This is a genomic window from Arthrobacter sp. Leaf337, from assembly GCF_001423745.1.
In the GTDB taxonomy this organism is placed as follows: domain Bacteria; phylum Actinomycetota; class Actinomycetes; order Actinomycetales; family Micrococcaceae; genus Arthrobacter.
Map to the genome: position 1 here is coordinate 170,141 of NZ_LMPC01000029.1, position 112,958 is coordinate 283,098.

Annotated in this window: 104 protein-coding genes and 3 pseudogenes (1 of these 107 cut by a window edge); 46 read left to right on the forward strand and 61 right to left on the reverse strand. The window is 66.4% G+C overall.

Translation table 11 applies throughout. From position 1 onward, the window contains the following. Nucleotides 1-36 precede the first annotated feature (36 nt). A complete protein-coding gene (locus tag ASF98_RS20470) occupies nucleotides 37-684 on the forward strand; it encodes a hypothetical protein (protein ID WP_055806000.1) in 648 nt (215 codons plus the stop codon). A 211-nt stretch (nucleotides 685-895) separates the two neighbouring features. Then, complete coding sequence (locus ASF98_RS20475) at nucleotides 896-1,255, forward strand: hypothetical protein (RefSeq protein WP_055806004.1); 360 nt, start codon at nucleotides 896-898, stop codon at nucleotides 1,253-1,255. 100 nt (nucleotides 1,256-1,355) lie between these two features. On the opposite strand, the gene ASF98_RS20480 is transcribed toward ASF98_RS20475, so the two are convergent. Further along, nucleotides 1,356-2,687 (reverse strand): erythromycin esterase family protein, encoded by a 1,332-nt coding sequence (locus ASF98_RS20480; protein WP_082506976.1) that lies wholly within the window; start codon nucleotides 2,685-2,687, stop codon nucleotides 1,356-1,358. Beyond that, nucleotides 2,684-4,066 (reverse strand): MBL fold metallo-hydrolase RNA specificity domain-containing protein, encoded by a 1,383-nt coding sequence (locus tag ASF98_RS20485; protein ID WP_055806006.1) that lies wholly within the window; start codon nucleotides 4,064-4,066, stop codon nucleotides 2,684-2,686. Before ASF98_RS20485 ends, ASF98_RS20480 begins: the two co-directional genes overlap by 4 nt. 173 nt (nucleotides 4,067-4,239) lie before the next feature. On the opposite strand from ASF98_RS20485, the gene ASF98_RS20490 reads away from it, so the two are divergent. Together ASF98_RS20490 and ASF98_RS20495 are read left to right on the forward strand one after the other, a co-directional pair. Further along, on the forward strand, nucleotides 4,240-5,865 hold the full coding sequence (locus ASF98_RS20490; RefSeq protein ID WP_055806008.1) for a LuxR family transcriptional regulator: 1,626 nt from the start codon (nucleotides 4,240-4,242) through the stop codon (nucleotides 5,863-5,865). A 221-nt stretch (nucleotides 5,866-6,086) separates the two neighbouring features. Further along, a complete protein-coding gene (locus ASF98_RS20495) occupies nucleotides 6,087-7,229 on the forward strand; it encodes a class I SAM-dependent methyltransferase (RefSeq protein WP_055806010.1) in 1,143 nt (380 codons plus the stop codon). Nucleotides 7,230-7,292: 63 nt separating this feature from the next. Here ASF98_RS20495 and ASF98_RS20500 read toward each other — a convergent pair whose 3' ends face one another. Both ASF98_RS20500 and ASF98_RS20505 read right to left on the reverse strand, forming a co-directional pair. Continuing rightward, nucleotides 7,293-7,709 carry a VOC family protein gene (locus tag ASF98_RS20500; protein ID WP_055806015.1) on the reverse strand — a complete coding sequence of 139 codons (417 nt, stop codon included), beginning with the start codon at nucleotides 7,707-7,709 and terminating at the stop codon, nucleotides 7,293-7,295. A 129-nt stretch (nucleotides 7,710-7,838) separates the two neighbouring features. Beyond that, nucleotides 7,839-8,816 (reverse strand): LysR family transcriptional regulator, encoded by a 978-nt coding sequence (locus ASF98_RS20505; protein ID WP_055806017.1) that lies wholly within the window; start codon nucleotides 8,814-8,816, stop codon nucleotides 7,839-7,841. 119 nt (nucleotides 8,817-8,935) lie between these two features. Between ASF98_RS20505 and ASF98_RS20510 the strand changes: the two genes are divergently transcribed. The 10 genes from ASF98_RS20510 (at nucleotide 8,936) to ASF98_RS20555 (ending at nucleotide 19,060) form a co-directional block, all read left to right on the forward strand. Further along, nucleotides 8,936-9,814, forward strand: coding sequence for an FAD binding domain-containing protein (locus tag ASF98_RS20510; protein WP_055806020.1), 879 nt, complete (start codon nucleotides 8,936-8,938; stop codon nucleotides 9,812-9,814). A gap of 5 nt (nucleotides 9,815-9,819) precedes the next feature. Continuing rightward, entirely contained in the window at nucleotides 9,820-10,386 is a 567-nt protein-coding gene (locus ASF98_RS20515) for a (2Fe-2S)-binding protein (protein ID WP_055806023.1), read from the forward strand. After that, nucleotides 10,383-12,776, forward strand: coding sequence for an aerobic carbon-monoxide dehydrogenase large subunit (locus ASF98_RS20520; RefSeq protein ID WP_055806027.1), 2,394 nt, complete (start codon nucleotides 10,383-10,385; stop codon nucleotides 12,774-12,776). The genes ASF98_RS20515 and ASF98_RS20520 overlap by 4 nt, the downstream gene beginning before the upstream one ends. A 10-nt stretch (nucleotides 12,777-12,786) precedes the next feature. After that, complete coding sequence (locus ASF98_RS20525) at nucleotides 12,787-13,683, forward strand: XdhC family protein (protein ID WP_235506098.1); 897 nt, start codon at nucleotides 12,787-12,789, stop codon at nucleotides 13,681-13,683. Further along, nucleotides 13,667-14,281 (forward strand): nucleotidyltransferase family protein, encoded by a 615-nt coding sequence (locus ASF98_RS20530; protein ID WP_055806033.1) that lies wholly within the window; start codon nucleotides 13,667-13,669, stop codon nucleotides 14,279-14,281. The genes ASF98_RS20525 and ASF98_RS20530 overlap by 17 nt, the downstream gene beginning before the upstream one ends. Continuing rightward, the gene (locus ASF98_RS20535; protein ID WP_055806036.1) at nucleotides 14,278-15,201 is read left to right on the forward strand and encodes an AAA family ATPase; all 924 of its coding nucleotides are present in this window, start codon (nucleotides 14,278-14,280) and stop codon (nucleotides 15,199-15,201) included. Before ASF98_RS20530 ends, ASF98_RS20535 begins: the two co-directional genes overlap by 4 nt. After that, a complete protein-coding gene (locus tag ASF98_RS20540) occupies nucleotides 15,194-16,441 on the forward strand; it encodes a vWA domain-containing protein (RefSeq protein WP_055806659.1) in 1,248 nt (415 codons plus the stop codon). Before ASF98_RS20535 ends, ASF98_RS20540 begins: the two co-directional genes overlap by 8 nt. Next, on the forward strand, nucleotides 16,441-17,190 hold the full coding sequence (locus ASF98_RS20545; RefSeq protein ID WP_055806039.1) for an SRPBCC family protein: 750 nt from the start codon (nucleotides 16,441-16,443) through the stop codon (nucleotides 17,188-17,190). The genes ASF98_RS20540 and ASF98_RS20545 overlap by 1 nt, the downstream gene beginning before the upstream one ends. A gap of 24 nt (nucleotides 17,191-17,214) precedes the next feature. Continuing rightward, nucleotides 17,215-18,348 carry an XdhC family protein gene (locus ASF98_RS20550; protein WP_055806043.1) on the forward strand — a complete coding sequence of 378 codons (1,134 nt, stop codon included), beginning with the start codon at nucleotides 17,215-17,217 and terminating at the stop codon, nucleotides 18,346-18,348. A 91-nt stretch (nucleotides 18,349-18,439) separates the two neighbouring features. Further along, the gene (locus ASF98_RS20555) at nucleotides 18,440-19,060 is read left to right on the forward strand and encodes an L-threonylcarbamoyladenylate synthase (RefSeq protein ID WP_055806046.1); all 621 of its coding nucleotides are present in this window, start codon (nucleotides 18,440-18,442) and stop codon (nucleotides 19,058-19,060) included. A gap of 39 nt (nucleotides 19,061-19,099) precedes the next feature. On the opposite strand, the gene ligD is transcribed toward ASF98_RS20555, so the two are convergent. After that, the gene (gene ligD / locus ASF98_RS20560; RefSeq protein ID WP_055806049.1) at nucleotides 19,100-20,122 is read right to left on the reverse strand and encodes a non-homologous end-joining DNA ligase; all 1,023 of its coding nucleotides are present in this window, start codon (nucleotides 20,120-20,122) and stop codon (nucleotides 19,100-19,102) included. A 162-nt stretch (nucleotides 20,123-20,284) separates the two neighbouring features. Here ligD and ASF98_RS20565 point away from each other — a divergent pair, with 162 nt between their 5' ends. Both ASF98_RS20565 and ASF98_RS20570 read left to right on the forward strand, forming a co-directional pair. Then, entirely contained in the window at nucleotides 20,285-22,201 is a 1,917-nt protein-coding gene (locus ASF98_RS20565; RefSeq protein ID WP_055806052.1) for an amylosucrase, read from the forward strand. A gap of 94 nt (nucleotides 22,202-22,295) precedes the next feature. Then, nucleotides 22,296-22,976 (forward strand): alpha/beta hydrolase family protein, encoded by a 681-nt coding sequence (locus ASF98_RS20570; RefSeq protein WP_055806054.1) that lies wholly within the window; start codon nucleotides 22,296-22,298, stop codon nucleotides 22,974-22,976. 10 nt (nucleotides 22,977-22,986) lie between these two features. On the opposite strand, the gene ASF98_RS20575 is transcribed toward ASF98_RS20570, so the two are convergent. Continuing rightward, nucleotides 22,987-25,167, reverse strand: a complete 2,181-nt coding sequence (locus tag ASF98_RS20575; RefSeq protein ID WP_055806058.1) for an elongation factor G-like protein EF-G2 — start codon at nucleotides 25,165-25,167, stop codon at nucleotides 22,987-22,989. Nucleotides 25,168-25,570: 403 nt separating this feature from the next. After that, nucleotides 25,571-26,182 (reverse strand): PadR family transcriptional regulator, encoded by a 612-nt coding sequence (locus ASF98_RS20580; RefSeq protein WP_055806061.1) that lies wholly within the window; start codon nucleotides 26,180-26,182, stop codon nucleotides 25,571-25,573. Nucleotides 26,183-26,377: 195 nt separating this feature from the next. Between ASF98_RS20580 and ASF98_RS20585 the strand changes: the two genes are divergently transcribed. Further along, nucleotides 26,378-26,704, forward strand: a complete 327-nt coding sequence (locus tag ASF98_RS20585; RefSeq protein WP_156372490.1) for a hypothetical protein — start codon at nucleotides 26,378-26,380, stop codon at nucleotides 26,702-26,704. A gap of 22 nt (nucleotides 26,705-26,726) precedes the next feature. Here ASF98_RS20585 and hrpB read toward each other — a convergent pair whose 3' ends face one another. Both hrpB and ASF98_RS24940 read right to left on the reverse strand, forming a co-directional pair. Further along, nucleotides 26,727-29,405: an ATP-dependent helicase HrpB gene (gene hrpB, locus ASF98_RS20590; RefSeq protein WP_055806066.1), complete on the reverse strand. Its 2,679-nt coding sequence runs from the start codon at nucleotides 29,403-29,405 to the stop codon at nucleotides 26,727-26,729. Between the two features lie 57 nt (nucleotides 29,406-29,462). Continuing rightward, nucleotides 29,463-29,930, reverse strand: coding sequence for a VOC family protein (locus tag ASF98_RS24940; RefSeq protein WP_235506099.1), 468 nt, complete (start codon nucleotides 29,928-29,930; stop codon nucleotides 29,463-29,465). 950 nt (nucleotides 29,931-30,880) lie between these two features. Here ASF98_RS24940 and ASF98_RS20600 point away from each other — a divergent pair. After that, nucleotides 30,881-32,041 carry a DUF6226 family protein gene (locus ASF98_RS20600; RefSeq protein WP_055806069.1) on the forward strand — a complete coding sequence of 387 codons (1,161 nt, stop codon included), beginning with the start codon at nucleotides 30,881-30,883 and terminating at the stop codon, nucleotides 32,039-32,041. Nucleotides 32,042-32,163: 122 nt separating this feature from the next. Here ASF98_RS20600 and ASF98_RS20605 read toward each other — a convergent pair whose 3' ends face one another. Further along, nucleotides 32,164-33,132: a CU044_5270 family protein gene (locus ASF98_RS20605; RefSeq protein WP_055806072.1), complete on the reverse strand. Its 969-nt coding sequence runs from the start codon at nucleotides 33,130-33,132 to the stop codon at nucleotides 32,164-32,166. Then, nucleotides 33,129-33,740, reverse strand: coding sequence for an RNA polymerase sigma factor (locus tag ASF98_RS20610; protein ID WP_055806081.1), 612 nt, complete (start codon nucleotides 33,738-33,740; stop codon nucleotides 33,129-33,131). The genes ASF98_RS20605 and ASF98_RS20610 overlap by 4 nt, the downstream gene beginning before the upstream one ends. 75 nt (nucleotides 33,741-33,815) lie before the next feature. On the opposite strand from ASF98_RS20610, the gene ASF98_RS24325 reads away from it, so the two are divergent. From ASF98_RS24325 to ASF98_RS20620, 3 genes are all read left to right on the forward strand, one after another. Beyond that, nucleotides 33,816-34,277 (forward strand): DUF6278 family protein, encoded by a 462-nt coding sequence (locus tag ASF98_RS24325; RefSeq protein WP_156372491.1) that lies wholly within the window; start codon nucleotides 33,816-33,818, stop codon nucleotides 34,275-34,277. A gap of 239 nt (nucleotides 34,278-34,516) precedes the next feature. Continuing rightward, nucleotides 34,517-35,374 (forward strand): SDR family oxidoreductase, encoded by an 858-nt coding sequence (locus tag ASF98_RS20615; RefSeq protein ID WP_055806085.1) that lies wholly within the window; start codon nucleotides 34,517-34,519, stop codon nucleotides 35,372-35,374. A gap of 72 nt (nucleotides 35,375-35,446) precedes the next feature. Continuing rightward, nucleotides 35,447-36,031, forward strand: a complete 585-nt coding sequence (locus ASF98_RS20620; RefSeq protein WP_055806088.1) for a hypothetical protein — start codon at nucleotides 35,447-35,449, stop codon at nucleotides 36,029-36,031. 18 nt (nucleotides 36,032-36,049) lie between these two features. Here the strand turns inward: ASF98_RS20620 and ribA are convergent, their stop codons facing one another. Both ribA and ASF98_RS20630 read right to left on the reverse strand, forming a co-directional pair. Further along, the gene (gene ribA, locus ASF98_RS25095; protein ID WP_326950863.1) at nucleotides 36,050-37,918 is read right to left on the reverse strand and encodes a GTP cyclohydrolase II RibA; all 1,869 of its coding nucleotides are present in this window, start codon (nucleotides 37,916-37,918) and stop codon (nucleotides 36,050-36,052) included. A 116-nt stretch (nucleotides 37,919-38,034) separates the two neighbouring features. After that, nucleotides 38,035-38,742: a FadR/GntR family transcriptional regulator gene (locus ASF98_RS20630; protein WP_055806093.1), complete on the reverse strand. Its 708-nt coding sequence runs from the start codon at nucleotides 38,740-38,742 to the stop codon at nucleotides 38,035-38,037. A 127-nt stretch (nucleotides 38,743-38,869) separates the two neighbouring features. On the opposite strand from ASF98_RS20630, the gene ASF98_RS20635 reads away from it, so the two are divergent. The 3 genes from ASF98_RS20635 to ASF98_RS20645 are packed head-to-tail and all read left to right on the forward strand — an operon-like array spanning nucleotide 38,870 to nucleotide 43,099. Then, the gene (locus ASF98_RS20635) at nucleotides 38,870-40,282 is read left to right on the forward strand and encodes an SLC13 family permease (RefSeq protein WP_055806096.1); all 1,413 of its coding nucleotides are present in this window, start codon (nucleotides 38,870-38,872) and stop codon (nucleotides 40,280-40,282) included. Between the two features lie 58 nt (nucleotides 40,283-40,340). Then, nucleotides 40,341-41,564, forward strand: a complete 1,224-nt coding sequence (locus ASF98_RS20640; protein WP_055806098.1) for a CaiB/BaiF CoA transferase family protein — start codon at nucleotides 40,341-40,343, stop codon at nucleotides 41,562-41,564. A gap of 2 nt (nucleotides 41,565-41,566) precedes the next feature. Beyond that, nucleotides 41,567-43,099: a carboxyl transferase domain-containing protein gene (locus ASF98_RS20645; RefSeq protein ID WP_055806661.1), complete on the forward strand. Its 1,533-nt coding sequence runs from the start codon at nucleotides 41,567-41,569 to the stop codon at nucleotides 43,097-43,099. On the opposite strand, the gene ASF98_RS20650 is transcribed toward ASF98_RS20645, so the two are convergent. After that, nucleotides 43,086-44,222 carry an alanine racemase gene (locus ASF98_RS20650; RefSeq protein WP_055806100.1) on the reverse strand — a complete coding sequence of 379 codons (1,137 nt, stop codon included), beginning with the start codon at nucleotides 44,220-44,222 and terminating at the stop codon, nucleotides 43,086-43,088. The two genes, ASF98_RS20645 and ASF98_RS20650, sit on opposite strands and share 14 nt — an antisense overlap. A gap of 53 nt (nucleotides 44,223-44,275) precedes the next feature. Between ASF98_RS20650 and ASF98_RS20655 the strand changes: the two genes are divergently transcribed. From ASF98_RS20655 to ASF98_RS20670, 4 genes are all read left to right on the forward strand, one after another. After that, nucleotides 44,276-45,163, forward strand: a complete 888-nt coding sequence (locus ASF98_RS20655) for a LysR family transcriptional regulator (RefSeq protein WP_055806103.1) — start codon at nucleotides 44,276-44,278, stop codon at nucleotides 45,161-45,163. A gap of 116 nt (nucleotides 45,164-45,279) precedes the next feature. Further along, nucleotides 45,280-46,377 (forward strand): tartrate dehydrogenase, encoded by a 1,098-nt coding sequence (locus ASF98_RS20660; RefSeq protein WP_055806106.1) that lies wholly within the window; start codon nucleotides 45,280-45,282, stop codon nucleotides 46,375-46,377. 144 nt (nucleotides 46,378-46,521) lie between these two features. Beyond that, nucleotides 46,522-48,009, forward strand: a complete 1,488-nt coding sequence (dctA, locus tag ASF98_RS20665) for a C4-dicarboxylate transporter DctA (RefSeq protein ID WP_055806109.1) — start codon at nucleotides 46,522-46,524, stop codon at nucleotides 48,007-48,009. A 1-nt stretch (nucleotide 48,010) separates the two neighbouring features. Next, nucleotides 48,011-49,165, forward strand: coding sequence for a glycerate kinase (locus ASF98_RS20670; RefSeq protein ID WP_082506979.1), 1,155 nt, complete (start codon nucleotides 48,011-48,013; stop codon nucleotides 49,163-49,165). 24 nt (nucleotides 49,166-49,189) lie between these two features. On the opposite strand, the gene ASF98_RS20675 is transcribed toward ASF98_RS20670, so the two are convergent. From ASF98_RS20675 to ASF98_RS20685, 3 genes are read right to left on the reverse strand one after another with little or no spacing between them, the layout of a single operon-like run. Further along, nucleotides 49,190-50,779: an SLC13 family permease gene (locus ASF98_RS20675; RefSeq protein ID WP_055806110.1), complete on the reverse strand. Its 1,590-nt coding sequence runs from the start codon at nucleotides 50,777-50,779 to the stop codon at nucleotides 49,190-49,192. Continuing rightward, nucleotides 50,779-51,741: a D-2-hydroxyacid dehydrogenase family protein gene (locus tag ASF98_RS20680; protein ID WP_055806113.1), complete on the reverse strand. Its 963-nt coding sequence runs from the start codon at nucleotides 51,739-51,741 to the stop codon at nucleotides 50,779-50,781. The genes ASF98_RS20675 and ASF98_RS20680 overlap by 1 nt, the downstream gene beginning before the upstream one ends. A 58-nt stretch (nucleotides 51,742-51,799) precedes the next feature. After that, nucleotides 51,800-52,684, reverse strand: a complete 885-nt coding sequence (locus ASF98_RS20685; protein ID WP_055806116.1) for a helix-turn-helix transcriptional regulator — start codon at nucleotides 52,682-52,684, stop codon at nucleotides 51,800-51,802. A gap of 131 nt (nucleotides 52,685-52,815) precedes the next feature. On the opposite strand from ASF98_RS20685, the gene ASF98_RS20690 reads away from it, so the two are divergent. From ASF98_RS20690 to ASF98_RS20700, 3 genes are read left to right on the forward strand one after another with little or no spacing between them, the layout of a single operon-like run. Further along, entirely contained in the window at nucleotides 52,816-53,259 is a 444-nt protein-coding gene (locus ASF98_RS20690) for a (R)-mandelonitrile lyase (protein ID WP_055806120.1), read from the forward strand. Next, complete coding sequence (locus ASF98_RS20695) at nucleotides 53,256-54,113, forward strand: aldo/keto reductase (RefSeq protein WP_055806123.1); 858 nt, start codon at nucleotides 53,256-53,258, stop codon at nucleotides 54,111-54,113. The genes ASF98_RS20690 and ASF98_RS20695 overlap by 4 nt, the downstream gene beginning before the upstream one ends. 12 nt (nucleotides 54,114-54,125) lie before the next feature. Next, nucleotides 54,126-54,842, forward strand: a complete 717-nt coding sequence (locus ASF98_RS20700) for a flavodoxin (RefSeq protein WP_082506980.1) — start codon at nucleotides 54,126-54,128, stop codon at nucleotides 54,840-54,842. Nucleotides 54,843-55,103: 261 nt separating this feature from the next. Here ASF98_RS20700 and ASF98_RS20705 read toward each other — a convergent pair whose 3' ends face one another. The 6 genes from ASF98_RS20705 to ASF98_RS20730 all read right to left on the reverse strand — a co-directional run bounded on the left by ASF98_RS20705 (nucleotide 55,104) and on the right by ASF98_RS20730 (nucleotide 62,136). Then, nucleotides 55,104-55,484 (reverse strand): VOC family protein, encoded by a 381-nt coding sequence (locus ASF98_RS20705; protein WP_028269375.1) that lies wholly within the window; start codon nucleotides 55,482-55,484, stop codon nucleotides 55,104-55,106. Between the two features lie 273 nt (nucleotides 55,485-55,757). Continuing rightward, nucleotides 55,758-57,599: a gamma-glutamyltransferase gene (gene ggt / locus ASF98_RS20710; RefSeq protein WP_055806131.1), complete on the reverse strand. Its 1,842-nt coding sequence runs from the start codon at nucleotides 57,597-57,599 to the stop codon at nucleotides 55,758-55,760. A gap of 93 nt (nucleotides 57,600-57,692) precedes the next feature. Further along, complete coding sequence (locus tag ASF98_RS20715; RefSeq protein ID WP_055806134.1) at nucleotides 57,693-58,391, reverse strand: VOC family protein; 699 nt, start codon at nucleotides 58,389-58,391, stop codon at nucleotides 57,693-57,695. Beyond that, nucleotides 58,388-59,647 carry an MFS transporter gene (locus tag ASF98_RS20720; RefSeq protein WP_156372504.1) on the reverse strand — a complete coding sequence of 420 codons (1,260 nt, stop codon included), beginning with the start codon at nucleotides 59,645-59,647 and terminating at the stop codon, nucleotides 58,388-58,390. The genes ASF98_RS20715 and ASF98_RS20720 overlap by 4 nt, the downstream gene beginning before the upstream one ends. A gap of 112 nt (nucleotides 59,648-59,759) precedes the next feature. Beyond that, nucleotides 59,760-60,224, reverse strand: coding sequence for a GatB/YqeY domain-containing protein (locus ASF98_RS20725; RefSeq protein WP_055806140.1), 465 nt, complete (start codon nucleotides 60,222-60,224; stop codon nucleotides 59,760-59,762). Between the two features lie 160 nt (nucleotides 60,225-60,384). Beyond that, entirely contained in the window at nucleotides 60,385-62,136 is a 1,752-nt protein-coding gene (locus ASF98_RS20730; RefSeq protein ID WP_156372492.1) for a CHAT domain-containing tetratricopeptide repeat protein, read from the reverse strand. Nucleotides 62,137-62,404: 268 nt separating this feature from the next. On the opposite strand from ASF98_RS20730, the gene ASF98_RS20735 reads away from it, so the two are divergent. Together ASF98_RS20735 and ASF98_RS20740 are read left to right on the forward strand one after the other, a co-directional pair. Then, on the forward strand, nucleotides 62,405-63,865 hold the full coding sequence (locus ASF98_RS20735) for a sugar porter family MFS transporter (protein ID WP_055806147.1): 1,461 nt from the start codon (nucleotides 62,405-62,407) through the stop codon (nucleotides 63,863-63,865). Nucleotides 63,866-63,979: 114 nt separating this feature from the next. After that, on the forward strand, nucleotides 63,980-65,002 hold the full coding sequence (locus tag ASF98_RS20740; protein ID WP_200939417.1) for a LacI family DNA-binding transcriptional regulator: 1,023 nt from the start codon (nucleotides 63,980-63,982) through the stop codon (nucleotides 65,000-65,002). 103 nt (nucleotides 65,003-65,105) lie between these two features. Here the strand turns inward: ASF98_RS20740 and ASF98_RS20745 are convergent, their stop codons facing one another. The 16 genes from ASF98_RS20745 to ASF98_RS20815 all read right to left on the reverse strand — a co-directional run bounded on the left by ASF98_RS20745 (nucleotide 65,106) and on the right by ASF98_RS20815 (nucleotide 81,225). Further along, nucleotides 65,106-65,324, reverse strand: a complete 219-nt coding sequence (locus tag ASF98_RS20745) for a RidA family protein (protein WP_235506100.1) — start codon at nucleotides 65,322-65,324, stop codon at nucleotides 65,106-65,108. Between the two features lie 15 nt (nucleotides 65,325-65,339). After that, complete coding sequence (locus tag ASF98_RS20750) at nucleotides 65,340-66,278, reverse strand: 5'-3' exonuclease (RefSeq protein ID WP_055806151.1); 939 nt, start codon at nucleotides 66,276-66,278, stop codon at nucleotides 65,340-65,342. A 58-nt stretch (nucleotides 66,279-66,336) separates the two neighbouring features. After that, nucleotides 66,337-66,741 (reverse strand): GNAT family N-acetyltransferase, encoded by a 405-nt coding sequence (locus ASF98_RS20755; RefSeq protein ID WP_442854054.1) that lies wholly within the window; start codon nucleotides 66,739-66,741, stop codon nucleotides 66,337-66,339. Between the two features lie 154 nt (nucleotides 66,742-66,895). Then, nucleotides 66,896-67,099, reverse strand: coding sequence for a hypothetical protein (locus ASF98_RS20760; RefSeq protein ID WP_055806157.1), 204 nt, complete (start codon nucleotides 67,097-67,099; stop codon nucleotides 66,896-66,898). Nucleotides 67,100-67,163: 64 nt separating this feature from the next. Further along, complete coding sequence (locus ASF98_RS20765; RefSeq protein WP_235506102.1) at nucleotides 67,164-69,218, reverse strand: bifunctional polysaccharide deacetylase/glycosyltransferase family 2 protein; 2,055 nt, start codon at nucleotides 69,216-69,218, stop codon at nucleotides 67,164-67,166. Between the two features lie 110 nt (nucleotides 69,219-69,328). Continuing rightward, nucleotides 69,329-69,853: a hypothetical protein gene (locus ASF98_RS24330; protein ID WP_156372494.1), complete on the reverse strand. Its 525-nt coding sequence runs from the start codon at nucleotides 69,851-69,853 to the stop codon at nucleotides 69,329-69,331. Nucleotides 69,854-69,912: 59 nt separating this feature from the next. After that, the gene (locus ASF98_RS20770; RefSeq protein ID WP_235506103.1) at nucleotides 69,913-71,088 is read right to left on the reverse strand and encodes an acyltransferase family protein; all 1,176 of its coding nucleotides are present in this window, start codon (nucleotides 71,086-71,088) and stop codon (nucleotides 69,913-69,915) included. A 157-nt stretch (nucleotides 71,089-71,245) separates the two neighbouring features. Beyond that, on the reverse strand, nucleotides 71,246-72,772 hold the full coding sequence (locus tag ASF98_RS20775; RefSeq protein ID WP_055806159.1) for an aldehyde dehydrogenase family protein: 1,527 nt from the start codon (nucleotides 72,770-72,772) through the stop codon (nucleotides 71,246-71,248). Continuing rightward, on the reverse strand, nucleotides 72,769-73,506 hold the full coding sequence (locus ASF98_RS20780; RefSeq protein WP_055806163.1) for an HD domain-containing protein: 738 nt from the start codon (nucleotides 73,504-73,506) through the stop codon (nucleotides 72,769-72,771). The genes ASF98_RS20775 and ASF98_RS20780 overlap by 4 nt, the downstream gene beginning before the upstream one ends. Before the next feature lie 28 nt (nucleotides 73,507-73,534). Further along, nucleotides 73,535-74,842 carry an NAD(P)/FAD-dependent oxidoreductase gene (locus tag ASF98_RS20785; protein ID WP_055806166.1) on the reverse strand — a complete coding sequence of 436 codons (1,308 nt, stop codon included), beginning with the start codon at nucleotides 74,840-74,842 and terminating at the stop codon, nucleotides 73,535-73,537. A 2-nt stretch (nucleotides 74,843-74,844) separates the two neighbouring features. Next, nucleotides 74,845-75,165: a 2Fe-2S iron-sulfur cluster-binding protein gene (locus ASF98_RS20790; protein ID WP_028269398.1), complete on the reverse strand. Its 321-nt coding sequence runs from the start codon at nucleotides 75,163-75,165 to the stop codon at nucleotides 74,845-74,847. A gap of 46 nt (nucleotides 75,166-75,211) precedes the next feature. Beyond that, nucleotides 75,212-75,976, reverse strand: coding sequence for an SDR family NAD(P)-dependent oxidoreductase (locus ASF98_RS20795; protein ID WP_055806169.1), 765 nt, complete (start codon nucleotides 75,974-75,976; stop codon nucleotides 75,212-75,214). Further along, nucleotides 75,969-77,840, reverse strand: a complete 1,872-nt coding sequence (locus ASF98_RS20800) for a PEP-utilizing enzyme (RefSeq protein WP_055806173.1) — start codon at nucleotides 77,838-77,840, stop codon at nucleotides 75,969-75,971. Before ASF98_RS20800 ends, ASF98_RS20795 begins: the two co-directional genes overlap by 8 nt. 77 nt (nucleotides 77,841-77,917) lie before the next feature. Continuing rightward, complete coding sequence (locus ASF98_RS20805) at nucleotides 77,918-78,994, reverse strand: PEP/pyruvate-binding domain-containing protein (RefSeq protein ID WP_055806176.1); 1,077 nt, start codon at nucleotides 78,992-78,994, stop codon at nucleotides 77,918-77,920. A gap of 5 nt (nucleotides 78,995-78,999) precedes the next feature. Continuing rightward, nucleotides 79,000-80,277 carry a cytochrome P450 gene (locus ASF98_RS20810; RefSeq protein ID WP_055806675.1) on the reverse strand — a complete coding sequence of 426 codons (1,278 nt, stop codon included), beginning with the start codon at nucleotides 80,275-80,277 and terminating at the stop codon, nucleotides 79,000-79,002. Nucleotides 80,278-80,430: 153 nt separating this feature from the next. After that, nucleotides 80,431-81,225: an IclR family transcriptional regulator gene (locus tag ASF98_RS20815; protein WP_055806178.1), complete on the reverse strand. Its 795-nt coding sequence runs from the start codon at nucleotides 81,223-81,225 to the stop codon at nucleotides 80,431-80,433. Between the two features lie 181 nt (nucleotides 81,226-81,406). Here ASF98_RS20815 and ASF98_RS20820 point away from each other — a divergent pair, with 181 nt between their 5' ends. Beyond that, nucleotides 81,407-82,318, forward strand: a complete 912-nt coding sequence (locus ASF98_RS20820) for an SDR family oxidoreductase (protein WP_055806181.1) — start codon at nucleotides 81,407-81,409, stop codon at nucleotides 82,316-82,318. A gap of 93 nt (nucleotides 82,319-82,411) precedes the next feature. Here the strand turns inward: ASF98_RS20820 and ASF98_RS20825 are convergent, their stop codons facing one another. The 7 genes and pseudogenes from ASF98_RS20825 to ASF98_RS24340 all read right to left on the reverse strand — a co-directional run. Next, nucleotides 82,412-82,996 (reverse strand): adenylate kinase, encoded by a 585-nt coding sequence (locus ASF98_RS20825; RefSeq protein WP_200939428.1) that lies wholly within the window; start codon nucleotides 82,994-82,996, stop codon nucleotides 82,412-82,414. A gap of 225 nt (nucleotides 82,997-83,221) precedes the next feature. Beyond that, entirely contained in the window at nucleotides 83,222-83,458 is a 237-nt protein-coding gene (locus ASF98_RS20830; protein ID WP_055806189.1) for a hypothetical protein, read from the reverse strand. A gap of 59 nt (nucleotides 83,459-83,517) precedes the next feature. Further along, on the reverse strand, nucleotides 83,518-84,993 hold the full coding sequence (gene pntB / locus ASF98_RS20835; protein ID WP_235506104.1) for a Re/Si-specific NAD(P)(+) transhydrogenase subunit beta: 1,476 nt from the start codon (nucleotides 84,991-84,993) through the stop codon (nucleotides 83,518-83,520). Further along, nucleotides 84,990-86,546 (reverse strand): Re/Si-specific NAD(P)(+) transhydrogenase subunit alpha, encoded by a 1,557-nt coding sequence (locus ASF98_RS20840; protein WP_055806678.1) that lies wholly within the window; start codon nucleotides 86,544-86,546, stop codon nucleotides 84,990-84,992. The genes pntB and ASF98_RS20840 overlap by 4 nt, the downstream gene beginning before the upstream one ends. Nucleotides 86,547-86,731: 185 nt before the next feature. After that, complete coding sequence (locus tag ASF98_RS25220) at nucleotides 86,732-86,854, reverse strand: hypothetical protein (protein ID WP_442854055.1); 123 nt, start codon at nucleotides 86,852-86,854, stop codon at nucleotides 86,732-86,734. A 4-nt stretch (nucleotides 86,855-86,858) separates the two neighbouring features. Next, a pseudogene (locus ASF98_RS24335) lies at nucleotides 86,859-87,070 on the reverse strand (3-oxoadipyl-CoA thiolase); the annotation flags it as partial. A gap of 1 nt (nucleotide 87,071) precedes the next feature. Next, nucleotides 87,072-87,227: pseudogene (locus ASF98_RS24340) on the reverse strand (3-oxoadipyl-CoA thiolase); the annotation flags it as partial. 3 nt (nucleotides 87,228-87,230) lie between these two features. On the opposite strand from ASF98_RS24340, the gene ASF98_RS20850 reads away from it, so the two are divergent. Further along, a complete protein-coding gene (locus ASF98_RS20850; RefSeq protein WP_055806198.1) occupies nucleotides 87,231-87,449 on the forward strand; it encodes a hypothetical protein in 219 nt (72 codons plus the stop codon). A gap of 41 nt (nucleotides 87,450-87,490) precedes the next feature. After that, nucleotides 87,491-87,769 (forward strand): YciI family protein, encoded by a 279-nt coding sequence (locus ASF98_RS20855; protein ID WP_055806201.1) that lies wholly within the window; start codon nucleotides 87,491-87,493, stop codon nucleotides 87,767-87,769. Between the two features lie 25 nt (nucleotides 87,770-87,794). Here the strand turns inward: ASF98_RS20855 and eda are convergent, their stop codons facing one another. The 6 genes from eda to ASF98_RS20885 form a co-directional block, all read right to left on the reverse strand. Next, entirely contained in the window at nucleotides 87,795-88,430 is a 636-nt protein-coding gene (eda, locus tag ASF98_RS20860; protein ID WP_055806203.1) for a bifunctional 4-hydroxy-2-oxoglutarate aldolase/2-dehydro-3-deoxy-phosphogluconate aldolase, read from the reverse strand. Continuing rightward, nucleotides 88,423-89,808 carry a mannitol dehydrogenase family protein gene (locus ASF98_RS20865; protein WP_200939418.1) on the reverse strand — a complete coding sequence of 462 codons (1,386 nt, stop codon included), beginning with the start codon at nucleotides 89,806-89,808 and terminating at the stop codon, nucleotides 88,423-88,425. Before ASF98_RS20865 ends, eda begins: the two co-directional genes overlap by 8 nt. Nucleotides 89,809-89,879: 71 nt before the next feature. Then, nucleotides 89,880-90,809: a PfkB family carbohydrate kinase gene (locus tag ASF98_RS20870; RefSeq protein WP_200939429.1), complete on the reverse strand. Its 930-nt coding sequence runs from the start codon at nucleotides 90,807-90,809 to the stop codon at nucleotides 89,880-89,882. A gap of 47 nt (nucleotides 90,810-90,856) precedes the next feature. Further along, the gene (gene manD, locus ASF98_RS20875) at nucleotides 90,857-92,068 is read right to left on the reverse strand and encodes a D-mannonate dehydratase ManD (protein WP_055806210.1); all 1,212 of its coding nucleotides are present in this window, start codon (nucleotides 92,066-92,068) and stop codon (nucleotides 90,857-90,859) included. An 82-nt stretch (nucleotides 92,069-92,150) separates the two neighbouring features. Then, nucleotides 92,151-93,185, reverse strand: a complete 1,035-nt coding sequence (locus ASF98_RS20880; protein ID WP_055806213.1) for an L-idonate 5-dehydrogenase — start codon at nucleotides 93,183-93,185, stop codon at nucleotides 92,151-92,153. Then, on the reverse strand, nucleotides 93,182-94,564 hold the full coding sequence (locus tag ASF98_RS20885; protein ID WP_055806216.1) for an MFS transporter: 1,383 nt from the start codon (nucleotides 94,562-94,564) through the stop codon (nucleotides 93,182-93,184). The genes ASF98_RS20880 and ASF98_RS20885 overlap by 4 nt, the downstream gene beginning before the upstream one ends. Before the next feature lie 147 nt (nucleotides 94,565-94,711). Here ASF98_RS20885 and ASF98_RS20890 point away from each other — a divergent pair, with 147 nt between their 5' ends. Next, nucleotides 94,712-95,443 (forward strand): GntR family transcriptional regulator, encoded by a 732-nt coding sequence (locus tag ASF98_RS20890; RefSeq protein WP_055806219.1) that lies wholly within the window; start codon nucleotides 94,712-94,714, stop codon nucleotides 95,441-95,443. 28 nt (nucleotides 95,444-95,471) lie between these two features. On the opposite strand, the gene ASF98_RS20895 is transcribed toward ASF98_RS20890, so the two are convergent. The 4 genes and pseudogenes from ASF98_RS20895 to ASF98_RS20910 form a co-directional block, all read right to left on the reverse strand. Further along, entirely contained in the window at nucleotides 95,472-96,650 is a 1,179-nt protein-coding gene (locus tag ASF98_RS20895; RefSeq protein ID WP_055806221.1) for an MFS transporter, read from the reverse strand. Then, nucleotides 96,647-97,313 (reverse strand): annotated as a pseudogene (locus tag ASF98_RS20900) (GntR family transcriptional regulator). Before ASF98_RS20900 ends, ASF98_RS20895 begins: the two are co-directional and overlap by 4 nt. Nucleotides 97,314-97,393: 80 nt before the next feature. Then, nucleotides 97,394-99,397 (reverse strand): vWA domain-containing protein, encoded by a 2,004-nt coding sequence (locus ASF98_RS20905; protein WP_055806226.1) that lies wholly within the window; start codon nucleotides 99,395-99,397, stop codon nucleotides 97,394-97,396. A 46-nt stretch (nucleotides 99,398-99,443) separates the two neighbouring features. After that, nucleotides 99,444-100,832, reverse strand: a complete 1,389-nt coding sequence (locus ASF98_RS20910) for a sigma 54-interacting transcriptional regulator (protein ID WP_055806229.1) — start codon at nucleotides 100,830-100,832, stop codon at nucleotides 99,444-99,446. A gap of 93 nt (nucleotides 100,833-100,925) precedes the next feature. On the opposite strand from ASF98_RS20910, the gene ASF98_RS20915 reads away from it, so the two are divergent. Beyond that, nucleotides 100,926-101,597 (forward strand): MSMEG_4193 family putative phosphomutase, encoded by a 672-nt coding sequence (locus ASF98_RS20915; protein ID WP_055806232.1) that lies wholly within the window; start codon nucleotides 100,926-100,928, stop codon nucleotides 101,595-101,597. Nucleotides 101,598-101,818: 221 nt separating this feature from the next. Here the strand turns inward: ASF98_RS20915 and ASF98_RS20920 are convergent, their stop codons facing one another. Then, complete coding sequence (locus ASF98_RS20920) at nucleotides 101,819-102,460, reverse strand: class I SAM-dependent methyltransferase (RefSeq protein ID WP_055806235.1); 642 nt, start codon at nucleotides 102,458-102,460, stop codon at nucleotides 101,819-101,821. 97 nt (nucleotides 102,461-102,557) lie between these two features. Between ASF98_RS20920 and ASF98_RS20925 the strand changes: the two genes are divergently transcribed. From ASF98_RS20925 to ASF98_RS20950, 5 genes are all read left to right on the forward strand, one after another. Beyond that, nucleotides 102,558-103,148, forward strand: a complete 591-nt coding sequence (locus ASF98_RS20925; RefSeq protein ID WP_055806238.1) for a helix-turn-helix domain-containing protein — start codon at nucleotides 102,558-102,560, stop codon at nucleotides 103,146-103,148. Nucleotides 103,149-103,422: 274 nt separating this feature from the next. After that, nucleotides 103,423-105,402: an APC family permease gene (locus ASF98_RS20930; RefSeq protein ID WP_055806241.1), complete on the forward strand. Its 1,980-nt coding sequence runs from the start codon at nucleotides 103,423-103,425 to the stop codon at nucleotides 105,400-105,402. A 390-nt stretch (nucleotides 105,403-105,792) separates the two neighbouring features. Then, nucleotides 105,793-106,215 (forward strand): alternative ribosome rescue aminoacyl-tRNA hydrolase ArfB, encoded by a 423-nt coding sequence (gene arfB, locus ASF98_RS20940; protein ID WP_055806248.1) that lies wholly within the window; start codon nucleotides 105,793-105,795, stop codon nucleotides 106,213-106,215. A 133-nt stretch (nucleotides 106,216-106,348) separates the two neighbouring features. Further along, a complete protein-coding gene (locus ASF98_RS20945; protein ID WP_235506105.1) occupies nucleotides 106,349-106,690 on the forward strand; it encodes a histone-like nucleoid-structuring protein Lsr2 in 342 nt (113 codons plus the stop codon). A gap of 377 nt (nucleotides 106,691-107,067) precedes the next feature. Next, nucleotides 107,068-107,298, forward strand: a complete 231-nt coding sequence (locus ASF98_RS20950) for a three-helix bundle dimerization domain-containing protein (RefSeq protein WP_055806253.1) — start codon at nucleotides 107,068-107,070, stop codon at nucleotides 107,296-107,298. On the opposite strand, the gene ASF98_RS20955 is transcribed toward ASF98_RS20950, so the two are convergent. The 3 genes from ASF98_RS20955 to ASF98_RS20965 form a co-directional block, all read right to left on the reverse strand. Further along, nucleotides 107,292-108,785: a CYTH and CHAD domain-containing protein gene (locus ASF98_RS20955; RefSeq protein WP_162242346.1), complete on the reverse strand. Its 1,494-nt coding sequence runs from the start codon at nucleotides 108,783-108,785 to the stop codon at nucleotides 107,292-107,294. The two genes, ASF98_RS20950 and ASF98_RS20955, sit on opposite strands and share 7 nt — an antisense overlap. Before the next feature lie 126 nt (nucleotides 108,786-108,911). Then, the gene (locus ASF98_RS20960; protein WP_055806260.1) at nucleotides 108,912-109,325 is read right to left on the reverse strand and encodes an arsenate reductase ArsC; all 414 of its coding nucleotides are present in this window, start codon (nucleotides 109,323-109,325) and stop codon (nucleotides 108,912-108,914) included. Nucleotides 109,326-109,378: 53 nt separating this feature from the next. Then, nucleotides 109,379-110,053 (reverse strand): arsenate reductase/protein-tyrosine-phosphatase family protein, encoded by a 675-nt coding sequence (locus ASF98_RS20965; RefSeq protein WP_055806264.1) that lies wholly within the window; start codon nucleotides 110,051-110,053, stop codon nucleotides 109,379-109,381. A gap of 52 nt (nucleotides 110,054-110,105) precedes the next feature. Between ASF98_RS20965 and ASF98_RS20970 the strand changes: the two genes are divergently transcribed. From ASF98_RS20970 to ASF98_RS20980, 3 genes are all read left to right on the forward strand, one after another. Further along, a complete protein-coding gene (locus ASF98_RS20970) occupies nucleotides 110,106-110,846 on the forward strand; it encodes an aquaporin (RefSeq protein WP_055806687.1) in 741 nt (246 codons plus the stop codon). A 50-nt stretch (nucleotides 110,847-110,896) separates the two neighbouring features. Then, nucleotides 110,897-111,589 (forward strand): DUF998 domain-containing protein, encoded by a 693-nt coding sequence (locus tag ASF98_RS20975; RefSeq protein WP_055806267.1) that lies wholly within the window; start codon nucleotides 110,897-110,899, stop codon nucleotides 111,587-111,589. Nucleotides 111,590-111,726: 137 nt separating this feature from the next. Further along, on the forward strand, nucleotides 111,727-112,371 hold the full coding sequence (locus tag ASF98_RS20980) for a DNA alkylation repair protein (RefSeq protein ID WP_055806690.1): 645 nt from the start codon (nucleotides 111,727-111,729) through the stop codon (nucleotides 112,369-112,371). 28 nt (nucleotides 112,372-112,399) lie between these two features. Here the strand turns inward: ASF98_RS20980 and ASF98_RS20985 are convergent, their stop codons facing one another. Next, nucleotides 112,400-112,958, reverse strand: the 3' portion of a protein-coding gene (locus tag ASF98_RS20985) for a MerR family transcriptional regulator (protein ID WP_055806271.1). The gene runs 200 nt beyond the window's last position; only the last 559 of its 759 coding nucleotides appear in the window; its start codon lies off the right edge, out of view; the stop codon is at nucleotides 112,400-112,402.

Sequence of the window (112,958 nt, forward strand, 5' to 3'; positions counted from 1 at the left end):
CACCGGCTGCTGCGCCCCGCGCGTAGCGTCAGCCCCATGGAGGACACCCGGGCGGACCCCGCCGCCCCCGCACGGCCAAAGCCGTTCCTTCGCCGCTGGTTCCTGTGGGTCACACTCGGTGAGAGTGTGGGCTTCGTGGCTCCCGCCGTCGTCGCGGTCTTCGTGATAATTCCGGATACGGCCGGCGCCTTGGCGTGGCTGGCCGTGGCAGGTGTCGCGGAAGGCACAGTCCTGGGACTCGCCCAGGCACACGTGCTGAAGCGGCAGCTGCCCGGGCTCCGTGTGCGCTCGTGGACCGTCCGCACCGCCACCGGTGCGGCGCTGGCTTGGATCATCGGGCTTGCGCCCAGCACTTTCGCAGAACAATGGCAGGCCTGGCCGCCGGTCCTGCAACTCGCCGTCGCAGTGCCCGGAGCCTTGCTGCTGCTCTGTTCGATCGGCCTGGCGCAGTGGCCTGAACTGCGCCGCCACCTCGCCCACAGCGGACGGTGGGTGGGCGGGAATGCACTGGCATGGTGCGTCGGGCTGGGACTGTTCTTCGCCGTCGCACCTCCGCTGTGGCAGCCGGGACAGCATCCGACGACGGTAATCGCCATTGGTGTCGCGGCCGCCATCCTGATGGCGGCCGGCATGGCGCTGGTGACCGGCCTGGTGATGGACCGGCTGCTGGCGGCCAGGGGATGACCCGCGTGCGGCGGGATCCGGCAGCTGCTGCTACCGACGGCGAGCGCTTGCGGTTGTCGGGCGGCCTGGCCGGATTGGTGTCGGCAGCGCTCGGCATTGCGGGCGGATCCATGGAAGTACTCCTCCCCGGACCGTGGCCAACTGCCTCCGATGCCGGCTACGCGGGACGCTGGCAGGGATCGCGTGCACGGCAGGGGTGCTGGGGGCTGGGTTGAACATCCTGGGCCAGGCTGCCCAGATCACGCTGACCCTACCGTCGCAGGCCGCGGTGGCACCGGGGGTGGCCGCCGCCGTCGCGGATCTGTGCCTCGTAACGCTTGCCCTGGCGAACCTGCCCGCCGGAGTGATGTTCACCGCCATTGCTGTGTTGTCGCTGCGGATGAAGGCATCTCCCGCGGCCTTGGGCTGGATCGCCGCCTTTGCGGCGGCTGCCTCGTTCCTGTCCGCGCTGTCTGTGATACCGGAGAGCGGGCCGCTGTCCCCCATGGGCTGGCTGACCACCCTGCTCCGGCTGGTGCCGCTGCTCTGGTACGTTCCGGCGGCCGTCCTGATGATGCGGCGCCCCTCCTGACGCGGCGCCCTTCCTGACGCGGGCCCTTCCTGACGTAGCGCTCAGCCCGACGGGGGCCGCCGGAAACACCGGGCACGCCGGCGACAACAACGGCGGAATTTCAGAAGCCGGTGGGTTCCGTTTCGAACTCCGGCTCGCTTGGCGCAGCTTCGTGATGGAGCGGACGAAGTGCCGAGGTCCGCTCCAGCCAGATCAGCGCGTCGTAGCGACCTCCCATCCGGGTGGGGACGTAATTCCCGTGTTCACTGGCCGGCCGGTAGACAACCCCGATGGCCCGGTGTCCCAGCCAGGCCGACAGCCACGGCCCGGACCTGTCCCTGCCGAATTCCAGCAAAGCCGGTGCGCCCAGCGCCTTATGCAGCAGGTCCTCATGGCTGCCGGTCCGCGCCTCCGGTACCTTGAGCACCCGTTCCGGGGAACCCCACGCGTCGGCAGCCATCACCGTTCCCGCGTAGGACGCCAGCCCCACCAGGGTCACGCCCTCGGTGCCGTGGCGCTCGCGGAGCAGCTGGCCCACGTTCACCAGCCCGTCCCGGGCCATGTCCGTGGCCCGTGCATCCCCCACATGCGTGTTGTGCTCCCAGATGATGCCCTTGGACGCCGGGCCCAGATGCGCGCTGAGCCGGTCCACCGTGTCCGCCATGTGATGGTCCCGGACATTCCAGGACTCGCGGTTCCCCCGCACCATGATGCGGTAGTAGTGTTCGGCGTTGGCGGCGACCATGGCGTTCTGCACGGCGTCGAAGGCTTCGTCACTTTCGACGCGTGGTTCATGGTCCCGTAGTGACAGTGCCCGGTTGCGCACCTCGCTGAGCAGCGCAACGACGTCAGCCTCGCAGGACTCCGGAACCAGCCGGGTGCGCCATGCGTACTGGTGCGGGTCCTCGTGATGCGGAAGGAAGCACTGCCATGCGCGCATGGCCGCAGGAACGGCGTCGGGCTCATTTTCCTGGAGCCAGCCGATGATTTCCCGCAGTGAATCCCACAGCGAGTAGACGTCCAGGCCGTAAAAGCCAACGCGTTCCGCCAGGGGGCGCTCCAGGTTCCAGCCGCGCAGCCAGTCCAGGAATCCCGCCACTTCTTCGTTGGCCCACATCCACGTGGGCCAGCGCTCGAACCCGGCGAGCATCGCGTGGACTCCGGCGTCCAGCCCGCTTTGTCCCCGAACCCAGCGGTTGATCCGCCAGCAGTCCGGCCAGTCACCCTCGACTCCGATCCAGCTGTACCCCTGCTCCTCGATCAGCCGCATGGTCAGGCGGGCCCGGACGGTGTAGTACTCATGGGTGCCATGGGATGCTTCGCCGATCGCCACAAACCGGCCGGAGCCGGCTTTGTGGACCAGCCCGTCAAGGTCCCTGAGCCCGCTCAGCGGCCGGGCCAGGGAACGGATCTCGTCCAGCATGCTCAGGCCGGCACGGTTTTCGGTGGTCACGTCGGGTCCTCGAGGGAGATGCCTTCGAGGTACTCCGGGACGCGCACCCGCCAGCCGAGTTCCCGCTTGATCCGGACCCGGAGGGCATCGGACGCTTCCGGCTCGCCGTGGGTGATGTATGTCATCCGCGGTTCCCGCTCGGCGGCCTTCATCCACTCGATCAGCCCGTCGGCATCCGCATGCGCTGACAGGCTCTCCATCTGGATCACTTCGGCCCGGATGCGGATGTCCTCCCCATAGATCCGGAGCTGCCGTTCGCCGGCGGCGAGCGCGGCGCCGCGGGTTCCGCCCGCCTGGTACCCGCTGAGGATGATGGCGTTCTTCGGATCTGATCCGTATTCGGCGATGTGGTGCAGGATCCTGCCACCGGTGAGCATGCCGCTGGCGGAGATGATCACCATGGGGCCGCCGCGGAGGTTGAGCAGCTTCGAATCGTCCACGGTGCGGGTCATCTTGGCCACTTTGTACATATCCTCGTATTCCCGCTGCTTGAGCCGGTGTTCATCGGGGTGGCGCTGGTACATCCCGGAAGCGTCGATGGCCATGGGACTGTTGAGGTACACGGGGATGTCCGGAATCGCGTTCTTGCTGCGGAGCCGGGCCAGGTGCAGCATCAGTGTCTCCGCCCGTCCCACGGCGAAGGCGGCAATCATGATGACGCCGTTTTTCTTCGCCACGCGGGTGATGATCTCTCCCAGCTGCAGTTCCGGATCCAGGCTGGAGTGCTTGCGGTTTCCGTAGGTGGACTCCGTCACCAGAATGTCAGCGGCACCCAGTCCGCGGGGAGGAAACATCAGGGGGTCGTCGGTGCGGCCGAGGTCTCCGGTGAAGTGAACGGAGTGCTGGCCGACGTCGAGCCGGATCTGGGCAGCCCCCAGAATATGGCCGGCCGGCAGGAACGTCGCCGAGATTCCCCCTCCCAGTTCCAGCGGGGCATCGAATCCCTGTTCCCGGAAACTGTCGAGTGACTTGACCGCGTCCGCGGCCGTATAGAGCGGTACCGGCGGGCTGTGCCTGGACGATCCCCGCTGGTAGGCGTATTTGGCTTCCTCTTCCTGCAGGTACCCGCTGTCGGGCAGGAGAAGGGTGCACAGTTCCGTGGTGCCCTCGGTGGCATACACCGGCCCGGCGAAGCCGTCCCGGACCAGGGCGGGGACATAGCCGGTGTGGTCAAGGTGCGCATGGGTCAGCAGCACGGCATCAATGGAGCGCGGCTGGACAGGGAACGGAACCCGGTTCCGGTCCCGGAGCAACTTGTAGCCTTGGAAGAGCCCGCAGTCCACGAGGATGCGTCTCCCGCCTGCTTCCACCAGGTATCTTGAACCGGTCACGCTGTCCGTGGCTCCGAGGAACCGGAGTTGCGGGTGTCGGTCTCTCATGGTGCTCCCTGTTCCCGTCGGGCAGCGTTCCCGTAGCCGGGATGTATCTCCTAGCTTCCGCTTCTTCCCGGTGGCCACGTAGGGCCGAAAGTCATGGCTGCGTCGGTGGTCCCCGAGCCTTTCCGGGAGTCCGGGCACGGCAGTACGCTGGAACCACCCTTTGGAGACGTCGGATGGCTGAACCGGATTTGATCACCAGCGCCCGCGCGGCGTACGCCCGCAGGGACTGGCCCGCGGCACGGAACGGGCTGCTCGCCGCCAGAACCACCACCGGCTTGGCGCTACCGGACCTCGAAGCCCTGGCCGACGCGATGTGGTGGCTGGGCCGCGTTCCCGAATCGCTGTCCGTGGCCGAGGAGTTGTACCGGGGCCTCGCCGGTGCCGGAGACCGGCCGGCCGCGGCAATGAAGGCGATCATCCTGTCACTGCAGTGGGGCACCCGCGGGGACCTGATGGTTGCCTCAGGCTGGCTTAACCGGGCGCGGCGCCTGCTCCAGGGCCTGCCCGAAGGCCCCGAGCAGGGCTACCTGCTCTATCTTCAAAGCGTCATGTCACTGGACCTGGAGGAAGACCCCGGTCCGGTCCGGGCGGCTGCAGCGGAACTCGAGGCCGTGGCCGGCCGCCAGTCCGATCCCACCCTGGGATGCTTAGCCCGCGTGCTGGCAGGCCTTGCCGGCGTCCGTGCCGGCCGGACTGAGGAAGGTTTCAGCGAACTGGACGAGGCCATGTTGCCGGTCCTTGCCGGCGATGTTGCCCCCGTGTGGGCCGGGGACATCTATTGCACCGTCATCTACCTGTGCCACCAGCTCGGGGACCTGGCCAGGATGCGGGCCTGGACCGGTGCACTGGAGCATTGGACCGCGGGCCAGTCAGCCACTTTTGTGTACACCGGCGTGACGCGCATCCACGAGCTGCAGCTGGTCAGTGCCGAAGGCGGCTGGGATGCGGTGGAACGCGAAATAGGCGCTTCGAGCGACAACCTGGTGAATGCGCATGGCTGGATGGCCGGCGCCGGCTACTACGAGCTGGGCGAGGTGCGCCGCCTTCGCGGCAACGCTGCCGGGGCGATGGCCGCTTACCGGCGGGCACGCGACGTCGGAGTCGACCCCCAGCCGGGAGAGGCGCTGCTCCACTATGCTGCCGGTGACAGCGCCCTGGCGCTCAACCAGTTGCGCGCCGCCCTGGGCGAGAGCCGGCTGCTGGACCGGGCCCGGCTGCTGCTGCCCGCCACCGAGCTGGCAGTGGACCAGCGTGAAGCGGCGCTCGCTGACGCGCTGGCGTCGGAACTGGAACGGACGGCCGCCCGGTTCGCCTCTGCAGGCCTCCAGGCGTGGGCATGCCAGGCCCGCGGCACCGTTCTGCTGGCTGCCGGCCGGGGCGACGAGGCACTGCCCCTGCTGGAAGCGGCAGCCCGGACGTACCGGGCGCAGCGGGCGCGCTACCGCACGGCCCGGATCCATGAGCTGCTCGCCAGCTCCCGCCGCAGCCTCGGACAGGCCGGTGCTGCCGATGCCGACGTCGCCACCGCACTCGCCATCTACCGACAGCTCGGCGCTGTCCCCGACGTCGAACGGCTGGAGCGCGGCGCGGCACCCGGCGCCGGCCGGAGCGGGCTGACCGCCCGCGAATGCGAGGTCCTGGCCCTCATCACCACGGGTGCCAGCAACCGTCAGGTGGCGGAGGCCCTGGTCATCAGCGAAAAGACGGTGGGGCGGCACCTGGCGAACATCTTCGGCAAGATCGGGCTATCCACCCGGACCGCCGCGGCGGGCTGGGCCAGGGAACACGGGATTACCTGACGGACGGGCGCAACAACTGGACAGAGCACGACGGCGGCGGCGGCGCGCCGTCGTCGTCCTGCGTTGGTTGCGGTTCCTGTTCCCCGCGCCGGGATCAACTGCATCATCCGCCCCACGCCCCCGGCGAAAGATGCATCATCCGCCCGACGCGGGGAGGACCGCCGCGAAAGTACTTTCGAAGTAGCCGGACAGGGACGTCCGCCGAACGAAAGGAAAGAACCATGACCACCACCGATACCGACCTCCACGCAGGCGCCGCGGAGACCACGCACGACGACGGGTTACCGACGGACGATGCTGTTGAGGCGGGCGCAGCCCGGTTGCTCGGCATCCTCAACGACAGCTCCGCAGCGGTCCTGGCCAGCGTCGGTCACCAGACCGGACTGTTCGATGTGATGGCCGGACTGCCCGCGGCCACGAGCGAGCAGATTGCGGATGCGGCGGGCCTCAACGAACGCTACGTCCGGGAATGGCTCGGCGGCATGGTGACGGCCCGCTTCGTTCACTACCGGCCACCCCAGAACCAGCCAACCCAGTACCAGCACGCCGCCGGCACCTACCGGTTGGACCCTGCACTGGCCCCGTCCGTCTCCGGGCCTGGAATCGACAACCTGGCCCGCATGCTGCAGTACGTCACGCTGATGGGTGAGGTGGCCGGCAGGATAGCGCAGAAGTTCCGCACGGGCGGCGGCCTGGGCTACGAGGACTATCCGGATTTCATGGACATCCAAGCCGGTGACAGCGGCTCGGTCCACGACGCCTCCCTGGTGTCCGCCATCCTCCCGCTGGCGGGCTGCGTGGACAGGCTGCGGGCGGGCATCGACGTGGCCGATATCGGCTGCGGAGCAGGCCACGCCGTGAACCTCATGGCCGGGGCCTTCCCCGCGAGCCGGTTCACCGGTTACGACTTCTCGGAGGATGCCGTGCTGGCGGGACGTGCGGAAGCCCGACGGCTGGGACTGGGAAATGCCCGGTTCGAGATCCTGGACGCGGCCGCCCTAGACGTCGTGGAAGGCTTCGACCTCATCACCGTCTTCGATGCCATCCACGACCAGGCCCGGCCGGCGAAGGTGCTTCAAAACATCCACGAGGCGCTGCGCCCGGACGGCACGTTCCTCATGGTGGACGTCAAGGCCTCCAGCAACCTGGCCGACAATGTTGAGCTCCCGTGGGGAACGTTCCTCTACGCGATCTCCACGTTCCACTGCATGTCCGTCTCCCTGGCGCAGGACGGGGAGGGACTCGGAACGGTGTGGGGCGTGCAGCTGGCGGAGTCCATGGTGCGGGCTGCGGGCTTCGGCACCGTTGAGGTGAAGGAACTCGGGGAGGATCCGTTCAACGCCTACTTCGTCGCCAGGAAGTAGGCGCCGAACGCCTCCCGCAGCCAGGGTCTCCCTACTGTTGGGTCCCCATACTGCTTGGGTCCGTTACTCCTTGGGTCCTGCGATATTCACGAGCCAGGCGACGCCGAACTTGTCCGTGCACATGCCGAAGGTATCGCCCCAAGGCGCTTGTTCGAGGGGCACCGTCACGGTTCCGCCGTCGGACAACTTCTCCCAGTACCCGCGCAGTTCGGCGTCGTCCTCGCCGCTGAGGGAAACGGAGAAGTTGTCGCCGGGGTTGTAGCTCATGCCGTTGGGCGTATCGGCGCCCATGAGCACCAGGCCGGATTCGGTGGTCAGCATGCCGTGCATGATCTTTTCCTGCTCGGACGCATCCTCACTGGCATGGAACTCGCCAAACGTGCTCAGCGCCAGTTCGCCTCCGAATACGGACTGGTAGAAGTTCATGGCGTCCCGTGCGTTGTCCCGGAAGCCCAGGTAGGGATTAAGTGTCGTGGTCATGTTCAGGTGTCCTCTCGTGCCGGTCGATACCCGGACCAACCGTGGATCCGGTGGCCGCCCGGGCTTGGAACACTTCATATGTTGCCGGAGTCCTGCGTGACTGCATAGGGGCGGCGATGGCCTTCGGCCTCAGCTCCAGAGCGCAACGTGGACTTTGGATCCCCGTCGTTCAAGCCCCCGCGAGCCGCCCGGCGCAACCATAGCGGCTGTGGCATCCGATGAGGTGACGAAGCGCTGCAGTGCCTTTGCCTTAGACGTTGTCCGGCCGTGGTCCAGCGTGCTTGCCCACCACAGCCCGGACACCGGAGTTCCGACCACGGGCACGCGCACGAGGACTCCGGTCTGGAGTTCCGCCCGCACGATATGCCCCACGGCGAGTGTCAGGCCTTCCCCCGCCCGGGCGGCGGCGAGCGCGTCGGTTTCGCTGCTTAGCCGGATCACGTCCGGCGCTACGCCCATCGAGGCCAGCCACCGCCCCTCATCCGTCTCCGCCTGAATGCCGGAGGGGCCGGCAAACCACGGGCGGTCCAGCAGCCGTGCCAGTGGTACCGGACCATGCAGCGCAGCGAGGGGATGCTTCGCCGCCACCACAAAGACGCGCTGGTACCGCAGGAAGGGGACCATTTCCAGTCCGACGTCGGCACCTGCGAGTACCGGCTGCGCAGGCCTGGCGCCGAGGGCTATGTCGTACGCGCGGTCAAGGAGCAGCGACGCTATGTCGGCTGCGGATTCAACCACGACATCGACGGAGGCGCCCGGGACGCGTTTCGTGAAGAGGTCAAGCAGCCGTCCGGCTGCATGTTCGGCAAACGGAGCTGTCGCGACGATTCTCAGCAACCCCGCGTCCGTGGTTGCATGGGAGACTTCCCACCGGGCCTGGTCCGCCAGGCCCACGATTTCCTGGGCGTAGTCCGCCAATGCCCGGCCGCCCGGCGTCAGGGCAATGCCTCCGGAAGCCCGGACGAAGAGGGGGTCGCCGAGGTCCTTCCGGAGCGCAGCCAGTGCCGAGGAGACCGCCGGCTCGCTGACGGCCAGAGCCGCCGCGGCAGCGTGAAGCGACCCCAGTCTGGCCACGAGCGCGAAGGCCCGCAGCTGGCTCAAAGTCATCGACACCGCTTCATAACCCTTCGCTTATGACGATATTGACACTCCACTCAGGCCGGGGCAAGACTGACCTCAAATCGGCGTCCGTGAGTTTTCCGGCGCCATGGAGTGAGGTAGGGACAATGCAGATTCCGGCTTCTTTTGACTATGTGCGGGCCAGCACCGTGGACGATGCCCTTGAACTCCTTGCACGTCACGGCCCCGAGTCCCGGGTGATCGCCGGCGGGCACAGCCTGCTGCCCATGATGAAACTCCGCCTGGCCCGGCCCGAATGGCTGATTGACATCAACGACCTCTTTGAACTCGACTTCATCCTTCTCGACGGGGATCGCCTGCGGGTGGGCGCGCTGACGCGCCATACTGCCCTGCTGGAATCAACCGAAGTGGCCCGGCTCTTCTCGATCATTTCGGACGCCGAAGCAGTCATCGCGGACCCTGTGGTGCGCAACCGCGGCACCATTGGCGGTTCCCTGTGCCAGGCGGACCCGGCTGAAGACCTGTCCACGGTCTGCGACGTCCTGCGTGCCGTGGCGGTTGTCCGCGGACCCGGCGGCGAGCGCCTCGTCGACATGAACGATTTCCACCGCGGCCCCTATGAAACGGCGGTGGCCCCTGACGAGCTGCTGTGCGAAGTCCGGTTCCCCGTTCGTCCGAGATCGGGAAGTGCCTACGAAAAGGTGGAACGCAGGGTTGGCGACTGGGCAGTCGCCGCAGCCGGGGCGGCCATCTCGCTGGCGGAGGATGGCAGCGTCGAAGCCGCCGCCATCGGTCTCACGGCCCTGGGCCTCGACGGAACCGTCGCGGAAGCCGAGGCTGTGCTCCTTGGCCGGCAACCCAGCGAGGAGCTGTTCGTCGAGGCCGGCCGGCTGGCAGCCATTGCGTGTGATCCCGTCGCGGACCAGCGCGGACAGATCGACTACAAGCGGCATCTGGCCGACGAGCTCACCCGGCGGGTATTGCGACAGGCCTGCGCCCGCGCCGCCCAGACACAGGAAGGCTGAAGCGCATGCAGATCAGCATGACCGTGAACGGCAACGAAGTAACGTCCGAGATCGAACCGCGCGTGCTGCTGGTTCATTACATCCGCGAAGTCCTGGGCCTCACGGGCACGCACTGGGGCTGCGACACCACCAACTGCGGGACCTGCGTGGTCCTGATGGACGGCCAACCGGTGAAGTCCTGCACCGTCCTTGCGGCCATGGCCGCCGGGCACGACATCCGCACCGTCGAGGGGCTCGCCGCCGGGGCCACGCTGGACCCGATCCAGCAGGGCTTTATGGAGGAGCACGGGCTGCAGTGCGGCTTCTGCACCCCGGGCATGATGCTCACGGCCCGCGCCTTGCTGGATAAGAACCCGCATCCTGACGACATCGAGATCCGGAAGGCCATTTCCGGGCAGATCTGCCGCTGCACCGGTTATGCCACCATCGTCCGCTCGGTGCAGTGGGCTGCCGCCCACCCGGCCGCCGCTGCCGGCGCCGCCGGCGAAGGAGCCGACGAGGTCCTCGACGGCACCGACACCGTGGTGGAGGACGTCGCCACGGAAACCCAAGACGCAGAGGTGAAGGCATGACTGTCATCCACGAGCGGGACAGCAACCCCGCAGCCGGCGACGCGGACCGCCCGGTCGGCTACGGCCGCATCCAGCGCAAGGAAGACCCCCGCTTCGTCCGCGGCAAGGGCCACTACATCGACGACCTTGTGCTGCCCGGCATGCTGCACGGCGCGATCCTGCGAGCCCCGGTGGCGCACGCCCGGCTCGTGTCCATCGACACCACTAACGCCCTGGCGCACCCCAAGGTGCTCGCCGTCATCACCGGCAAGGACCTGGAGGGCCTCAAGCTCGCCTGGGCGCCGACCCTCTCCGCCGACGTGCAGGCGGTGCTGGTCACGGACAAGGTCCGGTTCCAGGGCCAGGAGGTCGCGTTCGTTGTGGCCGAGGACCGGTACGCCGCCCGCGACGCGCTGGAACTGATCGACGTCGAATACGACGTGCTGCCGCCGCTGGTCGACGCGCGCAAGGCCCTCGACGCCGACGCCCCCGTCATCCGGGACGAAATCCCGGGCCGGACGGACAACAAGATCTTCGACTGGGAAATCGGCAACGCGGCGGAGACCGAGGCCCTGTTCGCGAGCGCCGACGTCGTCGTCCGCCAGGAGATGGTCTACCCGCGGGTGCACCCGGCGCCGATGGAGACCTGCGGCGCCGTCGCCGACTTTGATGCCGTCAACGGCAAGCTGACCCTCTACGAGACGACGCAGGCCCCGCACGCCCACCGCACGCTGTTCGCGATCGTCGCCGGCATCCCCGAGCACAAGATCCGGATCGTGTCCCCGGACATCGGCGGCGGCTTCGGCAACAAGGTGGGCATCTACCCCGGCTACATCCTCGCCGTCGTCGGCTCCATCGTCACGGGCCGCCCGGTGAAGTGGGTGGAGGACCGCTCCGAGAACCTGATGTCCACCTCCTTCGCCCGCGACTACATCATGGAGGGCGAGATCGCCGCGACCAAGGACGGGAAGATCCTGGCCCTGCGCACCAACGTGCTGGCCGACCACGGCGCCTTCAACGCCACCGCCCAGCCCACCAAGACCCCTGCAGGCTTCTTCTCCATCTTCACCGGCAGCTACGACCTGCAGGCCGCCTACTGCAAGGTGACCGGCGTGTACACCAACAAGGCACCCGGGGGCGTGGCCTACGCCTGCTCCTTCCGCGTCACCGAGGCCGTGTACCTGGTGGAGCGGATGGTGGACATCCTTGCCCGGAAGCTGGACATGGACCCCGCGGAACTGCGGCTGAAGAACTTCATCAAGCCGGAGCAGTTCCCCTACGCCAACAAGACCGGCTGGGTCTACGACTCGGGCAACTACGAGGCGGCCATGCGGAAGTCCATGGAGCTGGCCGGCTACGAGGACCTGCGGCGCGAACAGGTGGAGAAACGGGCCAAGGGCGAGCTGATGGGCATCGGCATCTCCTTCTTCACCGAGGTCGTCGGCGCCGGGCCGCGCAAGCACTTCGACATAGTCGGCCTCGGCATGGCCGACGGCGCCGAGCTGCGGGTGCACCCCACCGGCAAGGCCGTGGTCCGAATCTCCGTGCAAAGCCAGGGCCAGGGCCACGAAACCACGTTCGCCCAGATCGTCGCGGAGGAACTTGGCATCCCGCCGGAGAACATCGACGTCGTCCACGGCGACACGGACCAGACGCCCTTTGGCCTGGGCACCTACGGCAGCCGCTCGACGCCGGTCAGCGGCGGCGCCGTCGCGCTGGTGGCGCGCAAGGTGCGGGAAAAGGCGAAGCTGATCGCCGCAGCGATGCTCGAGACCCGTCCGGAGGACCTGGAATGGGAAAAGGGCCGCTGGTTCGTGAAAGGCGACCCCACCGCGGGGAAGACCATCGAGGACATCGCGATGGCCGCCCACGGCACCATGACACTGCCCGAAGGAATCGACGGCAACCTCGACGCCGAGGTGACCTACGACCCGCCCAACCTGACGTTCCCCTTCGGTGCCTACATCTGCGTGGTGGACATCGATCCGGGAACCGGGCACGTCAAGGTACGGCGCTTCATCGCGGTGGATGACTGCGGGACCCGGATCAACCCGATGATCATCGAGGGCCAGGTCCACGGCGGCCTGACCGACGGGGTCGGGATGGCCCTGATGGAGATCATTGAGTTCGACGCCGACGGCAACAACCTCGGCGGCTCCTTCATGGACTACCTGATCCCCACGGCCATGGAGGTGCCGGACTGGGAGACGGGCTTTACGGTGACGCCGTCGCCGCACCACCCCATCGGCGCCAAAGGCATCGGTGAGTCCGCCACGGTCGGCTCGCCCCCTGCCATTGTGAATGCGGTCGTCGACGCCCTGGCACCATACGGCGTGGTTCACATGGACATGCCGTGCACCCCGGCCCGGGTCTGGGAGGCCATGCAGGGCCGGCCAAGGCCACCGATCTGACATGCAGGCCATGGCGGAAACCCTAGCGGCAAGGGCAACGGAACTCGTCAGCCGCCGGGAGCCGTTCGTCCGAGCCACGGTGGTGCGGGCGCAGCGGCCCACGAGTGCGCACGCCGGAGACACGGCCCTGATCCTGTCCAATGGTGAAATGGATGGCTTCGTGGGCGGAAACTGCGTCGAGGCCTCGGTGCGGGAATACAGCCTGAAGGCCATCTCGGCCCAAGAGCCGCTGTTGCTGCGTGTTGTGCCAGGCGAGCCTTCGCACCGGAGCGAGGAAGGCGCCGTCGAGGTTTCCAACCCCTGCCTCAGCGGAGGTGCGATCGAGATCTTCCTGGAACCGCACATCCCGGCGCCGCGGGTCCTGGTGGTCGGCACCACGCCGGTGGCCCAGGCCCTGGCGTCCCTCGGTGCCGGAATCGGCCTGCAGATGGAACTGACCGACGGGCAGGCGGCGGACCCACGGGCCGACGACGCCGCCCTGATCGTCGCCTCCCACGGCAGGGAGGAAGAAGGGGCCCTCGAACGCGCATTGCGTGCCGGGGTGCCCTATGTTGCGCTGGTTGCCAGCGAAATGCGCGGCGCCGCCGTCCTGGCATCGCTGGATGTGGATGAATCCCAGCGCTCCCGCGTGTACAGCCCGGCAGGGCTAAACCTTGGAGCCCGCACGCCTGGTGAGATCGCCGTGTCCATCCTCGCGCAGCTCATTGCCGAACGCGCCAAAGGGCGGCGCCCGGTGCCTGTCCGAAGCGCAGCGGAGACAGCTATTGACCCTGTGTGCGGCATGACGGTGGCCGCTGTCGAGTCCACGCTCCACCTCGAGCACGGCGGCGCCACAATCTACTTCTGTTCCCGGGGATGCTACGAAGCATTCCGCAAGGATCCGGAACGCTATGACGCCTCCCGCTGACGCCCGGCCCCGTGTTGCCGGGCTGGTCCTGGCCGCGGGCGGGTCCCGCCGCATGGGGCGCCCCAAGCAGCTCCTTCCCTACGGTGACGGGGTGCTGCTCGACGCCGTGCTGGCCACCGCACGGGCCTGCGGCTTCGCCCAACTGGTGCTGGCGGTGGGCGGCTCGAGCGCCGAGGTGCTGAAAGGGGTGAACACCGCTGGCTGCGATGTCGCCGTCAACCCGGACTTCGGCACCGGTTGTGGATCGTCGATAGCCGCCGCCCTGCAGTGGCTTCATCCCGACACGGATGTGGTGGTTTTGTTGCTCGGGGACCAGCCGGGGGTCATGGCCCGGAACGTGGACCGGCTGCTGGCGGGACGCGGGCAGGCCGACATCGCGGTCTGCCGGTACGACGACGGAATCGGCCATCCCTTTGCCTTCGCACGGTCCGTGCTGCCTGCGCTCGCCGGCCTGCACGGCGACAAGGCGGTGTGGAAGCTCCTCGAGGAGCGCGCGTCGGAGGTCACCGAGGTGGCTGTGCCCGGAACCATTCCCCTGGACATCAACACCGATGACGATTACGAACGCGTGCTCGACACGCTTCGGGGGGCACCATGAGCAACGCAGCGCGCAGCGGTGCGGAGAGGGACGTGCAGCAGCTGGTTCCGGACGTTCCCTCGCTGATTGCTGCGCTCGACGACGGCGACTACCTCGCCGACGTCGGACTGGCCACGGCACTGTTCCTGGCTGTGCGCCTGCCGCAGCCGATCCTGCTGGAAGGCGAGGCGGGGGTGGGCAAGACGGAGGCTGCGAAGGCACTGGCCCGCGTGCTCGACACTCCCCTGTTCCGGCTGCAGTGCTACGAGGGGATCGATGCCGGGGAAGCGCTCTATGAATGGAACCACCAGCGCCAGCTGCTGGGCATCCGGTTGGCTGAGGTCCGCGATGCAGCCCTGAACGAATCGGACCTTTTCGGGCCGCAGTACCTGCTGCGCCGGCCCCTGCTCCAGGCGATCGAGCATCCCGGACCGCGCCCGGCCGTGCTGCTGCTGGACGAGATCGACAGGGCTGACGCCGAATTCGAGGCGTTCACGTTCGAATTGCTGGCAGAGGCCGCGGTGACCATCCCGGAGCTGGGCACCATTCGGGCCACGCATCCGCCCGTTGTGGTCCTGACGTCCAACCGGACGAGGGACCTGCACGACGCACTCACGCGCCGCTGCCTGTACCACTGGATCGACTATCCCGCACCCGCACGGATTGCCGAGATCGTGCGGCGCCGGGTCCCCGGAAGCGCCGGTCCCCTGGCGCAGGAGGCAGCGTCGGCCATCACGAAGATGCGGTCACTGGACATGGCCAAGCCGCCCGGGATCGCTGAAGCCATCGACTGGGTCTCCGCTTTGTCCGTGCTCGGCATCACGCACCTCGATGCGCCCACCGTGGAGAAGACCTGGGGCTCGATTGTCAAGAACCGGGACGACCTGGAGCTCGTGGGAGCCCGTGGCGCGGCCTGGCTGGTCGGGGACGGCCATGGCTGATTTCAGCGCCGCCATCATCCCGCCTGGAGTGGAGGCCGCTTCCTTGGCCGCCGGGCTTGTCACGGCGCTGCGCCGTGCCGGCCTGTCGGCTTCCCCGGACCGCGCCGTTCGGCTGGCCGAAGCACTCCGCCTGATCCCGCCCTTTGCCCGCGAACCGCTTTACTGGACGTGCCGCGTGGTCCTGGTGTCCTCCCGGGAGCAGATATCCGTTTTCGACGCCGTCTTTGCCGCTGTGTTTGACGCCCTGATTGACCCGGCGGACAGCAGGGGCCCCGCCAAAGCACCGCCGGCCATCGGCTCCGGGGCCCGCCTCCGGCCGTCCCCGCCGTCAGGGCTGACGAATGCTCCGAATTCTCTCCCCAAAGCTTCGCCGCCCGCGCTGTTTCCCGGCAGGGAACGCCCCGAGGAGGAAGCCGGTGCTGAGCGCGCCGCCATCCTGGCCATGGCATCGACGGAGGAAAGGCTGCACGAAACGTCCTTTGCCGAGCTCTCCGCCGAGGAAGTGGCCCGGGTACGCCAGCTCGTCCGCGAGATTGCCTTCTCCACGCCGGTGCGCCTGAGCCGCCGGACCCGCAAGTCGTCGCACAGCTCTGCACGCCTGGACATCCGGGGCACCGTCCGTGCCGCCCGGCGCGCGGGAACCGATGCCACAAGGCTCTTCTACGCCCACCGCAGTCCCCGTCAGCGGCAGCTGGTCCTGCTGTGCGATGTTTCGGCGTCCATGGAGCCCTACACGAGGGTTTTCCTGTCATTACTGCAGGGGGCGGTGACAGGCGCCCGGGCGGAGGCGTTCGTGTTCTCGACGCGCCTGACCCGGCTGACGCGGCAGCTGGCAGTCCGGAACCCTGACCAGGCACTGGCCCGGGCCGCAGCGAGCGCGCCGGATTGGGCGGGAGGGACACAGATCGCGGAGAGCCTGCGCAGGTTCATCGATGCGCACGGCCGCCGCGGCCTGGCCAGGGGTGCGGTGGTGGTTGTGCTCTCCGATGGCTGGGCCCAGGATGATCCGGAGCTCGTGGCCGCGCAAATGGAACGCCTGAAGCGGCTCGCCTACCGGATTGTCTGGGTCAACCCGCGGAAGGCGGACGCGAACTACCAGCCGCTGGTGGGCGGGATGGCAGCGGCGCTCCCCTACTGCGACGCCTTTGTCAGCGGGCACAGCTATGCGGCCCTCGCGGAAGTGGCAACCGCGGTCCGGGACGGACGCAGGACAACACAAGAGAGGCAGGGCACCAGCTAATGCAAATAGATAGCGCATTCTCCGTAGTCGCTCCCATCAACGACGTCTGGGACACTCTCATGGACTTTGAGCGCGTGGCCGGATGCGTTCCGGGGGCCCAGATCCTGAACAAGCTGTCCGACGACGCCTACCAGATCGGGATGAAGGTGAAACTCGGACCGGTTTCGATGCAGTACAAGGGCCAGATGTCCGTCCTCGAACGGAACGCTGACGAACACCGCGCTGTCTTCCAGGGCCGGGCGCAGGAAACCCGCGGCCAAGGTACCGCCGAAGCCACCGTCACCCTGCATCTGGCCGAGGCGCAAGGTTCTACCCGGGGTACGGTCAGCGCCGACCTGGCCCTGTCCGGAAAGGCCGCCGCCATGGGGAAGAGCGTCATCGGCGGCGTCACCGAGCAGATGATGGCGCTGTTCGCCGCCAACCTGCAGGCACTGCTCGCGGAGCATTCCAGCGAACCACCGCGCGGTGCCGGGCAGGAGGCGCCGGCGCCTCTTCCCGTGTCACCTGTCCCCGCGGCATCCGCACCATTGCCGCCGTCTGCACCGCCGTCTGCACCGGCGTCTCCACCTCCGCCCGCGCCGGTGCCAGCTTCGTTAACAGACAACAGCCTGGACGCCCTTTCGCTGGCCAAGGGAATGCTCACCGATCAGCTCAGCAACCCCGGCAAGCTCGTAGGGCTGTTGGCCGCCGTCGCGTTTTGTGCCTATCGCCTGGGCCGCCGTGCCGGGCTGCGCTCGGGCCGGCCCTGAGCCGGCATTGGAGGTCAGGGAAAGATGCGTGACGTACTCGCCGCCATGATGCCGGGCTGGCAGCAGGGTGGCACCGCAGGGTTGGCCACCGTGGTGCGGACCTTCCGTTCAGCACCCAGGCCCCCTGGGGCTTCCATGCTGGTCACGGCCGCCGGCGAAGTCTTCGGCTCGGTCTCGGGCGGCTGTGTTGAGGGTGCCGTTTATGAGCTCGCCACACAGGTACAGGCAGACCACCGCCCGGTGCTGGTGAGCTACGGCGTCAGCGACGACGACGCCTTCGCCGTCGGACTGACCTGTGGCGGCACGATTGAGGTGTTTGTCGAGCCAATTTCGCAGGAGTCGTTCGCGGGGCTGGGCCGGGTCCGTGAGGACATCGAGGCATCCCGCCCGGTGGGAGTTGCCACCGTGATAGAGCACCCGGATCCCGGCTGGCTGGGTCGCCACCTCGTGGTCCGGCCGGACGGGTTCGAAGGCGGGCTCGGCTCGGAGCGGGCCGATCAGGCCGTCGGCGACGACACCCAGGGCCTGCTGGCGGCCGGCCGTAATTCGGTGCTGACGTACGGTCCTGACGGCGAGCGCCTCGATAGCGGCATGTCCGTGTTCTTCGCCAGCTACGCGCCGCGGCCGCGGATGCTCGTCTTCGGGGCCATCGACTTCGCCGCGGCCCTGGCACGGCTGGGCACCTTCCTGGGCTATCAGGTCACCGTTTGTGACGCCCGCGCCGTCTTTGCCACCCAGGCGAGATTTCCCGACGCCGCGGAGGTGGTCCGTGCGTGGCCGCACCATTATCTCTCCGAGCAGCTCGCCCGGGGGCTCCTCGACGAGCGGACCGTGATTTGTGTCCTGACCCACGACCCCAAGTTCGATGTCCCGGTCCTTGAAGCGGCCCTTCGCGGTCCTCCGGTCGCTTATATCGGGGCGATGGGCTCACGGCGCACCCACAACGATCGGATGGAGAGGCTTCGCGCTGCGGGATTGAGCAACGAGCAACTATTGAAACTGCACAGCCCCGTCGGCCTGGACCTGGGGGCACGCACTCCCGAAGAAACTGCGGTATCGATCGGGGCCGAGATCATCGCCCTGCAATGGGGCGGCAGCGGCGAGCCGTTGGGCTCCCGTGCGGAACGGATCCATCATGACGAGGCGGCGGGCGGTTGATCGACGACGAAGCCGTATGCCCCACGCCCGCTGACCATGCAGCGGCGCGGCCCTCCGTGCAGAAATCAACGCCGGGCCATAAGCTCAGGGCATGGCCAGATACTTTGACGTGCACCCCGACGATCCCCAGCCCCGCGCGATCGGACAAATAGTGGAGCTGGTGAGGAACGGCGGACTGATCGCCTACCCCACCGACTCCTGTTACGCCCTTGGTGCACAGCTGGGAAACCGCGACGCCCTGGACCGGATCCGTTCCATCCGGCAGCTCGACAGCAAGCACCACTTCACCCTGGTCTGCAAGGATTTTGCCCAGCTGGGCCAGTTTGTCCAGATCGATAACGATGTGTTCCGCAGCATCAAGGCAGTCACGCCGGGCAGCTACACGTTCATCCTTCCCGCCACGAAGGAAGTGCCCAAGCGCCTGCTGCACCCGAAGAAGAAGACCGTGGGCGTCCGCATCCCGGACAACGCTGTGGTCCAGGCGCTGCTGGCCGAGCTGGGCGAGCCGCTGCTCTCCAGCACGCTGCTGCTGCCCGACGAGGAGGAACCGCTCACCCAGGGTTGGGAGATCAAGGAGCGGCTGGATCACGTGGTGGACGCGGTGGTTGATTCCGGCGACTGCGGTGCGGAGCCGACGACCGTCATCGACTTCTCCGGCGGATCGGCGGAAGTGGTGCGGCGGGGCATGGGTGACCCGTCCCGGTTCGAATAGCCGCCTTGCCGCCCGACAGGCGCCGCGGCCCGGCTGGGTTTAGTCCTTCTTGCGAGCCCTGCTGGGCTGGACCCGCGGAGGTTCGCCGGGCATCTTGGGATAGTCCGGAGGGAACGGAAGCTCCCCCAGCCCGGCGCCGACGTCGCGTTCCCACCACTCGAGCAGCACGTCGATCTTCCCGGGTTTATCCTTCATGTCCGCCCATGGGTCTCCGACGGTCTTTAGCCGGTCCGGGACGGTGAGGATGGTGAAGTTCTTGGGGTCGGCGCCGCCCAGTTCGTCCCAGCTGATCGGGCACGACACGGGGGCGTGGCCCAGCGCACGGGGACTGTAGGCGCCGGCGATGGTGCGGTCGCGGTTCGCCTGGTTGAAGTCCACGAACACGCGGTTGCCGCGTTCTTCCTTCCACCACGCCGTGGTGACCTTGTCCGGCATCCGCCGCTCCAGTTCACGGGCGGCAGCGATGACGGCGTGGCGGACGTCCAGGAACTCACGTGTCGGCTCCACCGGGGCGTAGACGTGCAGTCCGCGGTTCCCCGAGGTTTTGATGAACGTGATGAGTCCGGCTTCTGCGAGCACGTCCTTCAGCTCCAGGGCTGCGGGGATGGCGTCGTCGAAGTCGGTGCCCGGCTGGGGGTCCAGGTCGATCCGCAACTGGTCGGGGTTGTCAGTGTTGTCGGCACGCGACGGCCAGGGGTGGAACACCACGGTGTTCATCTGGGCGGCCCAGACGGCGGCGGCCGGTTCGTCCAGGACCAGCATGGGATGCGAGCGCGCACTCGGGAAGACCACCTTCACCGACCGGATGAAGTCCGGTGTGCCCTTCGGCGGGTTCTTGGAGAAGAACTGCTCGCCGTCCACATTGTCCGAAAACCGCTGCAGCGCCACGGGCCGGCCGCCGTTCGCCGCGATGAAGGCGTCTCCCACGTCCGCCAGGTAGCGTGCAAGGTCCAGCTTGGTCAGGCCCAGGTCGGGCCAAAGGACACGGCCGGGACTCGAGATCCGCATGTCGCGGGGACCGTTCGGCCCGTCAACGGTGAGGGTGGTGGATTCGCTCGCCATGGTGACAACCTACCCCGCCCGCTCCACTCCGTCAGTAGCTGGGGTCCGAATCGAAGAAACTTGGGCCCGTTCACTGGGCACGCGCCTGCGGGTCTGTCAGGATGTGAACTGGCCGGTTGCCCCCGCGGGTGCCCGCGAAAATCGTCGAAGGAGACCCGTTCCATGGTTGAAGCCGCTGGTGTGGACCAGGCATTGTGGCAGCACGCACTGAGCGCCCTGGGCGCACAGGCGGACCTCATGCCGGAAGGTCAGGACAGCTCCGACGTCCGCCACCGTTTCGACCGGCATTTCCCGGACCTGTACCGGCTCTTCCATGCCCTGTACGGCAGCAGACCGGACTTCCAGGAGCAGCTGACGGCACTCGTGCTTCAGACGGCCCGTTCCTGGAACGACCGCCCGGCTGAGCTCAAGGCACTGGACGCCGAACGGGAGCGCAACAGTGGATGGTTCCTGTCGAACAACATGCTCGGCGGGGTCTGCTACGTTGACCGCTATGCCGAGGACCTCGACGGAGTCCGTGCCCGGATCCCCTACTTCAAGGAGCTCGGCCTCACCTACCTGCACCTGATGCCCCTGTTCCTGGCGCCGGAACCGCATTCCGACGGCGGTTATGCCGTCTCCAGTTACCGTGACGTCAACCCGAAGCTCGGGACCATGGAACAGCTGCGGGACCTCGCCGCCGAGCTGCGGGCCAACGGCATCAGCTTGGTGGTTGACTTCATTTTCAACCACACCTCTGATGAACACGAGTGGGCCCGGCGCGCGGCCGCGGGTGACCCGGAGTTCAGCGACTATTACTGGATCTACCCGGACCGCACCATGCCGGACGCCTTCGAACAGAACGTGCGCGAGATCTTCCCGGATGACCACCCCGGCTCCTTCATCGAAATGCCGGACGGCCGTTGGGTGTGGGCCACGTTCCACACGTTCCAGTGGGACCTGAACTACTCCAACCCGGATGTCTTCCGGGCCATGGCCGGCGAGATGCTCTTCCTCGCCAACCAGGGGGTGGACATCCTGCGGATGGACGCTGTGGCCTTCATCTGGAAGCGGCTCGGCACCCCGTGCGAAAACCTGCCGGAGGCCCACACCCTGCTGCAGGCCTTCAACGCCGTCTGCCGTCTCGCCGCGCCATCGCTGCTGTTCAAATCCGAGGCGATCGTCCACCCCGACGAAGTGGCGCTGTACATCGACCCCGCCGAGTGCCAGCTTTCCTACAACCCCCTGCAGATGGCCCTGATCTGGGAGGCGATGGCCACCCGCGACGTGTCGCTGCTGGCGCAGGCGCTGGAGCGCCGGCACAACATCCCGGCCGGGACGTCCTGGGTCAACTACGTCCGGAGCCACGACGACATCGGCTGGACGTTCGCGGACGAGGACGCCGCGGAGCTGGGCATCAACGGCTTCGACCACCGCCGCTTCCTGAATTCCTTCTACGTGAACCGCTTCCCGGGCAGCTTCGCCCGCGGCGTTCCCTTCCAGGACAACCCTCGGACCGGTGACTGCCGCATCTCCGGCACGACGGCGTCGCTCTGCGGGCTGGAGGACGGCACCGGCCAGGCGGTTGACCGGATCCTGCTCGCCCACTCGGTGGCCTTCAGCACCGGCGGGATCCCCCTGCTGTACCTTGGCGATGAAGTGGGGCAGCTCAATGACTACGGCTACGCCCTCGAAGAGGGCCACGGCACGGACAGCAGGTGGGTGCACCGTCCCCACTACCCTGGCGAGAGGTACGCGAAGCGCCACGACCGGACGACGCCCGAGGGCGCAGTGTTCGAAGGGCTCCGCACCCTGCTCTCCGTGCGGGCCGCTACTCCCGAATTTGCCGGAACGCGGCTGGTTCCTTTCACTACCAACAACCGGGGTGTCCTGGGCTACCAGAGGCCAGGCGAAGGATCCCTCGTCCTGGCACTCGCCAACTTCAGCGACTCACACCAGAGCATCACGGCGCAGACACTCTCCGGGTTCGCGGCCGGGGCAGTGGACATCGTCACGGGCAGCCCGGTCGCCTTAAGCGACGGAATCACTCTCCGGCCGCAGGAGTTCATCTGGCTGCGGGTCACCCCGGCCCTGGGCTGAGCCCGTTCATTGGACCACGCTCCGGGCACGGGTTAGCGGGTACCTTCGCGATTCCGTGTGCCGGCTGCGCAGGTAATTCCGGCATCATGGACTCATGCCCGTATCCGAGTCCCCCTTAACCATCAGCGTCGGCGATCTCCAGGTCTCCGGGCTCTACGCCCGGCCGGACAACCCGTTCGCCACGCTTGTCCTCGCGCACGGGGCCGGCGCCGGGATGGAGCACCCCTTCATGGCCGGGTTTACCAATGCGTTGAACGACGACGGCGTGGCCACCTTGCGCTTCAACTTCCCCTACCGCGAAGCCGGGCGGAAGTTCCCGGACCGGCCGCCCCTCGCAATCGCCACCTGGCGGGCCGCCATGGAAGAGGCCGGCGCGAGGGCCGCTGCACACTCCGACGCCGGTCCGGTGTGGGCGGCCGGCAAATCGTTCGGCGGACGGATGGCGTCCATGGCTGTCGCCGAGGGAATGCCGGCAGCCGGGCTGGTCTACCTCGGCTATCCGCTGCATCCTCCGGGGAAGCCGGAGAAACTGCGCGATGAGCACCTCTACGGCCTCACCCTTCCGATGCTGTTCATGCAGGGAACGCGTGACACGTTTGCCACTCCGGAACTCCTGGAAGGTGTAGTTGCCCGGATCGGACCCACGGCCACCCTCAAGTGGTACGACGGCGGCGACCACTCCTTTGCGGTTGCGGGCAAGAAGCGCGATGCCGGGGAGATCGGCGCCTCCGTGGCAGCCCCGGTGGCGGCCTACCTGAGATCACACAGCTCCTAAAGCTGGAAACTCACTGCCTCGGTGCTGTGTGGGCCATGTTCGGGGGTACGGGCTCGTGGCGAAGGTACGTGCGCCGGAAACGGCCGGTGCCGGCAGTTAGTGCCCGCAGTTCCACCGCGTAGCGCAGCAGTTCCTGCTCCGGTATCTCAGCGCTGATCTCGGTACCGCTGCCGTCGGCCGAGACGGTTCCGGTCAGCCGGCCGCGGCGGGACGAGAGGTCGCTCATGACCGCCCCCACGTAGTCGTCAGCGACACTGATGGTCACGGCCAGGACGGGTTCGAGGAGTTGGATCCGCCCCGCAGCCGCTGCCTCCCGCAACGCCAGCGCCCCCGCTGCCTGGAACGCCGCGTCCGAGGAGTCGACGCTGTGTGCCTTGCCGCCGGTCAGCGTCACCCGGATGTCCACCACCGGGAATCCTGCTGACACGCCTTTCTGCATCTGGGCCCGGACGCCCTTCTCCACGGAACCTATGTATTGCCCCGGAATGACCCCGCCTACGGTCTTGTCGACGAACTCGAAGCCCGCGCCCCGGTCGAGGGGCTCCACATCGATGTCGCAGATGGCGTACTGGCCGTGGCCGCCGGACTGTTTGACGTGGCGTCCATGGCCCGAGGCCGGCGCCGCGAACGTTTCCCGCAACGGCGTAATCACGTCGACGGTCTGCAGCTTGACCCCTTGCTCGCGCAGTCTGTCCAGCACCACTTCGCCGTGGGCTTCACCCATGCACCAGAGGATCAGCTGATGGGTTTCGGGGTTCCGTTCCACCCGCAGCGTGGGGTCTCCGGCGGCCACCTTTCCCAGGCTCTTGGCGAGGGCGTCCTCGTCGCTGCGGGTTGCTGCTTCCACCGCCACGGGCATCAGCGGCTCCGGCATGTCCCACGAAACAACGAGAAGCGGCGCCTCCTTGGCGGATACGGTGTCGCCGGTCTCGGCATTCGCCAGCTTGGCGATCGCGCAGATATCCCCCGCCACGCAATATGGCACCGGCCGGAGGCTGGACCCCACCGGGGAGTAGAGGTGGGTGAGGCGCTCGTCGCTGTCATGGTCCTCGTGGCCCCGCTCGGCCAGCCCCCGGCCACTGACGTGTACCGCGGAATCCTCCCGCAGCGTGCCGGAGAAGACCCGCACCAGGCAGACGCGGCCCAGGAACGGATCCATGGTGGTCCGCACCACCTCGCCTGCCAGGGGTCCTGCGGGATCGCACTCCAGTGGTGCAGCCGGTTCGCCGGCAAGGCCGGTTACCTGCGGCAGGCTGCGTTCCAGCGGGGAAGGGAACGCCCGGGTCAGCATTTCCAGCAGTTCCGCCAGGCCCAGGCCAGTTTCGGCGGACGTTGCCAGCACCGGAAAGAATGTTCCCCCGGCGACGGCGGTCTCCAGGTCGCTGACGAGCGAGCCGACGTCGATCTCCTCACCGCCGAGGTAGCGGTCCATGAGGGTCTCATCCTCGCTCTCCGAGATGATTCCCTCGATGAGGGTGCCGCGGGCGCCTTCGGCCGCAGTGAGCTCTTCCGTGCCGGCTTGACGGACCTGCGGAGTCGGGGAGCCGGCGGAATAGTCCGACACTGTCTGCGAGAGGAGTGCCAGGAGCCCGGTGGTTGCCTCACCGGTACGCACAGGGAGGTAGGCCGGCACCACGGAGTCGCCGAACGAGCGCTGGCATGCGGCAACCGTGGCCTCGAAGTTCGCGCGGGGATGATCCAGCCGGCTGATCACAACTGCCCGCGGCATCCCGACCTGGTCGCACTCGGCCCAGAGTGCCGTGGTGGCAGCGTCGATGCCGTCGATGGCCGAGACCACGAACAAAGCCGCGTCCGCTCCCCGAAGTCCTGCGCGGAGTTCGCCGGTGAAATCACCGTAGCCCGGCGTGTCGAGGAGGTTGACCTTGACGCCGTCCACCACCAGCGGGGCAACGGAAAGCACCACGGACCGCTGTTGGTGCACCTCGGAGGGCTCGGCGTCGCTGACGGTGTTCCCGTCCGTGATCGATCCCATCCGTGAGATGACGCCGGTCGCTGCCAGCAGCGCTTCCACCAGCATCGTCTTGCCCGCACCGGAGTGGCCCACGAGGACGACGTTGCGGACTCTCTCCGGCGAATCGGCGGGAGCCCCGGCGGAGGCGTCCGCCCGCCGGGAATCAGAGGTGCCGCGGGCCGGGCTCTTGGCCCGGCCATTTGAGCCTTTTACCGACATGAGCAACTCCAGGCGTCTTAGTCGTGAGCCGCCATGCGGCCTCTGTAAGACGATTCGACACCCTGAAGCGGCTGAACTTCAAGAGGGAGATGCTGGCCCTGGCCTGCAGGGGCTACGGTTCGTCGTGCCACCACCCTTCCCAGGGGGTGGATGAAAGCTGTCCGCTCGGGAAAGCGCCCATGGAACCTGCCCCGCCGGCATGCGGATCTTTATCCTTCCAGCCGGAATGAAGGGAGAGTGTCAAAGTGCTCAAAAGAGTCATCATGGTGTGTCCTTCCGTTCGCTGCGTGGACCGCTGTGTCCAGGTAGGACTGAGCCTAACCGTGCAATGTTTCGCCGCAACGACGCAAGGTTTCCGGTGTGTATCAGTTACCTCACATGGCCCCTCATGTCCTGGACGGGTTCACTCCGCAAGGATCAGGTACAGCGCCCGGCGGGCTTCATCAATCTTTTCGACGGCGGCCAGACGCTGTTCGTCGGTGGCCGCGACCCGGAACTGGTGGATGACGCCCATGAGTTTGCCGACGCTCTGATGAAAGGCGGGCCCGGTTCCCTCGGGATCGGTGTTCCACGCGTTCCCCAGCTCCTCGGCATGCTCGGCTACATATGCGGTGCCGGCATCGGTGAGTGTGAATTCGGTGCGCCGGCCCTCACCGACAGGCGTGATGAGCTCTTCGTCGACGAGCTGCTGCAGCGTCGGGTACACGGAACCCGGACTCGGACGCCAGGCGCCGGACGTCTTCTCCGCGATCGTCTTGATCAGGCCGTACCCGTTGGACGGTGCTTCGGCCAAGAGCGAAAGTATGGCGGCGCGGACATCGCCCCTGTTCGCTCGGCGCGGGCCGCCCGGTCCAAAACCGGGCCCGAAGCCCGGCCCAAAGCCAGCGCCGAAACCCGCGCCGAAGCCCTTCCCGAAACCGCCGCCGTGCCCGTGGGGTCCCCGGCGGCTGCGGCCGCGCTCGAAACGTCCACGTTCCGGGCCGTTGTCTGAAAATTTGTCGTGAATGCCTCTCATGAGGGCATCCTCCTTACGCCATTTGCTGTCGCCGACCATCGGCGATACTTAACGATATATCGGTAAGTATCGCCGGTCAAGGTTTTTGACATACCGCTCGGGACGGCGTCTTGGCCCTTTTGTCGCGGCGCAGGAAATTGCGCAACCAGGGCAGGTCTGACTTGCCATTGAGCGAACGGACCGTAGACTCGGCCCATGTCACGTCGTGGGGGAACGGGGCCGTGCCGCAGTACTGCAGTGCGGGCTGTGCTCACCGTGTCGTTGGCCGGGTGTGCCTACGAGGACGCCGCCGGTACGCACACGGTCGCGGCGGCTTGCGTGGGCATCGACGAGGTCCAGATTTCACTTTCCCAGGATCCCCTGACGGGGACGGGTCTGCCGGCGCTCGTTCTGGACTGCTCAGGCGTGGTGTCACAGGTCGTGGAACTGCAGCCCGGATACGTCGGAGTCCATCTGACGCGTCAGGACCCCGGCGGCCCCTGGACCGGGGCTGTGGCCGGGATACGCATCACCGGCGAATGAGCCCGCACTGCCGGCGGCAGCGCTACATCCTGCTCTTGGTCCGGGCGGTGGCCGGCGCCGTCCACGGATCCTCCGGCCACGGATGCTTGGGGTAGCGGCCGCGCATCTCGGCCCGCACCTGCGCGTACGGCCCGGACCAGAACGACGCGAGGTCATCCGTTACCGCGAGCGGCCGCCGCGCCGGTGACAGTAGGTGGAACAGCACCGGGACCCGTCCGCCAGCCAGCCGCGGTGTTTCCGCCCAGCCGAAGCATTCCTGGAGCTTGACCGCCACCACCGGCCTGCCGTCGTCGTGCTCGGCGTCCGGATAATCGATCCTGACGCGCGAGCCGCTCGGCACCTCCAGCGTCTCCGGCGCCAGTTCTCCCAGCCGGGCGGCATCGGGCCAAGGCAGGAGCCGCCGCAGTGGATCGGTGAGGTCGATGCCGGCCGTGGCCTTCCCGCCGGCAAGCGCCTCAAGTTCGGGCGCCAGCCAGTCGTCAAGGCGGGCCAACAGCGCTTCCTCGGAAACGTCCGGCCAGGGTCCGCCCAGTTCCCGGTGCAGCAGCGCGAGACGGCGGCGCAAGGTGTCCGCCGCCGTCGACCATCCGATGGTTCCCAGCCCTTCCTTCGCCAGCGCCCGGGCCACTGCTGCGCGTCCTTCTGCGGCTGACGGCCGCACCGGCGTCGAGGAAAGCAGGATTGCACCCAACCGGCGTTCGCGCCGGGCCTTGATCCGCCCCTGGTCGAATCCAGCTTCCACGGTTTCACTCATCAGGTGCCGGGCCGCGGCCTCCGCCGTGTCAGCCGACAGCGGCGCGGCAGAACGGATGACGGCGCCGGTACCCGCGGCATCGCGGCCTTCCGCACGTGAAACCTCAGCGACCGCCAGCCATTCATGGCCTGACAGCGGGCTGCCTGCCGGAAGGCCGGCCCGGGTGCCGGACGAGAGCAGGTACCGTTCCCCCGCACCCGGGACGCGGTGCGCCACGCGGTCCGGGAAAGCGAGGCCGACGACGAACCCGACGGCCTCCTCGGCGGGCACCGGAGGAATGGCTTGGGATTTGCCGACGGCGGCACGTTCGTTGCGGACGATCGTTTCCATCCGCCGGACGTCCTCCTTCCAGCGCCGGGCCGCCGGATCGTTGCCCGAACGCAGCATGGCCAGCAGCCGGGTCAGGTCAGCGCCCGGGGCACGCTGGTCACCGGCCACGACGGCGACGGTCTCCGCCGCGGCGCGGTGGCCGACGGTTGCGGCGCCGTCGAGCAGGGCGCGGGCCAGGCGCGGGTCGGCGGGAACCCGTGCCAGGGTCTTGCCCAGCTCGGTGGCGAGGCCGTCCGGACCCACGGCACCCAGCTCGCGGAGGACCTCAACCGCCTCCGCCATTGCCGCCGCAGGCGGGGCGTCAGGCAGGGCCAGGCCCCGTCCGCCGGGTGATCCCCAGCAGGCCAGGACCAGAGCCGCTCCGGTCAGGTCAGCCACCGCGATTTCCGGGATCTGGTGGGCCGGGGCTGCCCCGAAGGTCTTCTCGTCATAGCACCGGACCACCCGGCCGGGGCCCTGGCGTGCCGCGCGTCCGGCGCGCTGCACGGCGGAGGCGCGGGAGCAGGACACAGTCACCAGGCCGGACATGCCGCGGTTCGTGTCGCGCCGAGACTCGCGGGACAGGCCGGAGTCAACGACGAGCCGGACTCCCGGGACGGTCAGGGAGGATTCGGCCAGTGCGGTGGAGACGATGATCCTTGCACGGCCGCCGGGTTCCCGCCCCGACACTGCACGGTCCTGTTCCGCCGGGCTTGCCTGGCCGTGCAGTTCCAGCACCTCTGCATCCGCCCGGCTGCGGAGGCGGGCCGCGACGTGCGACACTTCCCACGCGCCGGGCACAAAAACCAGGGCGTCCACGTCCGCGTCCTCCGCGAGGGCTTCGGCATGTGCTGCCGCAGCGGTGTCCGCCACATGGTCCAGGAACGCGCGGGTCACGCCTCGGGTGTCCAGCCGCGCGACGCCGGCCGGTGCCCACCGGGTTTCCAGGGGGAACAGCGCGGAAGGACAGTCGACGACGCGCGCCGGGCCGCCGCCGTCGTCGTTCCCCCCGTTGCCCGCCCCGAGAAGGGCGGCGAAGCGCGGTGCATCCAGTGTGGCGGACATGGCCACCAGCATGAGGTCGCCGCGCAGCTCGCGGACCTCGGCGAGCATGCCGAGGAGCAGGTCGGTCTCCAGACCGCGCTCGTGCACTTCGTCAAGGATCACGGCCTCCACAGTCTCCAGTCCCGGGTCTGAGAGCAGCCGCTGCAGCAGGATGCCGGGCGTGACGAACTCGATCATGGTGCCCGCGCCGCAGATGCGTTCGCCGCGGACCGTGTAGCCGATGCGGTCTCCGAGCCGGCTGCCCTCCAGGGCAGCCAATCGTCGTGCCGCGGACCGCGCCGCGACACGGCGCGGCTGGGTCACGACGACGCGCGGGCTGCGGCCTTTCCGTCCGGCGGTAAACGTTGCGGTATCGGACCCGGCGGATGCGATGTTGGCGAGCAACGGCGGAACGAGGGTTGTCTTGCCCGTTCCGGGAGGTGCCTGGACCACGGCAGTCCCGCCCGGCCCTCCGGAACGCAGGGCGTCAGCCAGCTCCCAGAGCGACGCGGCAAAGGCCAGTCCCGCGCCAATAGCGTCCAAAGCGAAGGGCGGGTTGGGTCCGGCGGCTGGCGGGAGGAGCGGAGAAGTCACGCCTCCATTGTGCCCACTGTCCCGGTCGAGATTGTTCCAATCGACAAACAGGAAGTGTCAGCCTGCCGGTGCGCTGACCGCAATGAACGCGCCTTGCGGGTCGCCGATCACGGCGTTGCGAAAACCCGGCGTGTTCATCGGTGCCAGAACGATGGTGCCGCCCAGGGTAACGGCGTGCTCTGCCAGGGCGTCCGCGTCGCGGACAGCGAAATTGACGCTCCAGTGCGGAGGGACTGCAACGCCGTCCGTCGCCGACACGACGGCGACGATTTCACCCGAGAGGCGCCAGAGCGCGAAGCCGGCGTCCGGCACGGAATCGAGTTCCCAGCCAAACATGGTGCCGTAGAACGACGCCGCTGCGTCGATATCCGTCGTGTGCAGCGAACTCATCGCCCATGAGTCCGGTACATCGGCCAGCACGGCATCGTCGCCCCGGCCAGGCTCCGACAGGAAAAATGGCACCCCGGTGGCATCGGCCACCACGGCAAGGGCGCCTTCCGAGCCGACGCCAAAAGGTCCGGCCAAGACTCTGCCGCCGGCTTGCTCAGCGCGGACGAGACTTGGCCCGATGGCTTCGACACGGACGTGGGTGTTCCACGAAGGTCGGGACAACGGCGGCGCCTGGCCAATCCCGGCCACCGGCTGCCCGCGGAGACGCGCCGTAAAGTAGTCGCCCCTCGAGCCCGGACGGCATCGGCGCGGGATCGTCGAAACTCCAGCCGAAGAGCGGGCCGTAAAAATCCATGGCGGCACGGGGATCCGGCTGGAAAGTGTCCACCCGGCACGGGGCGCCGACGGAACGGGTATCGCGGGCTGTCATTGGTGCACCATTCTCCTGTGGTTAGCGGACGATATTAAGCGGCTCGGTTCGTGCAGCACACGACGTCCTTTCGAGGGTAGCCCCGGTCCCATCGGCACGGTTGTTCCTGCCGGTATCGTCACACCAATCGACGCCGTAAGGCACAGCCTCGACTGCAGCAGCTCCGGCTGCTGCAGTCGAGGGGACGACAAAGGTATAGGTAAAGGCGCCGGCGTCAGTCATAGGGGCTGTGGTCTCGATAACCTTCATACCGGCAGCATCCGTGAGGGTGACCTGGATGCGGGCGCCCTTGCCGTACCGGGGATTGCAGTCAGCATCTGGCGCCTGGACGGTCACCGTGTCGCCCGCTTTGGCACTGGGCGGGGTCACCGAATATGCGGGCGGAAGGCAGGGCGGTTCGCCGTTCCCCGGGGACACACCACAACCGGACAACGAAGCGGCCACAATGGTCGCAACGGCCCCGACGCAAGCCGAAACTCGCCGGCTCACCCCGTACGGCATGGTTGCCCCCCATTCAGATTGTCGCCTGTGGCTGTGGCTGTGGCTTTAGCTGTCGCGGAGCCGGAACGACGTCGAGGAGCCAATGGTAGACCGGCTTCCTCAGGCACGCCTCCGCAGGCACCCTTGTTGCCTGGTCCGGGGCTAGGATCCCGTTATGGGGCATGCAGAGGATTTGTTCGAGGGTTCGGCCACCGACTTGCCCGAACCCGTCTCACGCGCCGGGGCCCTATACGCGGAGGGGCCGGGCCGTGCGACTGAGGTCAGGCACGTCGCAGGTTACTCCGCGTTCATCGGGTTCTGCGCCGACCATGGTGTCGGGGCGGACGAGCTCGCCGCGGACCCTGCGAGGCTCATGTGGTTCCTGCACCAATGGGCTGCCGAGATTGATAGCGACAGCGCCATGAGTGCCGCGGCAGCCGTGTTCGCCGGAAACACCATCGCGCGGCTCAGGCCGGATGCGCCGTGGACTGCGTACCAAAGCGGGTCTCCCCTCGTGGGCAACCGGCAGAGGCAGTTCGACGTCGCTCGCCTGCTCGTGGCGTTGCGAAGCGCCGACGCCGAGTCCGTCCGCGGCCTCGTGTCGGCGTTGTCGGACTGGGCTGGGGAAGAGCTGGAATCACCTTCCGTCCCACCCCCGCCGGTTCCGCCGTCCGCAGGCCAGCCGTCCTATGTCCGGCCGCTTCTGCCGACGACGGCATATTACTCACCGGACGGTGCACTGATCCCCTACGGCCGGCAATGGGGCGCCGAGGGTCCTGCCCCGGAGTCTTACAGCGTCGACAGCCATCCCGAGCGCTTCGCGGGCCTGCACGCCGTCGCGTGGGCCCTCATCGATCACCTGTCTGCCGTCTACGACGTCGACGTCGACAGGGATCCGGTCCTCGCCGGGGAGGTGCTCATGAAGGCCCGGGAGATGCTGCAGGCTGTCAGGGTCACCCCGCGCAGGGCCGATGCAGCGCCGCTGACGTTTGTGTTCACCGGATATCCGGGGGTTCTGATCCACGCCGGTGTGCTGCATGACTTCCCGTTTCCGGTGTGCGGCTGCGATGCCTGCGATGAAACGGCCGGGACCGCGGCTGACCGGATGGAGATGTTGGTGCTCACCGTGGCGGCGGGCGGCTACGGCGAACGCTATCCGGTGGGCAGCCGGAAATGGAGCGAGTACACGCTGAACGCGGTGGTCGGCTCCGGGTCTGAAAGCGGGAGCGGTGAACCCGCTCCGGTCGACGCCGTGCGCCTCCAGGACGCGGAAGGCCGGCTGCGTGTAGTGCCCGGCGGCTGGCGTCCGTGGCCGTTGCGGCCGGAACGCCTTTAGCGACGATGCCCCACCCCCTGCCAGTATCGACCGTCCTCGCTCCCGGTGCGCACAACGATGTCGGGTTGCAGAGGGGCGGGCCACAACAGAGCGATGCGACGGGCGAAGTTGGCTGAGGCGGTTCAGGGTGCCGTGTTGGTGACGGATGTTTCGATGGCAGTCCAGCCGATGGCCGTTCCTGCCGGTATGGATCCTTGAGGCTCAGTAAGGATTGCCCGTTCACCGATCAGGAGCCCTGTTGCAGCGTCGATGATGATCTCCTGACGCGTCTTGGACGGGCCCTCCTCGGTTCGTCCGATGGCTATGCCGGTGCGGCCGTCCAGATTTGCCTGTTTTTCTGTGATGGTCACGCCAGGGATCATGGCCGCGGCCTTATAGAGTGCGGCCCGCAGGTCGGCCGGCACAACACCTGTTCTGAGGAGGTCAGCTATGAACACCAGCGCTTCGCCGTCGACGGACTGGCCTTTCCCCAGAGTTTGTTTGTAGATGCTGTTCAGCAGCCGGTAGGGATCGCGGGGAAGGGCGGACATGTCCGTATGCACCCACCCGCCGGGGCCGCCATAGAAGGATCCGTTGGGTGCGCGCAGCAGCTCAGGAAAAGGCTGGTAGCCGTTCTTTTCGACGTACTCCTTGGACTTGGCGTCAAAGAATGTCGTGGGTACTCGTCCTGAGCGTAGCCAGACCCACTCATCCGAGCGATCAGCCGGAATATACAAATCGAGTTTTTCCGTGTCCAGCCACTCGTAGGTGGAACCATCTGCCTCGGTTGAGGCGCTGCTCCAGACATTGGTGCTTTTGACCCTCAAATACTGGCCCGGGTTCACGACTGGATCAGCCGTCATGATCGCCGTCTCCGCCGCATTGTTGAGGACTTCTGCGGCCTGCGCGGTTGCTCCACCACGCCAGCCGGCGAGTCCGACGACGTCTCCCGCAATCAGTGCCGCGACCGCGGCGGCGGCCGCTGTTACGAGCCATACTTGCGTTCGACGGGGACGGCGGAGCAGGTTCGGTTTCCGCCGCGCTTCCTGGACGAGGAGGTTCTGGACGCGGTTCTTCGTGTCTTCCGGGTAGGTCACTTCAGACAGGTTCATGGGAGCCTCGCTTCAACGATTGTCGTGTCGAGTTGTTCGATGGGCACTAGGTCCCGGTTCATGGCGGCCAGCTTGGCCCGTGCGCGATGCAGTCTCGATTTCACGGTCCCGGTCCGTACGCCGAGGGTCTTGGCGGCTTCTTCCTGGCCGATTCCGTTCATCAGGCACAGGACAACGACGTCCCGTTCGCCGTCGTTCAGTCCAGCGGTCGTGTCAAGCAATTCGCGGACGGCGCGTTCAGCATCGAGCCGCGAGGCGACCGCTTCCGCATGGTCCGCTTCATGTTGGCCGTGCCGGGGATCGGAGTGCGGCAGCCTGGCCAGGAAATCAGCGTGCCGCCGGGATCCCCTGGCGCGGTTGCGGTTCGCGTTCGTGGCCACCCCGAGCAGCCACGGAAGGACCGTGTCCTTCTCCGGCCTGAGCCTGTCCCGCTGCCGCCACGCCTCCAAAAAAGTGATCGAGACGAGTTCCTCTGCATCATGCCAGGATCCGCACCGGGACAGGCAGTACCGGAAGACCGCATCGGCGTGCCTGTCGAACAGAGCCCCGAAGGCATCAGCGTTGCCTGTGATGCAGTCACGCCACAGGTCTTCGTCGGTTTCCCCCATTAGCCTCATGCCTTGTAGTGTCCGCAGGACCCGAAAAGGTTCCCGATCCAATGACCACGAGCGTAGTCTTTCGAGATGACGGACCCCGGCGACTCCGACGAACCTCTGCAACAACTTCCGGCAGGCCTTCCTCGCCGATACGCCGAATACAAACCGCCACCGGCCGAGCCAGCTATTCCTCCCACCAACGTTGGTGGTTACGACGATCTACTGGCTCTCTTCCGTTCTCTCGGGAAACAGCTCCCACGCTCCAAAGAGGGCCTCGCCGCCGTCGACCACCTCATGGATGGCCACACTGACCGAGCTGCTCTGGCAAAGCTGGTCCGCGCCATTGGCATGTTCTATGGTGACCTTCTCACGCACACTGTTCCAGGCGCGCATTGGGAAGTGGTTGTGGAGGGGGACCCGTGCGTCCGCGTCACCCGGGGCACCGCCGTTTCGGTGGTTTACGTCGCCGAAAGGCGCCTAACCGTGGGGATACCAACTCTCCAGCAGAACCATGCGCACGTGTTGGAAATCGTGGCGTTAGAGGCCTGACCGAAGACTGCCCGGTGAGGGGTCGTGCGCTCAATCGCGACAACAGTGGAAGTTGAGACCACTCAGTCGAGGTCAGGTGAAAGCTTCGACCTGCCCTTTCCATTACTTACCTGAAGGTGCCTATTGCACTTCAAAGTGCATCATCCGGCGCCGGAATTGTTCCCGTTCGGGGGCGGTTGCCCATAACGGAGGGCGCCCGAATGGGGCGTCCGGTAACCAAGGTAATCAAGGAGAATCTCATGTCCATTGTCATTGCAGGAGCCACCGGCCAGCTGGGGCGCCTTGTCGTCAGGGAATTGCTGGGACGCGGCGTACCGGTAGAGCAGATCGTGGCCGCGGGGCGTTCCGCTCAGCAGCTGGCGGAACTGGCGGCTTACGGCGTCAGGACAGCGACAGTGGATTACGACGATCCGGCCACCGTTGACGCCGCCCTCGACGAAGGCGACACCCTCCTTCTCATTTCCGGCAGCGATATCCAGAACCGGTCAACCCAGCACGAAACCGTCATCGGCGCGGCTGTCCGGGCCAAGGTTGCCCACATTCTGTACACCAGCGTCCTGGCCGCTGACACCAACGAGCTCGTTCTGGCCCCTGACCACGCGAAGGCCGAGGAGGCCATCCGCGCCAGCGGCCTTCCGTTCACCTTCCTGCGCAACGGCTGGTACACGGAGAACTACGCCGCGGCCTTGCTCACGGCCCGCGAGACCGGCACGCTGCTGGCCAGCGCAGGCGAGGGACGCGTTGCCAGCGCCACCCGGGCGGACTACGCCGCAGCCATCGCCGCAGTCCTGACCACGCCCGGTCACGAAGGCCGCGTGTATGAATTGTCCGGCGACTACGCCTGGACGTTTGGGGAACTGGCGTCTGCGTTCTCGACGGTCCTGGAGCGCAACGTCAGCTACCTGCCCGTGAGTTCAGCAGAGCACGTCAGCGCCCTGGAGGCCGCCGGCCTTGACCCTGCCACGGCCGGATTCCTCGCAGCCCTGGACGGCAATATCCGGCAGGGAGCACTTGCCCTGACCACCGGAGATCTCGCACGGCTGGCCGGGCGGCCCACCACTCCCCTGGTCGACGGCCTGCGCCCACTGGCGGGCTGAGCCCGTCGGCGGGCGGGCAGGCGGATAATGGCATTCACAGCCAGCTGTTAGCGCGGTCAGGAGGGGGCCGGAATGTACCCGGTTGCACGCATCACGGTGGAGGCGCCGGTGGTCAGCGTCGGTTCCGGCCCCTCGGACTACGAGGGACTCGGCCGCTATGTCCGCGCCCTGCGCCGGCCGCGGGGACTGCACATGACCCTGCTGCACCTCGGAGTGCTCGATGACTTCTGCCAGGATGTCTCGGAGTGGACCAGGGGTATCACCAGCGCGTCGGCCGCCGCCCGCAGCACGGTTGCCTGGCTGCACGGCCTGCCTGTGCTGGAAGGTTTTTCGTGCAGCACCGAACGGCTGATCGTGCTGGGCGGCGGCAGCGTGTCTTGTCTTGAAGTCGACGTCCCGGAGCGGGTCCACGACTACCAGGTTTCACTCGTCCAGGCCCTCCATGACCTGCTGGACGGGCTGCTGGTGGACAACGTCGATGACTTCATCCTCAGCTCCCGCGCCCTCGGCTTCCGGTCTCCGCACTGGACACCGCACGTTGCCGTCGGCAGCCCGAGGGCGCGGAGCGGCAGGTCGTGGGAAGTCGAACCGCTGGCGCTCCAGTTCGGCGAGTCACGGATCAGGAACCGTCAGCTGCTCCCCGTCGTGGGGCAGTAGCGGGGCGACCTTCAATAGCTAGAACGACGGAACAGTAATCCCGAGGCCCAGCAGGCCGCGGCCCGCCTGCTCAAGGATCGGGTCCAGGGTCAACGTCGGATGGTTGAGCAGAACGTCGACGTCGCGCTGGATCCGCTGGAGCGGATTTGAAAGTCGGTGCGCGCTTCCGCCCGATCCCGCCATGATGACGCGAACCGCTTCGGCAGACGCCGTCCCGCTGAGGCCGAGCGAGAGGCGGTAGGCTGCCCGCTCGTGGTCCGTCATGGTCATGGGCCGTCGCTGATACGAGGCAGTGACCACCCGGATCGCTTCCTCCCACTGCAGGCGGGCCGTGGCAACGAGCCCGTAGGCGTGCGAGAACCGGGCCTGCGCGAGGGGGGAATCCGCCTGACGGTCCTCCAGCGTGTTCTTGACCCTGCGTACCAGAACCCGCTCACGGAACATTTCGACGGCGTGCTCGGCAGCTCCCAGGGCGGCGGCGGGCGCCACCAGGTTCAGAAGCGTCGCCATGGGGGTGTGGATGATCGGGTCCGGATGGATCCGGCTGCCCGGATTGTCCGCCGCACCCAGGAGGGCCCAGTCAAGCGTCCGGTAGGCCGGCACGAAAAGCTCCTCTGCCCGGACGTCGTTGCTGCCGGTTCCCCTCAGCCCTGCCGTGTGCCACACGTCCACAAGTTCGACGTCGGAAATCGGCACGAGGCACTGCAGGCGGACGTCCCCCTGCTGCACAGCCAGGAGGACCCACTCCGAGTGCATGACTCCCGAGGCAAAGGTCCAACGGCCCGAGATGGAGTAGCCCCCGGGAACTTTGGTGGCCTGCCCCACCGGAGCGCCGGTCGCGGCAGCCAGAGGCTCCGCTCCGTCGGCGAAGACCTCGTCCTGAACCTTGCGGGGCCAGCGGGCGAGCATCCAGACGTGCTCAATCAGGTGCCCCACCGTCCATGCCGTGGAGGGGCATCCCCGCCCGAGCCGGCGCACAACCTCGACGTACGTCTCCACTCCCATGCCGAATCCCCCGACAGCCTTCGGCGAGAGCACGCGGAAGACGCCGGCCTCCCTCAAATCCTCCATCGTGGATTCAGGTATGCGGCGGATTCGCTCGGTTTCCTCAGCGCGCTCCCGCAGGCGGGGAATCAGCGCATCAACACGGGCCAGCATTTCGTCGTGGCTGGGAACGGCTGGCTGCGCGAGGTCGAGGGTGTGCGCGGTGTGGTCCCGTTTGGCGGCCAGATACGCGTGATTGGCCGGTGAAAGGTGGACCCCGGTGGGAACCTGCTCAGTAACGCCGATGCCCAGGGCGGTGAGCTGTGCGGCCTTGTCCGGGTTGTTCGTGAGCAAACGGACGGTGGTGGCGCCGAGGGCACCCAGCATCTGGGCGGCAGCGGTGTAGTCGCGCTCGTCCTCGCCGTGCCCCAGCGCCACGTTGGCTTCGTAAGTGTCCAGGCCGGTATCCTGCAGGGCGTAGGCGTCAAGCTTGGAGTACAGGCCGATGCCGCGCCCTTCCTGACGGAGGTACAGGAGGAACCCGCCGGTGGCGCTGATCTTTTCCACCGCCTCCCGCAGCTGCGGACCGCAGTCACAGCGCTGGCTGCCGAACACGTCACCGGTCAGGCATTCGCTGTGCAGCCGGACCAGCGGCCCCGCATCCGGCAACGCCGGGTCCAGCTTTTCCGGATCCAGCAGCGCCTGCTCCCACGCGCCCAGGGCCAGCAGCAGGTGTTCCTTGCCGTCGGCCAGCCCGTGGAACGTCAGTACCTCGGCCGTGGCCATGTAGCCATCGGGAAAGCGCAACGGGACTGTGACCCTGCTGCGCACGGCAGCCGCGGATGGTGCCGTATCCGCCGGCATGAGGGTCTCGGACACAATGGTCATCTGGTGCCTCAGCATTCGATAAGGGTACAAATTACTTGAAGGTTGAAGTTAACCGTACAGGCGGTTGGTTGAACCTGCAAGTGTCGCACCCTGGCCGAAGCCATCCTGCCACGCCTTGCTGCGGGGGCGATTTAGGAGTTCTTCAGCAGCGCCACATCGGAGACGAGGTCGATGTGCTCGAGCATAGCGCTGGAAGCCGCGGCGGAGTCCTGGGCCCTGATGGCGTCGGCAATCTTGCGGTGCGACGCGAGGGACTGCTCCGGGCGGCCAGGTTGCCCGAGCGACTCGAGCCGCGTTTCGAGCACCATTCCGGCGATGAAGGTCATCAACTGCCCCAGCACTGCGGAGTGCGCGGCGGCCGTCACGGCCTGGTGGAAGAGCTCGTCGCCGTGCGCACCCCGTCCACCCGAGGCAACCTCCTCGGCCATGACGTCGAGCGCCTTGTCGATGGCCTTCATGTCGGCGTCGTTGCGCCTGGCCGCTGCCAGTTCGGCCAGCTTGACCTCGAGCGTGCTTCGCGCCTCCACGATCTCGGGCAGCCGGTTACGGTGTTCGCGCAGCCCCTTGATGACGGACGGGACGTTGGGGCGGTAGACCAGCACCGCTCCGGTGCCGTGCTGGACATCGATTACTCCGAGCACCTCAAGCGCCACCAGGGCCTGCGCCAGCGTTGCCCGGGATACCCCCAGCCGCTCGGCCAGTTCGCGCTCTGCGGGAAGGGTGTCACCCGGGCCCAGCTGGGCCGCCTCAATGAAGTCCATGAGTTGCTCCACGAGCTGCTCATAGAGCCTGGGCCGCGAAACGCGGGAAATCTGTTGCGCTGCCGCCTGCTTTGCCATCTGCGTCCTTTCGGCATGGTCCTCAACCCCAAGAGTACCGGAGAACTATTGACAGAGACACCTAGTGTCTAGGAGGCTAGGCCACTAAGCCAATTAAATCCCCAACGAACGATCCGGAGGAACAACGATGTCCGCTCCTGTCCTGTCCATCATCATCCTGGCGGTGATGTTCCTGCTAGCCACGGTGCTCCCGCTCAACATGGGCGCCCTGGCGTTTGTCGGGGCATTCCTGCTGGGCTCGGTTGTCCTGGGGATGTCCACCAACGACATCCTCGCCAACTTTCCAGGAGGGCTTTTCCTGACCATCGTCGGGGTCACCTACCTGTTCGCCATCGCGCAGAACAACGGCACCATCGATCTCATGGTCCGGGGCGCCGTGCGGCTGGTTGGCAGCAAGGTGGCCCTGATCCCGTGGATCATGTTCGCCATCACCGCCGTCATCACGGCCGTGGGCGCACTCTCGCCCGCCGCCGTCGCCATCATCGCCCCGATCGCGCTCAGCTTCGCGGCCAGGCACAAGATCAACCCGCTCATGATGGGCATGATGGTGATCCACGGGGCACAGGCCGGCGGCTTCTCCCCCATCGCCGTCTACGGTGTCACTGTCAACGGCATCATTGCCAAGACGGAACTGGAAGCCAGCCCCATGGCAATCTTCCTGGCGAGCTTCGTCTTCAACCTGGCTATTGCACTGGTGCTGTTCCTCGTTCTCGGCGGAAACAGGATCGGGTCCTCCGCAGGAAGCCGGTTCGTGGAGCAGGCTGCCGAAAAGCGCATGGCCATGAGCGTGGGAGCCCGGACCGCCGGCGTGACCCTGCAGGGCTCGGGCACCGACATTTCCTCCGCCCGCGTCGCCTCGAAGGGCACATCAGGCAGCTCGCCGGAAGGCAGCAAAGACGGTTCGCCCGGGGCCGGGGCAGAGCTGGCCGGCACTCCCCGCGCCTCCGTTCCACAGCTGGTCACCATTCTTGGCCTGATCGCCCTGGCCGTGGTTTCGCTGGGGTTCAAGGTGGACGTCGGCTTCGTCTCCATCACCATCGCCATGGTCCTGGCCTTGGTCTCCCCGGCCGCCCAGAAAGGCGCCGTCAACAAGATCAGCTGGTCCACTGTCCTGCTCCTCTGCGGCATGCTCACCTTCGTGGGCGTCCTGGAGGAAGCCGGCACCATCAAATTCGTGTCCGACGGCGTGGCCCAACTGGGCATGCCGCTGCTTGCGGCCCTGCTGATCTGCTACATCGGCGCCGTGGTCTCGGCCTTCGCCTCGTCCACCGCCATCCTGGCGGCCCTCATTCCCCTCGCAGTGCCGTTCTTGGCTTCCGGGGAGATCGGCGCCGTCGGGGTCATTGCCGCCCTCGCCGTGGCCTCCACGATCGTTGACGTCTCCCCGTTCTCCACGAACGGCGCACTGGTGCTGGCCAACGCGCCCGAAGACGTGGACAAGGACAAGTTCTACAAGCAGATCCTGGCCTACAGCGGGATCGTCGTCGTGGCGGGACCCGCCATCGCCTGGCTGGTGATGGTGGTCCCGGGCTGGCTGTAATCGCCCGGACATCCAGCAGGCCTCAACCCAGATATCCATGAGCAACAGAAGGAACCCCATGCAGAGCACTGAATCCACGCCCCGGACCGACGGGCCCCTGGCGGGCTACCTCGTGGTGGACCTGAGCCGAGCCTTGGCGGGCCCGCACGCAGGCATGATGCTGGCTGACCTCGGCGCCCGGGTCATCAAGGTGGAAAACCCCGGCACCGGAGACGACACCCGCGGCTGGGGTCCCCCCTTTGTAGGTCCCGACGACGACCCGCAGGCGACGTACTTCCTGTCCTGCAACCGCAACAAGGAGTCCATCGCCTTGGACCTGAAGAACGACGACGGGCGGACAGTGCTGCGCGAACTGCTGGAACGCGCCGACGTCGTCATCGAGAACTTCCGCCCCGGCGTGCTGGACCGGCTGGGCTTCTCCGCCGCGGAAATGCACGCCCTGAACCCGGCACTGGTGATCCTGTCCATCACCGGCTTCGGGCATGACGGGCCGGAATCCCGGCGCAGCGGCTACGACCAGATCCTGCAGGGCGAGACCGGGCTGATGTCCCTCACCGGCTCCGGACCGGACGACCCCCAGCGGGTGGGCGTTCCGATCGCTGATCTCCTGTCCGGCATGTACGGCGCGTTCGGCACCCTGGCGGCCTTGCTGCAGCGCGAACGGACCGGGCAGGGACAGATCGTGCGCACCTCACTGCTCGCGGCCCTTATCGGGGTGCACGCCTTCCAAGGCACCAGGGCTACAGTCGCCGGTGAAATTCCGAAGGCCCAGGGCAACCACCACCCCTCCATCGCTCCCTACGGACTGTTCCACTGCCGGCAGGGCCGCGTCCAGATCAGCGTGGGCAGCGAAAAGCTGTGGAACACGTTCGCTTCCACCTTCGGAATCGACGGCTCGCGGCCCGAGTTCGCCAGCAACGCGGACCGGGTGCGCAACCGCGAGAAGGTCATCGAGGAAGTGGAGAACGCGTTCTCCGATTACGGGGCCGAGGAGCTGCTCACCAAACTCAACGACGCCGGCATCCCGGCCGGCAAGGTCCGCACCCTGGACGAGGTCTACGCCTGGGAGCAGGTCCATTCGCAGGGTCTGGTGATCGACGTCGAGCACAAGCTCCTGGGCACCGTAAGCCTGCCCGGTCCGCCGCTGCGGTTCTTCAGCGCTGCCGACACCGCTGAAACGACCCTCACTACCCACACGGCCCCGCCGCTGCTCGACCAGGACGGCGATCAGATCCGGCAGTGGCTGGGACTGGACGCCGGCGCGAAGCAGGAGGGGCGGTGACCATGCTGACAGAACAGAAAGCCAGGCACCTGGACGCCGCCGGACTCATCGCGGCCGTGCTGGACGCGGGTTCCTACCGGAGCTGGGACGCGCCGGTTGTTGACCCCGATCCCGGCCCCGAGTACCGGGAGGAACTGGCAGCTGCCCGCGCCAAGACAGGCGTGGACGAGTCCGTCCTCACCGGCGAAGGCCGCATCCGGGGCCGGCGCGTAGCCGTGATCGTCAGCGAGTTCCGATTCCTCGCCGGTTCCATCGGCCTCGCCGCCGCTGAACGCATCGTCACCGCCGTCGAACGGGCCACGCGTGAGGGACTGCCGCTTCTGGCGGGACCTGCGTCCGGCGGCACGCGCATGCAGGAAGGCACCATCGCCTTCCTGTCCATGGTGAAAATCAGCGCGGCCGTCCGCGCCCACCGCCAGGCCGGGCTGCCCTACCTCGTGTACCTGCGGCACCCCACCACGGGAGGGGTCATGGCGTCCTGGGGATCGCTCGGCCACATTACCGTGGCCGAGCCCGGGGCCCTGCTCGGCTTCCTCGGGCCGCGGGTCTATGAGGCCCTCTACGGTGCGCCGTTTCCGGAGAACGTCCAGGTGGCCGAGAACCTGTTCGACAAGGGCCTGGTCGATGCGGTGGTCCCGCCCTGGCAACTGTCCGACGTCGTGGACCGCGCCCTGAGCATGGTGGTCCCGGGCGCGCACCCGCGGCCTGCGCCGCCCCGCACGCTCGCCGTCAAAGCGTCCGACGCCGGTGCCTGGGAATCGATCGAAATCTCCCGGAACCCGCGCCGTCCGGACCTCCGCCAGTTGCTCGCCTACGGCGCCCGCGATGTGCTGCCCCTCAACGGCACCGGGCAGGGGGAAAAGGACCCCGGGCTGCAGCTTGCCCTGGCGCGATTCGGCCAGGAATCCTGCGTGGTCATCGGCCACACCCGGCCCAGGCCCTCCCAGCAGACGGCGATGGGACCGGCGTCGCTCCGGGAAGCCCGCCGCGGCATGCGCCTGGCCGAGGAACTGGGGCTGCCGCTGTTGACAGTCATTGACACAGGCGGCGCGGCGCTGTCGAAGGAGGCCGAGGAAGGCGGGCTGGCCGGGGAGATTGCCCGGTCACTGCATGACATGATCGGGCTGAACTCCCCCACCGTTTCAGTCCTGCTCGGCCAAGGGGCGGGAGGCGGGGCGTTGGCACTTCTGCCCGCAGACCGCACCATCGCCGCCCAGCACGCGTGGCTGTCCCCGCTGCCGCCCGAAGGCGCCAGCGCCATCGTCCATCGGAGCACCGATTTCGCCCCGGCCATGTCCGCAGCGCAGGGCGTCAACGTTGCAGCCCTCTACACCAACGCCCTGGTGGAACACATCGTGGACGAACGCGGCAACGCAGCACACGGGGACGCGGCCTCGGAAGCACGAGCATTCTGCCAGCGCATGGGACAGGCCATCGAATACGAGCTCGCCACCTTGTCGGCCACCGGGATTGGCGAGCTGCTGACGCGGCGGCAGGCAAAGTACCGGAACCTGGGCAGCATCATCGCCGGGTGATTCCCGACCGGTGGAAATCGGTCTGCCACACATCGATGTCCCGTCCGTCTCCGTCGGTGACGACGTATTCGGGCCAGCGGTCGAAGGCGGAGCAGGGATGGGAGATGCCGAAGTCCACCAGGTCTGTGACGTCCAGGCCCGTCACGCCAGTGAGGACTGCGTGGTGGTCGTAGAGGTTGCGCACCACAGCGGTTGCCCCGTCCCTCGGGGCACCGTCAGCGGTTTGGACAGCCAGGACCACCGGCAGCCCGGCGTCGTAAGGCAGGTCCCGTTTGCCGGCACCGACGACGGCGATCCCCTCCTCGGGGGTGGAGAGCACCACGGCGCGGATGGTCAGCGCGGGCATCAGTCCCAACACCGGGCTGACACCGGCGTAGGTGCCGTGATCGTGGGTGACGTAGCAGCCCGACCGGAGGATCCGCCTTGTTCCGGGCACCTGGCCGGCGTCCGGGAGGAATTCCACCACACGGTCCGGAAATGCCGATCCACCCATGGAGTAGACGGGGGCGGACGTTTCGAAGAATGGGGCGACTTCCAGGAACACCTGCCGTACGAGCCGGCAGTGCCGGTCAACCGCCGTGACGGTGTCCTCCGCACGACTGTTGGGCACCACGCCCTCGTAGCCGGCCACTCCAACGAGCCTCAGGCCGGCCGCGGCGCGGACCAGCCCGGCGAGGCGGACAGCCTCCTGAAGGGTGCGGACCCCCGTGCGCCCGCCGGGAGTCCCGACGTCGAGCATCACCTCCAGCGGAACGCCGCCATCGGCGGTGAACACCTGTGCCGCGGCGTTGATGCCCGCCTCGGAGTCCACGAAGCAGCGGATCTCACGCGCGGAATCATCGTCCAGCCAGATCCGGATGCGTGTGAGGCCGTCCCGGTCGACCACCTCATTGGCGATGAGGACATGTTGGTGCCCCCAGCCCAGGGCGGCAGCCACCTGGTCCACGGTGGCAACCGTAACGCCGACTGCTCCGGCCGCCACCTGGCGGCTGATGATCGGCGCGGACATGGTTGTTTTGACGTGCGGTGCAAGATCGACCTGGTGTTCCCGGCACCAGGACGCCATGACACGGATATTGTTTTCGAGGGCACCGGCATTGAGCCTGAGCTGCGGATAGGGCATGGTCGATTGTCACGGGCGTAGGCTGTCAGGACCAAATTCGCGAAAGGGCCGGAGTGGACACACGAAAGCTGAAGTATTTCCTGGCCGTTGTTGACCATGACGGTTTCAACCGGGCGGCAGAGCACCTCCTGATCGCCCAGCCCTCGCTGTCCCAGACCATCGCGGGACTGGAGAAGGACCTCGGCGTGCCGCTCTTCCACCGGATCGGCCGCAGGGCGGTGCTCAGCGAGGCCGGCAAGGAACTCGTCGGACCGGCACGCCTGGTAATGCGGGACCTCGATGCCGCCCAGTCCGCGGTGCAAGCGTTGCGGGGCGTGCGCAGCGGCAGGCTGGACATCATCACCATGCCCTCCCCCGGCATCGAACCCCTGACCTCGATGATCGCCCGCTTTACCAGGCTGCACCCCTCCGTCCGGCTCAACGTCAGCGCCGCGTTCACACCCGAGGGGGTCATCGAATCGGTCCGAACCGGCAGCACCGAAATCGGACTGGCCGGTTCCTCAACGCCAATCCGGGTCCCGGGGGTGCAGGTCCTGGAGCTCGAACGCCAGCCACTGATCCTGATCGTGAACCCGCAGTCCGACACGTTCAACCCGGGAACGGCGATCCAGCGGGAGGACCTGGGCGGGCACCGCCTGATCGCCAGCCAGCGCGGATCGCTGATGCGCTGGCTGGTGGACGACGCGCTGGCGCACGGCGTTAACGTGGAGATCGTCGTCGAGGTGGCCCACCGGACCTCGATCCTGCCGCTGGTACTTGCCGGAGTGGGCCATGCGGTGATGCCCTCGTCCTGGGCGCCGACGGCCCACAAGGCCGGACTGCGGACCCTGCTCATCGAGCCTGTCTCCCACCTCGATGTTGCCATCCTGAGCCGGAAGGAAGACCTGACGCCCGCCGCCCGCGCTTTCCTGAAGGTCGCGGAGTTGCACGCCGATCAATAGGCTGAGCCTATTTGCCGTATCGAATCTTGGTCTTGGACGCCCAATGTGCCCAGGCCTTCTACTTGAAGAGGAAGGCAGTGTGACGCTGCTAACAGACTCAACGAGGAGGTAGGCACATGAGCGCCACCCAGAAATTCAGCATCGCTTCAATCCCCGCAGACGGAGTCGGCAAGGAAGTTGTCTCCGCCGGCCGCCGCGTCCTGGACGCCTTGGCAGCCAGCTCCAACGGCAAGTTCGCCTTCGAATGGACCGAGTTCCCCTGGGGCTGCGGCTACTACGAAAAGACCGGCCAGATGATGGACCCCAAAGGCCTGGAAGCCCTCAAAGACTTCGATGCCATCTACTTCGGCGCCGTGGGTTGGGAGAACGTTCCGGACCACATCAGCCTCTGGGGCCTGCGCCTGAACATCACCCAGAACTTTGACCAGTGGGCCAACATCCGCCCGGTGAAGTTCCTGCCGGGCATCCAGTCCCCGCTCCGCAAGGCCGACAACACTGAACTCGACTGGATCGTCGTCCGCGAGAACAGCGAAGGCGAATACGCCGGCCTCGGCGGACGCAACCTCAGCGGCCGCGGCCCCGGCAACGAGGTGGCCCTGCAGACTGCCCTGTTCACCGAAAAGGGCTGCGAGCGCATCATGCGCTTCGCCTTTGACCTCGCCCGGACCCGCACGGTCAAGAAGGTCTCCTCTGTCACCAAGTCCAATGCACAGCAGTACGGCATGGTCCTCTGGGACGAAACCTTCCAGCGCGTGGCCCTGGACTACCCGGACGTGGCCACCGAAAGTGTCTTGGTCGATGCCATGAGCGCCAAGTTCATCCTGCACCCCGAGGACCTCTCCGTCGTGGTCGCATCGAACCTGAACGCTGACATCCTCTCGGACCTCGGCTCGGCACTCGCGGGCAGCCTGGGACTGGCGGCCAGCGCGAACCTGAACCCGGAGCGCCGCTTCCCGTCCATGTTCGAACCGGTCCACGGTTCCGCACCGGACATTGCCGGCAAGGGCATCAGCAACCCGATCGGCGCAATTGCCAGTGCCGCCCTGATGCTGGACCACTTCGGCCTGCATGAGGAAGCCCGTCTGGTCGAAGCCGCCATTGAGCAGACCACGGCCGCCGGACACCTGACCCGCGACGTCGGCGGCGACGCCAACACCGACGACGTCACCGAGGCAATCATCGAAGCCCTCACCCACACCCTGGCTGCCGTCTAGCCAGAACGCGCGACCAGCCGGCCCAGTCCCGGCGGTCAAACACGGCCCGGAATGGACGGCGGTTCAACACACCGCCGCCGTCCATTCCGTCGTGCCCCCAACATCAAGCACCCTCCAGCTACATTCCACAACGAGGTAGGAATCATGGAACACATCACCACCGCCGGCGCTGCGGCCCCAGCCAAGAAGCAGTCAGCGAAGGAAAAGCCACAAAAGACCCGCTGGTACCGGCAGCTGTACTTCTGGGTACTGACAGCCATCCTCATCGGCATCCTCGTCGGCTGGCTCGCACCCACCGTCGGCATCGCCATGGAACCCATCGGCACCACCTTCGTGAACTCGATGAAGATGCTCATCGGCCCGATCGTGTTCCTGACCATCGTCGGCGGCATCGCCAGCGTCGCGGACCTCAAAAAAGTCGGCATGACAGGGCTGAAGGCCCTCACGTACTTCCAGGTCGGCACCATCTTCGCGATGATCTTCGGCCTGGTCGCCATCAACATCTTCCGGCTCGGCGACGGCGTCAACGCGGACGCCAGCAGCATCAAGACCTCGGACTCCGCAGCCAAACTCATCGACGCCGGCGCCCACCAGGAATGGTGGCAGTTCCTCACCCACATCATTCCCAACAGCATCATCGGGCCCTTCGTTGAAGGCGACATCCTCCAGATCATCTTCATCGCCGTCGTCTTCGGCATCGCCCTGAACGCCATGGGCAAGGTCGGCGCCCCGGTCCTGGACGGCGTGCAGCGCCTGACCGGGGTCATGTTCAAGATCCTGGGCTTCATCATGAAAGCCGCCCCGATCGGAGCCTTCGGTGCGATGGCCTACGCCGTGGGTAAGTACGGCGTCTCCTCCCTGACCAGCATGGGCGGCCTGATCGCCCTCTTCTACGTCACGTCCATCCTTTTCGTGGTCGTGATTCTGGGATCCGTCATGGCCTTCCTGAAGCTGAACATCTTCACGATGATCCGCCACCTCAAAGAGGAATACATGCTCATCCTGGGCACCTCCACCGCCGAACCGGCCCTCCCGGGACTGATGCGCAAGCTCGAGCACGCCGGCGTCAAGAAGGAAACGGTCGGGCTGGTTGTCCCCACCGGCTACAGCTTCAACCTCGACGGCGCCGCGATCTACCTCTCCCTCGCCGCCCTCTACATCGCCCAGGCCACCAACACCGACCTGACCATCGGCCAGCAGCTCGGGCTCCTTGCAGTCATGCTGCTGACCTCCAAGGGCGCGGCGGGCGTCGCCGGTGGCGGCTTCATCGCCCTGACCGCCACCCTCACCACCATCGGCACCATCCCGGCGGCCGGCATCATGCTCATCTTCGGCATCGACAAGTTCATGTCCGAATGCCGGGCCCTCGTGAACTTCACCGGCAACGCCGTCGCCACCCTCTTCATCGCCTGGTGGGACCGTACCCTGGATGCGGACCGCGCCCGCCGGGTCTTCGCCGGCGAAACCGTTGAGCCTATGCCCGCCGAGGACCCCATCCACCTCGATGAAGTCACGGACCTCGACGACGACCTCACCGAATACGGCCACCATGCGCCCAGGCACACTGGCGACGTGAACGCCGCCGACGTGAATGCTGCCGACCGCCGTCCCGCCTACTCGGAATCCATCTGACATGACCAACGCAACCGCCCCGAAGACCGTGCGAACGCTTATCGCTCCCGACAAGTTCAAAGGCAGCCTCACTGCCGGCGAGGTGGCCGACGCCCTGGCGGCCGGGCTGCGTGCCTCGGCCGGGGCGGGGGTTGGGACGGTCCACTGCGAACTGCTCCCGCTGGCTGACGGAGGTGACGGCAGTGTCGACGCCGCCGTCGCCTCCGGCTTCACCCGGCGCCAGTACACGGTGGCGGGGCCCACCGGCCAGCACGTTCCGGCCAGCATCGCGTTCGACGGCGTCACCGCCGTCGTCGAGGTCGCCAACACCTGCGGCCTCGGGCTCCTGCCCGGCGGCAGGCTGGAGCCGCTGGATGCTTCCAGTAGGGGCTTCGGCGAAGCAATCCTGTTTGCCCTCAGCCTGAACCCGGCCAGAATCGTGCTGGCCCTTGGCGGGAGCGCCAGCACCGACGGCGGCATGGGAATGCTCACTGCCCTCGGATTCAGCTTCCGTGACGCGGAGGGCCGGCTGCTTTACGGCAGCGGCCGGGCGCTGGACCGCATCCATTCCGTCCACCGGACCGCACTCCCCGAACTGGCGGACACCGAGCTCATCGTCGCCAGCGATGTCCACAATCCGTTGCTCGGCGCCCAGGGCACGCCGGCAGTCTTCGGCCCCCAGAAGGGTGCCGGACCTGACGACGTCGCTTTGCTCGACAAGGGCCTGGCGCACTTCGTCCGCAAGATGGCCGACGCCGGATTCGAGGACGCCGCGTCCCAGGCCACGCATGAAGGGGCCGGAAGTGCCGGAGGAATCGGCTACGCCTGCCTGCTGCTGGGAGCCAAGCAGGTGTCCGGGGCGGACTACTTCCTGGATCTGCTGGACTTCAACTCCCGCAAGGAGCACTGCGACGTCGTCATCACCGGCGAGGGAAGCATCGACGAACAGACCCTGGCCGGGAAGCTGCCCGCCGCCGTCGCCCGCCGCTCGGGAACCCGGCCGATCATCGCCGTCGCAGGACGCTCGCTCCTCCCGCCGGAGCGGTGGCCGGAAATGGCCCTGGCCCGGGTCTACACGCTGGCCGACTACACCGACCAGGACTCTTCGAAGGACCCCGGGCTTTCGGCAGCGCTGCTCCGCCGGATCGGACAGGACATCGGCGCGACGCTGCTGTAACGCCGTTCCGACCGGTGCCGCGGGTTACCGGCCGATCCCGGTGATGGCCACCATCACCGGGACGATGCCGATGATGAGGAGCGCTCCAGCGACGTCGAAGACCAGCCCCGTGCGGATCATCCTGATGATGGGCACCGCGCCGGAACCGTAGACGATCGCGTTTTGCGGTGTTGAGACAGGCAGCATAAATCCGAAGGAGGCGGCGAAGGTGGCGGCCAGTGCAGGCACGAACGGATCGAGCCCCATGGCGGTGCACAACGGAATGACGATGGGCACCACCACCGCCGCGGATGCTGTGTTGCTGGTCGTCTCCGAAATGAGGACGGCCAAAACGGCGGAGAAGGCCGTAACCGCGACCACGTTGGTGACGTTCAGGTTCCGGGAGGCTGCGGTGCCGATGGTCTCCGCCAGCCCGGTGGCGGCGAGGAGCGAGCCGAAAATGATGCCGGTGCCGAAGAGGATGATAGTGCCCCAGTCGATCCGGGCGGCGTCCGACCAGTTAAGCGTGGCCCGGCGTTCTTTCCAGTTCGTGGGCAGGATGAAGAGCAGGGACGCCCCCAGAACGGCCACTATGCCTTCGTCCAGCCGGTCGTCCAGCAGAACGTAGATATCGGAGTCCGTCCCTGTGACAAGCCCGGCTGCGGCCGGAAGCAGCCAGAGCGAGACCGTGAAACCGAAGGCGATCAGGGTGTTTACTTCAGCCCTGGACATCCTGCCGTGGGCGGTCCGCTGTTCGCGGATGTACTCCTCGACGCCCTCGATGCGGCGGACCTCCGGCCTGTTGAGCAGGAACATGACCAGGGCCAGGACCACGAACATGGCCAGGCAGAGCGGGGCTGCGGCGGCAGTCCACTGGGCGAAGGAAATGCGTTCCCCGGTGGCCTCCTCGATGAGTCCCCGGCCGATGAGGTTGGGCGGCGAACCGACCGGTGTGAGCAGGCCCCCGACGCTGGCGCCGTAGGCCAGCATCAGCATCAATGCCGCACCGACCCGCAAGCGCAGCGGATCAAAGTCCGCGCTGACGCTGCCGCGGTCCTGCATCAGTTGGCCGATGACCGCGAGGATGCCGAGGGCCGTGGGCATCAGCATTGCGACAGTCGCCGTGTTGGACACGAACGCCGACAGCAGGCAGGTGATGACCCCGAAGGCGATGATCACGCGGTAGGTGGACGTGGCCACGCCGGGAAGGGAGAGCACAGCGAAGGCAAGCCGCTGCGCGATGCCGTGTTTGAGCATCGCCTGGGCGAGGATGAACGCACCGATGAAGGTGAAGATCGTCGTCGACCCGAACGGGGCCAGGACGTCAGCAGCCGGAGCAACGCCGAGTATCACCACGGCGGCCACTCCCAGCAGACCTCCCACCGGGATGGGGACGGGTTCACAGATCCAGAGGACGATCACACCGAGCAGAACCGCAGCCAGAAGCTGCTGTGTCCGGTCCATCGTCATGGGAAGGATCGCGAAGGTGATCGCGGCAGCAGGGGCGAGGAAGAATCCCAGGGTTTGCCGTGCCCGCTCAAACTTCTCTTCCTTGGGGGAAAGCTTCTGCTCGCTTAGGCTTCGGAACGTCTTTCCGCCGAGCAGGGCGGCGCGGACGTCGGTTCGTTCGGTCATCAGCGGTGCAGGGCAGTAAGCAGCCGGGCGGGGCTCCCCCGGAGCCACGCCTTGACGTCTTCGAACGCGCCGCCGTAGAACTCCCGGTAGCTTTGCTCCGTGACGTAGCCCAAATGCGGCGTCAGGACAGTCCGTGGTGCGGATAGGAGCCGGTGGTCCGCAGGCAGCGGTTCGAGGTCGTAGACATCAAGGGCCGCTCCGGCGAGCCAGCCTTCGTGCAGTCCCCGGATGAGGGCGTCTTCGTCGACCAGGGGCCCGCGGGAGGTGTTGACCAGCACGCCCCGGGCCCCCAGGAGACGGAGTTCCTCTTCCCCGACGACGCCGCGCGAGCGTTCCGAAAGCCGCACATGCACCGACACCACATCCGCCTCCCGGAAAAGTGCGTCTTTGCTGACCCTCCTGGCTCCCGCCTCGGCGGCCGCGTCGGCCGTGAGGTTGGGGCTCCATGCGATGACGTCCATGCCGAATGCCTGTCCATAGGCGGCGACGCGGCGACCGATCTTGCCCAGGCCCAGAACCCCCAGGGTCTTGCCTGCGAGCTCAAAACCGACGGTGGACTGCCAGTGACCGTCCCGCAGGCGCCGGTCCTCAAGCGGTATGCTGCGGGCAAGCGCGAGCAACAGGCCCCACGTCAGTTCCGGGGCCGCGGTGGGAGAGCCGCCGGTCCCGCACACGGCAATGCCCAGCTCCTCCGCCGCCGGAACGTCAATGGACTGATTGGCCATCCCGGTGGTCACCAGCAGTTTGAGTCCGGATAGTTGCGCCAGCCGATCACGACCGAAGGCGGTCCGTTCCCGCATGGCGATGATGATGTCGAACCCGCGCAGGCTGGCGACAACGTCGGCGTCGTCCTTCAGGTGCCGGTCGAAGAAGGTGACGCTGACGCCGTCGGCGGCAAGCTGCTCCCACGGCGCGTAATCCCGGGCCACAGACTGGTAATCGTCCAGGATGGCGAGGCGCATGGGGGAATCCTTCGGTGTAGGCAGCGTGCAGTCACTGCTGTCAGGCTACCGTTTCTGATCATCCGGCCGGCGGTTTGGCTGGCGAGGGTTCACTGGTGTTGCTGTTGGTGGTGCTCCAGCTGGCGAGAAAGTCCAGTTGATCCTGGGCATGGCTGCCGGCCTCCGCGGTGTAAGCGATCAGTGTCAGCCCTTCGCCGGGGAGCTCGAGGGCGTCGCCGGTGAGTTCGATGTCGCCGACCAGCGGGTTGTGCATGGTTTTCCGGGCTGTGCGGTGGAAGCGGACGTTGTGCCGGGCCCATCGCGTGGAGAACTCGGTGCTGCCGGCGGCGAGGTCCCCGATGAGGTGGTTAAGAGCCCGGTCGCGCGGGCTGCGGCCGGATTCGGCGCGCATGGCCGCGGCGAAGTCGTCGGCGAGAGTTTCCCAGTCAACGAAGAACTCGCGGGAACGCGGGTCCAGGAACATAAACCGTGCCAGGTTCATTGGCAGTGTGGTTGGGCTGAGGATGTTCGAGTACAGGGCGAAGCAGAGGCTGTTGGCGGCCACCACGTCCATACGGGCATTGCGGACATAGGCGGGCGTTCCGGTCATCCCGGCCAGGAGCCTTTCGATGCTGGGACGCACTTCAGTCCGTGCCCTGCGGGCGCCGGACGACGGGGCCGGGGCGGCGCCTTTGGCCAGGTCGTACAGGTGAGCGCGTTCGGCCTCGTCGAGTTGCAGGGCGCGGGAGAGGGAGTCGAGAACGGACTCGGACACTCCCCGCAGGTTTCCCCGTTCGAGACGGGCGTAGTACTCCGTACTCACTCCGGCGAGCATGGCCACTTCCTCGCGCTTGAGTCCGGCCACCCTTCTGGTTCCCCCGTACGCGGGCAGCCCCGCCTGGGCCGGGGTGATGTGCGACCGCCGGCTCATGAGGAACTCGCGGACGTCGTTCGTGTTGTCCATGGCTCTACGCTACGGCGCGAAGGGCCGCCCTAACAGGTACTGCCAGTACACCGCACGGCAGACACTCCCACGGCAGCAAAGGGGCTGGTTTTCTTGAATAAGAACCCTGACGCCTCACCAAGGAGCACACCGTGCAACTCGCAGTTCCCGGGCCCACTTCCAAGGGGCCGGCCGAAAAATTCACCGGCGACGTCTACCTCAACTCGCTGCACGCCGGCGAACAGCCCTCACGCCTGATATCGGCCATGGTGCGGTTTACTCCCGGAGCCCGCACACACTGGCACTCGCACCCCGTCGGCCAGACTTTGCACTGTACCGACGGCATGGGACTGGTGGCGAACCGTGACGGTGAGATCATCCTCCTGAGTGCCGGAGACACCGTGCACACCCCGGCCGGGGAGGAACACTGGCACGGCGCGACGCAGGACAGCTTGATGTGCCACCTTGCCCTGGTCGAACACGAAGCCGGACAAACCGCGACGTGGCTCGAACCTGTTACCGAGCACGAATACCGCGCCGCCCACTCCAATACGCACCCTCTAACCCCACCGAACAACGCTAAGGAAACTCAGTGAAAAGTGTCACTCTCAACAACGGCGTCGAAATGCCGATCCTGGGCTTTGGTGTCTTCCAGATCCCCGATGAGGAAACCCAGGCCGCGGTCGAAGCGGCCCTGGCCGCCGGATACCGGCACCTGGACACCGCCGCGTCCTACGGCAACGAAGCAGCCGTCGGAGCTGCCATCAAAGCCAGCGGCATCGCCCGCGAGGAACTGTTCATCACTACTAAACTCTGGATCCAGCACGCACCTACGGGCAGCGTCTATGACGACAGCAAGCGCTCCTTTGATAACTCGCTTCATCGGCTGGGCGTGGATTACTTGGACCTCTACCTGATCCACCAGCCCTTTGGGGACTACTACAGCGAATGGCGCGCCATGCAGGACCTGAACAAGGAAGGCCTGGCCCGGGCCATTGGTGTCTCAAATTTCCATTCCGACCGGCTGGTGGACCTGATCGACCACAACGAGATCGTTCCGGCCGTGAACCAGATCGAAACCCACCCGTTCCACCAGCGGGCCGCCGATCAGGAGCTGATGCGCGAACGCGGCGTGCAGATCGAATCCTGGGGGCCGTTCGCCGAAGGCAGGAACAACCTCTTCACCGATCCTGTCCTCAGCGCCGTCGCCGCCGACCACGGCAAGTCCGTCGCGCAAGTGGTGCTGCGCTGGCTCATCCAACGCGACGTCGTCGTCATCCCCAAATCCGTCCGGCCGGAGCGCATGGCCCAGAACTTCGACGTCTTCGGCTTCACCCTTACCGATGAGCAGATGAGCCGGATCACCGCCCTGGATACCGGCGCCAGCCTCTTCTTCGACCACCGGGACCCCGCCATGGTCAGTTGGCTCGGCGGCCGCCGGTACAGCTAGCGCAGGACACCCTTGACCACCCCTCTGTTGAGCATCAGCCGGCGGTCCGCCCTTCGCGGGGCGGCCGCCGGCCTGACCGGTGCCCTGCTGACTGCTGGAGCAGCAGGCTGCACACCAGGAAGAGACAACACCGTGGCCTCCACGCCTTCTCCGGCGCCAGCCGGTCCCCCACAGAGCAGCCGGCGCATACTGCTGGCTTACTTCTCCCGGGCAGGCGAGAACTACTACTACGGAGGCCGTACCAACCTCGACGTCGGCAACACCGAAGTGCTCGCCGGCATGATCAGCGCGCTGGTTCCCTGCGACGTGCACCGCATCGAGGCGGCAGAGCCCTACCCGGACGGGTACGACGCCACCGTGGCCCGGAACGTCCGCGAACAAAATGGGGACGCCCGTCCCGCCATCGCCAACCCCCTGCCCGCCATCGACCAGTACGGCTCGGTCATCCTGGCCAGCGGGATCTGGAACGTCAGGGCACCGATGATCATGGCCACGTTCACCGAAAGCTACGACTTCACCGGCAAGACTGTTTTCCCCGTCACCACCCATGCCATGAGCGGACTCGGCACCGCCGCCCGTGACTATGCGGAGTCCTGCCCTGGTGCGACGATCGCTGAAGGCCTCGCGGTGAAAGGCGAGGAAGTGCGCGATGCAGCAGCTGACATAGAGTCCTGGCTACACGCCACGGGCCTCCTTACATGGTCAGATAGCTCCGGGGCCGGCACCTAGGCCGACCACGCGAAGGGGGCCGGGAAGGAATTCTTCCCGGCATTGTCCCAGGTCATCCCGAATCTGCTCAGCTGAAGCGGCAGCATCTGCAATTCTCGAAATACGTACCCTCTAAACGCCACGACATTTTGCGGCTCCCTTCGAAGTGGTACCCCCCAAAACAAAGTTTCCTCCCGCCCAAAACCATGGTCAACGGCTTCAGATGACTCTTCAAAGACCACGGGCGGCCCCCGGGTGTGATGCCGGGGGCCACAGGTTCGACTATGTGCGCTGGAAGATGTTGAGAATGTTGCCCTCCGTATCCAAGAACCAGGCCCCCTTGCCTGTCGGCAAGGTAGCGATGCCGTTCTCAGTCTTCAGGCCCGGGAAGTCGTACTCCTCGAAGGTGGCTCCGCGGCCCCGCAGCTCTTCGACCTCGGCTTCGAGGTTGTCCGTCATCCAGCCCAGCTGGGTGTTCTTTGCGGTGCCCGCGTTGTCGGATTGGTACAGCAGGAAAGCTGTTCCCTTGCCGCAGCGGAACATCAAATTTTCGGCGTCCATGACCTCCGGATCGTCCAGTCCCACGACGTCCCGATAGAAGTCACGTGCCCGGGCGATGTCCTTGGCAGGGAGGACCGCAGCGACTTCACTGTCCTTGAGCATGTCGAATTCTCCTAGTTTGATGCGATCGAGATGCCCGCCCCGAAGGCGGTGCCTGCGGGGCGGCTGTGCCGGCTCCCGCCGGCTCCCGGCTGTATTCAATGCTCCGGGACGGTGCCGGGAGGCCTGCGTCGCGGCTAAATAGGCAGCCGGCCCTGGGTCATCCCAGCGTTCATACCGCCATTATGGCCTCGGATCGCGTTCACGGATATAGCCAGGAAAAGGGAGGCCGACGGCGGGCATCACTCCCGTCGTCGGCCTCCGGAACGGCCGTACTCACCGGGAAGGTTTGACCACCATCGCGGAGCCGCCGCCGCGCCTCACCGGTTCAGCGGCGGCCACCATGCGCCCGTTCGGCTTGAACTCGATTGCAGTCGCAGCACCGATTTCCGCTGCCGACGTGAAGGCGTCACCGGATGGCGTGAATTCGTGGCCGAACTCTTTTAGCTGCTCACCGTATGCCTCAATAAAACCGGGCTCGGCAGTGACCTTCGCCGTGTTCCGCTGGGCAGCGCGCGGCGCCGCGATGGCCTTCGAGATGTCCATTCCCAGGTCCACCCGGTTCAGGATGGTCTGCAGGACGGTGGTGATGATGGTCGATCCGCCGGGCGAACCGAGCGCCAGGAACGGATCTCCGTCCTTCAGGATAATGGTGGGAGACATCGAGGAACGGGGGCGCTTCCCCGGCTGGATGCGGTTCGGATCGTCCTCTTTATACACGGTGGAGAAGTCCGTCAGCTCGTTGTTGAGCAGGAACCCGCGCCCCGGCACCACGATGCCGGATCCCCCGGTCTGCTCGATGGTGAGGGTGTATTCCACCACGTTGCCCCACTGGTCCGCGACCGTCAGGTTGGTCGTGGAGATGTTCTCCGTATCCGTCTCAGCGGCGGGCGCCGCAGCGGCGGCCGGGCACGCGCCGTCGTACGAGGAGATGTCCCCCGGGTCGACGGGCTTCAAAGCCGCCTTCGCCGGGTTGATCCGGCACGAGCGCTCCTTGCCGAACACCGGGTCCGTGAGCTCGTCGGTGGGGACGTCCACAAAGGCGGGGTCGCCCACGTACTTGGCCCGGTCGGCAAAGGCGAGGGCACTTGCCTCAAGGTAGTGGTGCAGGGCAGCCGTATTCTTGCCGTTGGCGTTGCCCGGCTCCGCAAGGTTGAAGGGCTCCAGGATGTTCAACGCCTCGCCCACGGTGGTGCCACCGCTGCTCGAGGGCGCCATGCCGTACACGTCCAGGCCCCGGTACTCCACGTGCGTAGGATCCTGGTCCAGGGCTTCGTAGGCGGCCAGGTCCTTCGTCGTCATGTGGCCGACCGGGACGGGCAGCGTCGTGGTGGCGGTCTTCGGGGGTGCCTTCACTGCAGCGACGATCTCGTCCGCCACCGGGCCTTCGTAGAAGCCATCCGTGCCCTCCTCTGCAAGGAGCTCGTACGTCGCGGCCAGGTCCGGGTTCTGGAAGACACTGCCGACGGCGGGGGCGTCGCCGCCGGGGAGGAAGAGGCTGCTCGTGGACGTAAACGCCGCAAAGCGCTTCTCGTTGTCGAGGGTCTGCTGGCGGAACGTCTCGTCCACCACGAAGCCGCGGGTGGCGACGTCGATGGCCGGCTCGAGGGCCTCGCCAAGGTCCAGGGTGCCCCAGCGTTCGAGGGCGCGCTCCCAGGTGGCGGGCGTGCCGGGGACTCCGACGGAGACGCCGCTGGTGACGAGCTCGGGGGTGAAGGGGTAGGGCTTGCCGGTCGCGGGGTCGATGAACGCGTCGTTGGGCATCTTCGCAGGTGCGGTTTCCCGGCCGTCGATGGTGCCTACTTCACCGGTCTTCGCGTCGTAGAAGACGAAGTAGCCGCCCCCGCCGATTCCTGCACTGTAGGGCTCGGTCACGCCCAGCGTCGCGGCCGCGGCGACGGCGGCATCCGCGGCATTGCCGCCCTTGCTGAGGACCTCGATTGCCGCCGCGGAGGCGTCCGGGTCAACGGTGCTGACCGCGCCGCCGTAGCCGGTGGCGGTGGGCTCCTTCTTAATTTCCCGCGGATCAGCGAACGCAGGGTTCATGACGGCGCCGCCCGTCACGCTCATGGCCAGGGCCGCCGTGAGGGCGGCAATTCGACGTCTCACCTTAGGCATGATGACTCCCGAGTCAGGGTGGTGCGGAGTGGGGTGATCGTCACGTTACTCCCGCCCGGAGTGACACTCAACACTGAATGGATTGCGCGGCGTTCAGCCCCCGATGTGCCACGCGTCGAGGACCACACGGCCACGGGGCGATTCCAGCGTCGCGGTGAGCGGCGCCTGCTGCACGGCGTCCAGCGGGACGTTCCCGTCAATCGGGTCAGTGTCAACGGCCGGAAGCTGGAGCACGTCGACCGCCTGCCGCGGGATGCCGCGCAGCGCCAGCTGCCGCAGGGAGAGATCCGTTGGTGGCAGGTGGGCGCACGGGTGTTCCCCTTGCCAGTGGATCAAACTGGGCAGTGCACCGGAGCATTCCAGGCGACCGTCCTGGCGGACCGTGATGCGCCACTTCAACAATCCATAGGGCGTCTCCCGCTGTGCTGCGAGCAGCTCGCCCGGGTTGAGGGCCAGGCTGTCGAGCTCCCGGCATAGCGTCTCGATCTTCTGTGTTCGAGCCACGGCGTGCACCAGCCGGGGTGAGTCGCGGAGGGCGTCGCGCAGTGCGGGGTGGTCGAGCCCGAACCAGCGCGCCCTCCCCGGCGCCGGAGCATCGGGATCGATCGCGATGACCTCGAGGTAGCAGTCGGGGAAGCTCTCGCTGCTGATGGCCATCACTTGGTTGTGCGTGCCCATAAACGCGTGCTTGCCGCCGCCCGCGGGCCGGACGCCGAACGTGGCTGCGCACCACGCCGCACCTTGTTCCAGCGAATCTGCGGCGATGACCAGGTGGTCGATGCGGGCGTTCACAACTCAGCTTTACCGCTGGGGGCGTTGGCTGAATCGGCAGGCGATCCCTGCCGGCGGCTCGCTATCAGGAACGGCACTGCAATCAGCTGGATCACGCCGCCGATTGCCAGCGAGGCCGCGTATCCATAGGCATCGGCCGCCCGGCCGAGCAGCGGCTGGACCACCACGCCGCCGCTTGAACCAATGAGTGAATCGAAACTAAGCACCGTTGCCCGCTGCTTCGAGGCGATCATGTCGTTCAGGTAGGCCTGCCGCACGGGGACGCCCGCGGCGTCCACTACTGCCCAGAGGGTCAGCAGAGCCAGCGCCGCCCAGAACACCCTGGTGAACCCGAGCACCACCAAAATCACGGCGGCCAGTCCGACGCTGATGATCAGCACGGTGGTGCGCTTGCGGACAAGGCGCCGGATCCGGGGCGCCAGCCAGCCGCCAAGCACTTCGGCCCCGGCCACAACTGCCGCCGCGAGCCCCGCCACGGAGTAGGCGCGCGGGTCCCCGAAGAGCTCCAGCAGGTAGGGCTGCAGTGCATAGAACACATAGATCCCGACGCCGGCACTGAACGGCCCGGCCAACATCACGTAGCGCACGGGCGGGTTCTGCAAACCGTTCTCGATGGAGGCCGCGAGTACGGTGCGGACCGCCCGCAGCGGGCGGGCCGAGCGCTCGGGCGTGAACCCGACGTCGTGCATCAGGCGGAACGCCACCAGGAACATGGCCAACAGCACGCCCACACGGATCAGGAACGGGACGCCGAGGTTGGTGACCTGGGCGATCACGCCTCCGGCCACCGAGCCGACGAGCATCGCGACCCCGGAAACCATCACCCCGCGTCCCAGCACCGCTTCCATGCCTCCTTCGTAGCCCTCGAAGCGCAAGGCGTCGACGAGCCAGGCCTCCACGGCCCCCGAGAAGAAGGTGAAACCCAGGCCGAGCAAGACCGACACTAGAGCCCACCACCAGAAAGGAGCCGACAGCTGCCAGAGCAGATAGTAGAAGTAGGTGGAGACGGCGAGGGTCACCGTGCCGAGGAGGAATGAGACGCGGCGCCCCCAACTGTCCGCAACCACTCCGGTGGGCACCTCGAACAGCACCATGCCCACCGTGAAGAAGGCATTGGCGGCAAAGGCCTCGAGGTTGCTGAGCCCGGCATCCAGCAGGAAGAGCGTGTTGATGCCCCAGATAAACGACGCAGCAACAGTATTGCCCAGCGTCAACGTCAGGTAGATGCGCTGAATCTTTTGGGCGCCGGCGCTCATCGCGTTGACGTCCCCGCTAGGGCGAGGTAGGAGCACGAGCCCATTCTCGTCCGGTTAGACTGCGCGCACCAGTGCAGATGCGGGCGGATCCCCGGCACGCTCCGCTACGGCATCAGGCGAGGCGGCTCCGGACGATCTCGCTGACGGTCTTGCCGTCAAACCGCCCCGCAACCTTGGCGGTGACCGGCTTCATCACAGCGCCCATCTGCCGCATGGCCGGTTCCTGGCCGTCAGCCTTCAGCGCTGCGATTGCTTCGTCCACAATCGCTTCGACCTCGTCACGGGTCAGGGCTTGAGGCAGGTACGCCTCAATGATCTTGGCCTCGGCGATTTCCGCGGCAGCGCGCTCAGCCTCGCCGGCTTCCGTGTAGATCTTCGCGGTGTCGCGGCGTTTGGCGGCTTCTTTCTGGAGCAGCCCGGTGACCTGGGCATCGTCCAGTTCGATCGGGGTCTTTCCCGACTTCTCGCGTGTCTCGATCTCGCCGAGGACGTTGCGCACCGTGGTCAGCGCTACCTTGTTCCGGTCTTTCATGTGGATCACAACGTCGCCGTGGAGGCGTTCTTTGAGCGTGCTCATGGTGTTCTCGTTTCGTTGGCTTTGCCTCCATTGTCCCCGCTCGCCGCCACCTTCGCTGCGTTCTGCGGTGCCCTACTTCACCTGCTTCCCCAGGGCACGGACCAGACGTGCCGCTGCTTCCTCGAGTTGCGGCTCGCTGACTTGGCTTCGCGCGACGTGATTATTCAGCAAATGGCCGATACCGTCTAAGCCTGGACATGGCGTCACGAAATCCCGGATCTATTCGAACGACCTCTTTGTATCCTCCGACTGCCTCCGTCAGCCGTCCCGATCTTTCAGCCTTGCGCGCCATCGCATAAATGATCTCTTTGTGGGCACGACTAACAAGTCCACTTGGATCCGTGGCTGATGGATCCAGGGCCAACAAATCCCGGTGAAGGGCAAGGACTGAGCGCCAGTCACCCATCTCGGCCCGCTGCCACATCATCTTGCCCAGATCCGCAAGTCGTTGTCGTCGTTCACATGATTCACGGCGGGGACCAGCGTCCTGGAAGTCCGGGTCGTCCTGTATGCGTTTGAATCCCTGCGCTGCAGCTCCCCATTCACCGACATTCTGGGCTTGACGGGCAGCGTAGTAGATGTCGACGAACTCCTGGCTTTGTCGGGCGCCGGCCAGAAGCGCAGCTGCGTCGCGGAATTCCGCATCGAGCGCCAGCACTTCACCTAGGAGGCTGATGGCTGTTGGATAATGCTTCTCGCCGAGCGACGAGAGCGCTCGCTCGTACAAGGCCAGTTTCCGTGGCTCTTCCCTCTCGTGGCCGATCGGAGGACTCTTCGGAGCCGGCGGGATGGGCCCCGCGCCGGAGGTCGCCCCGCCGAGGTTGAATAGCCGTGTGGCATCACCGCGTACATACAGTACGGGGGTTACCCATTCAAAAGTTCCGAGCCCCATTATCGATCTGCGTCCGCTATTGGCGGCCCTATCGATGTCCCGGCCGTGAGCAAGGGCACCATAGAAGCCTCGCGAGAAGGCGATTGCGGCGCTATCAGTAACAGTGAACTGCATGGCTGCCACGGCACTGATTCCTCCGCGGACCAAAGCCGCGGCGGTGCCGGAGAAAAGATCTTCCTTTCCCGATTCCCCGGAGGAACAGGAGTTAAGTACCACCAAGCGCGGTGTGGGCTCCGCTTCCCTCAGTAGCTGCAAAAGACGTGACGATTCGACCATGGATGAACGCCCTGTGGCAGATTCCAGCGCAAGAAGGCCCTCCTGCCTGACCACGTCATAGTCGCCGTGCCCAATAAAGTGCACAACATGCCACGGCCCGTCCAGCAACGCGGATTGGATCCCATCCCAGGTCGCATTGGGCACCCAGCGGAGCTCGATTAGCCCGGCTGCAATCGGCTCGGCAAGCGCCGTCGAGAGATTTGCCTTCTCTGCCTCAGTGTCGAGTGCCGGTAAGTCACGGACCGCCGGGACAACGCCGAGGATCCGCAGTGGCGGCTCAACGGCAAGTGGACGATAGCTGTAATCAGCCGCGGGGACGCGCCGGAGCAAGGGCAACTCATGGCAGAGATAGGATTCGGTTTCACGGTCATAGAGCATCTCCCACGGCAGTGCCACCAACTCCGGGGCCCCTAGCCTGAGTACCACACGCAGCGGGTGGCCACTATTCTGGGCTGCACCCAGACTTGCCCGATACGTTCCCTTTACGGCACCCGTAAATAGGGCGTTGAACATCTTCTCGCCCACGTCATGCAGGGGTTGTTCCGAAATAGGTATTGTGCGTCGAGCAGAGACCGCCGACGCCAGGACGGTGGCTTCCAGATCAGAAATGCGAGCAAGGATAGCATCGACATCCAGCCGAATTTTTGAGGACGTTTCACCTCCCGAAGGCGCGTGGACAACTCGGACGGAGTAGTTGCCTCTCCGGGCCCCTGAGGTGATTTCCAGCTCAATGTCTCCGTCCACAGCGACCTTCTAATGCGCACATGCGAACTTTTCCCCTATCAGGGCCTCCATGGAAATCCTGATGTCTCATAAGACTGGCCCACGAAACGATGGACCACAAGACCGTTAAGTATCTAAAGGGCCCAGGAGTTTGACCTCATGTCAGTACAAACTCTTGACTCTTCCGTTAGAGCGCTCTAACGTTGGTGGCAGCACGTGACCTGGCGCACTCGCCGGGACCCCACCGACGGTCCAGTTGGACGGGCCAAACGATTCGAGGAAGTCAACAATGTCGTTGCACGCAGCACACCCCACCGCACCGGGAAACAAACCCGGCTCCAAACATCGCGGGTATCTGACCCGCCTTACTGTCCTCTCCACTCTCGGCGGCCTTCTGTTCGGCTACGACACCGGCGTGATCTCCGGCGCACTGCTCTACATGCAGGATTCACTGAGCATGAGCCCGGTCGAAGAAGCCACCGTGGTCAGCGCCCTGCTGTTCCCGGGCGCGGCGGTCGGCGCGCTGAGCGGCGGCCGGCTGGCCGATACGCTCGGCCGCCGCGGCACGCTCCTCATTTGCGCGCTGCTCTTCCTGGTCGGTGCCCTGGGCTGTGCGATTGCACCGAACGTCGGCTTCATGGTGGTGGCCCGAGTGATCCTGGGCCTCGGCGTTGGAGCCGCAGCCGTCACCTGCCCCCTTTACCTGGCAGAAATGGCGCCGGCACACCTGCGCGGCCGCATGGTGACGATCAACGAACTGATGATCGTGACCGGCCAGATGCTTGCCTTCGCCATCAACGCCCTTCTTGACACGCTGATCCACGATCCTGAGGTCTGGCGCCTCATGCTTGGAGTGGCATCCATCCCCGCGATCGCCCTGCTGATCGGGATGCTCATCCTGCCTGAGTCGCCCCGCTGGTTCGCCATCCGGGAACGGTTTGCGGACAGCCGTCGCATCCTAGACCTTAGCCGCAGCCCCGAGGAAGCCGATTTCGAATACAAGGAAATTGTCGAATCGGCCACCACTGCCAAGACTGAGCGCTCGCACGCTTGGCGTGATTTGAAGAACAATCCGTGGATGCGCAAGCTGCTGTGGATCGGCATCGGCCTGGCCGTGGTTCAGCAGGCAACCGGCATCAACACGGTCAACTACTACGCGCCCACCATCCTGGAACGCAGCGGACTGGGCGTCAGCGCATCACTGGTAGCCACCGTGGCGGTGGGCGTGACCTCGGTGCTGATGACCGTACTTGGCATCTACCTGCTCGGCTTCATCGGCAGGCGCCGCATGCTGGCCATCGGCTTCTCCGGCGTCGTCGCCTCCCAGGCGATCCTCGCCGTCGTCTTCATGCTGCCGCAGTCGGATTTCGTCAGCTACACCATCCTGGCCGCCATGATGCTGTTCGTCGCGTTCGTGCAGTGTTTCATCGGCACCTGCGTCTGGCTCCTCCTTTCGGAAATCTTCCCGATGGCCATCCGCGGCTTTGCCATGGGTATCGCCGTCTTTGCCCTCTGGACTGTCAATGCCGGCATCTCCTTCCTGTTCCCGATCCTCGTTGTGGCATTGGGCTCCACGGGAACCTTCGCGGTCTTTGTCCTGGTGAACGTCGCATCCCTGGTGTTCGTGTCCAAGTGCGTTCCCGAGACCATGGGCCAGTCGCTGGAAGAACTGGAGGTGCACTTCCGCACCGGCAGCCTTCCCGTCATCACGCCGGCGGAAGCGTCCGGCGCGAAGGCCGGAGCCCAGTAATGGTTCGTCTGTTTCCCTAGCCAGGCCAGTGTGGCGACGCGGCCGGGGCGGCAGGCTGCCGCCCCGGCCGCGATACGCTTACCTGCAGAATGCGGCCGATCGTCGGGGAGTGAATTGAAGCACCAGGAAGTGGCCAAACGCCCCACAATTTACGACGTCGCGCGGGTGGCAGGCGTCTCCCGCGCCCTTGTCTCGCTGGTGCTGCGGGACTCCCCCAAAGTCAGCCCGGAAAAGCGGCAGGCGGTTGCCGAAGCAATCGCCGAGCTCGATTACCGGCCAAGCAACGCCGCCCGCTGGCTCGCCAGCGGGCGCACCCGGATTGTCGGGGTGCTGCTGGACGACCTGGCGAATCCCTGGTTCGTGGAACTGCTCGACGGCCTGCAGAGCGTGCTCGGGGAACAGAACCTGCGGATGGTCCTCAGCGACCCCACGTACCTGGCCCGGCCCGGGGAGAGCCCGGTTTCAGCGTTCATGGAGCTCCGCGTGGACGGGCTCGTCATTGCCGGCGACGTCCAGCCGGATGACGATCTGCTGCGGGCCACTGCGCACACACCGACCGTCGTGGTCGGCGCCCGCACCTTCGAGCTTCCCTCTGCGGACGTCGTCACCAACGACGACGTCGCCGGAGCATGTTCCGCCGTCGAACACCTGATCGGCCTCGGCCACCGCGACATCGCCTACCTCACGGCCCCGACCGGATCAGCCGCGTTGCGGGCGGGCTCCTACCGGGACACGATGGCCCGCCACGGCCTGCAGGACCATATCCGCTTGGTGCAGACAGACCTCAGCGAACATTCCGGCTTCGAGGCAATGAACAGCCTGATTGACAGCGGGCGGCCCCCCACGGCAGTCCTGGCCACCAACGACGTCCTCGCCGTCGGGGCTCTCTCTGCCGCCGACAACCACGGCATCAACGTCCCCTCCCAGCTGTCACTCGTCGGCTATGACAACACCTACCTGGCCGGAATCCGGCATCTTTCGCTGACCAGCGTGGACCCTGTAAGCCGGGAGGTCGGCATCCGCGCCGCCCGTCTGCTCCTCGAGCGCATGGCAGACCCGGCCCTGCCCCAGCGCACCGAAGTACTGACCCCGCGCCTGGTAGTGCGGAACAGCACCGCGCCCGCCCCGAAGTCCTGACGCGTTACACCGGACATACCGGCAGGGCTCCGCCTGCCGCGTGGTTGCGCGTCCGGCGAAGCCCTGGGCCAGGTTTCATTCCCCGGCGACGTCCGTGCATTGGCTAGGGAATGGCAGCAACGGTGTCGATTTCAACCAGAAAGTCACCCAGGAACGAGCCGACAGTGGTTCGTGCCGGGTAGGGGGTTTCGACAAACGCTTCGTAGGCGGCGTTGAACCCGGGAAAATCCCGGCCGGGGTGGTGCAGATGCACGGTTGTCTTCACGACGTGGGAGAAGTCCAGACCGTGCCCGGCCAGGACGGCGGCAAGGTTCTTAACCACGATGGATCTTTCCCCTCAATGACTCTGGTCGAGCGCTTCGAGGAGCCGCCTGACCGAACCTCCGAGGTTCCATTCGGTGGCCAGGCCCTCAAGCTCTGCCCGCGGATCGCCTACAACGGGGTGCAACCGGGCGCCCGCCTCGTCGAGGGTCGGCAGCCCAAGGTCGCGCACCACGTTCACGACGGCGGGTGCGACCTTGAGATAGTCCGTCGCCGCTGCGAGCTTGGCCCTTACGGACGCGGACAGCCCGCTTTCCGCACCCGTCGCCGCCTCGAGCAGCAGTTCGAGCGTGCCGTACTCCCCGAGCAGGGACGCGGCGGTCTTCTCACCGATTCCGGCCACGCCGGGCAGCCCGTCGGAGCTGTCACCCCGGAGGATTGCGTAGTCCGCGTACTGCTCGGGCAGCACGCGGTACTTGCCGACGATGACCGCGTCGGTGACGACTTCGAGGTTCTTCATGCCGCGCGCGGTGTAGATCACGCGCACGTTGCGGTCGTCATCGACGACCTGGAAGAGATCGCGGTCGCCCGTGACCACGTCCACCGGCAAGCCGGCATGGCTGGCGTAGGTGCCGACGACGTCGTCGGCCTCATGTTCAGCAGCCCCCACGACGGCGACACCGGCCAGCTCCAGCACCCGCCGGATCATCGGGATCTGCGCCTCCAGCGCGTCAGGCACCACTTCGATGTCGGGACCGCCCGCCACCACCTCTGCCACCCGATGCGACTTGTAGCTGGGAATGAGGTCGACACGCCACTGCGGCCGCCAATCATCGTCCCAGCACGCAATGAGATGCGTCGCTTCGAAGTCGGTGGTGAGCCGGGCGATCATGTCCAGCAAACCGCGAACCGCGTTCACCGGCGTGCCGTCGGCGCGGCGTATCGTGTCCGGCACACCGTAGAACGCGCGGAAGTACAGGGAGGCAGTGTCCAGCAGCATCAGGCGGTGGGGCATACCTGATCCTCACACGGAAACGCTCCGTTGAGAATCCGGTTGGCGTACAGGCCGCCTTTCAGAGCTCCCGGTAGTAGTAAAGCATCGGCTCTGTGCCGCCGGGTTCGGTGTTGGCGAACCCGCGAGCCTCATAGAACCGGCGCGCGTCCGTGTCCTCGCCGTCGACGTTGATTTCAAGCAATGCGCCGCCCCGGCCCCGTACCAGCTCGCACGAGGAGGCGAGCAGTGCGCTGCCCAGCCGACGGCCCCGCAGGCCCGGACGGACGTACAGTTCGTCCAGGATGGCCACCGGACCCGGGTACCAGACATTGGAGCGGAAGCTCAGCACCGCAAGTCCGCCTGGCGGTTTGCCGACGAGCAGCACTACTACGTCCTCCCCCGCCAACAGTTCGGCCACCCGCGACGTCAAGACGTCGATGCCGGGGCTGGGCGTGTCGAACTCGGTGTTGAAATCGTGGAGCATCCGGGCAACGGTTGCGGCGTCGGCCGGAGTCGCCCGGCGGGGCGATTGAAGGTTGGCCGGGTCATCAGCAGTCACGGCTTCATCATGCTCGGCGAACCGGCCGGTGTCCACCCTGGTTTATCCGCCCGACGGCTCGGGGTGCCAGCCGTGCGTGCTAGTGGGCGGGCGCCGCGACGTCCTCCAGCACTGTTCTGTCGAAAAACCGGATCTCGCCTGTTGCCTCAAAGAACACCGGAACCACAGACGTGCTCGCATCCTTGGATGTTTCGTAAATTTCCGGCGCACCGCCATGCTTCCGGGCAATTGTTCCAACCAGTTCGGTGCCGCGAACCCGGACGGTTCGATATTTGTAGCTCATGCTGACTCCTTCGTCGACTAAGGCACACCCTACTCCCTAGGCCGGTCTCCAAGTCCGGCTCCGGCTACGATTGACCCTCAGCGGCGGGCGGGACACGCAGGCTGCCGTACCTCTCCATTCGATGCCAGCCCAGGTGCACACCCGCCAGCGCCGTGACCACGGACTGGATGACCACGAGATACATCAGCTGCCGATAGACGAACTGCTGGAGTGGAAGCGTCCACAGCGGCCCGAGCCGTTCCTTGTCGAGCCGGAACGCGTAGGTGGCCATGAGCAACTGAACGACAAGGAAGATGATCCAGAGTGCCGCGATCCGGAGCGGATCGAGGAAGATCAGTCCGTAGACGGCAAAGACATCGACCACAGGAGCGAACAGGGGAAGCAATACCTGGAGGACAAGCAGGTAGCCGAGTCCGCGCCGGCCGAGCTTGCCGGCCGCTCCCCGCTGCACCACCGCGCCGCGGTGCTTCCACATTGCCTGCAACGTGCCGTAGCACCAGCGGTACCGCTGGCGCCACAAGGCGCCAAGGGTAGCGGGGGCCTCGGTCCAGGCCCGCGCGTCATCCTGGTACACGACGCGCCAGCCGTCGCGGCACAGCGACATGGTGAGATCCGTGTCTTCGGCGAGCGTGTCGTCGCTGACTCCGCCGACCCGCAGGAGGGCGTCCCGGCGGAAGGCACCGATGGCCCCGGGGACAGTTGGCATGCACTCCGCGACGTCGAACAGCCGGCGGTCAAGATTGAAGCCGACGACGTACTCGATGTGCTGCCACGCGCCGAGGATGCCGCCGCGGTTGGCCACTTTGGTGTTACCCGAAATTGCCCCCACGCGCGGGTCGGCGAAAGGCTGGATAAGGGCACGAACCGTGTCCGGCTCGAAGACGGTGTCGCCGTCGACCATCACCACAAGTTCGTGGCTGGCGGCGTCAAGCCCGGCATTGAGGGCGGACGGCTTGCCCCCGTTCTCCTTCCGGATGACGGTGACTCCCGGCAGGCCAAGAGCTTCCACGATGCCCGCGGTCCCATCGGTTGAGCCGTCGTCGACCACGATGACCTCAACGGGATGGGTCGAGGCGACGATGGACCGGACCGCGGCTTCGATGCCGACGGCCTCGTTGTAAGCGGGGACGATCACACTGACCGGCTCCGTGATCTCCGGCCTGACCGGCACGTCCATCCGTCGCCTGCCCCGGCTGACCGTCTGCAGACGCCGTGCAGCCCGGCTGTGGCGGGCCGCGAACCCGACCACGAGGAAAGCGCGGACAAGTGTCACGATGCCTGCCGCGACCAGCCCCCACGATATGGCGGTGACGACAAAGTCGCTCAGCTGGATGCCCCGCACGAAGGCCGTTCCTGTCATCCGCTCCGGGGCGGAGGCCTCCCGCATGCTGTCAATACCGATGGCGTCACCGATGCTTGTGACGCGATAGCCCTGCCCGGCGTAACGCGACAACGCGGAATCGAGCGCGGCAACGGTCTGTTCCCTGTCACCACCGCCGTCGTGCATCAGCAGCACCTGCCCCTGCGGGCCGGACAGGGCAAGATTCCGTTCGATGGCCGGGGCGCCCGGCCGCCGCCAATCCTCGCTGTCGACGGTGCTCAGCACCGTGATGTAGCCCTCGTCCGCCGCCGTTCGCATTGCTGACCAGGTACTGTCGTTGATCGCATCGTTCCCGGAGCTGTACGGCGGACGCAGAAGCGAGGTCGCATGGCCGGTGATGCCGGCGATGGCTTCCTGGGCACCCTGGACTTCGAGGTCGCGCCGCCACGACGGAGCAGTGCCGAGGTCTGTGTGGGTGAGCGTGTGGACACCAATCTCGTGACCGTCGGCAATGATGCGGCGCATGAGGTCGGGGTTGTCGATCGCCGCCGAGCCAACCACGAAGAAGGTCGCTCGAACGTGGTGCTTCCGCAGGACGTCGAGGATCTGCGGTGTCCAGACGGGGTCTGGTCCGTCATCGAACGTCAGCGCGAGCGTATGGTCCGGCGGACTCACGGTGCGGACCGCTCCGCCACGGGAATCGACCACCGGGCCGCCACCGGAGACGGTATCCGGCACGCTTCCCGCGGACGTGCCCGATGTAACGGAGTCATCGCCAATCCCGGCGAGGTGGTGCATGTATCCCTGTACCGCGAGGGCGACTCCCAACGCAAACAGGACTGCGATAAGGACGAACCAGTGAGACCTTACGCTGACGGGACCTGCGGACTTGACGGGGCGACTCACGCTCACGGCTGCGGCGGCGCAGACGGACGCGTGGCCTGGCCCGGCGCCGTACCGCTCTTGCCTGGCGCCGACGGCTCTGTACCCGGTGCAGGTTCCGTCACGGGGTCGGAGGGCGGCGCCTTGTGGACTTCAGTACCAGTGGCCGTACCACCAGTCGGTGTCGTCACCGGAGCGGCCGACGGCCCGGTTGCAGGTGCCTGAAAAGCGGATTGTGCTGCAGGCTCGGCCGGCACAACCTGGGGGGCCGGGGGCGCGGGGTCGCTGGAAGCCGGTGCCGGAGGGGAAGAGGGAACGTCATGGGCCGCGGGAGCCGCTGCGGCGGGAGGCAGCGGCAGGTATGGCGCGGCGACATTGGGTCCGCCGATGAACGCCACCACGAGGAGAACGACGTATCCCGCCACGAGCCCGAGGGACCCTAGGCCGAGGAGCTTCACCAGCCGCAGGCGCCGTCCTGATTCATCAACAAAGACCGGCCCGCGCTGTTGCGCGGACCCCGACTGATCGGACGTTTCATCAAAAGCTAGCATCGGGCATCAACCTTAGAGGATCCGCGATCCGCATCCCAAAAAGTATGACCGGGGCCTCATCAGGACCGGGAGCCGGCTTTGGCCTGATAAACCGTGTCGAAACGATCCCGCCCGATGCGTCCGAGCTTTTCGACGGTATGCCAGCTGATGACCGCCACCAGCAGGGTCAGCAGGATGGCCGCCACTGACACGAGCGGCGGCAAATCGGCCGTGGACCCGCCGTTCAGCCAGAGAATGACCACATAATTCCAGAGGTACGCGGCGTAGGAAACGGTGCCCAGCAGCTGCAGCGGTCGCGTCCAGGAAGGCATCGCCTGCGAACGGGAAGCGGCCAGCACCACCAGTACAGCCGCGGCAGCCATGGCCAGCGGGCCTCCCACGAAAAAGAAAGCCGGCGATTCGTTGGCTTTGGGGAAGAACACCAACGATGCCAGGACGACGATCGACCCGAAGAGGCCCGCCTTCCTGAGCCGGGGACCGGAGAACCAGCGGAACACCCGGACCCTGTAGAGGCGCAGCGCCGAACCGACGATCAGCCCGAGGCCCCACGTCGTGGGAAGGGCATAGACCAGGGAATGCAGGTGCGGGGCCAGGATGAGCATCCCCAGCACACTGGCCGTCATCAGCGCGAAGATGACGGCGGCAGACCAGCCGATCAGCCGCCACTGACGGTTTTTCCGCAGGGCGACCACCAGCAGCGCCGGCCAGACCAGGTAGAACTGTTCCTCCACCGCCAGCGTCCAGAGCGGTCCGATGGCCATGCTGACATCGAATGGCAGGGGCAGGTCTTTGAGATAGCCGAAACCGGCAAGGAGTGTGTAGCCGATGATTCCCTTGGAACGGTCCCCCAGGACGTCGGCCGTCAGTTCAACGATGGCATAGATGCCAAGGAAGGAAATGAGTGCGGGCAGCAGCCGGAAGGCCCGGTGCGCATAGAAACGGCCGTAGCGGACTTTCCGGTGCCGTTCGATGTCCCGCAGCAGCACGCCCGTGATCAGGTAGCCGCTCAGCACGAAGAAGACAATGACGCCGACAATGCCGGCACCCTGGAAAAGCCCGGGCCAGGAGTGTCCGAGGAGAACCGCACCAACGGCGGCTCCGCGAAGGACATCCAGGCCGTCCAGCCTCTGGCTCTGCCTATTTTGCCCGGGTTCTTGCCCACCGGCCTGCCTGCTGGCCTTCGCGGCAGTCGGCTTCGCGGCAGTCCCAACCGTTTCTTCAGCTAGCAACGCCAAATGACCTCCGCGGTTTCGATTTTGATGGATTATTCCGGCCGCCGGACCTGATTCCTGGCGCCGCACCTCATCCCATTATCCCCGGTCCAGCTGGATGAAACCTGATTCCGGCCATATGCAATCGAAGGCGCTCCGGGAATTCACTCGTCGTCACCACCTAGGCCTTGGCGCGGCGGTGAATCGACTTGTAGCTTAGGTACGCGTTGAGTCCCTCGATCCCGTATTCGGTGCCCAGTCCGGAGTCGTGCCGGCCGCCGAAGGGTGCCGCGTGGTTGGAGGCGAAGAAGTTGATGCCCACTGAGCCGGTGTCCATCCGGTCCGCCACGGCCAGCGCCGCCTCAGGGTCGCCCCCGAACACCAGGCCGCCCAGGCCGAACTCCGTATTGTTCGCCAGCGCGACGGCCTCCTCAACACTACCGCCGGCGTCGTCGTACTTCAGGATGCAGATGACCGGGCCGAAGATCTCCTCGCGGGAAATGCGCATGTCCGGAGTGACGTCGGCGAACACGGTGGGTTCCACGAAATACCCGCCTTCGAGCCCGGCGCCCAGCGCTGCGGCCCGCCCGCCGGTAGTGGCGCGGGCGCCTTCCGCCAGCCCCGACTCCACGTACTCCAGCACGGTCTTGTACTGGGACTCCGTGGCGCAGGGCCCGAACACCGTGCCCGGGTCCAACGGGTCGCCCTGCTTGCCTGCGGCGATGGTCCGGGTGACCATGTCCACCACGTCCTCGTAGCGGCTGGCCGGGGCCAGGATCCGGGTCGAGATGTAGCAGGTCTGCCCGGTGTTGCGCATGGAGGAACGGATCAGGACCTCGGACATCGCGTCCAGGTCCGCGTCCGGCAGCACAATCGCGCTGGATTTGCCGCCGAGTTCGAGGGTGACGGGGCGCAGCAGCTCGCCGCAGGCCGCCGCGATCTTTCGGCCCACCGGCGTCGAACCCGTGAACGCCACTTTGTCCACGGCAGGGTGCTTCACGAGAGAATCCCCCAGCCGGCCGGAGCCGGTGACGAGGTTGACCACGCCGGCCGGGACGCCGGCCGCGGCCACCGCGTCGATGATCACGCGGAGAGACAGCGGCGTGGGCGACGCCGGTTTGATGACCACCGTGCAGCCGGCCAGCAGCGCCGGCGCCAGCTTGATCACCACTAGGTTGATCGGAAAGTTCCAGGGCGCGATCAGGGCGCACACGCCGATCGGTTCGCGCCGGACCACGGATTCGCCGCCGCCTTTGGGGAAGGCCCGGACGTCCTCGCGCTCCAGGTAGTCGGCGAGGGTCGCGAAGTAGCGGAAGATGCCCGCGGCGTTGGCGGCGGCTCCGGCGGATTCGGAGACCGGAGATCCGTTCTCGCGAGTGTTGGTCAGCGAGAGCTCCTCGGCCCGCTTCTCCACTTCCTCGGCCACGCGCAGGAGGTACGCCGCCCGTTCGGAGGGCGTCAGCCGGGGCCACTCACCGTCGTCGAAAGCCCTGCGGGCGGATCCGACGGCGGCGTCCAGGTCTTCGGGGGTTGCGTCCGGGACGGAGCCCCAGACTTCCCCCGTGGCCGGGTCGGTGACCGGGTTGCGGCCGGTGCCGTGTGCCGGCGTCCAGGCGCCGTCGATGAAAATATCGTCCACATGCGTGTACGGCAGGTTGAGCGCGGCGCGGGCGGCCAGGGCCGGAACGTGCTGCGTTGCCGCGGTCATCGGATGACTGCCGTCTTGAGCAGGGCGGTGGACCGGTTCAGGTCGGCTGCGGCCATGTCGTGGGCGGCCTGCGTGATGAGTTCCGGCACGATTTCCGCGGCCAGCCGGTCGGTGTAGGTGGCCGGGTCCATCTTGAACCAGGTGGAGGCCAGGGCTATTCCGGCCTGGTCGAAGCGCCACAGCCGGTCTGCGTCGCGCATCAACGCGTCTTCCATGGAGTGGGCCACCGGGCGGGTGTCGTGGCCGTCGATGATCGCGCAGACGCGCTCGATGAATTCCGGTGCGTAGCCCAGGTCCGGGAGCACCCGGCGGGCCACGTCGCAGCCCTGCTTCTCATGTTCGTAGCGGATGGCGGCCTTGCGCCAATCCCCCGCGAAGCCCTCGGAGATGATGCGGGACTCGTCCACGTGGGCCCATCCGGTGTCGTGCAGCAGGGTGGCAACACGGACCAGTTCGGCGTCGGCGTCGGGATAGGCTCGGCAGAGCCGCTCGGCGAAGGCTAGCGAGATCGGCAGGTGGATGTCGTTGCCGCGGGTGCGGGTCTCGTGCACCACGGACCGCCAGAGCTGGTCCAGTTCCTCGAGTGCCGCCGGGGTGGTGGCAATCGGGGCGGTGTCCACCGGCCCGGGTGCCGGCACCGGCCGGACCGGGTACGCGGCGGCGAAGTCCGCAGCAGCGCGGTTGGTGCCGGCGTCGGTGACGGCCTCGGCAACCGGGGTCTTGGGGGTGGTCATAATGCTCCTTCGGGGGCCGGCCGGCTGGCTAGCTGTCCGTGGTGATCGTCTTGAGGGGTGTGGCCGGGTCCGCGGCGGCGTCGGCGGGGATGTTCCGGCCTTTGGCGAGGGCGTTCTTGACGGCCATGAAGTCCAGCGGGGCGTTGACGCAGTCCGCGGCGATGACCTGGCCCCGGCGGTAGTAGAGGACGCTGAATTTTCCGCGTTCCTCGTCGCTCCGCAGCACGGTACGGTCGTAGCCGTTGCAGAGCCCGGCGATCTGGAGTTTGAGGTCAGCCTGGTTGGACCAGAACCACGGGATGCCGGCGTATTCCTCGCGCCTCCCGGTGAGCGAGTAAGCGGCAACCTTGGCGTGTTCGATCGCGTTGTTGACGCTTTCGAGCCGGATGCGCTCGCCGGGTTCCGCGCCGGGCACCGGGTTGGGCATGTTGGCGCAGTCGCCGATGGCCACCGTGGTGCCGTCCGAGGCCAACGCGTAGCGGTCCACGACGATGCCGTTGTCCACGGTCAGGCCCAGCTGTTCGGCCAGTTGGGTGTTGGGGATGACCCCGATGCCCACCAGAACGATCTGAGCGGGCAGCAACGTGCCGTCCTGAAGTTCGACGCCGGCGACTGACCTCCCGCCGTCAGTCGCGGTCAAGCGCGCAGCACTCGTGTTGAGCCGGATGTCCAGGCCTCGGGCGCGGTGGGCCTGGAGGAAGTACTCGGCAGTTTCCTCGCCGACAGCGCGGCCCACCAGCCGCGGGCCGAATTCCAGCACGGTGACGTTCTTGCCCATCTTCTGCAGGCTGGACGCGGCTTCGAGGCCGATGAACCCGCCGCCGATCACCACGACGTCCTGCGCGTCCCCCACCCGGGCCTTGAGCGCCAGGGCGTCGTCGGCGTTGCGAAGGTACAGCACGCCGTCGAGGTCGCCCCCGTCGATCTCCAGCTTGCGGGCGCGGGCGCCCACGGTGAGGGCGAGCCGTTTAAACGGGAAGTGCCTCCCCGAGGAAGCGTGCGCGATGCCCGAGCCGTCCGCGTCCCTGTCGATCCGGACGATATATTCGCCTTTGACGAGGTCCACGTTGTGCTCAGCCCAGTACTCGTTGGAGCGGAAGATCAAGGATTCGCTCTCCACCGTCCCCTGCAGGAACTCCTTGGACAGTGCCGGGCGCTGGTAGGGGCGGTGGTCCTCGTCGCCGAGCAGGGTGATGTGCTCGTCGAAACCGAGCGCGCGGAGGGAGACGGCGAGCTGGACACCGGACTGGCTCGCGCCGATGATCAGCAGTCCGGTGCGCGTGGGAACGCTTAGGTCCGCGACGGGGGCCGGCTGCTCGGCAGTGTGAGTACCCATCGCTACACCTGGGTTTCCGGGGTGGTGACAAACAGGTCGAGCTCATCCGTCAGCCGGAGCTGGCAGGACAGCCGCGAATTGTCTTCGCGGTCCACGGCGGTGCCGTAGAGCATCTCGTCCTCCATGTCCTCCATCGGGGGAAGCTTCGACAGGCAGTCCTCGCGGACAAAGACGTGGCAGGTGGCGCAGGACAGTGATCCGCCGCATTCGGCCACGATGCCGGGGACGCCGTTGCGCACCGCGGTTTCCATGACGGAGTCGCCGGGATTGCCCTGGACGTCGCGGACCTCGCCCTCGGCGTCGGTGAAATGAACCGTTGGCATTGGTTCTCCTTGGGGTTGAAAGCGGAAAGTTGGTAAAGGGGCAGAGTCAGATGAACTGGCGGCCGCCGTCGACCACCATGGTCTGCCCCGTGTAGTAGGAACTGTCCGGCCCGGCCAGGAACAGCGCGGCGCCCACGATGTCCTCCGGCTGGCTGGCGCGTTTGATGGCACCGCGGTCCACGCCGTAGTTTTCGGCGTTCTCCATCAGCCCGTAGCTGGCCTCGGTGAGGGTGAAGCCGGGGGCGATCGCGTTGACCGTGATCCCGCGCCGGCCCAGTTCCTTGGCCATCACCCGGGTCAGGGCCACCACGCCGCCCTTGGAGGCGACGTAGTGCAGCCACTGCTCCGAGCCGCTGAAGATCGTGGCGCTGGAGAGGTTAATGACGCGTCCGCCCTCGGGCAGGTAGGGACTGGCGGCGCGGGTCACCAGCCAGGGGCCCTTGAGGTTCACGTTCATGACCAGGTCCCATTCGGCCGGGTCGATGTCCTCGAACGGGCTCCGGGTCACCCCCGCGTAGACAGCGGCGTTGTTGAGTACGACGTCGATACTTCCGTTGCCGAAGTCCGCGCAGCTTTTGGCGAGGTCCTCGGTGGACTCCACGCTGGTGACATCCGCTGAGAAGGCGGCTGCTTCGCCGCCGGCTTCGCGGACCAGTTTCGCCGTCTGTTCGGCGCCTTCGACGTTGATGTCGGCCACCGCCACCCGGTAGCCGCGGCCGGCAAAGCCGAGCGCGAACGCCCGGCCCAGCCCGCCGGCGGCACCGGTGATCAGGACGGTTTTCCCTGCTTCAGGCATGGTCACGTCAGACATGGCTGTGGGCGTGCGCGCCGGGACCCGCGGCCAGGAGTTCCGGTTCCAGCGCGTCGAGGATCTGGACTGTGCCCTTGGTGCCGTCGACCCGCAGCCGCTGGCCGGTCTTGATGGTGGTGGACGCCGAGCCGGTCCCGGTGACGGCCGGAAGACCGTACTCGCGGCAGACGATCGCCGCGTGGCTCATCATGCCGCCGATGTCCGTCACCGTGGCCTTGATCTTGCCGAAGATCGGGCCCCAGGACGGGGCCGTAACGGTTGCCACAAGGATCTCGCCCTGTTGCACCTCGGAGAGCTGGTCGGCATCGGTGACGACGCGGGCCAGTCCCTCAACGACGCCGGGCGAGGCCGCCATGCCGCGCAGTCCGCCGCCTTCCACCGCTTCGCCGGCACCCAGCCACTGCTGGACCTGCTCGGTGGTGATGCCCCAGAGCATCCGGGTGAAGGGTTCGGTGATGGACTCCGGCGGCGTGTTCAGCGCGGGGGCCGGCCGGGCGGTCTTAAGCGCATCCACGATGCCGCGCCTGCGTTCGATTTCCTCCGGCCAGAAGTCCGGGCCGATGGGCCTGGCTCCGACGCCCCAGCCGGTGACCATGTCAAAGAGCGCGTCGCGGACCTCGTTGCGGCCCAGGTACAGCAGGTCGTCGGGTTCGGTCCAGAAGCCTTCGGCCTGCATCATGCGGCTGAGCTCGCGGATCTTGCGCCAGAAGACGCCCATGGTCCAGTGCTCGATGTAGAAGTTGTGGTTCTCCACGTACGGGTAGGCGGTGGCGGCAAGCCCTCGCTTGGCGTCGAAGAGCGCCTGGTTTTCGCCTTCCAGCAGGTCCCGGTATTCCTCGATGATGCGGTCGCGTTCGATGATCAGGGCCTCGACCGGCCGCATGATTACCTGGCCCTCGTCCACGCGGCGGATGTAGTCAGCGATGTAGCCGAGCGGGATTTCCTGGTGTTCGTTCCAGTACTTGTCGTGGCCGTAGAAGCCGTTGCCCACGGTGAAGTTGAACCACGGGTCCTTGGCACCTTCATACTGCTTGATCCAGCGTTCCCCGCCCGGTGCGGCGGCGACGGCACCCAAGGTGGCATCGACGTCGTCCGTGTTCTTGAAGTGTCCCTGCAGCTGAAGTTCGACGGCGAGCTTCGCGAGCTGCTTGAGTTCGTCGTCCGGGCGGAACAGCTCCATGTCCACGCCCTGCACCATGGTGGCGATGGACTGGTCCGGGATGTTGGGGAAGACTTGCTTGCAGAAGTTGAAGAAGTCCAGGTAGGCGATGTACCCCAGGTTCAGGAACTCGAAGTGGTACTGCCAGTTCTGGTACGCGAGCTGGATGAGGCGGTCGTAGCTTTCCAGCAGCTTCTCGGACCCGTCTTTGCCCTTGCCGGAGAGGATATCCTCCATCGGGACCATGTCCGGGAGCTTGGGGAAGGAGATGGTTTCCATCTCGTCGATGGTGCCCTTGACCTTGACGTGCCACTCCTTAAGCAGCTGGTCCCAGTTCTGGAAGTAGTGGCCCACCCGCTGTTCGAACAGGGGCACCCGCGCGGCGATCTGGTCCTCCGGCACCGGGATTGGCGACATGTAGAGGTAGCCCAGGTGGATGCGGAACTCGATGCCGTTGGCGTTGGGGATCATCAGGTGCCGGGCGTTGTACTGGCCCAGGCACTTGACCGCGAATTCGCCGCCGATCGTCTCGAAGGGCTTGAACACGGTGGGCCAGTGCTGGCTGTCGCAGAACCAGAACTTGGCGTCTTCCTGTTCCTTGAGCTTGTCCTGGAAGACCAGGTAGTACGGGTAGATCTTTTCCCAGCCCTCTGCGCCGGCGGGGACCGGGAGCTCGGACGGTTTGGGGAAGGACTTCAGGGACATGGCGGTCCTTTCAGGTGGGCTCGACGGTGAGCCTTGGTTGGGTGGAGCCTGGTGCGTGCAGCTGTGGGCGTGGAGTTCTAGGCGGACGGCTTGAGTGTGCCGGCACTGAATCCGCTGAAGTAGCCGGCGACGACCGGCTGCGGGGCGGTGTGCGTGGCCGGTTTGGAGGAGTGCACGGTTTCGGGGCGGGACTGCAGCAGGAGCAGGTTTTCGCCGTCGGGCAGGTCCGTGTCCAGGGCCCATTCGATGTCCTGCGGGCACTTGTAGTGTTTCTCCGCACGCTTGGCCATCTGAGCGACGGCGGTGAGTTCGGCGTCGGTGAGGCTCCGGCGGCCGCGGCGCTCAGCGGAGACCTCCCGTTCCACCAGGCGGCCGGCAGCGGTGTCCGGGACGAGCTCGGCGTGCTTGTCGCCGAGGTGTTCGGAGATGACGGCCAGGGTGACCTTGTCCAGCATGATGTTGTCCGGGGTGACCTGGCCGGAGACCACCATCTCCCCCACCCCGTAGGAGGAGTCGATGGTGATCTTGGAGCGGTCGCCGTTGGTGGGGTCCATGGTGATGGCGACGCCGGAGACTCGGGCATTGACCATCTTCTGTACCACGACGGCCATGGACAGGCCCTCGTTGGGGATGTTGTTCTTGAGCCGGTAGATGATGGCGCGGGAGGTGAAGAGTGAGGCCCAGCACTGCCGGATGTGCTCGGTGACGGCCTTGACGCCGTCGAGCCAGAGGTAGGTGTCCTGCTGGCCGGCGAAGGAGGCATCCGGAAGGTCCTCGGCCGTGGCGCTGGAGCGTACGGCCACCGGGACCGGCACGTCGAAGCGGGACATCAGGGACTCGTAGGCCGTGATGGTGAGCTCGCGCAGGGCCGGCGGCACGGAGCGGGAGCGGATGTCCTCACGGATGGCAGCCGAGACTTTGTCCACCTGGGCCATGTCCTCGGGGTCGAGCCCGGCAAGGAGCTCGTGGATGTCCCGGGTGATGCCCGCTTCCTCCATAAAGGCGTCGAACTGCGCCGTGGTGACCACGAAGCCTGGCGGGACGGGCATGCCGGCCGCCGTCATCGTGACCAGGGAGGCGCCCTTGCCGCCGAGATTTTCGAGCTTCGGTTCGATGCCGCCGTCGAAGAACTGGACGAATTCGTTGCTTTGCATATTTCTCAGGCCTTCCAGCTGACGGGGACGGACTCGGGGACGCGGAAGGAAAGGTTTTCGCGGAAGGCGATGGCTTCCGGGGCCTCCAACTGCAATTCCGGAGCGAGCCGGGCCACTTCCTCGAGTGCGATTTTGGCCTGGAGCTTGGCGAGCATGTTGCCCAGGCAGTAGTGGATACCAAACCCGAAGGAAAGGTGCTCGCGGGCATTCGGACGGGTGATGTCGAAGTCTTCACCGTCGTTGAACTTGTTCGCGTCGCGGTTGGCGGAGCCCATCAGCAGCAGCAGCTGCGCGCCTTCTTCGATCGCAACGCCGCCCACTTCAGTGTCTTTAAGGGCCTTGCGACGCCAGCCGACGATCGAGCCGGCGTAGCGGAGGACCTCGTCGATGGCGGCGGGGATCTTTTTGCGGTCCTCGACGAGCTGCTTCCACTGTTCCGGGCGGGCCAGGAGCTCGCGGAGTGCGTTGGAGATCAGCGTGGTGGTGGTCTCGTGGCCGGCGAAGAGCAGGCTGTAGAGGACAGAGGCGATCTCGTGGTCGGAGATTTCGGCACCTTCCTGCTGCGACTTCACCAGGTCCGCGGTCAGGTTGTCGCCGCCTTGCTCGTGGGCCACCCTGACCAGGCGGAGGCATTCCTGCCAGTACTCCACGAGGTTGTGGGCGTGCGGGATCTGTTCCTCATCTGTGAGGTCGCCCCAGGTCATCGCGGCGCGGGAATCGCTCCAGCGCTTGAAGGTGTCCACCTGCGAAACGTCCGCGCCGATCAGGGTGAGGATGGTGATGGTGGGGACGTCGTAGGCGAGGTCCTTGACCATGTCGCCGCGGTGTTCCGGGCGGGCCAGCATCTTCTCGAGCAGTTCGACGACGTTCTGCCGGATGAAGGGTTCCAGCGCCTTGTAGCGGCGGGGCGTGAAAGCCTTCTGCACCACGGCGCGGATGCGCGTGTGCTCCGGCGGGCGGCGGGCGGACAGGCCGGAGTAGGCGGTGAAGCCGCCGTCTTCCATGACCTTCTTCGCTGCAGCGCCGCGTTCGCGGACGGGGGCCTGGGCGTTTTCGCTGGAGAAGGTCTCCCAGTCCTCGAAAACGGCCTTGATGTCGTCATAGCGGGAGACGACAAAGAGGCCGACGCGTTCGTCGAACATGACGGGCTGCTCGGCCCGGAGTTCAGCGTAGGCGGGGAAGGGATCCTTCATCTGGAACGGCTCGTAGCCGTGGTGCCCGGCGGGGGCTTCGGCGCCGTGGCCAAAGGGACAGCGGCCGGCCGTTTCAGTCGACGATGACATCTGGGCTCCTTGGTTTTCGGTCCCGCCGGCGGCGTCAGTGCCTGCCGGGGGTTTCTTGTTCACCAGTGTGGCCCCGATCACCATCCGCGGACAGCATTGTCTTCCACTCAGTGGAAACCAGTTAATTCCAGCCCCTGCGGGCCGGGATCCGGCTCAGTCCGTGCCGTCGACGTGGCTGCCCAGCAGCGTTTCCAGCGGGATCCGGGCTGTGGCTCGCTCAATCTGGGCGGCGATGCCCCGCAGGACAGGCAGGTGCCGGGTCATCGTGGAGGCCTGGGTGGTGGGCAGCACGAGCCCGATCGACGCCCCGATCCTGCCGGTATGGAAGACCGGGACGGCGATCGAGCAGGAGCCCAGCCGGACTTCCTCCAGGGTGGTGGCGTAGCCCTGCTCATGGATTTGGCCTAGCTCCTCGGCCAGCTTCCTGGGATCCACGTGGGTGTGCGCGGTATGCCGCTCCAGCTGCCGGTTCAGGTAGGCGTCCCGGACCCAGTCCTCCTCAAAAGCGAGGAGGACCTTGCCGACAGCAGTCGCGTGCATGGGCAGCCTGCCGCCGACCCGGCCGGCGCGGGGCACCCGCTTCGAACCGTAGACGCGGTCGATGTACAGCACCTCATGGCCGGCCCGGACCGCCAGGTGCGCGGTTTCACCGGTGAGCGAGAAGAGGTCCTGAACGTAGGGCCGGGCCGCGTCCCGGAGCTGCCGCCCGGTGTTCTGGGCGAGTTCCCAGAGCCGGATGCCGAGCTGGTAGCGGCCGTTGGGCTCACGGGAAAGGAGTCCCCAGTCCGTGAGCTCGTTGACCAGCCGGTGTGCGGTGCTCAGGGGCAGCCCCGATTTTTCGCCGATGTCGGTCAGGCTAAGAGCACCCCGGGATTTTTCGAAGGCTTCCAGGATGGATAAGACCTTCGAGGTCACGGTCCTGCCGGGTTCGCGGCTGCCGCCCGCCATCGTGGCTCCTTCTCCGGTCCGTGCCCCTGCTCTGCATCCTCTGGGCCGCTTCCCGGCAGCCCGATCAGAGTCTAGCCTGCAGTTCAGGGCATCCTTGCCCAGTGGCCTTGCGGCAGCCCCCGGCCTGAGTAGATTTGCCTTACACGGGGTTTCCACCTGTTCCACTACACCGGAGGCGGCCATGACAAGCGATGGACCTGTGCTGGTGGTTGGCGGCACCGGCATGCTCGGAAGCCAGGTGGTGTGGCAGCTCTTGTCAGCGGGAAAGCAGGTCCGCGCCCTGGTGCGTCCGGGGTCCGACGGCACGCGCCTCGAAGCCGCCGGTGCCACTATCGCCCGGGGCGACATGATGGACCTTGACTCCCTGGTCCGGGCGATGGACGGTGCCGATAGCGTGATCACCTCGGCTGCCGGCTATACACGGCACAGCAAGGGCGACACCCCGGAGATCGACACCATGGGCAACAGCAACCTCGCCGAAGCCGCCAGCCGGACCCGGGTGCGCAGATTCGTGCTGACGAGCATCCTCACATGTGACCAGACGCCTGACGTCCCGCACTTCTGGCATAAGAAGCTGGCCGAGGACCGGCTCGAGCAACTGGGCGTCCCGTTCGTGGCGCTGCGTCCGGGCGCCTTCCTGGACCAGGTCACCCGGTTTGGCGGCGATCCGTTCAGCAAAGGGCGCCTCACCTGGCTCGGGTCCGCGAATGTTCCGTTGACCTTCGTCCTCTCATCCGACCTGGCCGGTTACCTCGCTGCCGCCACGGAATTGTCCGGAGTCGAAGGCCAGCGCATCGATATCGGCTGGGACCGGCCTGTCAGCATGCAGGACGTTGCTGATATTTCAGGCCGGCTCCTCGGCAAGCGCATCCGGGTCCGGGCCATCCCCGGCAGGCTAATCCGGGCCGTTGGTACGGCCCTCGGGCCGGTCAACCCCATGGTCAAGGACTTGGGAGCCATGACCGCCTGGTTCGAGTCCGGCCGCTACGTTGCTGACACCAGCCGGCAGCGCGAAGTCTTTGGCGCGCTGCCCACCGCCGAAGAGGCCATTACCCGCCTCATCAAGGGCCTCGGGCACGCGGTGAGCCGCTAATTGGCTTAGCAAGGTCAAAAAGGCGCGATGACGACGGCGGAGGAACCGCCGTCGTCATCCCTTTCACTCCTGCTCTGCAGTCCGGGGGCGGTTCTACAGTCCGCGGACGGGCACGCTGAGCACGTCGTCTATGCTTCCCAGGACCCGGTCCGTGACTTCCTCGATTCCGCCGATCCCGTCCACCTGCGTGAGGATCCCGCGCTCCGCATACTGGGCCACCACGGCCTCCGTCTGCTGGTGGTACAGGTCCAGCCGGTGGCGGATGACGCCTTCGTTGTCGTCGCTCCGGCCGGTTTCCCTGGCCCGTCCCAGCAGGCGGGTCACCAGTTCCTCGTCGTCCGCTGTCAGCTGGAGAACCACGCTGAGTGCCTGACTGGAAGCCGCGAGGATGCCGTCGAGGTACTCCACCTGTGCGACAGTGCGGGGATAACCATCCAGCAGGAAGCCCTCCTTGCCGTCGGCCTGGCTGAGCCGGTCCCGGACCATTTCGTTCGTGACGCTGTCCGGCACGAAGTCTCCGTTATCCATATATTTCCGGGCCTCAACACCGAGCGGCGTGCCGCCCTTAACGTTGGCGCGGAAGATGTCGCCGGTTGAGATCGCCACCACGCCGAGGCGTTCGGAAATCCGTTCCGCCTGCGTTCCCTTGCCGGAACCGGGCGGACCAATAATCAGCATTCTCGTCATTCGGTATTCCTTTGCTGGCTATATGGACGTCTTCGTCCTGGCCCGATGCTCCTGACCCGACGCTTGCGGCCGGGCTGCATCGGCGCCTCACTGCAGAGTACGACGGCGGAGGATCCCCGCCGTCGTACTCTGCCCTTTTGTGCTGTTACCGGTAGTGATGATGCAGTGAGCGGCAGCGCTGAGGCACCCCGCACACTTTGGACCCCGGACTCGTTGTCACCGGGGTTCGGGCGTTTCGCCGTTCGCGACCGCCTCGATCCAGTCGACGGCCTCGTCCGAGAAATGGAAACCCGAAGGACCGCTCTGACCGACCCACCAGGCATCGCCGGCAACATCGCCTCCGGCGTTGGTGATCTCAGCGACCACCTCCGCCGGAACCGCGTCGCCGTTGTTCGCAATAAGCCATTCCCTGGCCGAGGGTTTCAGCCGCGGCCACCATTGCTCCATAGTCATGGCCGCAGTCTGCCACTTCGGCGGCAATTGCACGACCGTGCCGCGGAGCCGGTTCCCAGCTAGAACGCGCGGAGGATGTCTTCGACGCGTTGTTTGGCGTCGCCGAAGAGCATCTGGGAGTTGTCGCGGAAGAACAGGGGGTTCTGGACGCCGGCGTAGCCTGCGGCCATGGACCTCTTGAACACCACGACGTTGTCCGCTTCCCACACCCGCAGCACCGGCATACCGGCGATCGGGCTGGACGGGTCTTCGGCCGCGGCGGGGTTGACGGTGTCGTTCGCCCCGATCACCAGTACCACCGAGGTCCCGTCAAGGTCGTCGTTGATCTCATCCATTTCCAGGACGATGTCGTAGGGAACTTTTGCCTCGGCGAGGAGCACGTTCATGTGCCCGGGCAGGCGCCCGGCAACGGGGTGGATGCCGAACCGGACGTTCACGCCGCGTTCCCGTAGCTGGTGCGCCAGTTCGGCGACGGGGTACTGGGCCTGTGCGACGGCCATGCCGTATCCGGGAGTGATGACGACGGACGAGGCATTCGTCAACATGTCCGCGGTTGCCTGGGCGGTGATTTCGCGGTGCTCGCCGTAGTCCGCGTCCGCCGCCGCGGGCGCGGCGATCCCGAAGCCGCCGGCGATCACGGAGATGAAGGACCGGTTCATGGCCTTGCACATGATGTAGGACAGGTAGGCACCGGAGGAGCCGACCAGGGCGCCGGTGATGATGAGCAGGTCGTTGTTGAGCAGGAAGCCCGCTGCTGCCGCGGCCCAGCCGGAGTAGCTGTTGAGCATGGACACAACCACCGGCATGTCCCCGCCGCCGATGGAGGCCACCAGGTGCCAGCCCAGCCCCAGGGCCAGGATGGTGACAACAATCAGGAGCCACAGCTGGGAGTCGTTGACGTACCAGACCGTCAGGGCGATGAACCCGGCGAGGGCGCCGAGGTTGATCGCGTTCTTCCCCGGCAGCATCAGCGGTGAGGACTTCATCCGGGCCGAGAGTTTCAGGAACGCCACGATCGAGCCGGTGAAGGTCACCGCGCCGATGAAGACGCCGATGAACACCTCGGCATGATGGACGGCCATCAGGTCCGGGGACAGCGCGGGGGCTTCGAGGTGCCCGTTCCAGCCGACCAGCACCGCGGCCAGGCCAACGAAGCTGTGCAGCAGGGCGATGAGTTCGGGCATGCCCGTCATTTCCACCACACGGGCGCGCCAGAGCCCGATGGCACCGCCGACCAGCACCGCGGCCAGGAGCAGGACCAGTCCGGTCAGGCCGTGGCCGGTGCCCCAGGCGCCCTGCAGGGTCAGCCAGACGGTGGCCGCCAGTGCGATGACCATCCCGGCAATGCCGTAGATGACCCCTGCCCGTGCCTTTTCATGCTTGCTCAGCCCGGCAAGGCTGAGGATGAACAGCAGGGCTGCGACGATGTAGGCCGCCCCCGCGATGGAGTCGGCGGTCAACGGACCGGAGACGGAGTCAGACACAGTAAAGCTCCTCGTTAAGATTCCTGCTGCTGCTTCGGGTACGGCGCTCATGAACGTGCCTTGTCACCGCGGGAGAACATGGCGAGCATGCGCCGGGTGACGGCGAAGCCGCCGAAGATGTTGATGCTGGCCAGCAGGACCGCGACTGCGGCGAGAACCTGCATGACGGGGTTCTCGGAGGTGACCTGCAGCAGGGCACCGACGACGATGATCCCTGAAATGGCGTTGGTGACCGACATCAGCGGGGTGTGCAGGGCATGGTGGACCTTCCCGATGACGTAGAAACCCACGACGACCGAGAGCATCAGCACCGTGAAATGCTGCGGCAGCGGCGCCGGCGCAACCGCGCTGACCACAAACAACGCAGCGATGCCAGCGGCAAAAAGTCCGGCCTTACCGGCGGCGCTGAGGCCTTCCTTCTTCTTCGGCGCAGTGCTTTCCGCGGCCGGGCTCTGCGTCCGGGCCGCGGGTGCGGCGGAAACCTGGACCGGCGGCGGCGGCCAGGTCTTCTCCCCGTTACGCACCACGGTCACGGAGCGCTGCACCACGTCGTCGAAGTCGATCCGCAGCTGGCCGTCCTTGTCCTTGGTCAGGAGCTTGAGGAGGTTCAGCATGTTGGTCCCGTACAGCTGGGAGGCCTGGGCCGGCAACCGGGCCGGAAGGTCCGTGTAACCGAGGATCACCACACCGTTCTCCGTGACCACGCGTTCCCCGGCGACCGAGCCTTCCACGTTCCCGCCCTGCCCGGCAGCCATGTCAACGATCACGCTGCCCGACTTCATGCCGGCCACGTCCTCGGCCGTGAGCAGCTTCGGCGCAGGACGCCCCGGAATGAGGGCCGTGGTGATAATGATGTCCACGTCCCGGGCCTGCTCGGAGTAGATCTCGGCTGCGCGGGCGTTGTACGCCTCGGACGTGGCCTTGGCGTACCCGTCGGCGGACTTCATCTCCTCGTCGACCTCAACCTTGAGGTAGGTCCCGCCGATGGATTTCACCTGATCGGCCACCTCGGGCCGCGGGTCGGTCGCACGGACGATCGCACCCAGGCTGCTGGCCGCGCCAATGGCTGCGAGGCCCGCGACCCCGGCACCGGCCACCAGGACCTTCGCCGGCGGAACCTTGCCGGCCGCGGTCACCTGACCGGTGAAGAACCGGCCGAATTCGTGGGCTGCCTCGATCACGGCACGGTAGCCGGCAATGTTCGCCATTGAACTGAGCACATCCATCGACTGCGCCCGCGAGATACGGGGCACGGCATCCAAGGCAAGCGCCGTGATCGGCCGCGCGGCCAGGGCCTCCACCAGCTCCGGACGCAGTGCCGGGCTCAGCGACCCGATCAGCGTGGCGCCGTCGGCCAGGCGGCCGATCTCCTCCTCAGTGGGCGGATTGATCCGCAGCACCACGTCACTGCCCCACGCCTCATCGGCGCCCACAATCAGCGCACCCGCTGCCTCGTAGGCGTCGTCACGGAATGACGCGGACTCGCCCGCACCCTTCTCGACCACAACTTCGTAGCCCAACCCCAACAACTGCACGACGGTGGCAGGCGTCGCCGCCACCCTCGTCTCGCGACCCAACTCGGCCACAATGCCAATACGTGTCACGTTCACTCTCCCTCATCCATACAAAAAGCCCGGGGCGCGATTCCGCCGCCGGGCAAACCACCGTTGGTTCATTTCTTCAGGGACCCTTCAGACGGAGCTTCGTCTATCAAAGCTGGACCCGTCTGTCAGACGGGAACCCGTCAGCCGGAAGCTGACGGGTCCCCAAAACTCATGCTTAGTATGCCTTAGTGCCGGTGTGAAACGTTTTCTATGACGACGGCGAGGCCCTGGCCGACGCCGATGCAGATCGCCGCGACGCCCCAGCGTTCACCGGAGGCCTGCAGGGACCGGGCCAGCGTGCCCAGGATCCGNGACGACGGCGAGGCCCTGGCCGACGCCGATGCAGATCGCCGCGACGCCCCAGCGTTCACCGGAGGCCTGCAGGGACCGGGCCAGCGTGCCCAGGATCCGTCCGCCGGACGCACCGAGGGGGTGGCCCATCGCGATCGCGCCGCCGTGCCGGTTCACGATCGAGTGGTCGATGCCCCAGGCGTTGATGCAGGCCAGGGACTGCGCGGCGAACGNGAGGGGGTGGCCCATCGCGATCGCGCCGCCGTGCCGGTTCACGATCGAGTGGTCGATGCCCCAGGCGTTGATGCAGGCCAGGGACTGCGCGGCGAACGTTTCGTTCAGTTCGACCGCGCCCACCTGCTCCCAGCTGATGCCCGCCTTCGCGAACACGGCGTGCCGGCAAAGGACCTCTTCGAAGTCATCGGCGTCTCCACCGGCCAGAGCTGGATGAGCGACAACCTCGTCGATGTCCAGTACGACCTGCTCCTGAAGGACGTCGGACTGCTCCGTGGCGAACTCGGCTCGCTGCCCACCGGAGACCTGAATGACGACGTTGAACAGGCCATCCTCCAGGCACGCACTCTTTTGGGCACCGAGACCCCGATCCGGTAGGCCAGAAATCCGGCCTGTGGCCCCGGAGTAGGATCACTCACATGGAATTCGTCGTGATGTACAGCCTGCGTGCAGGGGCCGATCGCTCGCGCATGATGGAAACGTACCCCCGCCACAAGGCCTACTTCGAAGCCTTCCGCGCTGCCGGCGGCGGACTCATCGCGCTGGGCCCGTTCCAAACGACGGATCCGACCGCCGGGTCGATGGGCATCTTCAGCTCCCGCGGGGATGCCGAGCGGTTCATGGCCGAAGATCCGTTCGTTACGGAGGGCCTCGCGGAACCACGCATCCTCGAGTGGAATGCCGTGCGCTTCGAGTAAGTGCCCCGTTCCGCTACCGCCGAGTTCAGCCCTGGTTCAGCCCAAGTCCGGCAGCTTCGCGCGCGAGTGTGGTGATCTGCTGCCAGTCCCCATTCTCGATTGCCCCGCGAGGGGTAAGCCAGCTGCCGCCCACGCAGGCGACATTCGGCAAAGCAAGGTATTTGGGTGCGGAGCCAAGGCTGACGCCACCTGTCGGGCAGAACTGCACCTGCGGGATGGGTGCCCCGATGGCCGCGAGATAGTCGGGGCCGCCGGCCGGTCCGGCGGGGAAAAACTTCATGGCGGTCAGGCCGCGCTCCAGGACGCCCATGACCTCGCCCACGGTGGCAACACCCGGCAGGACGGGCACGCCGAGCGTCAGAAGGTGGTCCAGCAGGGACGGGGTAACGCCCGGGCTGACCAGGAACTGCGCGCCGGCGGCGACGGCGGCATCGGCCTGGCCCGGAGTCAGCACGGTCCCCGCCCCGACGAGGATCTCAGGCACTTCTTCGGCAATGAGCTTCATCGACGTCAGGGCACTCGCTGTGCGGAGGGTGAGTTCGATGATGCGGACGCCGCCGTCGGCCAGTGCCCGGGCCACCGGAACAGCGTGTTGCGGGTCCTCGATGGTGACCACAGGAATGACGGGTGAAACGTGCAGGACGCTGGTGGCGTCAGCCATGGTTGATCTCATTTCTCAGGCCTTCCAGGCCGTGGGTGTCGATAAGGCGGTACCAGTGAAGGAGCAGGTCAGTGAATCCGGGATGGACCGCGAGTTCGCCGTCGAAGATGCTGCTGAAGCCAAGCAGCGCGGGCACCACAGTTTCCGCCGAGCGCGTCACCGTCAATACGGCGTGGAGCCCGGCCGCGAGCGGATCGTTGAGTTCCGACGTCGGGGTGGACGCCACGTGGTGCATCCAGGCGGCGACGGCGAGGGCAGCCCAGCGGGGTTCGCGGCCGGCGTCGAGGGTTGCGCGGACTGTAGTCAGCAGCCGCAGCCCGATTTTTTGGGAACCGTCGCTGCCCACCTTGGCGGTGGTGTGTCCGAGGGCCGTGTTGGCGAAGCGCTCCAGGACCTGTGCGCAGTACCGTTTACCGTCAAGCCCGGGCGGAAGTTCGATGGTGGGCAGCGCGTCCTCCGCCATCATGCGGCTGCAGGCTGCGCGGAACGCGTCCTCTCCTACGGCGTCGCTGATGGTCGCCTTGCCGGTGGCCAGCCCAAGATAGGCCAGCATGGAGTGGCTGGCGTTGAGCAGGCGCAGTTTGGCTGCTTCCCAGGCCGCAACGTCGGTGCTGAAGACTGCGCCGGCTTCCTCCCACGCCGGCCGGTCACCGGCGAAGCTGTCCTCGATCACCCACTGCATAAAGGGTTCAGCCACTACGGCAGCCTCGTCCCGGAGCCCCAGTTCGCGTTCGACGGCGTTAAGGTCGCCTTCCGTGGTGGCTGGCACCATCCGGTCCACCATGGTGCTCGGGAACGTCACGTTGGCGTCCAGCCAGGCAACCAACGGCCCGGATTCAGCGTCCGGGAGTGCGGCAGCAAAGGCTCGGACCAGGGTGCCGGTGAGTTCACCATTGCCCGGGAGGTTGTCGCACGAGAGGACAGTGAGCGGACCTCCGCCGGTGCGGGCCCGCTGCTGGATGCCACGGGCGATCTGCCCGATGGCTGTCTGCGGCGGGTGTCCGGCGAGGTCCGCCTGCACCTGTTCGTCGTCGGTGTTAAGTGATCCGGTCTGCGGATGCATCCGGTAGCCCTTCTCAGTCACCGTCAGCGTCACGACCTGGGTGGAGGCGGCGGCGATCCGGTCCACCGCCGCTTCCGGGTGGTCCCTCCCGGAAACGGCCTCCACGATGCTGGAAACAACCCGGAGCGGGGACGCGCCGTTTCCCCGTTCGGCGACCGTAAACAGGCCGTCCTGCGGCGCCAGCTGTTGCACGACGGTATCGGAACGCTGGGTCACCCCCACGATCCCCCACCTGAAATCGCCGGATGCGAGCATGGCATTTTCGGTGAATACCGCGGTGTGGGCGCGGGCAAAGGCTCCGAGTCCAAGGTGCACGATGCCGGGACGAAGGTCTTCGCGGGGCAGCAGTGCCTTCCGGGTGCCGGCGGCTGCAAGCGCGGCGTTGCTTAGGCGTGCGATGTCAGTTCTCCTTTGGCGGCGCCGGCCGCGTGGGCGCGGGTCTGGTCAAGGGTGGGAATGAAGCCGGTGCCGCCCTTGCCGCCCACCACCAGGGATGCCGCCGCTGCACCAAGCCGGGCTGCTTCCGGAAGGGTATCGCCCAGCACCATCCGGGCGGACAAGGTGCCGACGAACGCGTCACCGGCCCCGGTCTGGTCCACCACTGCTGGGGCAGGGATCGAGTCAATCCACGTGCTGTCCAGCCCCTCGCCCTCCAGCTGGATTCCTTCTGCGCCGCAGGTCACGGCCACGTTGGTGGCGCCGAGGCCACGCAGCCTGGCGGCAGCCTCGGCCGGCGTAGCGCTGCCCAGCAGGGCAGACGTTTCGCCGGGAAAGGACGGGGTCACCAGGTGGCTCTGCGGCGCGAGCTGCAGGAGCGCCGCCGTCGCGTCCTCCACGGACGTGAGCCGGGGGCGGAAGTTGGGATCGAACACAAAGCGGCCGGCAAGATCGGCAGCCTTGAAGACCGCCGCCCGGCATGTGTCAGAAATGGCGCACGCGATTCCGCCGGCCACCACGGCGCCGGCGGACGCGAACACGGCCGGGTCGACGTCGTCGGGGCCGAGGCTGGACCCGACGCTTCCGTTGCGGGCGTAGGAGAACTCGCGCTGCCCTTCCGGATCGGAGTGCACCAGGTAGACGCCCTGCTGTCCGGTCCTGAACTTCAGCAGGCTGGTGGAGATGCCGAGTTCCGCGATCCTGGCGGCGACCGCCTGGCCGAGGTCGTCGTCGGTCAGCACTGCAAGCAGCCCGGTGCGGGCTCCCGCCGCGGCGGCAGCAGCGGCGACGTTCAGGGCGTCGCCGGAAATGCCGAGCCGGGCCGGCACGCCGTGGCCGAACGCCACGTCGGTAGCCACCTCCACCAGGATTTCACCCATGACGACGACGTCGAACGGCTGGTTCTCGTTTTCGGGCATTGCGTTGTTCACCAGTCGTGCACCGATCCGTCGAGCCGCCGGTTGATGGGGAGATATTTGGGGTCGAAGGGGAAGCGGGCGGCCGCGTCCTCGTTGAACTCTACGCCGATGCCGGGAGCGTCCCCGGGGTGCATGTAGCCGTCGTTGAAGGTGAACGAGGTGGTGAACACTTCGTTGGCGGGTTCCCGGTGGCCCATGTATTCCTGGACGCCGAAGTTCGGGATGCTCATGTCCACGTGCAGGGCGGCGGCGAACGAAGCCGGGGAGAGATCGCCGGCACCGTGCGATCCGGAGCGCACCCCGTAGAGGTCCGCGAGGGAGAAGATACGGCGCAAGTGCGTGATGCCGCCCGCGTGCGAAACGGACGTACGGATGTAGTCGATCAGCCGCTCGGTGATTAGCTGCTGGCAGTCCCAGATCGAGTTGAACACCTCACCGACAGCTATGGGCGTGGTGGTGTGCTGGCGGATCAGGCGGAACGCGGACTGGTCCTCGGCAGGGGTGGGGTCCTCAATCCAGAACGGGCGGTACTGTTCCAGGGACGCGCCCAGCCGGCCGGCCTCGATCGGCGTCAGGCGGTGGTGGACGTCGTGCAGGACGTGCACGCCGTAGCCGAACTGTTCGCGCACGTGCGCCATCATCTTCGGTGCGAAGTCCAGGTAGGACGTGGTCTCCCACATATCCTCCTGCGGCACGTTGCCGCTGGCAGGTTCATACGTCTTGCCGTCCACCGGTGCGATTCCGTACGTCTTCTCCAGCCCCGGAACTGCAGCTTGGGCACGGATGGCCTTGTAGCCGAGGTCCAGGTGATGCTGGAAGTCGGCGCTGAGGTCCTCCAGGGTTGAGCCGCTGGCGTGACCGTAGACCATGACGCCTTCGCGGGCGGCACCACCGAGGAGTTCGTACACCGGCATGCCGGCGGCCTTGCCCTTGATGTCCCAGAGGGCGACGTCGATGGCAGCGATCGCCGTCATGGTCACCGGTCCGCGGCGCCAGTAGGCACCCTTGTAGAAGTACTGCCACGCATCCTCGATCCGGCGCGCGTCACGGCCGATCAGCAGCGGGCAGAGGTGCTCCGAGAGGTAGGACGCCACGGCCAGCTCGCGGCCGTTGAGGGTGGCGTCGCCGATGCCGGTGATACCGTCCTCGGTTTCAATAACGAGCGTGACGTAATTCCGTCCGGGAGACGAAACCACTACCCGTGCGTCGGTGATCTTCACTGGTTGGTCCTTCAGATGTGTGGGATGGATGCAAGTAGGTCGCAGCAGGTGTCGTTTTGAGCCGCCGAAACGACACCTGCTGCTACTCAGTCGGGCTGAGCCGCAGCATGACTTTGCTGCTCCCGGACGCCGGATCGCCGAAGACGCGCATGGCCTCCGCCGCCTGGTCGATCCCGAACGTATGCGTAATAACCGGGGAGAGGTCCAGCCCCGAGGCCATGGCCCGGAGGGCGTCGCTGATCTCATCAACGAACCGGTACGAGCCGATCCACGTGATCTCCCGCGTCACCAGGTCACCGAGCGCTGCGGGGGCCGGTGCGCCGGGCAGGTTGCCGACCTGGACGAGCGTTCCGCCGCGGGCGGTGGCGCGCAGGACGCCGCCCAGCACCGCAGGGATGCCGGACGCCTCGAAGACCAGTTCCATGTCCTCCGGGAGGCTGCCGCCGCCGGACACGTTCACTACGTGGTCCGCGCCCATGGCTTTCGCAATCTGCAGCGCGGAGTCGTTGATGTCGGCGGCAATGACGCTTCTGGCGCCGGCGAACTTGGCTGCTGCAACCACCAGCGAGCCGATGGGTCCGGCACCGTTGACCAGTACGTCCTTGCCGGTCAGCGGTCCTGCCCTCCGGACTGCGTGCATGGCGACGGCGAGCGGTTCGGCAAGCGCGCCGTGCAGGGTGTCCACGCCGTCGGGCAGCGGCCGGATCTGGGTTGCCTTGGCGAGCTTGCGTTCGCTGAACCCGCCGTCGGTGTGCGGGTCAAAGGCTGCGGATCCGAAGTACCTGATCTGCGGGTACAGGTTGGCGCGTCCGGCCAGGCGGTCCGGCATGATGCCGTCCCCCACGAGTTCCGCCGGATGTACCGTGACAGGCTGGCCGACGTCGAGGTTCCGTACTCCGGCGCCCAGCTGGGCGATCCGGCCGGCGACCTCGTGGCCGAGGACGAGCGGCGACTTCAGCGCCGCCGTCCCCGAGGCGCCGTGTCGCCAGTAGGAGAGGTCCGAGCCGCAGATCCCGCCCCATTCGACGTCGATGATTACTTCACCGGGGCCGGCAACGGGCTCGGGCCGGTCGTCGATGCGGAGGTCGTTCGCTCCGTGAACTACGACGGCTTTCATACAGCGTCTTCCAGGCGGACCATGTCGCGGCCGCGGACTTCGGGCCCAACGAAGGCTGAGATCAGGGTGATCAGGGAGTAGCCGATGAGCATCGCAGCAAGCGGCCACCAGTGCCCGGTGATGGCAGTGAGGGTTGCAGCCAGCAGCGGGCCGATGGCGGTGGCGAGGATGCCGCCGATTTCCTTGGCCAGGGCGAGCTGGGTGAAGCGGGTGCGGGCTCCGAAGAACTCGGCCATCGTGACGCTTTCCATGGCGAACAGGCTGAGCACGCCGAGGTTGAGGCCGATGACCATGGCAATGGTGATGAGTGCGGTGTTTCCGCTGGTGACCATCAGCATCATGGGGATGGCGAACAGGGCGGTCAGCGTGCTCAACACCAGGTAGAGGGGCCGCCGGCCGAAGCGGTCACCCAGCATGCCCATGACGGGGATTGTCAGGAAGCCAAGCAGCGAGCCGTACACGATGGCGGTGGTGCCCACGCTCTTGTCCACCAGCAGGACTGTGGCGAGGTAGCCCACCAGGAATGTCTGGACCAGCCCCGAGTTGCCGGCCTGCCCGAAGCGCAGGCCCAGGGCGATCAGGAAGGCCTTTCCCTTGCGCTGGTGCAGGGCGGCTTCGATGGTGCTGGTCTTGGCGAGCTCGTCTGCCGCGGCGATTTCCCGCTTGGAGAGTGCCACGCCGTCCACAACATCGGCCCGCTGTTCAAAGACCGGGCTTTCCTTGAGGGAGCGGCGGACCCACACGGCGAAGATCATCAGTACGAAGCTGAACAGGAACGGGATGCGCCAGCCCCAGCTCAACAGCTGGTCCTCCGGAAGTGTGCTCACCAGAAGCGCCCAGAGCGCCGAAGCGGCGAGCGTCCCGGAGTTCGTGCCGAGGCACACGAGGGAGGAGATGAGGCCGCGGCGGCGGGACGGGGCGAACTCGGCCAGCATCACAGTGGCACCGGCGATCTCGGCGCCGGCGCCAAAGCCCTGTGCCAGCCGCAGTGCGACCAGCAGGATGGGGGCCCAGATCCCGATCATCGCGTAGGTGGGGAGAACGCCGATCAGGGTTGTTGACGCACCCATCAGCGCGATGGTGATGAAGAGGACCTTCTTGCGGCCGATCCTGTCGCCCATGCGGCCGAAGTAGACGGCGCCGGCGAGCCGGGCAACGTAGCCGACGCCGTAGGTTGCCATCGCGGCGATCAGGCCAATGACCGGGCTGACGTCGGGGAAGAAGATCTTGTTGAAGACGATGGCTGCTGCCAGGGAGTAGAGCTGGAAATCCATGAATTCCATGGCGGTTCCCAGCCATCCGGAAACGGCAACCTTTGCCAGTTCCTTGGTGGGTTTGGTCTCCGGCCGGGCGGTGGGCGGCGCGATGCTCTCAGTCATCTGGTGCTCCTTTGCAGGCGATGAAAAATGAAGGGGGTGATTGAAAGGAAGAAGGCCGGCGGTTGGTCGTTGTGACCGGCGGCACCTCGCTAACTACTACCATACAAGCACTACCATTCTAGTGTGTCAAGAGAATAGACTGGGGGCATGGCATCCCATAAACCCGGCAAGGGACAGTCCCCGCGGCTCTCTGTGCGTGACCAGACCCTGGAGACGCTGCGGCGTCGCATTATTTCCCTCCAGCTACCTCCGGGTGAGCCGCTCTCCGAGAATGAGCTCGCGCAGGAACTAGGTGTCAGCCGCACGCCGGTCCGGGAGAGTCTGATTCTGCTCAGGGAGGAGGGACTGGTGCAGGTGTACCCGCAGATCGGTTCCTTTGTCTCGCTCGTGGACCTCGGGCGGGTATCCGAGGCTCAGTTTGTCCGCGAGGCCATTGAATGCGCGTCCCTGCGCGACCTATCGGTCGACGAAGCGGGAATTGCCGGACTCCGCGTGATACTCAAAAGTCAAACGGACGCTGATGCCGCCAGCGACGTGGATGAGTTCTTCCGGCTGGACGAAGATTTCCACCGCGAGCTCCTGAGGCTTGCAGGGCACGAATCCGCGTGGGCCGCGGTCAACTCGGCCAAGGCGCATCTGGACCGTGCACGCCGCCTGAGCCTTCTGGACACCAGGCCGATAGCAACCCTGATCCAGCAGCACGCTGCAGTGGTGGACGCGCTTGAAGCCAGGAACCTGGCGGACGCCGACAGCTCCCTGCGGCTGCACCTGCGGGGCGTTTTTGAGGATGTCCAGCGGATTCAGCAGGCAACGCCGCAACTTTTTTCCGACGGCGCCGCCCTGCGGCCCACACGCCGAAGTGTCGCCCGGCTGGCATGAGGCACACGGCGTCGGACAGAGGCGATAGCTAGTCATCCAGGCGGACGCCGCGGACCAGCAGGAGCGTTCCGCCCACAACAACCGCTGACGCCAGGAACACTCCGGCCGCCCCGAGCCCGGCGGCCACAACCCCGATGGCGCTGGGCAGTACCACCTGCCCCACCCTGTTCCCGGCAAGCCGCAGGGCCAGAGCCTTTCCGCGCTGTCCGTCCGGGGCCTGGGCAGAAAGCCAGGACATGGTCAGCGGCTGGCCGATGCCCAGCCCCAGGCCCAGTCCGGCCATCACCACGAAGAGCAGCCACTCCGACATCGGAATCGCGGCGACGGCCAGTGCGACGGTGGAGAGCGCCAGGCTTGAAACCATGAGCCGCCCCCGGCCGAATCTCCGGGACAGGCGCCCGAGCCCCAGCCTCGAAACCATCGAGAACCCGGCCCGCACCGCGAGCATGAGGCCCACCGTGGCCGCGCTGAAGCCGCGCTCCGTACCGAGCGCAGGCAGGTAAACCACCGTCAGGTCCACCACGGCCAGCACCGTGGCGCTGGTTGCCAGTGCCCGGACCAGCCCCGGTGTCCTGAGCAAGGATGCAACGCTTCCCTGCGAGCCGTCCGTTGCCGTGACGGCGGACTTCCTTCCGGTGGCCTTCGTCGAGATCATGAAGGTGGTCACGAAGAGAACCAGGCTCATGCCGGCAGAGAGGAAGAAAATTGCCTGCGTGTCCGGGCGGACGGAAGCTCCGCCCACCACGGAGATTGCCAGCGGGCCAAGCGCCTGCCCCAAAGACGCCGCGAAGGTCAGGTATCCGAACGCGGAGTCAAGCCCTGACGCCACGGCATTGTTCGCCACGACGGCCTGCTGCCCCACAACACATGCCAGCTGGCCTGCGCCCAGCAGCGCCGTGCCGACAACCAACGCGGGGACTGAGGTTCCCCAGAACAGCAGGAAAATGGAACAGCCGAGCACGACGGCGGATCCGATCACCATGAGCCGCCGCTCGCCTAAGCGGTCCACGAGGGCGCCGGTAGGGACGGCCAGCAGCAGGGGAAAGACGGCGTAGCTGGCCGCGAGGACCCCGAGGGCATATCCGGGAACATCCAGTTCCAGCGCCCGGTAGGTGGTTGCCGGCCGGACCAGGAACGTCACGGCCTGGATCAGCGTCGAATGAAGGAGAAGTGCCAGCGCCGAACGGCGGCCCAGTTCGCCGATCACGGGAGGACGGGGGCGGTGCCGGAGACGGCACGCACCGCTGCGTCCCGGGCGCCGACGACATGGTCGAAAGCGATCTTGGCGGCCGCTTCCGGCTTGCCCGAGGCAAGGGTCTCCACCAGGATGCGGTGTTCGGCGAGAGCGTGGTCGCGGCGTTCCTGTGTGCTGTTGGTGAAGTGGCGATAGCGTTCCATCTGGCTGGAGACCTGGTCATGAAACCGCTGCGCCCAGGAATTTCCGGCTATGTCCCCGATGGCGGTGTGCAGAGCCATTCCGTACTTCATGGCTTCGTCGGCGAACTTCACCATGGCCGCATTGCGTTCCACGATCCCCTCCAGGTTCGCGATATCGGCCGGCGTCGCTTTGGCGCATGCCTCACGGGCCATCAGGGACTCCAGGGCGGCGCGGACGCCGTACAGCTCGGCGATCACTCCCTTGTCCAGCGTCGGGACAAGCACGCCTCCCGTGGATTGCTGTTCCAGCAGGCTTTCCGAGATCAGCCGCCGTATTGCCTCCCGCAGCGGCGTCCGGCTGACCTGAAGCGCCGTCGCCATTGCCGGTTCATAGATCCGCTCCCCCCGGCTTCAGTTCCAGGCTGAGGATCCGGCGTTTTAGCTCGCCGTAGACCAGGTGCGCTCCGGTATTCCGGGACTGTGATTCGACCACTGGGGACCTCCACGCTCGTGTACTTGTATACAACTATACAAATACGATCGCTGGTGACGGTGAAGGCCCGGGAAGCTGCCCTAAGAAGCCCAGTCGGCGTCGTCGAAGGGACGGCCGCGGAAATGAGCGCGGAGGTACTCCCCCACAACGGCAGCCCCGAGGTCGCCGGCTTCCGGCGCCACCACCCGGCCGTCGATTCGGCGCGCCATGCGCTGGACGAACCGTTCGAGGCCCGGATCATCGCCCAGCCGGAAGAACGTGGCCTGGGTTCCTGCCCGGCCAAGGCGGTCGAGCTCGGCAATCGTGACGCGGATGGTCTCCGGGGCCGGCGGGTAGTCGAACCACGAGTCCCCGTCCGGCAACAGGTGCGCGGTGGGCTCGCCATCCGTCACCACGAGGAGGACGTGCTGCATTGACGGGTGCTGGCGGAAGAAGCGATTGGCCAGCAGCAAGCCGTGATGCAGGTTGGTTCCCTGCTCCCGCCGTGATGCAAGGGCCGTGAGTTCGCCGATGTCCATGGTCTGCGCGTAGCGGCCGAACGTGATCAGTTGCAGCCGGTCCCCGCGGAACCGGGTGGAGACGAGATGGTGCACGGCGAGTGCGGTGCGCTTCATCGGTACCCACCGCCCTTCGGCGGCCATCGAAAACGATACGTCGGCGAGCAGGACGACGGCGGCCTGCGTGCGCGCCTCCGTCTCCGTCACCTCGATGTCACCCGCTCGAAGCCGTAATCCGCGGCCCGGGTCGCCGCCGTCGGCCACGGTCCGGCGGATTGCGTTTGTCATGGTGCGTGTAACATCCCAGGGCCCGGCGTCGCCGAACTCCCACTGACGGCTGGAGCCCGTTTCCTCGCCGGCTGCCCCGGCGACACGCGTGTCCCGGCGCCCCTGCCGGCCGGACAGCTGTTTGGCGGTGTCCCGCAACAGTGACTTGCCGAGCCGTCTCATGGCCTGCGGGGACAGCCGGAGGTCGCCGTCGGCGCCGCGCCGCAGGTAGCCACCGTCCTGCATGGCCCGCTCGATTTCGGCGAGGGTGCGGGCCGACACGGCGGCATTCTGCCCGAGTTGGCGGGCCAGCGCGTCAAGGTCCAGATCATCAAGGCGTGATCCGTTGTAGGACTGGGAGAGCTGTTCGGCCAGCTCGTCGAGTTCGGCGATGTCCTGAAGCACGCCGGTGCCGTCGCCCAGCCCGAGCCCTTCCTGACCCTCGAACCGTTCGGAGCCATTCCAGTCTTCTCCCGGGCGCAGTGCACGCAGGCTGGAGTCGAGCTGATCGAGTTGCGCCATGAGTTCGGGCGAGCCGAATGCCTGGGCGGACAGGCGCATCAGCTCGTCGCGCTGCTCCGGGGACATGGATTGCAGGAGCCGCTGGGCCGCGGCTGCACGCTGGGCCAGCGCGTCGATCAGCTCCTCGACGGATTGTGGATTTTCCGGAAAGAAGTGTCCGTGCCGGGCCATGAACTCCTGAAAGTCCGCGTCGGTGTCTACGCCGTGCCGGTGCTTGTCCAGCAGTTCGTTGAGGTCCCGCAGCATCTCGTTCACCGCCGCGCGGTCCTCATCCGTGGCGTTCTCGAGCGCCTGCTTCATGCCGGCGAACCGCTGGTCGAGGACCTCACGGCCCAGCAGGTCCTTGATGCGCTCGTAGGCTTCCCGTGCGGTGCTCGACTGCCAGTCATAGGAGGCGAGTTCGTTGACCGCTGCCGCCGTGGATGAAGGCAGGTTCTGCAGCTGCATCTCCCTGAGTGCGCGGTCGGTGTTGTCCATCATGGCGTCGCGGGCCAGCTGCTTGCGTTCCTCCAGCACTGCGGTGTCGAGCAGCTTTTGAACCTCGCTGAGGGTGCCGTCCAGCCGGTGGCGGCTCAGGAGTTCTTTCCGGCGCTGTTGTACGCGGCCGGCGAGGTCGTCCAGGCCTTCCCGGTGTCGGCCTCCGCGCCGGAGGAACTCCTGCAGGGCGTGCCGGGGCGAGTAGCCGGCCATGACGTCCTCGGCTATCGCGTCAAGCGCCTCCGCCAGGTCGACCGGCGGTGCGAGCGGGTCGGGTCCTCCCCTGTACCGGCCGTATTTGGACCGGCTGTGAGCGTTCATGATGCCGCCTATCCCCTAGCCGTATTTTCTTGCTGTGGCTTACTTGCTAGCCGTAAATCGTCTCCTCGTCGTCGGACTCCTTGGAGATCCGCCGGGCAAGGTAGAGACCTTCCAGGGCAAGTTCGATTGCGGTGGCGCGCTGCCCGTCGTTCCTGGCGTCGAGGCGTCCGCTGATCTCGTCGTAGAGGCTGGACGAGTCAAGGGCCGGCAGGTTTTCGAGGAACTCCCGCGCGGTGACGTGTTCCCCCGTGGTCACCGTCCTGTGACCGTCAAGCGCGGCAACGAGCGGGCCGAGGTCGATCCCATGAAAGTGCGCCCGCACGGCTTCAGCTGTGGCAGTCCGCAGGAGGTGGTCGAGGACGGCTTGTTCCCGCCCTTCCTCGCCCGATTCGAACTCAATCTTGCCCGTGAGGACTTCGACGGCGGGCTCGAGGTCGATGATCCGAGCGACCGCCTCGTCCTCACCGCGCACGCTGGCCCTGCGCAGCGCTGCGGCGGCGACGGTTTCGGCACCCGCGATGGCGAACCGTGCCGAAACTCCGGAGGTCTGGTTGATGGCCGGGGATAGCCGCAGCGCCCGGGTGTAGCGGGCAAGGATCTCGAGGATGACGGGCGGGACGTCGGCCACCAGCCGCCCCTCCTGCCGGATGACGGACACCTCGTCGTCGAGCTCTATCGGGTAGTGGGTGCGGATCTCGGCGCCGAAGCGGTCCTTCAGGGGCGTGATGATCCGGCCGCGGTTGGTGTAGTCCTCCGGGTTCGCGGACGCGACGACGAGCACGTCGAGGGGCAGCCGCAGCACGTAGCCGCGGATCTGGATGTCGCGTTCCTCCATGACGTTCAGCATTGCGACCTGGATCCGCTCGGCGAGGTCGGGCAGTTCGTTGATGGCAATGATGCCGCGGTTGGAGCGCGGAACCAGGCCGTAGTGGATGGTTTCCGGGTCCCCCAGCCGCCGGCCTTCGGCCACCCGCATCGGGTCGACGTCGCCGATGAGGTCGGCAACGGAGGTATCCGGCGTGGCGAGCTTCTCAACGTAACGTTCCGAGCGGTGGCGCCAGGCAACACGCAGCCGGTCGCCTTCGGTGAGCACACGGGCGCGGGAGTGTTCCGTGATCGGTTCGAAGGGGTGTTCGTTCAGTTCCGAGCCCTCGATCACCGGCGACCACTCGTCAAGCAGCCCGACCAGGGTTCGCAGGAGCCGTGTCTTGCCTTGTCCCCGCTCGCCGAGCAATACGACGTCGTGCCCGGCGATCAAGGCGCGCTCAAGCTGGGGAAGGACGGTCCGGCTGAAACCGTACATCCCCGGCCACGGATCACGTCCGGCGGCGAGCGCGGCGAGCAGGTTGCCGCGGATCTCGTGGCGCAAATCCTTGTGGACGTGGCCGGCGGCATGCAGCTCGCCAACGGTGAAGATATCGGGACGATCACTCACCTCTCTACCGTAGACCTCCACTGTGCGGGGAATCGAGGGAATTTCCCCGGTTTTTCACCCGCGGGTCCGCGCCACGGCCTACGCTGGATTTTGATGACTGCAGCAACGGCGTCGGCACCGTCCACTCCACCCCCGGGACCGGAGGACACCCTCGTCCTTCTGGTGCGCCACGGGGAGACGCCGACGACGGGCACGGTGCTGCCGGGCCGGGCCCCGGGACTGCATCTTTCCGAGCGCGGACGGGTCCAGGCAGTACGGGTCGCGGAACGGCTCGCGGGTCTTGGCGTCGACGCCATCTACTCCTCACCCCTGGAACGCACCCGCGAGACGGCAGAGCCCACGGCAGCCTCCACCGGGCGTGACGTGAACCAGGACGCCGGCCTGATCGAGGGCGACTACGGCGAGTGGACCGGCGTCGCGCTCGCCGACCTGGCGGTCCTGCCGGACTGGCAGGCCGTACGGAACAGCCCGTCAACTTTCCGTTTCCCGAACGGCGAGAGCTTCGCGGAGATGCAGGCGCGGATAGTCGGAGCACTTGAGGTGATGCGCTCCGCCCACGCCGGGGGCGTCGTCGTGTGTTTCTCGCATGCCGACCCGATCAAGGCGGCCGTGGCCCACGCCTTGGGTACTCAGTTGGATCACTTCCAGCGGATCCTCATCAGCCCGGGCTCGGTCTCGGTCATTTCCTACGGCGAGGGTCGGCCCCCTGCAGTCCTCATGGTGAATTCGACCCTGGAACCCTTGAACGGGCTGAGGGCGCCGTGACTCAGGGCGTGTCGACTCAGGGCCCGGTCTACAAGCCCGAAGCCGGGGAACGCCCGCTCTTCGATTTCGACACCGGGCTATACCGCCGGGAAGGCGCGGCCTACCTGTGCAGCGCCTGCTGCGGGCAGGGGTCCTGCCGGTGGACCGCACCGGCATGCGCTACCCGTGGCCGCTCGTGTGAGCGGCCACGGCCCCATGACCTGGACAGCTCGGACGCGGGTTTACAGCCGGGTGGCCCGAACCACGACGTCGTGCAGGGGCGCGCCGTGGCCCCCGCCTCCGCTGGCTGTCCGCGTCTCCACCCGGGCACTGTCGATGCTCCACATGGCAGGGTCGAGGCCTCCGGTGATGTCCGCGAGAGTGACAGTGGCCTCGGCGGGCGGGTGGCTTCCGTGTCCAGTTGCGGCGTGGTCGTGCCGGTGCCCGACGATCAAGAGCGTGCCTCCCGGGGCGACCCAGTCCGCGATGCGCTGGTAGAACGCCAACTGCGGCATCGCGGGGTGGGCGTAATGAGTGGTCACCACGTCAAAACGGCTTTCCGGCTTCCAACTCGTCAGGTCGGCCTCGACCCAGGTCACACCGTTGCGCACGGATTGCTTTGCTGCGCTCTCGGCCGCCTGAGCAAGGGCAGCGGCGGAAATGTCGGCTCCTGTGACCTCCCAGCCGTGAGATGCCAGCCATAGTGCTTCCGCGCCGGTCCCGCATCCGGCATCCAGCGCCCTACCCGGTGCCAGTCCGCCCGCTTCCTGTGCGAGATACGGGTTCGGGCCGCCCGCTCCCAAACCTCCCGGCGCAGCATCGTGGGCCTGTTCCCAGCGCCGTTCCCAATAGCCCTTGCCGAACGTGTGTGCAGTCTGGTCCACGTCGAATCCCTTCCGATTTGATACAAGCTTCAGTGTCGATCGTGCCCAGCGCGTCGGCTAATGTGCAAGCTGCATTGCCAAATGGCAAAATCGGGGGATGACCCACGATGTAGACCACACCCTCAACGCGGTCGGGCCACGGCTCAAGCGTCTCCGGCTCCGCCGGGACGTGACGCTCGTGGACCTGGCGGAACAAACAGGGATCTCCGCCAGCACGCTCTCGCGGCTCGAAGCAGGCCTGAGGCGACCTACCCTCGAGCAGCTGTTGCCGTTGGCCCGAGTCCACGGGGTCACGCTGGACGAGCTCGTGGACGCGCCACCGACCGGGGACCCCCGCGTCAATTTGCGGCCCGTAGCCAGCGCAGACGGGGCGACGATCCTGCCTCTGACTCGCCGGCCGGGCGGCATTCAGGCCTACAAATTCATCCTCCCGGAAGGCAAGGATGAACAGGAGCCGCAGCTACGCACCCACGACGGATACGACTGGGTTTATGTCCTCGACGGGACCTTGCGTCTTGTTCTCGGTGAACACGACCTCATCCTCAAACCTGGCGAGGCCGCAGAGTTCGACACGCGCACGCCGCACTGGTTCGGCGCCACCGGCACCGGTCCCGTCGAATTCCTCAGCCTCATCGGGAAGCAAGGCCAACGCGCGCACATCCGCGCGGCACCCCATCCGGGACGGTGACACAATCCGCTGGATCAGGGGTTCAGGAAGTCGATGCCCTGTTCCATGTTCCGCTGGCGGTCCCGCAAGACCTTCGCCACATCGGGGTTCCGATGCTCCAGGGCGTCCGCGCGCCTGTCGCGGGACCGCCGCCGGCGTTAAGAACCCTCGGCGTTAAGAAAGCGTAAAGGAATCGCACAAAAGCGCCCTTTCGCTCTCGTCTCGGCATAGGTTGAATCGCCGAAGTGTGGGTGCAGTTCAATGTGCTGCGCCGGCCGAACCTTAGGAGACGCAGATGAGCGGTACAGGCCACCAGATCATTCCCGCGGAAGTCCGCAGGCCGGGGCAACCGACCGATACGGGAAACGCTCTGGGGCGGTGGCTGCTCAAGCACCAGGTCCAGCCGGTGATCGGCCCGGAAAGTCCCGAAGACCACGCCGCTCCCCAGGCCTGGTGGAAGGTCATGTGCCTTACCGGTGTTGACTACTTCTCCACGCTGTCCTACCTGCCGGCCATCGCCGCACTCGCAGCCGGTGCGCTGTCGCCGTTGGCCACCCTGCTGATCGTTGCCCTCACGCTCCTGGGAATGCTGCCGATGTACCGCCGGGTGGCCCGGGAAAGCCCGCACGGACAGGGATCGGTTGCCATGCTGGAAAGCCTCCTGCCGTTCTGGCGGGGAAAGATTTTTGTCCTGATCCTCCTGGGTTTCGTGGCAACGTCCTGGATCATCACCATTACGCTTTCGTCGGCTGATGCCACCGTGCACATGCTCGAAAACCCGTATCTCCCGGAATTCCTCGATGGTCAGGCCGTCCTTATCACCGTGGTCCTTTTGCTGATCCTAGGAGGTGTGTTCCTGCTCGGGTTCAGCGAAGCCGTCGTGGTGGCCATTCCGCTCGTGGCACTATTCCTGCTCCTCAATGCCGCGGTCATCATCACCGGCGTGGCGACGGTCATCAGCGATCCCGCCGCCTTGGCCGCCTGGACCGGAGACCTGTCGGCACGCGGCGGTTTCGGGGACATTATCGGCCCCGCCGTCATCGCCTTTCCACTGCTGGTCCTCGGCCTGTCCGGGTTCGAAACCGGCGTCAGCATGATGCCGCTGGTGGCCGCCGAGGGCAGGACGGCTGAGGAACGCCTCACCTCCAGGGTTCGGAACACCCGCAAACTGCTCACTCTGGCTGCTGCCATCATGAGCGTCTACCTCCTCGGCAGCAGCTTCGTCACCACAGTCCTGATCCCGGCGAAGGAATTCGAACCCGGAGGTGAGGCCAGCGGACGCGCCCTGGCCTACTTGGCACACCAACAACTGGGGAATGGCTTCGGTACGGTCTACGACATCAGCAGCATCCTGATTCTATGGTTCGCGGGCGCCTCGGCCATGGCCGGCCTGATCAACATCGTCCCGCGCTACCTCCCCGCCTACGGCATGGCCCCCGAATGGGGACGCGCGGTCCGCCCCGTGGTCCTTGTCTACACGGCGGTCAGCATCCTCATCACCATCGGTTTCAATGCCGATGTCAACGCCCAGGCCGGCGCGTACGCCACCGGCATCCTTGCGATGATGGTCTCCGGATCCATCGCCGTCACAATCTCCGCATTCCGAAGAGGCAACCGACGATCGGGAGCGGGCTTCGCGCTGCTGTCCCTGATCCTGCTCTACGCGCTGGCCGCCAACGTCATCGAGAAACCGGACGGACTGACCATCTCCGCCTTCTTTATCCTGGGAATCATCGCGATCTCCCTGGTTTCCCGCGTCGCACGGACCACGGAACTGCGCGCAGACCTGATCAGGTTTGACGACAACACCCGCCGCTTCATCGCCGATTCCCTGGACTACGACGGCGCGCTGAACCTGATCGCCAACCGCCGCCAAACCGGCGATACCAGGGAGTACGCCGAAAAGGAATACGAGCAACGGGGCCAAAACGCAGTCCCCGGGACCGCTGACGTCATATTCCTCGAAATCGACATCATCGACCCGTCCAACTTCGGCGGGACCCTGGACGTGCGCGGCGTCGAAGTCGACGGCCACCGCATCCTGCGGGTCGAAAGCCCGGCCGCTCCCAACGCCATCGCCGCGATCCTCCTGGCTCTCCGGGACACGGCCGGCGTCATCCCCCACGCGTACTTCGAATGGTCCGAAGGCAACCCCCTCGCCCACCTGATGCGCTATCTCCTCCTGGGCCGCGGCGACACTCCGCCGGTGGTGCGGGAAATCCTGCGGAAGCACGAACCGGATCCTGCTCGCCGCCCACGCATTCACGTGGGGTAGCCGGACAAACCGCAGGCGATGGAGACGGCGTTCCGGATCGCCAGGTCCGCAACGTCCCGCCTTCTTCAAGCGTCGGAGTGCCAGGTGCCCGTTTCCGCGCTGTATACCAGCCAATGGCCACTGACCGGGCCGTCTGCTGTGGGTCGGTGGCTAACCCAGGTGCGGTCCCCCTCCCGCGGCTCCCGCAAAGCCGGCTGATCATCAACACGGTCGACCGTCATCAGGATCTCCCTCCCGGTAGCAAGTGAATTCTGGTCCAAGCCTATAACCAGAAAGACCAGTCTGTCTCCTGCAATAGTGCGGGTGACGAAGGCGATTTCGACGTCGGACTGGAACACGAAGCCGGACATCGAGGCCTCGATCAAGCCCGGACTGTGCAACGCTGGTTGCATGGATCTGGAGGTGTCGCCCGCGCTCACAATTCCCGCGTCTGAAATCCGCTGGCGGTTCTCCCGCTCGTCCGGCCCGGGAGGTCAACACGTCAATACCTCGGACAGCCGAGTCGAGCTCTCGTGGAACGTCAAAAACTCGGCGGCGCTTTCGGACGGCCAACGGCTCATGCTGGTCACGAGACTCGCACGGCGACTTATCGCCGGGGTGATCACAGTGACCGCCGCCGAGCAGCGCTCTCAGTTGCGCAACCGGGAGATCGCCCTGGCGAAACTTTCAGGCCTCCTGGCAGGCGCCATTGCCCCCGAAGCTGCTCCCCGCCGGGCGACCAAACCCACCCGCGGCTCCAATCGTCGGCGCCTTGCCGCAAAGGAACAGCGTGCGGCGACAAAACAGCAACGAAGGCGGCCGTCGCTCGAGTAGCGCCCCGCTCCGAAAGATGTTCGCCATCGGGAGCAGTAGCATGTACATAGCAGCCTATTCAGCTTTGGAATACTTCAGCTAATCGAGGCATTTCGTGAATTAAGCAATATCGATACCGGATTTACTATCTGCGATGAGTGATAACCTAACCGGCATGGTAAAACGAGTAATAACCACGCTTGAAGACGATCTCGACGGTTCCGAAGCGAATGAAACAATCATTTTTTCTATCGATGCTGCCGAATATGAGATTGATCTCAATAATGTCCACGCCGCCGAACTGCGTGAGGCAATGAATAAGTACACCGCCGTTGCGAGAAAGACCACCGGACGCGCCAGGCCGGCGCGACGACCCAGCACCGGCACCAAGGACGCCAAGGCTGTCCGCGCCTGGGCGATTGAGAATGGTATCCCCGTGAATGCCCGGGGCCGAATTCAAGCTGACGTGATGGAGCGCTACGCAGCAGCGCTCTAAAGGAACCCAGGCCATGGCCCTTCACACCGGATGGCGTCATAGCCGGACTGAGGCTTAGCACAATGAATAGACGCAATCAGGACCGGAGGCTACTAATCGGCTTTCGGTCCTGATTCTGTTTAGTCACCTATCCAGGTGGGCATCCCTGACGTTTTGGGGTGTTGCGCCCTGAATGACCCAGCGGTTGCCATCCGGGTTCCCGAAGTAGGCAAACTGGATGCCGCCCATGTCTTGAATTTCACTGATATCGGCACCATCTACATGCGCCCAAGGATACCGCCGTACCGGAAGGCGGCTACGCTCGGCACGCACGACCGTCGGTCGTCACCTATCCTCGGTGGTTGACGCCCGTTCGGCCCCGGGGCGACACTGGCGTAATGAGCGAAGCGGAAAAAGAAACCATTGTCCGTTCGGTCGTCGACCGTCTGTCAGCGCGCTTTCCGGAGGCGGGGCGGACCCACATCGCGCAAATCGTCGGCGAAGAGTACGAGTCACTGGCTGACGGGCGAATCAGGAGCTTCATCCCTACCCTCATAGAGCATGAAGCCAGGGCCCGGCTTCAAAGCGAATTCACACCGGAGCCGTCTCAGTCGGCTCCGTTTCAGTGAAGCGACCTGGGCGGGGATTGGCGCCATGCCCGGAAGAACCGGGTCCGGGCGTCGGCGCCGCGTTCTTGTTCCAGCGCGTGGAGACGGCCATAGGTAAATTCGTTTCCCTCGCCGCCCTCCCGGGACTCCGTGGCAAGTGACCGTAACTTCTCCCGGAGGACGACGCTGTCCTGGTGGTCGCCCAGAATTGTTTGGATTTCTTCAGCGGTGCGGGCAAGCTTGGCTCCCCGCTTTCCGAAAATTGGCAGGGCTGCTTCTGCTGCGTAGCGGAGGCGTTTTGCGCTCTTCCGGACCTCATGTAGCGCTGCGTCGAGAGACGCTTCATCCGGCATCTCGTCCAAGCCTTTCACAGCACGCCGCAGGCGCTTCCGTTCTGCATTGACCAGCCGGGCTATCGTCCCCGGGGCCTCCTTGTCGGCAGGTTCGCCCTGTAGAGGGGAAGCGAGAAAGTCGTCCAGCGCATCAAGAAGCCGAAAGTACCGGTCGCCCGTCATGGCGGCCAGGCCTTCGGTGAGGGCAGCCTCATAAGCTGCCCCGAGCTGGGCCTCGATGTTTTGTTTCACCGGACCAATGATCAGATCCGGCGGTTCGGCGCTGATCAGGTCGTTCAAATGGGTCCGCATGACCTCCAGATCCCGTGCCGCACCCACCGCCCCGGCCAGCCATTTGAGTTCTCCTCGCAGAAACTGTGTGGTTCCCTTATCCGTCAGCTTGCGGAAGCTTGCGAGTACGGACCGCATCCGGCGTGCTGCCACGCGGAGCTGGTGTATAGCGTCCCGCGCTCCCTCCCGCACCCCCGGGTCATGCGCCTTCAGGGCCTCGACCTGTGCATGCATGTACCAAAGCAGCACCGCCGAGGCGTCGCCCTTGCGCCGAGGCTCGGGTGCCGGGTTGGTGCCAGCTGGATATCGGGCACCAAGCGCCCGTGCCAGCTTCGAGGGCAGCTCCGCAGGCAGGTGGCCGGCCTGGGCGAACACCATACCGGCGGCATCCAGAAGTTTCCGGCGCCCGTCGATCAGTTCGATCTCCCATTCCCGCCAGGAGGCATTGTCAACCGGTTCGAGGAGGATCCGGGATTCCACCCGATCGTCGCTAAATTCGGCCAGGACCGTTCCGTCGGCTGCGACCAGGGGAATAGCCGTACGTCGGGTTGTCAGGTGTGCCACCGCAACCAGTTCCTGGTTTCGGGTATGGGCCAGGACCAGTTGCTTCAACCGTAAGGGCACTGAGTCCAGTTCCCTGTTCAACGGCTCCTTGATTTCGCGCCGTTCGCCCGCGGCCACCGGCAGTTTCAGATGCCATCCGGCATCCTTGCCGCCCGTGCGCCGGCGCAAAGTAATCCGGCGGGCCGCAAGCGCTAATGTCGCGGTGTCAAAATACACTGCATCGAGAGTCTGATCCGATGGCGTTCCCGCGTGGTCCACTCCGGCAATCGTCGTCAATGCCGGCAGCGCAACGGACCATCCGACGTCGAACTTTCGTTCCACTTCCAAATTCTCCGTCCCGGGCATGCTTCATGGTAGGCCGGGATCTGTCGCCTGGCGTTGTGCCTAAAGGCCCCTTATGAACCGAAGCCGGGGAAGCGATCCCATCTTTCCGTGAGGACTGAGCCCCTATGTGAGGAGTGAGGCGATCAGGCCCTCGATGCGGGTCCTGATTTCATCGCGGATGGGGCGGACGGCGTCCACGCCCTGGCCCGCCGGATCTTCCAGGACCCAGTCTTCGTAACGCTTGCCGGGGAAGTACTGGCATTCGTCGCCGCAGCCCATGGTGATCACCACGTCGGATTCCTTTACGGCCTCGGTGGTGAGGACCTTGGGGATTTCGGCGGACATGTCGATGCCGAGTTCGGCCATGGCTTCGACGGCGGCCGGGTTGACCTTGTCAGCCGGCTGGGACCCTGCGGAGCGGACCTCGATCCCGCCCTTGGCCAAGGTGGTCAGGAACGCCGCGGCCATCTGGGAGCGGCCGGCGTTATGGACGCAGACAAAGAGGACGGATGGTTTCTTGGCGGTTTCGGTGCTCACGGGGTTTCTCCTGAAGTTAGTTGGTACAGCCATGGATTCATGATTCGTAGTAGTCAGGCGGCGCGCACTCGGGGTGCCAGGTCGTTGACACGATGGGCGATGTCCGCGAAGGCATCCTCAAAAGCCTCAGCGGTGCCCAGGCGCAGCGGGTCCCGCACTGACCAGTGGACACCGCGAAGGCCCGTCAGCTCCTCATGGGCGTTGTCGCAGACCGTCACGATGAAGTCCCCCTCCCCAGCCACCAGGTCCAACCTGCGCGGGGTTCGGTCTTCGAGGTCCATGCCATGACGGCGGGCAACGTCGATGGCGCCTTCCGCGATACGTTCCGCGGGGTGCGTTCCGGCCGACGTTGAGGGGACTTCGCTGACCTGCTGCCAGAGCGCGGCGGCCAGCTGGGACCGGGCGCTATTGCGCGTGCAGACGAACAGGACGCGGCGGGCTCCGTGTTCCGCCGCTGGCACCAGACCTTCCAAGGCGCCGGCCGCAAGCCGGACATAGCTGCGGCGCCGGTCGGCTTCTGAGCGGTGGCGGATGGTCAGCCCGGTCGTTGCCAGGGTTCGCAAATGGTGGGACAGCAGGTTCGAGGGCATCCCCAGTTCGGCCTGCAGTTCCATCGGGGAAAAGTCCCCCAACGTCAGCAGATCAACGATGCGCAGCCGGGCGGGATCGGCCAGGGCAGCGTACTTGGCCACCCTCGCCTGAAAAGGGCTTTTTCCCTCAATATTCATTGATTCAATTTTGACTGAGTTAATTCTTTCGGTCAAGCTGTTTGGTATGACCATGACCTCCAACCAGCCGCCGCTCTGGCGCCGCGCCGTGGCCGAACTCCTCGGCACCAGCCTGCTCGTGACGATCGTCGTCGGCTCCGGAATCGCCGCACAGAAACTTTCCCCCGGCGACGTTGGGCTACAGCTGCTCCAGAACAGCACCGCCACCGTGTTGGGCCTGACCGTCCTGATCCTGGTGCTCGGGCCCGTGAGCGGTGCGCATTTCAATCCGGCGGTGTCCCTTGCCGACTGGATCCTGGCCCGACGCAGCGGCACCGGATTAAGCCTGCCGGAGCTCGGTACCTATGTCGTGGCGCAGACGGTGGGTGCGGTCAGCGGCAGTATGGTCGCGAACGCAATGTTCGAGGTGGGCACATCCATCTCCGCCAAGGAGCGGGCAACCCCCGGACACCTGATGGGTGAGGTCGTAGCGACCGCCGGGCTGATCCTGCTGATCTTCGCACTGGCGGCGACCAAAAGGGGCGCCCTGGCCGCACCGGCGGTGGGCGCTTACATCGGCGCCGCGTACTGGTTCACGTCCTCGACGTCGTTCGCCAACCCGGCCGTGACAGTCGGGCGCATCTTCAGTGACACCTTCGCCGGCATCGCACCGGCGTCCGTTCCCGGCTTCATCATTGCGCAGCTTATCGGCGCGGCGATTGGCCTTGGCCTCCTCGCCGCCCTGTTCCCCTCAGCAGCCACCACCGCGGACGACGTCGTCCTGCCGCACGCATCCAGGGCGGCCGGCTCGTAGCAGTCCGGCACCGCAGGCAGGCAAACGTCCTGGCGTACTAGGCTTCGCTTGTGATCTCCAAGGCTGCCCCGGGTCCGACGTCGGACGCAGAACGGCGCGTCAGGCTGGCCGCTGTGGCGGGCATGATCGGCGCAGTCCTTTTCGTGGCCGTGTTCACCATCTACGGGTGGCTGTGCCCGGGATACTCTCCCACGAGGATGTTCGTCAGCGAGCTTTCCCTCGGCCCCTATGGCTGGCTCCAGATCCTGAACTTCCTCCTGACCGGCGCCTTGATGCTGATATTCGGCGTCGGCCTCGCTGCACACTTCACCACAGGTGCCGCGTCCCGAGCCGGCCCCGCACTGATACAGGGCATCGGAGTGAGTCTGATGGCCTCGGGACCGTTCACCACCGACCCGTCGGCGATGTTCGGCCAAACCAGCGCCGGAGGGATCGTGCACGGCATCTTCGGCGCGCTGGTCTTCGCCTTCGCGCCGATCAGTTGCTTCGTGTTCTACCGGCGCTTCCGCCGTGAGCCGTTCTGGCAGCCACTGGCGGGATGGACGCTGGCCATCGGCATCGTCCTCGCCGTCGGGCTTGTGGTGCTCAAGATCAGCCAGCAGGCCGAGAGCGGACTGTTCGAGTGGAAAGGTCTGGTGCAGCGCGTCCTACTGATCGCGATGATGGCGTGGCTCTTCACCGTTGCCTCCCGCCTGCACAGCCACCACCGGAGCAGGACGCCCGCCCGTCGAGCGGTTCCCTAGGACCAGATGCCCAAGCTCCGCCTGGATCGGTGCCGATGCCGCCGCTGATCACCTGACTCACACCGCTTTCCAAGTAGGCTGAATCCACACATGACGGACAGGAGGCTGAGTTGGCAGAGATCACTGTGGCTGCGGTAATGGCCGAGCTGGACGCGCTTGAGGACCCGAGGGCACGCGAGGTGAACGAGAGACACGGTGACGATCACGGCGTGAATCTCAGCAAACTGCGCGGGATCGCGAAGCGGCTGAAGACGCAGCAGGAACTCGCACGCCAGCTCTGGCAGACGGAGAACACCGCGGCGAGGCTGCTGGCGATCCTGATCTGCCGCCCCAAGGCGTTCGACCGTGACGAGTTGGACGCCATGCTGCGCGCGGCGCGCACTCCCAAGGTGCACGACTGGCTTGTGAACTACGTCGTGAAGAAGAGCCCGCACTCCGAAGAGCTTCGACTGGTCTGGTCCGCCGATCCGGATCCAGTAGTCGCGAGTGCCGGCTGGGCGCTGACCACCGAACTGGTGGCGAAGAAGCTCGAGGGCCTGGACCTCGCAGGACTGCTCGACGTCATCGAGGCGGAGATGAAAGAAGCCCCGGATCGACTGCAGTGGGCGATGAACCACTGCTTGGCCCAGATCGGGATTGAGCATGCGGAACTTCGCGCTCGTGCAATCAGAATCGGTGAACGCCTGGAAGTGCTCAAGGACTACCCGACTCCCCCAAACTGCACGTCTCCGTTCGCACCCATCTGGATTACGGAGATAGTGCGCCGACGACAGGATACGTAGGAGCGCGGTACGGGGAATCAGTGAGCGTTTACAGGTTCGCCTCGGCATACACTCGCAGTGCATCCCGGACGAAAGCAGCTCCCGACTCGCCGCCATAATTTGCGCTGAACCGCGGATCGGCAACGTACATCTCGCCGAGACCGAGCACATAGCCCTTCACGTCGCCGCCCGGCGCTGCCGCCGGGGTCCCGGGGATGCCCCGGAGCCATTCCACCTGCCGCCGGGCGAGGTCCTGCGCCTCGTCGCTGCCGGGGGCAAGCCCCTTGCCGGCCGCTCGAATCCAGTCGCTTCCGAGCTGCTGCGAGCGCTGCTTCCATGCCGTCTTTTCCGCGCCATCCATTCCACGCCACCAGGCATCGCTGCTGGCGTAGGCATCTTTGCCCCAGCGTTCTTCCACTTCCTCCTTGTACTGAGTGTGGTCAAAGCCGTCGAACATGTTCTCTGCCATAAGTTCTGCACCTTCTTTTACTGCCTCGATAGTGTTCTGGACGGACATGATCTGCCGGTTCAGCCGGTCCTGCTCCTGTCGAAGCCACTTCAGGTGACTGCTCAAGGCCGTGGCGGCGTCCGACTCGTTGCCGAGCACT

Coding starts and splice junctions, on each gene's coding strand:
- ASF98_RS20570 (WP_055806054.1), top strand. CDS start 22,296: ATGCCCGTATCCGAGTCCCCCTTAACCATCAGCGTCGGCGATCTCCAG.
- ASF98_RS20930 (WP_055806241.1), top strand. CDS start 103,423: ATGAGCGGTACAGGCCACCAGATCATTCCCGCGGAAGTCCGCAGGCCG.
- ASF98_RS20820 (WP_055806181.1), top strand. CDS start 81,407: ATGACAAGCGATGGACCTGTGCTGGTGGTTGGCGGCACCGGCATGCTC.
- ASF98_RS20945 (WP_235506105.1), top strand. CDS start 106,349: ATGAGTGATAACCTAACCGGCATGGTAAAACGAGTAATAACCACGCTT.
- dctA (WP_055806109.1), top strand. CDS start 46,522: ATGGAACACATCACCACCGCCGGCGCTGCGGCCCCAGCCAAGAAGCAG.
- ASF98_RS20585 (WP_156372490.1), top strand. CDS start 26,378: ATGTCACGTCGTGGGGGAACGGGGCCGTGCCGCAGTACTGCAGTGCGG.
- ASF98_RS20635 (WP_055806096.1), top strand. CDS start 38,870: ATGTCCGCTCCTGTCCTGTCCATCATCATCCTGGCGGTGATGTTCCTG.
- ASF98_RS20825 (WP_200939428.1), bottom strand. CDS start 82,996: ATGCTGATTATTGGTCCGCCCGGTTCCGGCAAGGGAACGCAGGCGGAA.
- ASF98_RS24330 (WP_156372494.1), bottom strand. CDS start 69,853: ATGCTAGCTTTTGATGAAACGTCCGATCAGTCGGGGTCCGCGCAACAG.
- ASF98_RS20470 (WP_055806000.1), top strand. CDS start 37: ATGGAGGACACCCGGGCGGACCCCGCCGCCCCCGCACGGCCAAAGCCG.
- ASF98_RS20550 (WP_055806043.1), top strand. CDS start 17,215: ATGCGTGACGTACTCGCCGCCATGATGCCGGGCTGGCAGCAGGGTGGC.
- ASF98_RS20815 (WP_055806178.1), bottom strand. CDS start 81,225: ATGGCGGGCGGCAGCCGCGAACCCGGCAGGACCGTGACCTCGAAGGTC.
- ASF98_RS20670 (WP_082506979.1), top strand. CDS start 48,011: ATGACCAACGCAACCGCCCCGAAGACCGTGCGAACGCTTATCGCTCCC.
- ASF98_RS20645 (WP_055806661.1), top strand. CDS start 41,567: ATGCTGACAGAACAGAAAGCCAGGCACCTGGACGCCGCCGGACTCATC.
- ASF98_RS20505 (WP_055806017.1), bottom strand. CDS start 8,816: ATGACTTTGAGCCAGCTGCGGGCCTTCGCGCTCGTGGCCAGACTGGGG.
- ASF98_RS20610 (WP_055806081.1), bottom strand. CDS start 33,740: ATGGGGGAAACCGACGAAGACCTGTGGCGTGACTGCATCACAGGCAAC.
- ASF98_RS20885 (WP_055806216.1), bottom strand. CDS start 94,564: ATGACTGAGAGCATCGCGCCGCCCACCGCCCGGCCGGAGACCAAACCC.
- ASF98_RS20490 (WP_055806008.1), top strand. CDS start 4,240: ATGGCTGAACCGGATTTGATCACCAGCGCCCGCGCGGCGTACGCCCGC.
- ASF98_RS20580 (WP_055806061.1), bottom strand. CDS start 26,182: ATGAGAGGCATTCACGACAAATTTTCAGACAACGGCCCGGAACGTGGA.
- ASF98_RS20890 (WP_055806219.1), top strand. CDS start 94,712: ATGGCATCCCATAAACCCGGCAAGGGACAGTCCCCGCGGCTCTCTGTG.
- ASF98_RS20565 (WP_055806052.1), top strand. CDS start 20,285: ATGGTTGAAGCCGCTGGTGTGGACCAGGCATTGTGGCAGCACGCACTG.
- ASF98_RS20800 (WP_055806173.1), bottom strand. CDS start 77,840: ATGTCCCTGAAGTCCTTCCCCAAACCGTCCGAGCTCCCGGTCCCCGCC.
- ASF98_RS20620 (WP_055806088.1), top strand. CDS start 35,447: ATGTACCCGGTTGCACGCATCACGGTGGAGGCGCCGGTGGTCAGCGTC.
- ASF98_RS20630 (WP_055806093.1), bottom strand. CDS start 38,742: ATGGCAAAGCAGGCGGCAGCGCAACAGATTTCCCGCGTTTCGCGGCCC.
- ASF98_RS20735 (WP_055806147.1), top strand. CDS start 62,405: ATGTCGTTGCACGCAGCACACCCCACCGCACCGGGAAACAAACCCGGC.
- ASF98_RS20500 (WP_055806015.1), bottom strand. CDS start 7,709: ATGACCACGACACTTAATCCCTACCTGGGCTTCCGGGACAACGCACGG.
- ASF98_RS20880 (WP_055806213.1), bottom strand. CDS start 93,185: ATGAAAGCCGTCGTAGTTCACGGAGCGAACGACCTCCGCATCGACGAC.
- ASF98_RS20830 (WP_055806189.1), bottom strand. CDS start 83,458: ATGACTATGGAGCAATGGTGGCCGCGGCTGAAACCCTCGGCCAGGGAA.
- ASF98_RS20600 (WP_055806069.1), top strand. CDS start 30,881: ATGGGGCATGCAGAGGATTTGTTCGAGGGTTCGGCCACCGACTTGCCC.
- ASF98_RS20530 (WP_055806033.1), top strand. CDS start 13,667: ATGACGCCTCCCGCTGACGCCCGGCCCCGTGTTGCCGGGCTGGTCCTG.
- ASF98_RS20540 (WP_055806659.1), top strand. CDS start 15,194: ATGGCTGATTTCAGCGCCGCCATCATCCCGCCTGGAGTGGAGGCCGCT.
- ASF98_RS20805 (WP_055806176.1), bottom strand. CDS start 78,994: ATGCAAAGCAACGAATTCGTCCAGTTCTTCGACGGCGGCATCGAACCG.
- ASF98_RS20615 (WP_055806085.1), top strand. CDS start 34,517: ATGTCCATTGTCATTGCAGGAGCCACCGGCCAGCTGGGGCGCCTTGTC.
- ASF98_RS20660 (WP_055806106.1), top strand. CDS start 45,280: ATGAGCGCCACCCAGAAATTCAGCATCGCTTCAATCCCCGCAGACGGA.
- ASF98_RS20685 (WP_055806116.1), bottom strand. CDS start 52,684: ATGGACAACACGAACGACGTCCGCGAGTTCCTCATGAGCCGGCGGTCG.
- ASF98_RS20760 (WP_055806157.1), bottom strand. CDS start 67,099: ATGAGCTACAAATATCGAACCGTCCGGGTTCGCGGCACCGAACTGGTT.
- ASF98_RS20795 (WP_055806169.1), bottom strand. CDS start 75,976: ATGTCTGACGTGACCATGCCTGAAGCAGGGAAAACCGTCCTGATCACC.
- ASF98_RS20545 (WP_055806039.1), top strand. CDS start 16,441: ATGCAAATAGATAGCGCATTCTCCGTAGTCGCTCCCATCAACGACGTC.
- ASF98_RS24325 (WP_156372491.1), top strand. CDS start 33,816: ATGACGGACCCCGGCGACTCCGACGAACCTCTGCAACAACTTCCGGCA.
- ASF98_RS20675 (WP_055806110.1), bottom strand. CDS start 50,779: ATGACCGAACGAACCGACGTCCGCGCCGCCCTGCTCGGCGGAAAGACG.
- ligD (WP_055806049.1), bottom strand. CDS start 20,122: ATGGCGAGCGAATCCACCACCCTCACCGTTGACGGGCCGAACGGTCCC.
- ASF98_RS20775 (WP_055806159.1), bottom strand. CDS start 72,772: ATGACCGCGGCAACGCAGCACGTTCCGGCCCTGGCCGCCCGCGCCGCG.
- ASF98_RS20915 (WP_055806232.1), top strand. CDS start 100,926: ATGACTGCAGCAACGGCGTCGGCACCGTCCACTCCACCCCCGGGACCG.
- ASF98_RS20810 (WP_055806675.1), bottom strand. CDS start 80,277: ATGTCATCGTCGACTGAAACGGCCGGCCGCTGTCCCTTTGGCCACGGC.
- ASF98_RS20650 (WP_055806100.1), bottom strand. CDS start 44,222: ATGCCCTATCCGCAGCTCAGGCTCAATGCCGGTGCCCTCGAAAACAAT.
- ASF98_RS20965 (WP_055806264.1), bottom strand. CDS start 110,053: ATGAATATTGAGGGAAAAAGCCCTTTTCAGGCGAGGGTGGCCAAGTAC.
- ASF98_RS20720 (WP_156372504.1), bottom strand. CDS start 59,647: ATGAGCGCCGGCGCCCAAAAGATTCAGCGCATCTACCTGACGTTGACG.
- ASF98_RS20855 (WP_055806201.1), top strand. CDS start 87,491: ATGGAATTCGTCGTGATGTACAGCCTGCGTGCAGGGGCCGATCGCTCG.
- ASF98_RS20755 (WP_442854054.1), bottom strand. CDS start 66,741: ATGCTCCACGATTTCAACACCGAGTTCGACACGCCCAGCCCCGGCATC.
- ASF98_RS20640 (WP_055806098.1), top strand. CDS start 40,341: ATGCAGAGCACTGAATCCACGCCCCGGACCGACGGGCCCCTGGCGGGC.
- ASF98_RS20750 (WP_055806151.1), bottom strand. CDS start 66,278: ATGCCCCACCGCCTGATGCTGCTGGACACTGCCTCCCTGTACTTCCGC.
- ASF98_RS20485 (WP_055806006.1), bottom strand. CDS start 4,066: ATGAGAGACCGACACCCGCAACTCCGGTTCCTCGGAGCCACGGACAGC.
- ASF98_RS20785 (WP_055806166.1), bottom strand. CDS start 74,842: ATGGGTACTCACACTGCCGAGCAGCCGGCCCCCGTCGCGGACCTAAGC.
- ASF98_RS20705 (WP_028269375.1), bottom strand. CDS start 55,484: ATGCTCAAGGACAGTGAAGTCGCTGCGGTCCTCCCTGCCAAGGACATC.
- ASF98_RS20555 (WP_055806046.1), top strand. CDS start 18,440: ATGGCCAGATACTTTGACGTGCACCCCGACGATCCCCAGCCCCGCGCG.
- ASF98_RS20950 (WP_055806253.1), top strand. CDS start 107,068: ATGAGCGAAGCGGAAAAAGAAACCATTGTCCGTTCGGTCGTCGACCGT.
- ASF98_RS20520 (WP_055806027.1), top strand. CDS start 10,383: ATGACTGTCATCCACGAGCGGGACAGCAACCCCGCAGCCGGCGACGCG.
- ribA (WP_326950863.1), bottom strand. CDS start 37,918: ATGCTGAGGCACCAGATGACCATTGTGTCCGAGACCCTCATGCCGGCG.
- ASF98_RS20905 (WP_055806226.1), bottom strand. CDS start 99,397: ATGAACGCTCACAGCCGGTCCAAATACGGCCGGTACAGGGGAGGACCC.
- ggt (WP_055806131.1), bottom strand. CDS start 57,599: ATGCCTAAGGTGAGACGTCGAATTGCCGCCCTCACGGCGGCCCTGGCC.
- ASF98_RS20605 (WP_055806072.1), bottom strand. CDS start 33,132: ATGAACCTGTCTGAAGTGACCTACCCGGAAGACACGAAGAACCGCGTC.
- ASF98_RS20725 (WP_055806140.1), bottom strand. CDS start 60,224: ATGAGCACGCTCAAAGAACGCCTCCACGGCGACGTTGTGATCCACATG.
- ASF98_RS20970 (WP_055806687.1), top strand. CDS start 110,106: ATGACCTCCAACCAGCCGCCGCTCTGGCGCCGCGCCGTGGCCGAACTC.
- pntB (WP_235506104.1), bottom strand. CDS start 84,993: ATGAGCGCCGTACCCGAAGCAGCAGCAGGAATCTTAACGAGGAGCTTT.
- ASF98_RS20535 (WP_055806036.1), top strand. CDS start 14,278: ATGAGCAACGCAGCGCGCAGCGGTGCGGAGAGGGACGTGCAGCAGCTG.
- ASF98_RS20510 (WP_055806020.1), top strand. CDS start 8,936: ATGCAGATTCCGGCTTCTTTTGACTATGTGCGGGCCAGCACCGTGGAC.
- ASF98_RS20780 (WP_055806163.1), bottom strand. CDS start 73,506: ATGACCACCCCCAAGACCCCGGTTGCCGAGGCCGTCACCGACGCCGGC.
- ASF98_RS20925 (WP_055806238.1), top strand. CDS start 102,558: ATGACCCACGATGTAGACCACACCCTCAACGCGGTCGGGCCACGGCTC.
- ASF98_RS20765 (WP_235506102.1), bottom strand. CDS start 69,218: ATGCACCACCTCGCCGGGATTGGCGATGACTCCGTTACATCGGGCACG.
- arfB (WP_055806248.1), top strand. CDS start 105,793: ATGGATCTGGAGGTGTCGCCCGCGCTCACAATTCCCGCGTCTGAAATC.
- eda (WP_055806203.1), bottom strand. CDS start 88,430: ATGGCTGACGCCACCAGCGTCCTGCACGTTTCACCCGTCATTCCTGTG.
- ASF98_RS20790 (WP_028269398.1), bottom strand. CDS start 75,165: ATGCCAACGGTTCATTTCACCGACGCCGAGGGCGAGGTCCGCGACGTC.
- ASF98_RS20870 (WP_200939429.1), bottom strand. CDS start 90,809: ATGGGTGAAATCCTGGTGGAGGTGGCTACCGACGTGGCGTTCGGCCAC.
- ASF98_RS20980 (WP_055806690.1), top strand. CDS start 111,727: ATGGCCGAGCTGGACGCGCTTGAGGACCCGAGGGCACGCGAGGTGAAC.
- ASF98_RS20525 (WP_235506098.1), top strand. CDS start 12,787: ATGGCGGAAACCCTAGCGGCAAGGGCAACGGAACTCGTCAGCCGCCGG.
- ASF98_RS20495 (WP_055806010.1), top strand. CDS start 6,087: ATGACCACCACCGATACCGACCTCCACGCAGGCGCCGCGGAGACCACG.
- ASF98_RS20680 (WP_055806113.1), bottom strand. CDS start 51,741: ATGCGCCTCGCCATCCTGGACGATTACCAGTCTGTGGCCCGGGATTAC.
- ASF98_RS20515 (WP_055806023.1), top strand. CDS start 9,820: ATGCAGATCAGCATGACCGTGAACGGCAACGAAGTAACGTCCGAGATC.
- ASF98_RS20575 (WP_055806058.1), bottom strand. CDS start 25,167: ATGTCGGTAAAAGGCTCAAATGGCCGGGCCAAGAGCCCGGCCCGCGGC.